This is a genomic window from Pseudomonas sp. Sample_16 (assembly GCF_004307665.1).
GTDB lineage: Bacteria > Pseudomonadota > Gammaproteobacteria > Pseudomonadales > Pseudomonadaceae > Aquipseudomonas.
Genome location: NZ_RCOB01000009.1, coordinates 1 through 115343, shown reverse-complemented (window position 1 = coordinate 115343; position 115343 = coordinate 1). Strand labels below are relative to the sequence as shown.

Genomic DNA, 115343 nt, shown 5'->3' with positions numbered 1-115343 from the left:
AGGTTGGGGTGCTGGTGGGAATGGCCAGATGGTTGTCAGCCGTCACCACCAGGTTGCTCGGCAACGTCGGGTTGGCGGCGGACTGGGCGTACCAGTGGCCGGTGGTGTCAGCCTCGGTGAGGTTCAGTACCGGGCTGTTGCTGTCCAGCTTCACGGTGGCCGGTGGCGGCGGTGCCAACACGAAAACGTCTTGTTGCGCCACGGGTGCGCTTTCACCTGCCTTGCGAGAGTAGGTACTGCGCTCGGCGATCAGCGGAGTGGGGCGGGTCACCGTCGACAGTTTGCCGGAAATGGCCATCACCGTTGTCCGCAAGTCCAGGCCGTTCGGGCCCTCGATGCGAATGTAGTTGGTGTTGAACGGACTGCCGGTAAAGGCTTCTGCGAGGTTTGGATCGCCAACGAACTGCTCGGCAGCACCGGTGACCGGGTTGGTCTCGGTGTAGGGGCCATTGACGCTGCGCAGGAACGGGCCAATGTCACTTTTGAGCGCGCCGTCATAGGTTTTCGGTGTACCGATACCGATGTCCCGGGTCATGTTGATGGCGCGGGTCCCGCCCGCGGGAACGTCGAAGATGTCGACGCCGTAGGGGTGGGTGATGGTGTAGACGCCCGCGGTGGGCACGTCGACCCGAATACGGATACGACCGAAACTGACCTGATCACCTTCCTTCGGTTCTTCGGCGGCGAAGGCTGCTTCGACGGCGCTGACGTAGGTCAGGTCGATGCCGCGGGCAGCATCGACGATGGCGCCGTCGCCGGTGAACCAGAACGTTTCATCGGGAAAGTTGCTCGGGAAAACGATGGGTTGGGTGTCGTCGAAAACCCCGGGAGTTGGATTCAAAACACACATGTAGGACGGCGCACCGGGTGCGCTGGGAACCCTGGAACTGACAGCCTTTGACAGGCAAAGGTCGAGGGTTCGACCGTGACTGTCTTGGTACCAGGAGGCGAAACCTCCAGTGGCAGATGCATAGGGGCCGGGGTCTACGGCAAACAGTGCAGCCTGGGCGACGCCTTGGGCCATAGCACTGACGATCAGAGCGATCGCGGTTTTGGACAGTAAAGGGTGCATGTGTAATCCCTCTATCAGAGTACCTGCCCCTTGGATATGGGTCAGTTGGGAGGGCTTCGGCAACTCCCATGCCAATCGCGAAAAACGGCTATGAGAGGCCCGGTGCACAGGCGTTCGCCTGGCGACAAGCTGCATTTGCCTGCGGAGGGGAACGGGCCTCTTTCCCCAGGATTGGGGGTAGATGGGGGCAACGGAGCAGGGGGAGAACAGGTTGCAGCCGGGCAATCTGCCAGCAGTGGGCTATAAACCTATAGGGGCTTTTGCGGGAACAATATTGATGACCACGCTTGCCAAGACACTGACCACCGACCAGGCCGACATGCGCTTGAGCTCGCGCAAACAGCCGTTCAACCTGCTGCGTTGGTTTTCGCTCATCAGCATGGCGGTGATCGGCACAGTGGCGGTGGCGTTGGGCTCGGTGTCCACCAAGTTCGTGATTACCGAAAGCGTGCAGCGCGATGCGTTGCTGACATCTCAGTTCATTCAGGCGATCGCCGCCGCCGAAGTCCGCCACGTTTCAATCCCCAACGTGCGGACCATGGGCGAGTTGCTCGACCCGCGCAAAGATCGGGATTTCCCTGACGTCGATCCGATGGCCCGTGCCAATGCCCGGGGCGAGTTCCTCGACCACATCGAGCATTTGCCGGACGTGATCCTGGCGAACATCTATGCGCCTGACCGGATGATTATCTGGTCGACCAACCCGGCGCTGATGGGCACCACGATTCATGTCGATGAGGATCTGGATCAGGCCTTCGCCTCGAAGACACCGGTATCGGCCAGTTACCATGATGTCGACCATGGCCGCATGGAACAGAAGTTCGTCACACCGCCGGAATACATCTTCATCGAAAACTACATTCCGCTGTTTGACGCCGAAGGCAAAAACGTCACTGCGATGGTCGAGATCTACAAGGAGCCCAAGGATCTGATCAGCCGCATGGAACGTGGCCTGGTCTTGATCTGGCTGGCGACGGCGTTGGGCGGTGGGTTGATCTACCTGGGTCTTTACTGGATCGTGCGGCGGGCGGCGATTTTGCTGGCGACGCAACAAAAGCAACTGATCACCAACGAAACCTACGTGGCGCTGGGCGAGATGTCCTCGGCAGTGGCCCACAGTCTGCGCAACCCATTGGCGACCATTCGTTCAAGCGCCGAGTTGGCGCTGGAGTTCGACAGCGGTCCGGCGCACAAGAACATCAACGACATCATCGGCCAGGTCGATCGCATGTCGAAGTGGGTCCGGGAGTTGCTGCAATCCTTGCGACCGCTCAACGACGAAGCCGAACCGGTCAACCTGGTCGCGGTGCTGCACGACAGCCTGAACGCGTTCGAGCAGCAGATCGCCAGGGGCCGGGTCACGGTGGTGTTTACCCCCAAAGAGACGCCGATGGTCTTGAGTCAACACGTGCAGCTGACCCAGATTCTCAACAGTTTGCTGGCCAATGCGCTGGAGGCCATGGACGAAGGCGGTACGCTGACGATCAGCCTGGAACCGAGTGCTTCCCAAGGTGTGTGCGTGACCATCGGCGACACCGGCAAAGGCATGAACGAAGAGCAACGGCGCTTGGCTTTCCGACCTTTTTTCACCACCAAGCAAGGTGGGCTGGGGGTCGGGCTGGTGCTGGTCAAGCGAATCATGGAGCGCTTTGGCGGTACGGTGGCGCTCGATAGCCGTGAAGGCGAAGGCACGCGCGTGCGTCTTTCGTTCAAGTTAATCCCCTGAAAACGGGGGGCAACTTTCCCCGTTAGCGGGTGCCATTCCCCAGTCGCATTCCCGGACGTGGCACATTGATGTTGATAAGCCATTGTTTTGTCGGTGTTAATACTTTTGTATAAATTGGTTACAAAAATGGCGAGCTCCTTGCAAAACGTCCATCACCCCCTTCCCATATTCGAGGCGGTTGGTGATGGACACAAAAGCGCGGTATCCCTTCAAGTGGTTTGGTTTGTTGACGCCGTTGAGCGTCGCACTGACGATGACGATAAGCACAGGGGTATTGCGCGCCAGCCCGATAGATGATGAGCGACAGCCCGAGCCGACGGATCCTTCGGCTTACTACGATGAACCAGAAGACAAGGTTGGGGCGTTGAATGCCATTTTGACCATGCCGCAGGCCAACGAAGACTCCTTCGATCTGCCGGACGGGACCAAAGGCACACGCAATACAACACGAATGGAAAACGTACTGCCGCCGAGCGTGCAGACCAGTTTCAATTACCCCACCAATGGCAAACCCAGTCCGTTGTTTGGCGCTCAGCCGTTCACCCAGCAACTTTTGCTGTTCGAAGAATTCGGCCCGGAAAAACTCGACGCCACCACACCGGCGGCACCGTTGCCGTTTCCGCCAGCAGCCATCGGCCCGTTGCCAGCCCAAGACCCCACCAGCGCAGCCCGCAGTGCGCCGCCCGGCCCGGCGCTCGATGCGTTTCTACGCCAACCGGGCCTGACCCCATTTCCCAGCCAATATTCCAACGTCGTTGACCGCAACCCGTGGCAGGCGCAGATCGAGTACTTTCTCAATCGTCATGTCGGTTCCTCCGCCGAAGGTCGTCCACCGGGAAAAGGCTGGTCACATCAGCGCTGGAACGAGTTCTATCCGCAAGCGGCCTATAAAACCGTGCAGACCGGCGCACGGCTCAACGGCGGCCTGCGTGATGGCCTGCAACGGCATGGCTATGCCTTGGGCGAATTCGGCCCCGGTGGCCTTTATCACAACGTTGCCGGTGTACCGGCAACGGACGGCACCGCCAAAGGCGTCGATCCGCGTTTTCACCCGAACATGCCGGTACAGAACCACAACTCGGTCTGGACCTTCGATGGCACCCTGCCGCCGAAATTGTTGATGGTGCGTTACGGCCAGCCGATGCTGATGCGTCACTACAACGGTTTGCCCATCGATCCGTCGGCCAACATGGGTTTTGGCCTGCACACAATCAGTACCCACGAACACAACGGTCATGCTCCGGCGGAAAGCGACGGCTATGCCAACGCGTTTTTCTTCCCCGGGCAGTACTACGACTATCGCTGGCCGATCCAGTTGGCCGGTTACGACACCATCAACACCGATGCCCATGACCCGCGTGCCGCGTTCCCTTGCGCGCCGGGTGAGACCCTGTGGACCAACGATATCAATCCAAGCAGGAAAACCTGCGAAAACGGCACGATCAAGATCCGTGGCGACTGGCGTGAAACCATGAGCACTCACTGGTTCCACGATCACATGCTCGATTTCACCGCGCAAAATGTCTACAAGGGCAATGCGGCGATGATGAACTATTACAGCGCCCTGGACCGAGGTAACGAATCGGTGAACGACGGGGTCAACCTGCGTTTTCCCAGCGGCAGTGCCTTGTCATGGGGCAACCGCGATTACGACGTCAACCTGGTGTTCGCCGACAAGGCTTGGGATCAGAACGGCCAACTGTGGTTCAACCCGTTCAACACTGACGGTTTCATCGGCGACCAGTTGCTGGTCAACTGGCAGTGGAAACCGACCCTGGACGTACGTGCTCGCAGCTACCGGTTCCGCATGCTCAACGGTTCGGTATCGCGTTACTTCAAACTGGCACTGGTGCGTGAAATCAAAGGTACCAGCGGCGAGTTCCAGGGACCTAAAGGCTCGGGCGTGTCTTATGCCCGGGTGCCATTTCACATGATCGCCAATGACGGCAACATCATGGAGCACAGCGTGCCATTCGACGGCACCATGGATCTCGACGCTGACGGCGATAAACAGAACCACAACGCCATCCTGCCGACCCAGGGCATTGCCGAGCGCTTCGACATCATCGTCAACTTTGCGAAAAACGGCATCAAGCCGGGGGACAAGATTTTCTTCGTCAACCTGCTGGTGCATGACGACGGCAAAGGCCCGAAAGAGCCGGTGTCACTTGCGGATGCACTGTCGGAAAATTACAAGGCGGTGATCAAGCAAACCAGTAAAGGCCCAATGTGGGACAAGGGCGACCCGGTGATAGGCAAAGTGCTGCAACTCAACGTCAAGGCGTACACCGGTCAGGACCTGGCCATGGACCCGGCGGCTTATGAACCAGCCAAGCCGGGCAAGGCTGAAGGTTTGGTGATGATCCCGCTGAAGATCCATCGCGACAACGCTACCGACAAGGCGCTGCTGGCCAAGGCTCGTCACCGCACGTTCATCTTCGGTCGTTCCGACGGCACCGATGAGGCACCGTGGACGGTCAAGACCGATGGTGGTTTCGGCTTCCACATGGACCCCCGCCGCCTGAACGCCTCCACCCAATTGGCCAGCGGTCCTACCGATGCCGGTGTTGCCGGATTCGGCACTCTGGAAGTGTGGAGCATCAAGGCAGGAGGTACTGGCTGGAGCCATCCGGTGCACGTGCACTTCGAAGAGGGGATCATCCTCAGCCGCGGTGGCAAGGCGCCGCCGGAGTGGGAGAAGTGGGCACGCAAGGACGTGTATCGCATCGGTTCGGAAAAGGATGGCCTGGACAATGTCGAGGTGGCGATCAACTTCCGTGAGTTCGCCGGGACGTACATGGAGCACTGCCACAACACTCAGCACGAAGACAACTCGATGCTGCTGCGTTGGGACATTGAAAAGCCCGGGCAATTCCAGTTGATGCCGACCCCGTTGCCCAGCTGGGATGGCGTGCACTACGTGAATTCAGCGGCATTGCCGACCTTCCGCTCCGGCGACGGCTTCGGTCCGAAAGTGACGGTCCAGCCATGAACCGGGAGGGTGTCGACATGAGACGCCATACACCACGCTCGCGCGCCTTGGGCATGCACCTTGTGCTGCTGTTGTCGGCCTGTTTGCTGGCCAGCCAGTTGCTGGTCGCCAAACCGGTGCCACCGACACCCGCACCGGCAACAGAAACCGCAGTCGCCGATAGCGCCACTCCGTGGGGTGGCGACTATTTCCCCAACATACTGCTGACCAATCAGGACGGTCGGCAGGTGCGGTTTTTCGATGACCTGATCAAGGGCAAAGTGGTGGTGATCAATTTCATCTTCACTTCGTGCAGCGACTCCTGCCCACTGGAAACCGCCAGGCTGCGTCAGGTGCAGAAGTTGCTCGGCGACCGGGTCGGCAAAGACGTTTTTTTCTACTCCATCAGCATTGATCCCTTGAGCGATACGCCCGCAGTGCTCAAGGCCTATGCGCAACGCTTCCAGGTCGGTCCGGGCTGGCAGTTTCTCACCGGTGAGTTCGCCGACGTCACCGAGCTGCGGCAGAAACTCGGGTTGTTCATCGAAGGCGTCGACAACGGGCGCAGCAAGGACCACAACCTGAGCCTGATTGTCGGCAACCAGTCCACGGGGCGCTGGATGAAGGCGTCGCCATTCGAAAACCCGTGGATTCTGGCCGATCAGTTGGCCAATACCCTGCAGAACTGGAAGCAACCGAGCGTTGAGCAAAATTACGCCAACGCTCCCGAGATCCGCCCACCGAGCAGCGGCGAGGAATTGTTCCGCACCCGTTGCGCGTCTTGCCACAGCCTGGGGCCAATGGACGGTCAGGGCATCGGCTTGCGCAGCATCGGCCCGGACCTGATCGGCGTGACCCGTCAGCGTGATCCTGCCTGGCTCAGTCGCTGGATCCGCGAACCGGACCGCATGCTGGCGGAAAAGGACCCGATTGCCATGGAGCTGTTCGAGCGCTTCGACCAAATCCCGATGCCCAACCTGCGCATGGACGAACGTGCCGCGCAGTCGATCATCACGTTTTTGCAGGAAGAAACCGATCGCCAGCATCCGCCGTCCAGCGCGTTGGCTGCTGGTAACGAAGCACCCGAACATCAACATTCCATCGCGGTTCCAGACAAAGCGCAGGTGCAATAGTGGCGAAATAGATTCATTGCCCGGGCATTGCGATCAATGCCACCTACACTGATTCGAAACACGGCTGAAAAGGCTTCTAACCCGCGACCAGGACAGTCCCATGCAGACACTGGAAGAACAAAATGCAGCTGTCCCGACAGTACCGGCAGCGGCAGAGGGTAAGGATTGGCGTCCGCCCTTCAATCTGGTGCGCTGGTTTTCCCTGGCGAGCTTTCTCATTATTGCCGCCGTGGCATTGGGGCTCGGTTACGTCTCTACGCGCTTCGTGGTTGAGGAGAGTATCGAGCGCGATTCGATGCTGACTGCGCAGTTCATTCAGGCGATTGGCGATGCGGAAATTCGCCATGCTTCAATTTCTCCCAACCGGACCATGGGCGAGATGCTCGACCCACGGCAAGAAAACGCCTACCCCGATGTCGATCCTGGAACCCGTGCCGCTGCGCGCATTGAGTTTCTCGATCATGTGGAACACCTGCCGGGCATACTGCTGGCGACGGTGTATGCGCTGGATCGCACCGTGGTCTGGTCAACCAACCCGGAGCTGATCGGTGTGCGCATCGAAGATGACGAGGAACTGGACGAGTCCTTCGAAATGAAAGAAGCAGTGTCCACCAGCTACCACGAAATCGATGAGGAACGTCCCGAACAGCGTCTGTTGCGTGAACCCCAATACCTGTTCATCGAAAATTACATTCCGATGTTCAATGCCGACAAAAGCAAAGTGATCGCCATGGTGGAGATCTACAAGGAACCGGTGGACCTGGTTGAACGCATCCAGCGCGGGTTCAAGGCGATCTGGCTGGCGACGTTACTCGGCGGGGCGGTCATCTACCTGGGTCTATTCTGGATCGTACGCCGTGCAGCGATGTTGTTGCAGAGTCAGCAAAAGCAATTGGTGGCCAATGAAACCTTTGTCGCCCTCGGCGAAATGTCTTCGGCAGTGGCGCACAGTCTGCGCAATCCGTTGGCGAATATTCGTTCCAGTGCCGAGCTGGCCCAGGAAATCGCCAGCCAGACTGCGCAGAAGAATATCGGCGACATCATCAACCAGGTCGACCGCATGTCGCGCTGGGTGCGCGAATTGCTGGTGTCGTTGCGACCGGTCAACGACGACTTTGAAAACGTGGACCTGGTGTTGGCCATCGATGACACCTTGAATGCGTTCGAACCGCAGATCAAACGCTCGAACGTCGAGGTGCGTTTCGTCCCGACGACAGTCCCTCCGGTCCTCAGCCAACAGGTGCTGCTTACACAGATTCTCAATAGCCTGTTCGCCAACGCCCTGGAAGCCATGCCCAAGGGCGGCGTGTTGAGCATTGAGATTGAGCAACCGTCGGCCGATCAGGTGAGCATGATCCTCAATGACACCGGCAAGGGCATGAGCAAACAACAGCAGCAAATGGTCTTCAAGCCATTCTTCACCACCAAACAAGGGGGGCTGGGCGTGGGCCTGGCCCTGGTCAAAAGAATAATGGAGCGTTTCCAAGGCTCGGTCGAACTGACCAGCCAGGAGCAGGAAGGAACCCGCGTTTGTCTCAATTTCAAAGTGGCAACGGGAGGGGAATATGGAACACAGCATACTGCTGGTCGAGGATGATGAGCTGCTTGCCGAGAATATTCAGACCTACCTGGAGCGCAAGGACTTCGAGGTAACGGTCTGCCACTCGGCCGAAGACGCACTTGAGCAATTGAAGACGTTCGCACCGGATGTGGTGCTCACCGACAATTCGTTGCCAGGCATGAGCGGTCACGGCTTGATCCAGAAGCTGCGCATCAGCGCGCCGGATATGAAAGTGATCATGATGACAGGCTACGGCAATGTCGAAGACGCCGTGGTGGCGATGAAAGAGGGGGCTTTCCACTACGTTACCAAACCGGTGGCTTTGCCCGAACTCAAGCTGTTGCTGGACAAGGCCCTGGCCACCGACCGGATGGAACGCACGCTGTCGTTCTATCAGGAGCGCGAGGCGCAGAAATCCGGGGTTCAGGCGCTGATCGGTGAGTCCGCGCCCATGGTCTACCTCAAGGGCACCATCGCCCAGTTGCTCGACGCCGAGCGACGCATGGCCAACAGCGACCTGCCGCCGGTCCTGGTGGAAGGCGAAACCGGTACCGGCAAAGAGTTGGTCGCCCGGGCACTGCATTTCGACGGCCCACGCAACAAAGGCCCGTTCATTGAATTCAACTGCGCGTCGATCCCCTCCAACCTGGTGGAGTCCGAGCTGTTCGGGCACGAGAAAGGCGCCTTTACCGATGCCAAGGATCGTCGGCTGGGGCTGGTGGAAGCGGCCGATGGCGGGACATTGTTTCTCGATGAAATCGGCGAGATGGACCTGATCCTGCAGGCCAAGCTGTTGAAGCTGCTCGAAGACCGGACCATCCGCCGGGTCGGTTCGGTGAAGGAACGCAAGGTCGATCTGCGGGTGATCAGCGCTACCAACTGCAACCTCGAACAAATGGTTCAACAGGGCAAATTCCGCCGCGACCTGTTTTTCCGCCTGCGCATCATTTCGATCAAGGTGCCGCGCCTGTACGCCCGTGGCGAAGATATCCTGTTGCTGGCCCGACACTTTCTGGCTGCCCATGGCAAGCGCTACGGCAAGCCGAACCTGCATTTCAGCGACCAGGCCGAAGAGCTGCTGCTCAATTACACCTGGCCGGGCAATGTGCGTGAGCTGCGCAACATGCTGGAACAAACCGTGTTGCTGGCGCAAAGCGACACCATCGCCGCGCATCAATTGAACGTCTGCATGAGCCTGGTGGACGAGCCGGCGATGTTTCAGCATGAACTGCCGCCCAGCGAACCACGCCCGACCTACAACGGCACCGAATCGATGAACCTGCCGGAGGTCGAGCGTGACATGGTGCGCAAGATGCTCGACAAGACCGACTGGAACGTCACCAAGTCCGCGCGCCTGCTGGGCCTGAGCCGCGACATGTTGCGCTACCGGATCGAAAAGCTCGGCCTCGCGCGTCCGGATAAACGGCAGTGGTAGGCAGAAGCCGCCGGGTTACAAGGACGGACCCGGAGCGCTCAGGCAAGCCAGCATGCAGGTCGGGTCGATCACTTCATGGTTGACGTAGACACCGCGAGCCGCATCGTAGGTGCGGATGAACACGCGCACGGTGGCGTCCGCTACCGTCGGCAACTGCGAGTCGGAAAACACGTGCTCGCTGGACACCGGAATGAAGGTCTGGGGTGAAGTCGGGATGTACGCGCCCGGCGGCACGGTGCTCAGAGAAGGTGGGGCGGGGTGGGCGAAAGGCTGGTCAGCCCCGTAATAGTGGAATTCAGTGTTCGATTGGTCAGTTTGCATCAGGCTGTCGTCCGCCAGCGCGACGCCGGTGGCAGTCAGGCAAAGGGCAAGCAACAGCGTGTGTCCGGTCTTGTTCATGGCAGCACCTGCGAAATCGGTTAATCCGCATTTCCCCCGAGGTCATTAACTATAGCGCTCCCGTGGGCGGGCGTCGGCGTTGCCTGTTTACAAGATCGCAACAAAGCCACGAAGAGGCTTTAAACCGAGATGATCTAGACTCGGGCCGTCAATCATTGACCCGATTCTGGAGTGTGCAATGGAAATGCCGACAAAAGAACAAGCCATCGCCAGCAACCGCGATGCCTGGAATGACTCCGCTCGCCATCACAAGGAATCTGCCGAATGGCAGCAACATTGGATCGCCGTGGCGCGCGCGGACTTTACCTGCCTTGATGAGACCCTGACCGGTGTGCTGACGGAAGTCGGTATTGATGGCAAGGAAGTGGTGCAACTGGGCTGCAACAACGGCCGCGAAAGCCTTTCCCTGTTCGCCTTGGGGGCGAGGCATGTGACAGGGGTCGATCAGTCCGCAGCGTTTCTCGGCCAGGCGCGAGAACTGGCATCACGCTCGCCCCACGAGCCTGAGTTCATCAAAGCCGACATTCATCATTTGCCGCTGCAACTGAAGGGGCGCTTCGACGTAGCCCTGATCACCATCGGCGTCTTGAACTGGATGCCGGACATAGCCGAATTCTTCCAACATGCGGCGCAAACCCTCAAGCCGGGCGGGGCCTTGATAATCTACGAAACCCATCCGTTTCTGGAAATGTTCGATCCCGACTCAGCCGATCCCTTTGCCTTGAGTTCCTCGTATTTTCGCCGGGAGCCTTTCGTGCAAAACGAGCCGATCGTCTATGAAGGCAAAGTCGAGCAACCGGCATCCCCGTCCTACTGGTTCGTTCACACCCTGGGCGACATCCTCAAGGGTGCCATTGCTGCCGGACTGCAGATCAACCACTTCAAGGAATACCCGCATTCCAACCGCGAAGAGCTCTATGACCTCTATCAGCAACAGGAAGCGCAGTTGCCGATGTGTTTTACGATGGTTGCGGTGAAACGCTGAAGGGCGGGGCACCTGGACTGACGCCATCGCCGGCAAGCCGCGCTCCTACGGATTTTGAGGTGGCCGCAGTTTTTGTGCTGGACGCAAAGCCCCTGTAGGAGCACAGCTTGCTGGCGATGGCGGAATGTCAGTCACCGATCATGTTGAAGGTGCCGCCGTCATCGCCGGCAAGCCGTGCTCCTACAGGTTTTGAGGTGGCCGCATGCTCGCGAATGAAGCGACGCCGTTGGCGCAAGGCTTCAGGTCAAGCCTGAGCCGCCGTGGTCACGGCGACATGCCCCGGTTGCGCGCAAAGCTCAATGCCCAGCGCATGAATGACTTTTAACACCGTATCGAAACGTGGTTTCGCCCCTGGCGCGAAAGCCTTGTACAGGCTTTCGCGCCCCATCCCGGCGTCTTTGGCTATTTGTGTCATGCCGCGGGCTTTTACCACGTAGCCAATTGCTCGAAGAAACTCCTCGTTGTCACCTTCAGCCAGCACTTGGGAGAGGTACTCACTGATGGCTTCATCGCTGTCGAGCAGTGTGGTCATATCGAAGTCAGTCAAAGTCTGGCTCATGGTTAAACCTCCTTTGCCAATTTTTTTGCGTGTCTTATATCAGCGGTTTAAGTTGATTTGTCACCCCCAGCCAACAGGATGATGACGACACCGTTTCTCATCGTGAAGTAAATGCGGCACCCGGCACCAACGTCCACGCGCATTTCGGAGATGCCATTACCCACTGCCTTGATATCGCCAAGGTTGCCCGCGGCGGCTCGATCAATGCGACGGGCTATTGCAACCTTTGCCCGCATATCGCGAACGGAGGTATGCCATGCGGCGAAAATGCCGGTTTGCTGGACAAGATAATTCATCGCTCGAATGTATCCAAATGGATACGGATGAGCAGTCAGACATTTCCGCGCTTGCCTGAGTTTTTTCGGTAATTCGTGTGGGCGGGCCTAACCGCCGATGGAGCCGTAGCGGCCCCATCGGGTCATTCGGTCAAGCCTGAGCCGCTGCCGTCACCACTGGCCGGCCCGGTTTGCGCAACGGGTCGAGGCGCGAGCCGCTGTAGCGGGTTTCGCGGAAGAAGCGCCAGCGACCAAAGAGGCCGTAGACGTGGGTGACTCGCCCCTGTTCCTGATAGCCCATGCGGATGTGCAGTTTCAGCGCGGGGATGTTGTGGGTTTCGCACACATCCACCACCTTGTTGCAGCCTTGCGCCGCCATCGCTTCCCACAACGCGACCTGGACGTCCACGGACAGGCTGCTGCCGAAATAGGCGCGGATCATTTCCCCGCCAAACTCGAAGAACTCACCGGGTTTGACCGGAAACCAGCAACCGTAATAGTGGCGGTCGTGGTAATCACGCGTGCTGCCCCAGATAAAGCCTATGGCATGACCGTCTTCGTCCACGTACATGTGCCCGGTGTGACCTTCGGCGGCGAGTTCGGCCATGGTTTGCACGCGGTCACCGAAATGCTTGGCAAACGCCGTGGCGTTTTCCGGGGTGATGATGACCTGGCGCACCCCGGAGTAAGGACGCAACTTGTGCGGCGGTACGGGGCTGACCAGGTCGCGCTCCATCCACAACAACTCCCAGTGGAAAAACACATAGCGTTTCCACAGAGTGCTGAACGTGCGGCTCAAGCCTTTTTGTTTGATTCGTTCGCGCAGTTGCTGGATCAGGCTCATGAAGCCCTCCTTGGCCAGGTTGGCCGTGTGTTGGATGAAGGTATTGACGGACAGTTGCAAGCTTCGCTGTAAGCCACCCTGGGTACCCCGGGCAGGCGTTGTTCGAGCAGGACGCTCAATGACTCCCCCTGATCCAGATAGGCATCGCCGAAATCGGCGCCGAGCTGATTGGGGTGGGCGACAATTTCCAGCAAGCCTTCGCTGGGTGGCGCAGCGTTGCGCAGATCCACCGGGGTGCAGACGTAGTCGGCGGTTGCACCGGCCAGGCTGTTCAAGCGGTGGTTGAGCAATTGTTTGAACAGGCGTTTGGGCAGGCTGAGGTTTTGCCCCAGGTTGCGCGCCAGCCGCACGGGCACGCCTTGCCGGGCCGCGAAACGCGCAACGATCTCGCCGATGGGCCAGATGTTGTGCACGTGTTGATGGGAGTCCAAGTGACTGGGGCGCACGTCGTTATCCAGGCAACGTTGCCATTGGGCCTCGAGCTCTTCCTCGACCGCCAGGCGATCCTGACGCCCTAGCCACAGGCGCGTGCGCGACAGGTTGAGGTCAAACACGCCGGCACTGTCACAGAAGGTCCTGCGCGAGAGAATGCGTCGGCTCAACGGGCGGCCGTAGGTCAGGTTGAAGTGCAGGCCGATGCGCCCTGCCAGCAACGGATGCTGGGCCAGGACACACGCCGCTTCGAAGGCCGGCATGTTGGCCATGGCGGTCGCGGAACTGATGACCCCGGCCTGGAATGCGCCCAGGATCACTGCGTTTTCGCAGGCGCTGAGGCCGAAGTCGTCAGCGTTGACTATGACTTGCTGTGGCATGTTCGCCCTCCATGAGTTTTTCGGTGCAAGCCGGCGCCTTGACCACCGGTGCGGTGACCGGGGCAGGGCTGCTGGCCGCGGTCCTTCGTTTCGCCCGCCACTGCTGCATCAGGGGTTTGACTTGCTGCCAGACACGCAACCCCAGGCCCAGCACCAACCCGCTCGGGCGCCAGGAGTAAAAGCTCCAGCGCCAGTGTTCCATGTGCCCGGTCATGCGTTCATGCAGTTGATGACTGGAATTTTCCAGGCTGACCCGCGACGCATCGATCCAGTACCAGTTATCGTCCAGGCCCCAGCGGATCCATTCTTCGAGCAGCACCCGACCGCTGCCCAGATCGGCATATTGCGGCAGGAACGCGAGGTTGTAGTCGTACAACCGACCCTGTTCCAGCAAACCGAGGCGATAGCTGATGCAACGCCCGTCCAGTTCCAGTGTCACCACGCGCACCAGACCTTGGGCGGCGAGGGCGGTGAAGGCTTTTTCCATCCATTGGCGGCGACGTTCATCGGCAAAAATGCCCACGCCTTCATCACCTTTCCAGCTCACCGCTTCCACTTCGGCGATGGCCTTGAGCAGCGGCCCCATGGTCGTTGCATCGGGGGTAATACGGCGGACCTGTGCGCCACAGGCGGCAATACGCTTGCGTGCCCGGCGCAGTTTGTAGCGCGGGTCGCCGGAAACTTCCTGGCGATCGGCATCGGTGATCAAATGCACTGGCACCCGACAACCGAGGCGGCGCTCGGCGGTCGAGCTGCGCGCGAACCATGACCTCAGTGCATGGTCTTCGCCGGCCAGTTCATTGAGTTGCAGCAGGGCATGGGGCAAGCACCGACGAATCTCGGTCAACGCCTTGCGCAGGCCTTCGGCATCCACGGTCGCCAACAGCGCAAGACGATCGGCCAAGGGAAAGCCCAAGTGATGCAATACCCGAAACGGCAAGCCGCCGAACCGTTCGACGGACGCGACCAAGGGCAGGCACAGCACCAGTTCACCGGCCTGCCAGCCAAGCAAAACGTGCAGCCGTTCGCCAGCCGTCAGTGCCTGTTGCGACGCAGCCATCCAGGCCAGTGCGTTGAACGGTGTGTGGTCCATCACTCGCAGGCGCAGCGCTTCATAGGCCGCAGCGGGAAAGTCTGCGGCGCACAGCGAAGTACGCCATTCAAATCGCACGGTCATAGGCTCAGGCCACCGAAGCAGGTGAAGGTGAACGTTCCGGTTTGCGCAAGGCATCCAGGCGCGAGCCGGTGTAGCGGGTTTCACGGTAAAAACGCCAGCGACCAAACAGTTTATAAATGTTCATGATGCGCCCCTGTTCGTTGTAGCCGGTGCGAATGTGCAGCTTCAGGGCCGGGACGTTGCTCCACTCGCACACGTCCACCACCTTGTCGCAGCCTTGGGCATGCATGGCTTTCCACAGCTCGGTTTGCAGGTCCATCGACAGCGACGTACCCCAGTAGCCCCGGCTCAGTTCACCACCAAATTCGAAGAACTCGCCCTCTTTGACCGGAAACCAGCATCCGTAGTAGTGGCGGTCGTGGTAGTTGCGTACGGCACCCCAGATAAACGCCACGGCGTCACCCTTTTCATCCAGATGCATCTGCCCGGTGTGACCTTCGCGGGCCAGCTCGGCCATGGTTTCCACGCGGTCGCCGAAATAGCGGGTGAAGGCCACGGCGTTTTCCGGGGTAATGCTGACCACTTGCAGCGGCGGATAGGATTTGAGTTTGTAAGGTGGAATGGGGCTGACCAGGTCGCGTTCCATCCACAGCAGTTCCTGATGGGAAAACACAAACAGTCTCCACACTTTTTTAACAGTGGCACGCAGGCCTTTTTGTCTGATGTGTTGGCTGAGCTTCTGCAATGCACTCATGTTATTGGCTCCTGGCGGACAGTCCCGCAAGTGGAGTAAACCAGCGCACGGCAAAATGCCGGCGCGGCCAGGCAATCGAGCGACAGTCATGAAGCGTTCCAGCTCAAGGTGAAAAGGGTTTGCCCTGGCAGCTCGAAGCTCACGCGACCGTCGGTGCATTTGAACGGTGCGTCGCGGCTGCGGTTGTCCGCGCCGAAGTAGCGCAATGAGCCAGCGGCTAGTGGGCATGCCGCGCCATTGAGGCTGACATGCTGCAAGCGCGAGCCTTTGTTGACCCCCAGCAAGCTGCGTTTGAGGTCGTCGGCCATGGCCAGCACATCGACCTCGAACGCGTTGTTTTCCAGGCGCACCACACGCTGCAGCCAATGCTGGCCGATGAACTGCTGGGCGAGGGCGACCGGTTTGAGTTCGAAATGGTCGTCGCCCAGCATGCGCAACATGCCCTTGGGGTATTCAGGCTCGTCGGCGGCCTGGAACCAGTTGAGCATCTCCAGCAAACCGTCTTGGGACGCGTTGATCACCACTGAAGTCCACCACAACGAGGTGAAGTGGGTTTCCTGATCATAAGGGCTCAGGCTTGATCCGCTGGACAGGTTGGTCTGGTCCAGCAGCAAGGCCTTGCGGGGCCGGCCGTTGGCGTCGATCCCGACAAGGTCGGCGGCGCGCCGCACGCTGTCGCGATAAACCCGGGTGGCCAGCAGATCGCGAATCATCCACTCGTGCCAGGCCAGGGCATCGATCTGATCGCCGGACTCCTTCAGCAGGCGTCTGGCCCAGTCGATACCACGCTTGTCGGCGGCGTTGTCGGCGAACGGGCCGTTGACCAGCCGCGAACTGGCCGGCATGGCGATGCGCACGCCAGCCTTGGCGTTGTCCGGATTACTGCGCACCTGACGGGCCATGCTGGTGAAAATGCTTTGATAGCTGGCGTAGTCCGGGTAGTTGAGGTTCGGCTCATCGGCAAAACCGATGTAATGGGTGCCTTTGCCGCCGAGTGCGCGGGTCGCGGCGAGCCAGGCGTCGAGGCCGGCGTTGCTGGTGGTGTCGGCGCGCAGATCGGCCTGGCGCTGACTGCCGGCGAGCAGGGTGATGTCCTGGGTAATGCCGAAGCGATCCTGATACAGCCGGCGGAACGCGTCTTCGTAATGCGGCTGTTTGGCCGTGATGTCGACGAAACTGTAGTAAGCGCCGGCCTGGGGCTTGATGGCGTCGAGCACCGCATAACTGGATGGCGGCGGCATCACGTAGGGCAGGGCGATACCCAGGTTCGGTGTGTTGCCGAGCACGTCCTTGTGCACGGTCAGCCGGGTTTCACCGTCGTCCTCACGCACCGGTTTGAGCTGCTGCGGATTCTGCGCGAACAGGTTGGCCGTACCATCGAGCCAGAACGCTGCCTTACCGCTGCCTTGCAGGCGCAGTCGCCAGACCTGTTCGGTGTCGGCCACGGGCAAGGCGACCTGATCGAATTGCCAGTAGGCACGGTAGGGTTTGAGTGCCAGCGACAATTGTTTGCCGTCGCCGACACGTTGCGCTTGCAGAGCGCCGACGCCGCCGTGGAACTTGCCTGCCAGCACGGCTTGCTCGCCAGCCGCCACCTTGAAAAACAGCTCGTCGCCATCGCGGGTTTCGGCGCTGAAATGCACTTTGGCCGGGGCGAACAATGCCACCGTGCGCTCGTCATGTTCGACTTTGTAGCGGCGGAAGCTGTAGCCGGGGATCTCCAGTCGATAACTGCTGGCGCCGGGCAACAGCGGCCAGCTCTGGGTGCCGCGGGTTTCAGAGGCGGCGATCAGTCGCTCGCCCGCCAGACGACCTTTGCCATCGAGCAGGTAAAGGCGTTCTTCGTTGGCATCCGCCTGCCACGCCGGGACCCAGCGCACGGTCACGTTATCGGGACGATCTGCTTGCAGGTACAGGCTGCCGTCACGAATGTCGGCCCAGCGCATCGGCCCGGCATAAGCGTCGAGCGACAGACCCAGACTCACCGCCAGGGCAAAATATCTCATGCCGACTTCCGTTGCAGAATTTGCAGCATCGGGGCGACGTCGCTGGGCAGGATGATCAGAACTTGCCACAACGGCACATGGCTCAGGCGGCAATACATCACCAGCAAGGCGATGGTCACCGCCAGGTAGGCGATGGACGACGCCGCGGCCGCGCCAACGATGCCGTAAGCGGGGATCAGCACCAGGTTCAACGCCAGGTTGAGCAATGCCCCGAGGCCCATCAGCAGTGAAATCGAACCGGGACGATCCTTGCCCAGCAAATCCAGGCGCAGGATGCTCGCGTAGCACAAGCCCAGCAGCCCCGGCAGCAGCGCGAGCAAGGCGGGATAAGCCGGCTGATAGGCAACGCCGAACAGGGTGACGATCAGCCATTCGCCGATCACCGCCATGGTCAGGCATGCGCCGAGCATCACCGTGGCCGTCAGGCGCAGGGCCAAGGGCGTGACTTTCTCAATGCCTTCTTCCTGTTGCAGCAGGCGTTTCATCAACGGCGTGGTCACCGCTTCCGGGACGATCAGCAGCAACTCGGCGGCGGCGCTGGCCATGGCGTAATGACCGAGCGCGGTGCTGCCGAGCAAGGCGCCGATGAACAAATAGTCAGAGCGCAAAATCACTTGCTGGAACAGCAGGTCCGGATGGCTGCGGGCGCTGAAGCGCAGCAGTTCGTTCTGGCTGGCGCGGTCCCATTGCAGGGTCAGCGGTTGATTGCGCTTGAGCCACAGCCAGCCCACCAGCACCACCAGGCTGATGCCCGCCAGCCAACTGATCAGTGCCGCTTCCAGCGCGGCGCTTTTCCACATCCAGAACAACGCCAGAAACAGCAGCAGCGGTGCCAGCGACTCGATCAGGCGCAGGACGTTGAACGCCACCACGCCGCCCGAGGCGTTGTGCAACGTCAGCAGCCCGCTCTTGAGCACGGTCAGCGGCACCGCGAGCAGCAACAGCCAGGCCAGCAGGCCGAGTTGCGTGGTGATGTCCAGTTCGCTGCCGAACTCACGGGTCAGCGCCACCACCAGCAAGGTCAACAAACCGGCGAGCAGACAACCGAACACCAATACCTGGCTGAGCAACAAGCCCATCGGCCGTTGCTTGGCCGCCTGGTAACCCACCGCCGAATTCAGCCCACCACTGGTGGCGGCGCTGATCAGGTCCGGCAGGGTGCTGAGCAAGGCGAACAGGCCGCGTTCGCTCGGCCCGAGAATCCGCGCCAGCAACACATTGCGCAGCAGGCGCAAACCGATCATCGCCAGTTTGGTGCCCATGCTCAGCGCCAAGTGCTTGAGATAATGGCTGCGACTCATGGGCGAGCCCCACGGTAAATGCGCCAGGACAACAAATCCGGGTTGCGCGCGGTGCGCTGACTGACGCCGAAACGCGGCAGGGCCAGCGGATCGCTGACGCCTCGGTAGATTCCGGTGCCGGTGCCCAGGGCAAACGGGAAGTCATGGTCGGCCACGTGTTGCCTCACCCGTTCGTCGTTGTCGCCGTTGGGATAGCAGTAGACCGGCAACGGCCGGTTGCAGCCGTTGAGCAGTGCCTGGCGACTGCGGGTCAGTTCTTCGTCCAGGGTTTGGTCGTCGAGGCCGGTGAGGATCGCGTGACTGGCGCCATGGGGACCGAAACGGATCAGGCCGCTGGCCTCCAGCGAACGCACCTGTTGCCAGTCGAGCGCTTGCGGCAACGACTCTTGCGGACACTCGTCGGTCAGGCGATTGAGGTCGCGAGGAGACAGGGTTTTCAGGTTCTGCAGAAAGTGCAGCAATGCCAGGCTGCGCCGTTGCACGTCCGGGTCATCACACAGCACCGGCAGTGGCCGACCCAGTTGCTGCAAACATTCGATCAGGTGCATGCGGGCTTTTTCACCGTGGCTGTTCCACAGGGTTTCGCCGATGCTTTCCCACCAGAAACGCTGGCGGCTGCCGATGAAGTCCGTGGACAGGAAGATACTCGCTGGCACTTGGTATTTGTGCAGCAGCGGGAACGCGTTCACCGCGTTGTCGCGCCAGCCGTCATCGAAGGTCAGCGCCACTCTCGGCCGCTCGGACCGCAGGCTGCCCGGTTGCAGGATTTCCATCAACGGCACGCAATCGAAGTGTTTTTTCAGCCAGGCCAGCAGGTGCTCGAAAGCCTGCGGCCCGACGCACAGTTCATTGCGGTGGGGCAGGTTGGCGGCGCTGTCGTTGGCCAGCACCCGATGCAGCATCAGGATCACGCCGGCACCCTGCAATTGCTGGCGCCCCACCGAGGAGTTGAGGTAGAGCCAGCCGCTGGTGCGTTTTAGTAATTGTTTGATCGCCATGGCACGTGCCTCTCATCGATTTTGCTCGGGGTTCCATTGCGCATAACGCTGACCGCGCAGGAACTGCCACAGACCGATGCTCATCCCGGCAAGGGTCACCAGGAGGAATGCGGCGAGGCGAAAGGGTTTGGGCAAGCGATGCTGCGAGTCGAGCAAGCCGATGATGGCCGCGGTGTATCCGAGCAATTGCGCAACCAGGGTCCAACGATAGAAAACGTGGTCGTCCCACAGCCAGAAATTGCTCAACAGCAGTGGCAACAACAGGATCGGCGCCAGGCGGCGGATCAATTTGTGGCTGATCAGGGCAATCGCATACAAGCCATGCTTCAGCGGGTTGAGCAGTTCGCGACGCTGGGCCAGGCTCTGCAATCCTCCCACGGTGACCCGCTGGCGACGGCGGAATTGCTTGTCCGCCTCATCGACGCCGGTGTCGATCACCCGGGCTTCGGGCACGTAGATGATCCGCTTGAACGCCACCGGCGCGCAGGTGCTGATAAAGAAGTCGTCATTGACCTCCGCCGGCACGTTCTGGAACAACTCACGACGCAGCGCGAGCAGGGCGCCGTCAGCGGAGACCATGCAACCGGTACGGTTTTCCACGTAGCGCAGCCAGCCTTCGTAATGACGATACAGACTGTCGCCGATGCTCAGGCCTTTGCCGGTCACGGGGATCAGCATGTGCCCGGCACACGCGCCTACCTGAGGGTCGGCCAGTGGTGCGAGCAAGTGGCCCAGCGTGTCGTGGGACCATTGATTGTCGGCATCGGTGAACACCAGAATCTCGCCACGGCTCAGCGCTGCGCCGGCATTGAGCGTCGCGGCCTTGCCCTGGCGGGGCAGGTCGAGCACGGTAATACGCGGATCGGCGACCTTGCGCGCGCAGGCCACGGTGTCGTCGGTGGAACCATCGCTGGCCAGAATGATTTGCAGCGAACGCGCCTGATAATCCTGGGCCAGCACGGTGCGCAGTTTTTCTTCGATGTGCCGCGCCTCGTTGTGCGCGGCAATCACGATGCTCACGTCCATTGGCGCCGCCGGACCATGCCGGCGTGCGGCGAAGAGCGGCGCGAGCAGGGTCAGCAGCAATGGGTAACCGAGGTAGGCGTAGACCGGCAACAACAGGCACAACCAGAAAATGAATTCAGCCACGGGCGGGCCTCCTGGCATTCCAATGACAAAGACTGAGAATGAACGCGGCGCCGGCCAGGTGCAGGCGCACCCAGTGCAGGCCCCACAGTTGCACCGTCAGGCACGGATTACGGTGTTTCACGGTCTGACGCACACTCAGTACCAGCGCGGGTACTGTGGTCAGCAGCACCATGATCAATGCATGGTGAGGAAAGCCGTCGAGCAAGGCGGATATCGCCAAAAAGTCCAGTAGCCAGGCACCCAGCGACAGCAGTGGGAAGCGCAGCAGTCGCAGGCTCAGGCCATGGGTGCGCAGCAGTTGCAGATGGCTGCCCTGGCGCCACATTTCCTTGCCCATCCATTCGCGCCAGTTCATTTCGTAACCCCAGTGCAGCGCGACGTTTTCGTTGATCGATATCAGCCGCGCGCCCTGGGCGGCCTGACGCAAGGTGAAGTCCTTGTCCTCGCCCGTGCGCAGGGTCTCGTTGAAGCCGCCGACCTTGTCGAACCACTCGCGGCGCATCAGCAGGTTGGCGCTGGTCAGCCAGTCCACCGATTGCACGGTATGGCGCGAAGGACGCAGGGTGCGCCGTTGCCAGGCGGTGGCGTACCAGGGCGCCTGCGCCGGGGTGTGCAAGTCCAGGCTAAACACATCGGCGACACCGGCGTCCTCGAGTTTCAGCAGATGGGTGAGCCAGTCTTCAGGCATTTCGATATCGGCATCGAGGAAGGCCAGCCATTCCCCCGTGGCAACCTCTGTGCCGCGGTTGCGCAGGGCACCGATCAGCACACCCGGAACGACCAGCACGTGTGCGCCGAACTGCCGGGCGATCTCCGGACCCTGATCCTGTGAGCCGTTGTCGACCACGATCAACTCGCATTCCAGGTCTGCAACGTTGGCGGCACGTTGCGCTGCCAGCAGGGTCCGGGCGATGTGCCGTGCTTCGTTGTACATCGGGATGACGATACTGATGCGGCTCATGCCTTGGCCTCCAGGATTGGACTTTCTTCGGCTTTCAGACGCAGGACGCTGGTCAGGGCAAGCATGATCCAGACGTACTTTTGATTCGGGGCACTGAGGAACATCAAGAACAGCGTCAATGACAGGAAACTCATGCCCAGGTGGGTCATCAGGTCGGCCTGCTGCCAGTTGCGCCGCTGCATCCAGGCGCGACGGGCGCGCATCAAGTTGTAGAACCCGAGGGCGAGCATGCCGACGAACAACAGGCCGGCGGGAATCCCCAATTCACTGAAGATCTCCAGATAGGTGTTGTGGGCACGGCGGTACAGATCACCGACTTTGCGGTTGGCGGAGAACGCCTTGGCGTAACCGGTGGTGGCGTAGTGCAGCGGGAAGGTTCCGGGGCCGGTACCCAGCAACGGATTTTCGCGGATCATCTGGCTGCCGACGACGATGTACGAGGCGCGGCGCCCGAGAGATTCGTCCTGCGCCTTGGCCCCGGAACTGAGGATGCTCAGAGACTGGATGCGCGCGACATAACCGGCGGGCATCGCGTAGATGGCCAACGGAATCACGATGGCCAGCCCCAGCATGGCAAAACCCAGGTGACGCGGGCGAATGCGTGGCAGCTGCGCACGATAGTGCCACGCACCGATCATCAGGCTGAGAAACAACACCACCAGGCCTGAACGGGACTCGGTCTTGGTCATGCCGCCCAGCAGCAAGATAAAGCAGCCCAGCCAGAACAGGCGTTGCAACATTTGCGGGCTGCGGATCATCAGCAACAAGGCCAGCGGCACGGCAAACGCGATCAACATCGCAAAGGCGTTCGGGTCTTCCAGCAGACCGGCGGCGCGGCCCTGATCCTGGTACTTGCTGGAAAACATCGCCAGCGCGCAGGTGAGGGTGACACTGAGGGTCACCAGCCTGGCGAACAGATCCAGATTCAATTCACGGCCGATCAACAGCGTGATCACGAACAGAATGAGCCCGACGCTGATTTCCCGCAGGTGCCCCAGCGACATGCCCAGGTCATCGGTGGTCAGCATACTCAGCAGATACAGCGCCATGAAGCCGATCAGCAAGCGCCAGATGTTGCTGCGCAAGCGCTCGGATGGAATGTGGTGCAAGGCCAGTTGCAACATCAGGATCAGCGCCAGCGACGCGCCGATCAGCTTGGTGCCGGACAGCGCGCTGTCCTTGAAGAACCCTTCGAGCGGCACCAGCGCCGCAATGCCCAACAGGCCCCAGGCGGGCTTGCGGAACAGCACGGCAACGCCCACCAGGCCCAACACCGCTCCCGGCGCCAGAAATGGATAAGGGCTGGCCAGCAAAGCGAGGCAGACCAGACCGAAAAAACTGACGATCGAGAGTGGAAAAATCACGCGCGTGCCTCCCGTGCAGTACGGATATAAAGCTGCGACCAGCGTTCGGCCAAGGCCTTGAGGTCGTAGCGATCCAATTGTGTGCGTCGTGCGTTGTCGAGCAGCTTGCGGGCCAGTGCCGGGTCACGCAGCAGGGTACCGATCTGCCGGGCGAGGGCGGCACTGTCGGCGGGTGTTGCCAGCAGGCCGTTGTGCCGGTCTTCCAGCACATCGGGAATCCCGCCGACACCAAACGCAACCACCGGCACCCCGGCTTGCATGGCTTCGAGCAGAATCATTGGCGTGCCCTCGGTGCGCGAGCTGATGACCAGCGCATCGAGTTGTCGCCACCACGCACGCATGTCGTTCTGGTACCCCGGCAGCGTGATGCGCTCCTGCAAACCCGCCTCGTTGATGCGCGCCAACAGGCTGTCCCGTTCCGGGCCGTCGCCGAGCATCACGGCGTCCAGTTGCGGGTACTGCTGGCACAGCGGAATCAGCGCATCGAGGAACAGGTCCGGGCCTTTTTCACTGCTCAGCCGGCCGACGTAACCGGCCAGCCAGCGTGGCCGTTGGGCGTTGTGCGGTTGCAGATCCTTGGCGGCGGGCAAGCCGTTGGGGATCACTTGCAGCTTCTCGGCACAGACACTGGCCTGACGGTGCAGTGCGGCAATGCTTTCGGCGACACAGACCACGCGATTGACCGATGCGGTCCGGCACAGTTGCAGGCTCAGCCAGGTGTAGAACTTCTGCTTGCGACTGCGCGGGGTGAAGCCGTGCTGAGTGATCACCAGCGGCAGGCGCAACAAGGTTGCGCCCACCCAACCGTACAACAGACCCTTGAAATTGTGCGTGTTGATCAGCGGCCGCTCGGTCCGTCGCTCACGCAAATGCGCAAGCAACGCCCCAAGACCGGTGCAACCGCGGCAGTCGACCCCCGCCTCGCGAAACCGGGCAAGCAACTCGTACGGTGCATCGAGAAACAGCACCTGGTGTTGCCCCGGCGTCGCCAGGCAATGATCGAGCAGCATGCGCTCGGCCCCATAGAAGCCGCCACTGCTGAGCAAATGAATGATCGGCAATGATGGCTTGCTGTGGTCAGAGGGCAGGGACATGTTCAATTGCGCACCCAATGGACGAAGCTCGGTACGCTCCAGTTTCTGTGCGGATTGCCTGGCTCCACGTTCTGATCGTTGATCACCAGCAGTACCGGCAGGCCCAGTTCGTGGGTGATCTGCGCTGGATGCTTGAAGCGATGATCGAAGAACTCACGTACGTAGACGAAGGCAATCGCCAGCAACAGCCCGGTGAACAAGCCGAACGGAATGATCAGCAGCGGCTTGGGGAACGCCGCCTCGGTCGGTTCGAACGGTGGGCTGAGCACTCGGGCGTTGGACAGGTCGTTGTCCAGCGAACGAGCAGTGCTGCTCTCGGCAAAGCGCTGGGCGTAGGTGGAGAAGGCCGCGTGCAGAGCGTCGATCTCGGTGTCCTTCTGCCGCAACTTGCTCTGGGTTTCCTGCAACTGGCGGATGCGGTTCTTGAACTCGGCAATGCGTGCGGTTTTCTGGTCGATCACCGAGCTGACAATTGCCAGGTCGTTGGTACGTTCCTGAATCCGGTTGCTCACCACCTTGAGGAACTGCTGGCGGGTGCGGGCGATTTGCTCGCGGGTCAGCAGCATCGGTTCACTGCCGGGCTGGAAGATCGCCAGGTCGTTCATGTAGCGGCTGACCTGGCTGGTCAGCGCCTCACCCATCTGCTTGATCTCGCGATCCTCGAACGCCACGTTGTCCACGGTGGTGGTGAAGGTGTAGGGGAAGGTGTAGTCGTTGAGCTTGGAGTCCTTGGCGGCGGCCAGGCTGGTTTTCAGGTAGTCGAGCCAGCGTTGGCTTTGCAGCAGGCGATCGCGGTACAGGTTGAGCGCTTGCTCTTCGGTGTTGATGGCGTTGAGGCGGAAGGTGATCTCTTCCTTGGGATCGGACGAGCCGACCGCACCGAGCAAGGTCTGCCGCTCGTCTTCCAAACCGTTGAGGCGCACCTGGTATTGGGTCTTCTTGGTTTCGTAGAAGCTCTGTGGCAGGTCGATCGATTGCAAGGCCTGACGGCTCACCAGGTAGTTTTGCAGCAGCGTCGCGACAAACTTGGTGCCCTGGGTCGGGTCAGGAAAGCTGTAGATGATCGAGATCACGTTGGAGCCCGGCAGGGTTTCGATCTTCAGACTATCGATAGCCTCTTGGGTCAGGGAATCGAGCGCGGTGTCGCGCACCGGATCGGTTTCCATGCCCAGCGCCGACTTCAGCGGGTTGACCACGTTTTCACGCAGCGGCGTGCTGACATATTTCTTGAACGGTTGCGCCAACAGTTTATTGAGCATGCCCGGAGGCGGGGTGTATTCACCCTTGTCGCGCAACTCGCTGATGGTCTGACGGATCAGGGCCGGCGAGCGCAGGATATTGCTCTCGGTTTCCATGTCGGCCAGTGACGGTGGGATGAATTGCGCGTTTTCCTGGGTCAGCGACGTAGTGGCGTCACCCTGGGAAAGTTTTTTCGACTGCACGATCACCTGGGCGGTGATATCGAAGCTCTGTTTGAGCAACAGCGGCAGTACCAGTGCGATCACTGCAAAGACCAGGAATACGCGCTTCACCAGTTGTTTGTTGGCGAAGAAGATCCTGAAGAACTCGTGCAGGTAGTTTTCCTTTGGATTCATGTCGATTCACCTGAGAGTTAGTTGCTGTCACTGTCTTTGTTGTCGACGCGGTAGCCGAAGCTGAAGCCCACACCCTGGAACAGCACCACGTCCGCCAGTTGCCGTGCGAGCTCACCGGCGCTCGCCAGTTTGGTCTTGGGCACATAGAGCATGTCGTCCGGTTGCAGGTAGGCGATCTGTGAGGCATCGCCGGACAGGGCTTTTTCCACGTCGTAACGGCGGGCCTGGACCTGATTGCCGTTGCGACGCATGATCACCACCGAATCGAGGCGCGCCTTGACGTTCGAACCACGGGCCAGGGTCAGGGCTTCAAGCACCGAGACCGGACGGCGGATCGGGTAGGAACCTGGCTGGCCGACTTCACCGAGCACATAGATTTCGTTACCTGCGGTGGACTTGAGCAGCACGTCGACCGTCATCCGGCCCGGCAGTTGTGCGTACCTCTTATTGAGGAAGTCTTCCAGTTGGTTGACGGTCATGCCTTGCAGTGGCACCGCGCCAATTTCCGGGAAACTCGCATAACCGTCGGTACCCACGGTGATCTCGCGGCTCATGCCGGTGGCCGGGTGGTTCAGCGCGCTCTTGAGGTTCGACTCGTTGCTCAGCGGGCTGATGACCTGCACGGTCAGTTGGTTGCGGTTGGGCTGGAACAGTTGTTTACGCTGATAGGCACGCTGGATTTCCTGGCGTGCTTCTTCGGACGAAAGCCCGGCGATTTTCACCGAGGTGTTGGCGCCCGGCAGTTCGATGGTGCCATCGGGCAGCACCAGTTGATTGCCGTTGAGCTGACTGGCAGCGGTGAAGTTAAGACCGATCTGGTCACCGGACTGAATGCGGTAGGCATCCGAGCCGCTGGTGCTGATGTGGAAGATCACGTCCAGCACGTCCTGTGGGCGCAAGGTCTGTTCGATCTTGGGCATGTCGGTGGCCTGGGCGTTGGCCGGTGAGGCGGTAAGAATATTGACCGGCATGTTCTGGGTTTCGGAAGTGCTGGTGCAACCTGCAAGCGGCAGCAACAGCAGGACAAGCATCTTGGCGTTCATGGCGTCATCCTTTTTGCGAGGGCTTACAGGTTTTTGTACAGCCACTTGGGCATGTAGTACTTGCGTCGGTTGAACACACTGCCGACCAGTTTCGCCCCGGCCTGGGTCAGGCGTTGAACCGCCGCCTGCGCCACTTCCCAGCGTGTATCTTCCGAGCGCACGACCATGATCACGCCGTCCACCTGGGTACTGATGACCAGCGTGTCGGCGGCCGAATACACCGCGTCACCGTCGATCACCACGAAGCGGTACTGACTGCCGAGCTGATCGAGCAACGGGCTCAGGCGCTCCGGTGTCAGGTGTTCACTGCCCCGGGCGAAGCGCCCGAACGGCAGCACGTGGAAGGGCAGGCTCGACACGTTGACCACACAGTCCTGCAACAGCGGCGGACTTTGCTCGTTGAAGAGCAGGTCGCGAAAGCCGCGCTCCTTGCTCAGCCCCAGTTGTTGGGTAAGGTTGGTCGCGGACTGGCTGGCGTCGACCAGCAGCACTTGGCCGCTGCTCATTTGCGCCAGTTGGCTGGCCAGCGCCAGGGCACTGGTGGTGGTGCCCGCACCGGGGTTGGCCGCGGTCAGGAGCAGGATGCGCAGATCCTGATCCAACACGGCCGACGTCAGGTTGGACTCGCTGGGGTTGGCGATGCTGAGGCTTTTAGCAGTTGAACCGTCCATTAGCTTGCTCCGTGGCCGCTGAATACTTTGAAGGGGGTTTTCAACAGAATCTTCAGATCAAGCAGCAGGCTCTGCTCGGCGATATAGCTGAGGTCCAACTCAACGCGCTGGTCGAAGTCGATATTGCTGCGCCCGGAGATCTGCCACAGACCGGTCATGCCGGGGTAGATGCTCAGGCGCGCGAGATGATTGTCCTTGTAGCGATAGGCGTTGAACGAGGTTGGCCGTGGGCCTACCAGGCGCATGTCGCCGGTCACCACATTGATCAGGTTTGGCAGTTCGTCGAGGCTGGTACGGCGCAGGAAACCACCGATGCCGGTGATCCGCGGGTCCTTGTCGATCTTGAAGTCGATGGCGTCGGCACCGTGTTTGTTCAGGTGGCGCAGCGACTCTTTGAGCTCCTCGGCATTGGCGACCATGGTGCGAAATTTGTACATGCCAAACAGACGGCCGCGGTAACCGGTGCGTTTTTGCACGAACATCACCGGCCCGGGGCTGGTGAGCTTGATGGCGAGCGCCAACACCAACAGCATTGGCGAGATCAGCACCAGGATCACCAACGCGCCGAAACAGGCGAACACCCGGTTGGTACGCGACAACGTCCATGGCCGACCACCGTCACGCCCCGTCACCCAACCTCGACCCTGCATGTGAATAGCCGCGTCGAGGCGCATCCGGTGTTCGGGGTCAAGGCGCTTGTCACGGCGCATCTGTTGGAGCGGTACTCCTTGTTCATGTCCAGTCATTGAGCATTCCTCCGCTGGAATTCAGCCGCGAGCGGCGCAGGGGCAACAGGCAGTGGGTAGTAGTCGCGAAACCAGGCGATGAAACGCCCGAGTCCCTCATCCAGCTCGATACGGGGCTGGAAACCGGTGGCGCGGGCCAGGTCGCTGGCGTCGGCGCAGGTGTTGAGAACATCGCCGGGCTGCAGTGGCAGCAACTCGACCAGGGCTTTTTGCCCCAGGTGTTTTTCCAGCAATGCCAGGTAGTCCTTGAGCTCCACCGGGTGCTGGCCGCCGATGTTGTAGATCCGCCATGGCGCCATGCTGCTGGCCGGGTCCGGTTGTTCGCGGTCCCAGGCGGCGTTGGCTTGCGGTGCGCGGTCGATCAGCCGGGCGATGCTTTCGATGATGTCGTCGATGTAGGTGAAATCGCGCTGATGCTCGCCGTAGTTGAACAGCTTCAGAGGTTGCCCTTGGGCAATCGCCTGGGCGAACTGAATCGGCGACATGTCCGGCCGACCCCAGGGACCGTACACGGTGAAGAAGCGCAGGCCGGTGCAGGGAATGCCGAACAGATGGCTGTAACTGTGGGCCATCAGTTCGTTGGCTTTCTTGGTCGCGGCGTACAGCGACAGTGGGTGATTGACGCCGTCCTGCACCGAATACGGCGTGTGCTGGTTGGCGCCGTACACCGAGCTGGATGAGGCGTAGATCAAATGCTTGACCGGGTGCCGGCGGCAGCTTTCGAGAATATTGAGGAAACCGTTCAGATTGCTGTCGAGGTAGGCCCGCGGATTTTCCAGCGAGTAGCGCACGCCGGCCTGGGCCGCGAGGTGAATCACCACCTCGGGTTGTTCCTCGGCGAACAATGACTCGATGGCCGCGACATCGGCCAGGTCAACCGTAGAGAGCTGGAAAGGGCCGACCTGCTCCTGCACCCATTGCACGCGGTCGTGCTTGAGTTGCGGGTCGTAATAATCGTTGAAGTTATCGAGCCCGGATACCTGATGCCCGTCGCGCAATAGCCGCAACACACAATGGGCACCAATGAAGCCGGCGGCTCCGGTCACGAGAATTTTCATGGGCGCGGCGCCTCGGGTACGACGTGACGCAGGCCGATACCGCTGTAGTGCAGGCCGGCCGCCGCGACGTGTTCGGGGTTATACAGATTGCGTCCGTCGATGATCACCCGCGAACGCAGCTTGCTCGCCAACAGGTCGAAGTCGACCACACGGAAATTTTTCCACTCGGTGCAGATCACCAGCGCATCGGCATCTTCCAGAGTGTCGTCGCGGGTAGCACACAGGTGCAGGTCGTTGCGATAGCCATAAATGCGCCGGCATTCGGACATGGCTTCCGGATCATAGGCCTGCACGCTGGCGCCTTCGGCCCACAAGGCTTCCATCAAATAGCGGCTCGGTGCTTCGCGCATGTCATCGGTATTGGGTTTGAACGCCAGGCCCCAGATCGCGATGGACTTGCCGGCCAGCCCCTGCGGGAACTGCGCCTTGAGTTTGCCGAACAGAATGTGCCGCTGGCTGTCATTGACGTCGGTGACGCTGCGCAACAGTCGCAGCGGCATGCCATTGTGTTCGGCGGTATGCAGCAGGGCGCGCAAATCCTTGGGGAAGCACGAACCGCCGAAGCCGCAACCGGGATAAATGAAGTGGTAGCCGATGCGTGGGTCCGAACCGATACCCTTGCGCACCGCTTCGATGTCGGCGCCGAGCAATTCGGTGAGGTTGGCCAGTTCGTTCATGAAACTGATGCGGGTGGCGAGCATTGCGTTGGCCGCGTACTTGGTCAGTTCGGCACTGCGGTTGTCCATGAACATCAGCTTTTCACGATTGCGGCAGAAGGGCGCGTACAGCTCGCTCATCTGATTGCGGGCCTCGTCATCGTCGGTGCCGACGATAATCCGGTCCGGACGCATGCAGTCGGCCAACGCACTGCCTTCCTTGAGAAACTCGGGGTTGGAAACCACCCGCACCGTCAGCGCGCCCTTGTCCCTGCGTTGCAGTTCAGTGCGGGCAGTGGCAGCGACCTGGTCAGCGGTGCCGACCGGCACCGTGGACTTGATGATCAGGGTGCGGTCAGCTTCCATGTGGTTGGCAATCTGCCGGGCCACGTTCAGCACATGGCTGAGGTCGGCGGAACCGTCTTCATCGGCGGGCGTGCCGACGGCGATGAAGATCAGCTCGGCGTGCTCGACCGCGTCGCTGGCCTGGGTGGAGAACAGCAACCGGCCGGCCTTGATGTTTTCTTCCAGCGTTCCGGAAAGTCCCGGTTCACTGATCGGCGGTACGGCTTGTTGAAGTTGCTTGATCTTATTGGGATCAATGTCGACACATAAGACGCGATGTCCGACATCGGCCAGTGCCGCTGCTTGTATCAGGCCAACATAGCCCGTACCAAATACGCTCACGTCCATATTGGCGTGCCTCGTAAGACGGTGGAAAGATCAGAAATGAGACTGTCAAAAGGGGTATAGCCCAGCCTTGGAAAAGCGTGTCAGCAAAATGACATGTTAAAAGAGTAAGACATCCCCAGTTTTGGGGGGCCAATTGCCATCAAAGGCTTGTGGCAGTTGGGTTTACCGCGAATTTGAGCGACGGAAACTAATTCAAGGAAAGCGATAAACGGTCGTAAGGCTTGAATTACAAGGCTTGTAGGCACTTGAGTGTGTCAGATTTGAGACGATTTTTTTTTGACGCTTTCATCTCTTTTACGTCATTTCTTGCGCTTTGATGGCCCGGTGCTAGTGTCAAAAAATGGCCGACTACTTATTGACCTTCGGCGTGAATGCAGACCGGAAAGACAATGATTCGATATCTCAAAGAACTACTCATAGCTGTCTATTTGATCACCCATTACGACTATTACTTTGGGCGTATCAGTGCGATCGGAATCAGTTATCCATTAGTTCTGTTCGCGGGAATGTTCGTTGTATTGACAGTTGCACTGTTCATGTCGGCTTATATTCGACAAACAATTATTCGATATTTGTTCGCTCTCGGCCTCTTTGCCTCGGCGCTATTCTTTGATGTGTATACGCAGGTCACTGCGGATTACCTGACATACAGCAGCTTTGTCTCGATGGTGTATTCCGGTGGTTTTATCCAGGAAGCGCTCATCCAGTACCGCGATGCGATCATCAGTGGTGTGCTGGGTGGTTTGCCGCTGCTGCTCGGTATCGGTTTGAAGCCACGTCGGCGCTGGCCTGTTCCCGGGACGGTGTTGGTGGCGGCACCGTTGATGGGGGTGCTGCTGCTCAGCGCGGTGCTGTTCGTGCGCGCGGGCGAGGGCGCACGGGGTCTGCCACAGATGTACACGCCACTGGCTTACTTGAACCTGTTTGCCTATGAATCCCTGCACAACACCGTTGGCCCGCGCGAACCGGTGAGCCTGGCGCGCGTCGATCAAGCGGTGAACCACGACATTGTGCTGATCATCGACGAGAGCATTTCCGGCAATTACCTGGACATCAACGCGCCGTTTGGCGTGCACAGCAACCTCAAGCAGCCGCGACCCGGGGTCGACATCTTCAACTACGGCTACGCAGCCGCGATCGCCAACTGCAGCGCCGACACCAACATCACCTTGCGTTATGGCGGAACCCGCGCCGATTACATACGCATCAACAGCACGCTGCCGTCGATTTGGCAGTACGCGAAAATCGCTGGTTTGCGTACGGTCTACATCGACGCCCAGCGCACCGGCGGCAATCTGCAGAATCTGATGAACGAAACCGAGAAAAAAGACATCGACGAATTCGTGCAATTCGACCAGACCAGTGTGCGCGAGCGCGACATGGCCGCAGCGGCGAAACTGATCGAACTGCTCAACGACGACAAGCCGCAGTTGGTGGTGATGAACAAGGTCGGCGCGCATTTTCCGGTGCACGATAAATACCCGGACGCGTACATGGCCTACCGCCCGACATTGCCTCGCGGACAGTTCACCGAAGTGGCCGACACCGGTGAACGCAATGGCTTTAACGGCCAGCCGGATGACTGGTTGCTGTATCGCAATGCTTACAAAAACACCTTGTTGTGGAACGTCGGCGAGTTTTTCTCACGGGTGTTTGCCCAGGCCAACTTGAACAACGCGCTGCTGATCTACACCTCCGATCACGGACAGGATTTGCATGAACGGGGCAATCCCGGCTTGAACACCCATTGCGGTGGCGACCCGGTGGAAGAGGAAGGGCTGGTTCCGCTGGTGGTGATCCAGGGCAGCGGTTTGAAAACCCTCGATTGGCAGGCGCAACTGGCCGCCAACAAGGATCGTTCGAGTCACTACAACATTTTCCCGACCTTGTTGCAGTTGATGGGCTACGACCTGGCGGGCGTGGAGGCGGTGTATGGCAAGCCGCTGAGCGTGGCGACCGGCGATGAGTTCACGTTCAACTATCGGTTCAATGCGCGGCTGGGGGCCAAGCCCGAGTGGAAGCATATCGATCTGAACAGCATTGTGACGCCGGAGCAGGCGGCTACCAGCTTGGCGGCGGGGCAGTAGGATTTGTAGTGTTTGGTCTGGCCTCATCGCGGGCTTGCCCATCGGGTTTAACTCAGGTGTTGTGTACACCCGATAACCCTGTGGGAGCGAGCCTGCTCGCGATGGGGCCAGTTCATTCACCCCAGAACTGACGGCTGCGCCCACTTGGCCCGATACACCCCCGGCGCACACCCGAACCAGCGCAGACAGGCACGGTTGAAACTCTGCACATCGCTGTAACCAAGTCGGTCGGAAATCTCCACCAGTTCCAGGTCCGCGCCCTGCAAATAGTCCTCGGCCCGGCAGCGGCGATACTCATCCAGCAATTCTGAAAAACTCCAGCCCAACGCCTTCAAGCGTCGTGCCGCCGTGCGCTCAAGCAAATGCCGAGCACTGCAGAACTGTTGCCAGTTGGCATTGGCGAGGTCGGCGATCAGGTGATCGCTCACTTGCTCCAGCAAGGTCGGTTCGCTGTTGCGACGGGTTTGCTCCAGCAAATCGATCAGGGTGTTTTCCAGTTCATGATTGCCAGGTGTCAGCGCCGTGACGAACAGCTCGGAATCGAGACGGATCCCATGCTGTGGTGCCCCCCAGCCTACCGGTACGCGGAACGCCTGCTCATGCAGTTCAGGGCTGTTCGTGCAGGCGCACGCCAGATCGACGCCAAGGATCGGGTCGCGTTCAAGGCCGCTGGCCAAAAATTTGCGCCGCAGCATGCTGCACAGGCTGATGAGGATGTAATCGGCGCTCGGCGCACTGATCCTGACGCTGCCACGTTCGAGCAATTGCAGCTGTACATCGTGTTCGCCGCGCACAATCCGTGCCTCGAAGTGCCCATTGAAAAACGGGAAGAAGCGCACGAAATACTGGCACGCGCTGTCCAGCGTCGCGGCCACGTCGAACAGGTACGTCAGACCATTGGTGGCGGTGGAAACAAAGCGCCGGCCTGCCGCCAGACCGATCAACGGGTCGCCGGTCTGTTCTTGCGCAAATGCCCAGAAACGCCGCGACAGGAAGAGCGGCACGCGCATGAACGGCGTGCGCAACTCGAACAGGCTGCGCCGGAACAGCGCTTCGATACGGTCGCGGGCAACCCCGCGGGCGAGCAACTCCTCGATGGCGGGCAGCAAGGTCGGGGCATAGAACGCATTGGGCAAAGGTTGCTTGCACGATGCCTGATCGCTTTTTGTCATGTAGGGCTCACGGCGTCTGGCGAAACACTGGTTAGGCTGCGCGACGTTAAGCGATTTGCCGGAGCAAGACCATGCTTGATTTACGCCAGCTCGACCTGAACCTGCTGCTCGCCTTCGATGCAATCTACCAGCAGCGCAGTGTCACCCGTGCCGCCGAAGTGATGTGCCTGTCGCAACCGGCCATGAGCAACGCATTGCGCCGCCTGCGCGAGTTATGCGGCGACCCGCTGTTCATCAAGAGTCGCCTGGGCGTGACCCCGACGCTGGTCGCCCATCGCCTGGCCGATTACGTGCGCGCTGCATTGGAATCCCTGCGCGACGGCTTGCGGATGATTCCCGCCGCACGGCAGAACAATCCGCTGTTGCGCATCAGTTGCCTGGATTGCCTGCAACCGGTTTTGCTCGATGCCTTGCTCGAATCGCCCCACGCCGACTGGCAGGTCCGCTACTTCCAGCCACGTCGACGCGATGCCTTGCAGGAACTGTCGAGCGGCAAACTGGACATCCTGATCGACCTCGACCAACCCCTGGCCGGGTTGGCCGGCTTGCATAAACAGGTATTGCCCGCCGATCGTTATGTGTTCGCTTACGGCGCCGCGTTGAAGGAGCCGCCGAGTACCTTGCAAGCCTATTTGCAGCAACCGCAGATCCAGATTTCCAGCCGCCGCGACGGGCTCAGCCCGGTGGATTTGCAACTCGGCCTGAAGGGGTTGCGCCGTACACTGGCGGTAAGCACCCAAAGCACGCTGGCGGCGAAGGTGATGGCCGACCGGCATCCGTTCGGCATGAGCCTGCCGAGCCGGGTTGCCGGTGCATTGGGGTTGCAACATGTGCCGTTGCCGTTTGAGGAGCCGGTGGAGTTGAAACTGGCGCTGTACATCGAAGCGCGCTATCGCTTCGAGCGCAGTCGTGAGGAAGCGATGCATTGCCTGCTGCGGGCTCTGGGGGAACCTCGTTCGGTGCAAGCATTGGCACGCCGGGCCTGATGCCGCGCCCCGAAATCCTGTAGGAGCGAGCCTGCTGGCTCCCACCGGGTTTACATCGAGGTCGCTGCCAGCAAACGCTCATCGACCCGCACTATCGCCTCCATCATTGCCAGCGCTGCGGGTGTCAGGGAATAGCCGACGCGACTGACGATGCCGTAATGCAGAAGCAGACCAGGGTCATCACTGGGCGCATCGACAAATTCCAGAAGCTGTATCAACCCTTGTTCGACCTGTTCGGCGAGCGCTTCCATGGTAGCGATGCCTACCGCATCGGAGCGTCTCACCACGCGGCAGATGGCATCGAATTGAGCGCATTCGACGGTCGGATTGAAGTCCGGCTCGCCCTGGGCGTCGGCGAGGATTTTGCGGATCATCGGCGGAATGCGGGTGCCCACGACGGCGTAATCGAGCAGGGCGCGCAGGGACAGGTTTTTGCGCTTGGCCAGGGGATGACCGATACGACAGAAAAAACGCCCGCGCCGCGGCCGCAACAGTTGCACGTGGTATTGCGGATCACCGGTGAAATAGCGCGCATCGGCCACCAGGAATTCGATCTGTTGCTCACGCAACCACAACGCCAGTTGTTGCCAATCGCCCTGATGGAAGCTGATGCGGATCGCCGGATGGGCCTGGATAAATTCTGCCAGGGCTTCGGGTACCAATAATTGAGCCGGATAGGGGCCGCAACCGAAACGCAACTCGCCGCCGGTCAGGCCGTTGTACTGGGTGAGTTCGTTGTGCAGGGCCTGACTGCCGGCGAGCAAGCGGCGAGCATGTTGCAGCACCAATTCGCCTTGACCGGTCAGACGGAATTCGCGACTGCTGCGTTCCACCAACAGGCAATCGAGGTCCCGTTCGAGGGTCTGGATGCTGCGACTGAAGGCCGGCTGGCTAAGGTTGATCGCCTCGGCTGCGCGGCCAAAGCTGCGGTAGTCGGCCAGTGCAACCAGATGGCGAAGCTGGCGTAGATCCATCATGCGTCTCCTGCATTGCGTAGATACTTTTAATGCATTGGATCGATATCACAGAGGCTGGCATAAGTACACGCCTGTCTTTCGTTGTAGCGTGCCATGACCAGTCAACCGTTCATTTCCAGCGCCTTCACCCGCACCATCCTCAGTCACGCCCAGCAGTCAGGGCTGTGTCGTGATCAGTTGCTCAAGCGGGCCGGTATCTGCCTTTCGTTACTGGACGGGCAAGGTTCACAGGTGCCGGCGCACCTGGTCGAGGAGTTGTGGAGTGAATGCGAGCGGCTGGGTGCAAGCGCAACATTCGGCTGTGAACTGGTCAACGGCATGGCCACCACCACCCTGCAAGGCTTGAACATTCTGCTCGATTCCGCCGCGACCCTGCGCGCCAGTCTGCTGTGCTTCACCGAGTTTCTGCCCCGAGTGACCAATTATGTTCAGGCGCAACTTGAGCAAGTCGATGGGCAGGCCCATCTGCACTTGCGCAGCGTTTACCGGCTACCACATTTTTTTGGGCTGGATGCGGCGACGTTGAGCCTGGTGCGCAACATCGCCCGACGACTGGGGCGGGCACCGGGTGAGGTTTTTTGCGCAGTGACCCTGACGTCCGAGCAGGCGGCTGGCGAGTGGTTGCGCGGTGTCGGGGTTGACGTGAAGCGCGGACCCCATCCGTGCCTGAGCCTGCCGCTGGCCAGTCTCGATGAACCATTGCTGGGGGCTAATCCGTTTTTGCATCAGAGCATGTTGCGCCACTGGCAGACTGAAGCTTCACAGCACGTTCGCGGTGACAGTCTGGAGTTGGCGCGGCATTGGCTGACGGCGGGGGACCAGCCCATCGAGCGGATTGCCGAACGGCTTGGGTATCGGCAACCGAGTAATTTCATTCGGGCGTTTCGCAAGCGGTTCGGGATTACGCCGAAGCAGTTTCGGTTGGGCCTGTGAGGGTTTCCTGGCGCACGGCCGAAAAGATCCTTCCAGGTGATGGACTAATCAAACTCTCCACAACTTTACGCGGCACGTTATCGCTGCATTGTCGATGACGTGCCGCCACGCAAGCTCGCGCAGTGATCCTGCTCCGGTTGCGCGGCGGTGTACCACACATAATCCGCGCTTTCTGCTGTCACGGCCTTGCCTGCTTCGGCCAGCACCAGCACCGCGTTACCTTTGCCGGCACCGAGGTCTTTGAGGTGCAATGGCACACCGAGATCCTTGCGCACATGAAACGCGCCGGCCAGTAACAGTGCAGGCGTCGGTGCCGTTGACAGGCGTTCTGCCATGTGACGGTCACGCTGTTGCTGTACCGCCAGCATTGCTGGCATCTGTGATTCGGGCAGAAGGCCGCAATGGGATTCCCGGATGTCCTCCAGCAAGGTCGCTTGTACCTGTTGCGTGGTGGACGCTTCGCCGCTGAGCGTCGGTCGCTGTTGGTAAATCTGCATGATCTGCTCCCGGTCGAGGTTGGCCGACAGCAGCGGGTAGGGCTGGCTTAGGGCGTAAGTCACCACGGCACCGTAAACACTCCAATCCCAATTGGCTTGCCAGGAAAGCGCCTGATAGACATTGGCCGGTGGCTGACCGGCGCGGGTATCGGCCTGCGCGGCGTCGACTTTCGCCTGTTGATCGGGGTTGAGCATTTCCATCAGCAGACTGCCTTGCGGACGCTGCGCCGCCAGTTGGCGCAGCAGCCACAGTTGCAGGGCATGGTGATCAGGATTGTCGTGTTGTTCACCGACCAGCACCCGTGGCGCAGCCGCCAGGCGTTCGACCAGCGCTTGCGGGGTGAGGGTGCGGCCGGTGGCGAGTTCACGGATCACCCGGTGGTCAGCGTGATCGCGACCTTGCGGGGCGATCGGCGCGGGTGGGGCAGTGACGGAATGGGATTGGCAGGCAGCCAGCAGACTGACCAGGCATAACAGCAGAATGCGCATCGGTTTTCCTCATCAGACATGGCCTTTCGCACGCCGGGGAATCAGCGCGCGATAATCAAAGGGTGGCCGCGTTCCGGGTGTCGGTGAATCAGCACTTGCAGCCCGTACACCGCTTCCAGCGCTTGAGCGGTCAATACTTCATCAGGTGGGCCGCAGGCGTGTGGACGACCGTCTTGCAACAGCAGCAACTGATCGCAATAACGCGCCGCCAGGTTGAGATCGTGCAGGATCACCAGCACCGCCGCACCGCGTCCGGCAAAATCGCGCACCGCTTGCAGGATGGTGTGCTGGTGCAGCGGGTCGAGCATCGAGGTCGGCTCGTCGAGTAACAGAATCTGCCCCTCGGCGCCCGGCCACAGTTGCGCGAGCACCCGTGCCAGATGCACACGTTGGCGCTCGCCACCGGACAACGCCAGATAACTGCGCCCGGCCAGGTGCAAGGCGTCGGCGGCACTCAGGGCTTCGGCGACAATTTGCGCATCGCGCACACGTCCGCTGGCATGGGGCAGACGGCCCATGCCCACCACTTCATTGACCGAGAAAGCGAAGTTCAGGCTCGAACTCTGCGGCAACACGGCCAGGCGTCTGGCCCGCTCCTGGCCCGGCCAGTCAGCGAGTTTGCGCCCGTCAAGGCTGACCGTGCCTGCGCTGATCGGCAACTCATCGCAAAGGGCGCCGAGCAGGGTGCTTTTGCCCGCGCCGTTAGGCCCCAATACGCCAAGTACTTGACCCGGACGCAAGTCGATATCGATGTCGGCCAGCACGGTGCGGCTGCCGCGTCGGACCAGCAAATTGTTTGCCCGCAGCATCAGGCACGCCCTCGCACCAGCAGGTAAAGGAAGAAGGGCGCGCCGATGAGCGCCGTGACGATACCGATCGGCAATTCGGCTGGCGCCAGCAGCAGTCGGGCGACCAGATCGGCCAACAACAGCAGGCTGGCACCGGCCAGCAACGAGGCCGGTAACAAAACCCGATGATCCGGGCCGACCAGCAGGCGCATCAGGTGCGGCACCACCAGGCCGATAAAACCGATCAGGCCTGCCGCCGCCACGGCGGCACCCACACCCAGCGCCGTGCACAGCACCAGTTCGAGTTTGATTCGCTCGACATTGAAACCCAGGTGCCGGGCTTCCGATTCGCCGAGCAACATCGCATTGAGTGCCGCCGCGCGCCGTGGCAGCCACAACGCCACGCCCACTGCCACGATCAGCAACGGCCACAAGCGCGGGTAACTGGCGCCGTTGAGGCTGCCCAGGTTCCAGAAGGTCAGGGTGCGTAGCGTGGCGTCGTCGGCCAGGTAAGTGAACAAGCCGACACCTGCACCGGCCATGGCGGTCATCGCCACCCCCGCCAACAACATGGTGGCGACGTTGGTCTGGCCATTGCTTCGGCCGAAGCGATACACCACCGCCGTGACGATCAAGCCACCGGCGAAAGCGCATATCGACAGCAGATACGGTTCGGTGGCCGGTGACAAACCACCCAGCATGCTGCCACCAACGATGGCGAAAGCCGCGCCGAGCGCCGCACCGCCAGACACTCCCACCAGGCCCGGGTCCGCCAATGGGTTGCGGAACAACCCCTGCATCGCCACGCCCGACAACGCCAGTACCGAACCGACCGCGATGCCGAGCAAGCTGCGTGGCAGGCGGATCTGCCCGAGGATCAGCTGCGCCTGTTGCGTGTCATCGCCATTCACTGGCAGGCCAAGCAGACGCAGGCCGGCAAGCAAGGTATCGCCCAACGGCAGGCTGACCGGCCCGAGGGCCAGCGACAACCAGAACACCAGCAGCAACAACAGACCCAGGGAAATCAGCATCGGCCTTGGCCGAACGATGGCCGTCATTGGGTGATTCCGGGCGGCTGGCACGGGCGCACATCGGCGCACGCCGGCATTGATTTGGAGTGCATCAGGACGCTTCCTCTGTCGATCTGACGGGGGATGATGCCATCAACGCTCCGTTTGCGTACACGCCGAAGCCCGGTCTCTGGGTCGATATCTTCAACTGTAGCGATAAACCTGCAGGAGCGAGCCTGCTCTCGATTGCCGTGTACCAGTCACCTTTAAAGTGACTGACACTCCGCAATCGCGAACAGGCTCGCTCCTGCAGGGTCTGGGCTTTACCGGTCGAGTTCGGCCAATGCTCGGGAAACCCCGGCGCCATAAAACGGATCGGCCAGGGTGCAATGGGCGATATGCCGTTGCTGCACTTCCTGAGAGACGCCACTGAGCGAGCGCGCGGTGTTGTCGAACAGCGCTTGTTTCTCCGACTCGGACATCAGACGGAACAGGTTGCCGGGCTGTTCGAAGTGATCTTCGTCCACGAGATGATCCCAATGCCCGGCAGCGCCGGAAATCTTTAGCGGCGGTTCGCGCCAGTCCGGTTGATCGGCCCATTGACCATCGCTGTTGGGTACGTACGCCAATTGACCGCCGTAGTTACCGTCCACGCGCATGGCGCCGTCGCGATGAAAGCTGTGCACCGGGCAACGGGCGGCGTTGACCGGGATCTGGTGGTGATTGACCCCCAGGCGATAACGCGCGGCATCGCCGTAGGCAAACAACCGCGCTTGCAGCATCCGGTCGGGTGAGAAGCCGATGCCGGGTACGACGTTCGACGGCGAGAACGCGGCTTGTTCGACTTCGGCGAAGACGTTTTCCGGGTTGCGGTTGAGCTCGAAGTAACCCACCTCGATCAACGGGTAGTCTTTGTGCGGCCAGACCTTGGTCAGGTCGAACGGGTTGACGCCGTGATCATGGGCCTGGTCCTCGGTCATGACCTGGATGTAGAACGTCCAGCGTGGAAAGTCGCCCGCTTCGATGCTGTCGAACAGGTCCCGGTGGTGGCTTTCGCGGTCGCGGCCGATCAGGTCCTGAGCCTGTTCGTCACTCAGGTTGTCGATGCCTTGTTGGGATTTGAAGGTGAACTTGACCCAATGCCGTTCGTTGTTGGCGTTGATCAGGCTGAACGTATGGCTGCCGAAACCATGCATGTGCCGGTAGCTGCGCGGAATGCCACGCTGGCTCATGACGATGGTCACCTGATGCAAGGCTTCGGGCAATGACGTCCAGAAATCCCAGTTGCTTTGCGCATTGCGCATGCCGGTGCGCGGATCGCGCTTGACCGCATGGTTGAGGTCCGGGAAGCGCAATGGGTCGCGAAAGAAAAACACCGGGGTGTTGTTGCCGACCAAATCCCAGTTGCCTTGGTCGGTGTAGAACTTCAGGGCAAAACCACGAATGTCGCGTTCGGCATCCGCCGCGCCGCGCTCACCGGCAACCGTCGAGAAGCGGGTAAAGATCGGCGTTTGTTTGCCCACCTGCGAAAACAGCCGGGCCTTGGTGTAGCGCGTGATGTCGTGGGTCACGGTGAAGGTGCCGTAGGCGCCGGAACCTTTGGCGTGCATACGTCGCTCGGGAATGACTTCGCGGTCGAAGTGGGCGAGTTTTTCCAACAGCCAGACGTCCTGCAGCAACGCTGGGCCGCGAGGGCCGGCGGTCTGGATATTGAAGTTGTCGACGACGGGAGCGCCGTTGATCGAGGTCAGTTTGTTTTTTGGCATGTCACGGTTCTTCACGTTGAGGTTTTAGTTGGGCAGGAAGAATCAAAGTTTTAACTAAACAGAAACTGATAATGAAAATGTTATTTGTTTCGGTGTTGCAGCGCAGCTTTGCAAACGGCAAAAAAGTGCCTGCTTGAGTCTGAGTTTGTTATACCAAGGTGTTAAGAATTATTGGCCAGGCGGTCAGCATCGAACCTGGCGCTTAAGTACCCTGTCGATACACGCCAGCAATGCATCGGTATTGAAAGGCTTGGCAAAATATCCTTCGGGTTTTCGCACGCTGGCGCTGAACTGCGGTGGCAGGCCAGGCTTTCCGGTAATGAAAAGCGTTGGGATATGGGTGTTTCGGGCCGCCAGCGTTTCGTACAGCTGTACCCCGCACATACCGGGCATCTGAATGTCGGAGATCAGGCAGTCGGTCTGCTCGGGGCCGCTGGATTCAAGAAACGCGTAGGCGCTGTTGTAGGTGTTTACCGTGTAACCGTAAGAACGCAATAAACTGTCCAGCGAGATAAGAATTAGTTCGTCATCATCAACAACTGAAATAATAGCTGAGTTGAACATGTGGAAACCTTGCGTCATTGCGAGTGGCGCTAAGTGGCGCCCGCCATACTTGCAAGATACGCGCTCAAAAAAAGCGGAATAGTATACTTGGGTATGTTTGTTGGTTAATTTTAGATAAATACAGCAGCGTTCTCAGTACGGCTGTTCCCGGGCCAGGTTGTCCTCGAGCAGCGACAGGAAACGCGCGTTGTGCCGTGCGCACTCTTCAAAGAATCGTTTGCTGGCGGTGTCCTTGTTTTCGATAGCGCTGTCGCAGCAGTCGCGCAGCAAGGCATCAAAGGCTCGCAGGCGGCGCGTACCCTGACAAATCCCGGTCAGGCAGTCGGCAAAACACTGTGATTCACGACTGTCATTCAGGCTGTAGAGCGCCGCGGTTTCAACGTATCCGCCGAGGTCGGTGATGCCGTCGGCAAGGAATTCCGCGTAATCGGCGTTGACGCGTACCAAGCGATGGAACAGCTGTTGCACCGGCAGGAAGCTGACGTTTCGTACTGTCTGCTGACCCCGTTTGAGCTGCGCAAGAATGCCCAGCGTGGTGTTGAGGGTTTGCGTCAACGCGTCGATGATCTCCACTCGCTCGCAAGTGGACAGCGACGTATGCGCACCATAGCGACTGATGCGCAGCGGATGACTGACGATGTACAGCTTTTGCAGTGCGTTCATGACAACCGTCCCCGGGTCAGCGCGTCGGCGCGATGAGTTGATTCATTCAAGGTGCCCAGCGTAAATCGATACACGCCTGACAACACTCCTACCTCAAGACAGTGGCGTAGCACATGGGGCTACAGTCGTCATACCTGGGTATGGGCGTCAGCATTGGAATTGCGATTGCAGCAATGCGCCCCAGTGCTCCTGATTGTCTGGTCGGCGGTAATACACCACCATGTGTCGCGCGACCTGCATCGCGACTTCGCGCCCCCCGTCAGCCTCCACGAGCGCCAAGGCCAGATCGATCCCGGCACTGATGCCGGCGGAGGTCCACACCGACTGTTGCTGCACGAAGATCGCTTCCTGATCCAGTTCGACCTGGGGGAACAGGCGCTCGAACCATTCGGCCATCACCCAATGGGTTGCGGCCCGTCGGCCATCGAGCAAACCGGCCTGGGCCAGCAAGAATGTGCCGCTGCACACCGACGCCGTGCGCGTGGCCGTGGCTGAAGCCTGGCGCAGCCAGTCCACCAGCGCCGTACTTTCGGCAAGGATCTGGCGAATGCTCGGGGAGCCGGGGACGATCAGGGTATCGACCGGATTATTATCAAAGTCGCTCAGCTTCCGGCTTTGCACCACCAGGCCTTCGGCCGACTGGATTTCGCCACCGGTGAGGCTGGCGGTATGCAGCGCATAGCCGGGGAGCCCGCGTTCAGTCATGGCTTTGTTGGCCACCCAGAACACTGTCTGGGCACCAGTCAGGTCCAGCAGACCCATTTGCGGGTAGGCCACGAACACGATGGTGCGCGGTTGGGCATGATCAGGATGCGGGCTTGTTTCATTGATAGACACAGCGAGTTCTCCAAAGCGCCGCATGGCGGCATGTGTGGATGAAGGTTATTCATCGTGATTCGGGGACGTCAGCGGAATCGCAAACAGAAATTGCGTGCCCACTCCCACTTCGCTGGACACCCAGATGCGCCCACCATGAAATTCAATGATCGAGCGGCAAATCGAGAGGCCCATCCCCAGGCCGGTGGGTTTGGTGGTGAAGAACGGATCGAACAGCGATGGCAGAATGTCTTCGGCAATGCCGGTGCCGGAATCGGCGATTTCAAGCAGCGCTTCGTTATCCTGGACCGACGTTTGAATCCGCAGCGTTCGTGCCCGGTCATGCACATTGGCCATGGCCTGGCAGGCATTGATGATCAGATTGATGATCACTTGCTGCAGTTGTATCCGGTCACCGTGGATGTGCGCGCCGGGGGCACCCAGCTGTGCGAGTGGACGAACCTGATGGTTGCAGATGTCATGTTGCATGAGCGTCAGTGAGTCACTGACGATTTCGTCGAACACTTCGGTCTGGCGCTGCACTTCACTCTGGCGCGACAGCGCCCGAATGCAGGTGATGACATCGGACACCCTGGCTGAATTCTGAATGATCCGGTCCAGTGAGCGGCGAGCTTCTTCGAGGTTCGGCTCGGGGCGGTTGATCCAGCGCTTGCAGGATTCACCGCTGGTGATCACCGCCGCCAGCGGTTGGTTGATTTCATGGGCAATGGACGCGGCCAATTCACCCATGGAGGTCACCCGCGTCACGTGAGCGAGTTTGGCCTGGGTGTGCAACAGCGCTTCTTCGGAGTGTCTTGACCCGGTCACATCCATCAAGGCACCGACGTACTCAATGCGCCTGCCATGCTTGAACAGTGGGTTGGCGATCATCTGCACATGCTTGATCCGGCCATCGGGCATGACCAGCCGGTGCTCCACTTCAATCAGGCTTTTCTGGCGGGCAGCCTGTTCCAGGACACTGTCGAAAATCGCCAGGTCATCAGGATGTGTGCGCTCGCGGGCCATCGCCAGCGTTGGCGTTTCGCCCAGTGGGTACTCGAAAATGCGCGAGGCTTCATCCGACCACGACACGATCACCTCGTCATCGATGGCAAAACCGACACTGCCGGTGTGACTGAGTTTTTCTGCACCCAGAAAGAACGCTTCTTTGCGACGCAACGTCTCGGTCGCGCGCTTGCTGCGCAGCGCCAGCAAGGTGATGGTGGTCAGTGCGATCAGGCAACGCACGAACCCGGCGATCATCCGGTGATCGCGGTAGCCTTCTTCGACGACGAAGGTGGCGCTCAGGATGGCCACGCAACCGAAAGCGACGGCGAGGAAAACCGGAACAGGAAAGAAGTTCGCCGACATGAACACCAGCGTGATGTAGAACAGTGTCGGCGCAACATCCAGCTCAAGGTAAGAGTTGGTAATAAAGATCATGCTGCCGACCGCAATGGCAGCCAGCCAGGCCAAGGCATCTGAAAAAAAAAGTTTCTTGCAACGTTTAATGATAGACATTTGTTCTTCCGGGTTTTTGCTATCGAACGGCAACTCGCAGGGCATCAGTGATGCCGGGCAAACTCTTAGTGAGGGGCGTTGGTGTTGTTGTGCAAAAGCACTACTGAAATGGGCTGTTCAGTTGTCCTTTGGAGCAAATGTTCATCGGGAATTGCGGTAGAGCTGACGTGATAAAAAACGCCCGCCAGAAAAACCAGTGGCGGGCGCTTGGGAAATGTCCCGGTCCAGCAAGGAGTGGGCTGGCCGGGATACGGGCGTTTAACTTCACTTCACCCGGTGAAACCCTGCAGCGTTGTCAGCGGGTTTTGTCGCAGCCGATTGAAAGACAGCAAGCGCATGACATAACCCAGCTTGATGGCTGTCGGACCGAGTATCGTCAAGGCATGGGCCATCACCAGGCCGGGCAGTGACAGATACGCGTCATAGCCGTAAGCCAGAACGGCACCGATGAGCAGCGCGAACAACCCACCGATCAGCAGTACATGGGACAGCCTCAGTACCCGATACGGATCTTCGAAAAAAGCATACATATCGATCACCCGCGTTGTGGCTTCAGGCCACCGGAATCGATGGATCAGCCGCAGCCAGCGCAGTGGCACGATCTGCCGCTGGCGGGTAGATCCACACGGAGTTGATCTGGGTCTTGAGTTCCTTGGCTTCCTGTTTCACCAATTTCACCTGGCGATCCCAGCCCTCGGTGAACACCGCACCCCAGGTGCCCAGGTCCAGGCAAGTGACGTACTTGGGTTGGCTGTAGGCCATCGGTTCCACGCCCAGCAGTTCGGCGGCGACGTTGTTGCCGGCGTAGCGACCCAAAGCAATCGCGTGCTGGCAGGACATAGCGGCGAAATTGCCCTGATCATCGGTGGCGGCATAGGCCACGTCACCACTGGCGAAGACATCGGCGTGCCCGCGCACTTTCAGGTTCTGATCCACATGCAGACGACCCTGATGATCGCGGGTGCCTTGCACTTGCTCGGTCAGCGAGTGGGCGCGGAAACCCACGGTCCAGATCACTGTGTTGGACTCGATGCGACGGCCATCGGTGAGGGTCACACCGTTTGCATCGACCGAGGCCGTGGTGGCGCCGACCAGCCATTCGATGCCCAGATGTTCCGACGCCTCGACGATGGATGGGCGAATGCCGTCGCCAAGAGCGGCACCGATTTGCGGGGCGCGTTCGAGAACGACCACACGGATGTCGGCGTCATCACCCAACGCGGCACGCAGGCGTGCCGGCATTTCAGTGGCGGTTTCGATACCGGTGAAACCACCGCCGATCACCACTACGGTATTGCGCGCAGCACTGGCCGGCTGGTTTTTCAGCGCCTTGATGTGCGCTTCCAGTTCGGTGGCGGATTCGATTTCATCGACATCGAACGCATGCTCCAGGCCTTCGAGCGGCGGACGCATCAGCTTGCTGCCGGCAGCCAGCACCAGGCGGTCGTAGCTCAACTTGCCCTGGACACCGGCGACGTTGGTGTAGCCAACCTGTTTGTTTTTCTCGTCGATCACTTCGGCCGAACCCTGAACGAATTTCACGCCCACGGCATCGAACAGATCGTTCAGCGGTGCTTTCATGGTGTGTACATCGGGCTCGTAGAAGCGCGGGCGGATCCGCAGTTCAGCTTGAGGAGCCAGCACGGTGATTTCGATGTCATTTCGATCGTGCTTGTCCAGCAGACGGGCAGCGCTCAATGCGCTCCATACACCACCGAAACCTGCACCGATAATCAAAATTTGCTGTTTCATTGTTATGCTCCTGAAGAACAATCGAGGGAGAAAGTTGTTGCGATGTAAGCACTACCGCTGTGGCCAATCATTCGCGTAGTGGTAAAAAAAACGCGGCGCAGACGGTTCGGCTTGATCTGCAGCAGATGGTATTCGAGCGGTTTGAATCTGACACTGCTACATTGGGTCAGCGCGAGTATGAGTAAGTATGAGTGGGCTATACCAAGGTATTAACCGGCTGAAGTTAGTTGCGTCGGTTGAGGACTGTTTCGATACAGGCGAGCAACTTGTCGGTGGAAAAAGGCTTGGGGAAAAAGGCAATCGGTTTCTTCGCGCCGAGGCCGGGAGGCCGCTGTGCATAAGGGTTTCCCGTTATGAAAATCACCGGTATATGGATGCCTCGGGCCGCCAGTTGCTCATACATGCTGATGCCGTCCATTTCCGGCATTTGTATGTCGGAGATCAAACAGAACGTCACTAAAAGATCCTCGGAAAAAAGAAACTCCTTTGCTCCCCCGTACGTACGAACCCGATAACCACTGGATCGCAATAAACTGTCTAATGCCATTCGAACGGATTCATCGTTATCGACAACGGCAATCATTGCCTCATTACACATAGTGGTGTCCTGCCTGGTAACGCAGAACACTGAAAAGGCTCTGCGCCATCACTGCAAGATACGCTGTCCCGAAAGGACGCACAGCATACGTGGGTATAGTCACCTGATTGCGGGCTGGGCCGAGATCACCTCGGACATGCGCACCAGATCGGCAAAGGACCGCGCACCCATTTTGCGCATGGCCTGGCCGCGATGGATCTTCACGGTGATTTCGCTCAAGCCGATTTCCCCGGCAATCTGTTTGTTCATCAAGCCCGAGGCGGCCAGCGCCATAACCGTTTGTTCCCGGGCGGTGAGGGTTTGGTGGCGCGCCCGTAGTTCATCGGCATGGCGCTCGGACTCGCGACGTTGTTTATCCCGGCTGTGTGCGGCGCACACGGCGTCGATCAGATCCTGCTCGCGAAACGGCTTGGTCAGAAAATCCACCGCGCCGGCTTTCATCGCGCGCACCGTCATGGCGATATCGCCATGGCCGGTGATGAACACAATGGGTACGTTGATGCCGGCAGTGGCCAGTTCGTTTTGAAAGTCCAGGCCACTGCTGCCTTGTAACCTTACGTCCAGCACCAGGCAACTGACCGTGTCCGGTCGCTGGTACTTCATGAACTCGGCAACCGAACCGAACAACGCGACCCGCAGGCCGATCGATCGCAACAGACTGCCGAGGGATTCGCGCAGCGGCGCATCGTCGTCAACGATGAAAACCATGGACTCGTCTGGGGTAATTTTGTTGAGTGGATGTTGTTCGTTCATTGCTGATTCCCAAGGGGTGGACGCGCAACCGCCGGGGCTGTGTTCCTGGCGAGGGACGCTACATTAATTGTCAGTCCGACAGACGGCACTCATACCTGTGTATTAAATGGCCGCAGCGAAACCCTGATCGTTGGCGACGCGTATCGGCAGGGCAAACAGGAACGAACTGCCCTGGCCGGTTGCGCTGGTGGCCCAGATTCGCCCTTCGTGGAAATCGATGATCGAACGGCAAATGGCAAGGCCCATGCCCAGGCCGTTTGCCTTGGTGGTGAAGAAGGGCGTGAACAACTGGGGCAAGATGTCGGCAGGTATGCCCGGGCCTTGATCGGCTACTTCCAGCAACACTTCGTTGTGTTTGACCCAGGTGCGGATGCAAAGCACCCGTTCGCAAGGACTGACTGCCTCCATGGCCTGGCAGGCGTTGATGATCAGGTTGATGATGACTTGCTGCAGCTGCACGCGGTCGGCACTGACCTGGCCGCCGAATGCGTTCAGTTCGATTTTCGGATTGATCTTGTGATGCGCCAGTTCGCAGCGCACCAGGCTCAGGGTTTCGCTGACGATGTCGTTGAGCGATTCGTTCTGGCGCAACGGGTCGCACTTGCGCGACAGCGCCCTGACCCGACGGGTGATTTCACTCGCGCGGCTCGAACTGGCGATGATGCGTTCGAGTGACTGACGCGCTTCGAGTACATCGGGGTGCGGCCGGCTCAGCCAATTGCGGCAGGCCTCGGCACTGCTGGTGATCGCCGCCAACGGCTGATTGACTTCATGGGCAATGGACGCCGCCAATTCGCCCAGGGTGGTCACGCGGGTGACGTGCGCCAATTCGGTCTGGGCGCGGCACAGCGCCTCTTCGGCTTGTTTGCTGGCAGTCACGTCCATCAGCGCGCCCAGATACTCGAAACAGCCTTTTCGGGTGAAGAGCGGGGTGGCGAACAAATGCAGATGCTTGATTCGTCCATCGGGCATCAGCAGGCGGTGTTTGACCTCGATCAGGGTTTCATGGCGCGCAGCCTTGTCGAAACCGTCCAGTACCAGCGGCAGGTCATCGGGGTGGGTTCGCTCCAGAAACAACGCCACCGAGGGCGGTGTGCCCGTTGGGTATTCGAGGATCCGTGCCGCCTGTTCCGACCAGCCCATTCTGCCGAGGTCGGCGCGAAAGCCAAAGCAAGCGGTCTGGGTCAGGCGCTGGGCACCGACCATATAGACTTCCTTGTGGCGCAGGTTGTCGGAGACCCGTTTGCTGCGAAGCGCCAGATAGACAATGGCCGCCAGTACAGCCAGGCTGTGCAGCAAATCAGTGACGGTTTCCCAGTGTTGGAACCCGCCCTGATACAAGCACATCGTCGTCAGCACCAACATGCAAAACAACGCAACAACGATCACTGCGCTGATCGACAGCAGGTTGATCGCCATCAACAACAGCGCGATATACAGCGTGGTGGTGGTCAGGTCGGTGCGGGTTTCGGTGTTGATCAATATGCAGGACGCCACGATCAACCCCATCAGCCACACCAGGGGTGCTTCCAGCGGCTTGAGACTGAGACCGAGCAAGAGACGAGAGGTCCTTTGGCCTGTGTTGAACAGCATCTTGCTGCAGGTTCCTTTTGCAAAGGGCGGCGTGCGCTCAGGGGCAGGCTTTTGTGTGGGCGTTTCGATCATGCGCGCCTCGGTTTCTTGTTCGGGCTGGGGCGGAGAATCGGTTCAGTATCCTAGAAGCACGGGCGTGCCACACGTTAGGACAAAAAACCCGTGAAACCTGCCACGGCGTCATGTGGCGCTTATATTGGGCATAGGCAAGTCATTCATTTAAATGCGCTTTTTACAGGGCGCTATACCGAAGTATCAGCACACTCACCTAATGCATGATCGTTTTGTCCCCATGTACGACAGACGTTCCGCCACCACACTCATAACCTGTACAGGCACCTTCCCGAACTCAATGGCCGTGTGCCGGGTAGCGAACCTCATGAACAGAAATGACCTGCGTCGTGCCGACATCAACCTGCTGGTGGTTTTCGAAACGATGATGCATGAGCGAAATGTCAGTCGCGTCGGCGAAAAGCTTTTCCTTGGGCAACCCACCATCAGCGGTGCCCTGGGCCGTTTGCGCGTGTTGTTCGATGACCCGCTGTTCATTCGTTGCGGGCGGGTGATGGAGCCGACTGCGCGGGCCGAGGAAATCTTTGCCAATCTGGCGCCGGCGCTGGACGGCATCGCCGCTGCGCTGAGCCGTTGCCAGTCGTTCGATCCACGCACCAGCGATACGACGTTTCACATCGGACTGTCCGACGATGTCGAATATGCGTTGCTGCCACGGCTGTTGCGCCAGCTGCGTATCGAGGCACCGAACATCAAATTGATCATGCTTCGGGTCGATCAACAGCAGATGTCGCAGAGGCTGGTGAACGGCGACATCTCCATGGGCATCAGCCATACCCTCGACCTGCCGGCCAGTGCGCGACGCAAGGGGCTGCGACAGATTCGCCCGACGCTGCTGCGTTTTGACACTCGGCCTGGACCGTTGGCCCTGGACGAGTTCTGTCGGCGCCCGCATGTCGTGGTGTCGTCCATGGGCAATGCCACGGATGATACCGACCACGCCCTGAGCCTGCTGGGCCGACAGCGCAAGGTGGTGTTGACCGTTGCACAGTTCAGTGCGTTGCCGGGGTTGCTGGCGCAAAGCGACATGCTGGCCATCGTGCCGGATTACGTGGCCAAGGCGATGGCATCGGTGGCGGGCATGCGGGCTGAGCCGGCACCGCTGCACCTGCCGGTACATGAGTTGTCGATGGTCTGGCGCGCAGCAGCGCACGCGGATTCAGGCCAGCGCTGGTTACGTTCGCGCTGCAGTGCGTTTCTCTGTGAGCCGGTCGAGTTGCAGGTGGTGCCCAAGGCCCGACCGGCGTTGCGCAGCGATCAGGCCTTGCTGGCGGCCAGATAGGCACCGAGGCGTCGGCCCATTTCTTCACCCAGTGCCTGCAAGCCGCTGAGCGGACGAACCATCACTTCGAAATCGACGATTTTCCCCTGCTCGTTGAAGCGGATCATGTCGATGCCCTTGAGCTGTTTCTCGCCGACCCTGGCGCTGAACTCGAGGATGACATTCAAGCCGTCGGCGGTCGCCAGTTCACGGTGATAGGTAAAGTCTTCGAACACCTGGGACACCGTGTTGAGGATCATCGATACCACCGGCGCGCCCGGATACGGTGTGTGCGCCATCGGTGAACGGAACACCGCTTGCGGATCCAGCAACGTCGGCAAGGACTTCAAATCGCCAGTGCGGATCATCGCGTGCCACAGGCTCAAGGACTCCGCGGCTTTGGGGTGCAGTTGCAGTTCAGACATATTCAACTCCTGTTTTTTTGTTGTTGTTCAAAGCTTGCCTGATGCGGGTTTACCCAGTTGGCGGGCAATGACCTGCGCGGCGTCATCTGCCCAGAGGCTGTAGATGGCCGGCCCCGGATGAAAACCGTCCCGCGCCATCGAACCGGCCACGGGGGCCAGGTCGGTTGTCAGCATCGTACAGTGATCTTCGCGGCTTGCCAGTTGCGCCAGGCGTGTATTGAAACGCGCCGCCCGATTGCCCAGATACCAGCGCAGCGGTTGCGGCAACGCAGGAAACAGATGCATGGGCGGGACAGGGGACATCACGATCTGCCTGGCTGCGAATCGGCCGCGCAGCACAGCCAATAACTGTTGTTGCCGGGCGATCCACTGATCAACCGTCAGTGTACTGGTGACATCGTTGACCCCAATCGACAGCAGCACTACATCAAAGACCTGCGGTGGCTGCTGCTCAAGCATTTCAAGTAACGCCTGCGAGTCTAGACCCGAACGTGCCCAGAGGCTCCATCTCACCTGGTAATCCCTGGCCAAGCGACTGACCAGTTGCCCGCTCAAGGCCTCGGCCTGGGTCGACGCCCCGACACCCGCGGCGGCACTGTCGCCCAGTATCAACAGGCGCAGGACCTCACCACTGCCCGCCATACCCTGGCGCTCCCCCTCGGCTTCGGGCAGTTTCGGCGTAACCCGCCGCGTGTACGCACCCTGCATCAGCAACACAGGGCCGAGCATGATTTTGGCCAGCGCTTCGGTCTTGCTCATGGGAGAGATCCGCAGAAAGGAGGCATAGGTTCGCTTAAAAACCGCCCACGAAAAAGCCCCGAATCAATCGAGGCTTGGTGTTTTTTTGCTGGTGTTCGGCGTTATTTGAACAGTTCGGAGTGACTGTCGAGGTCGATAAATGTGAGCAGGTCGGGGCGTGTGTGCTGATAGATCAGCGAGAAGTCACCACCCATATGGCATTCTCGAAAACCGCTCCAATCTCCCGACAACGCGTGATCAAGGTAGTTTGCTGGTAACGGCTCTCCCAAGAAAAGCATGACCATTACCTGACGAACCTCATTCATATTGCGTCGGCCGGCACGCTTGTAGCGTTCCCACGACTTCTTGAACTCCGAGGTCTGTACACACTGCTTTGGCAGTTCAGCGCGTTTTTGTTTTTTCTCCGGTTTCGCCATCAACATCCCTCAGCATTTCGTCTATCGAGCCGAACCGCTGACGAATTTCGCGTGCTTGCATCATGGCGCGAGCCGTTTTCTCGGAAGGGACGCGAACTTCAAACGGTAGTCCCTGAGTCGCGACAACCTGACGAAGAAAAAGACGCATGGCGTCACTGATGCTCAAGCCGCACGCACTCAAAACTTCGGTAGCTCGTGCTTTCAAATCCTCATCAATACGGCAACGCACGTCAGTCGTTTTCAGTAATGCACCCATGGCAGTGACCTCATTATTAATTTGTAGCTACATCAGCGCTACCTCCGGCATTCTGGTTGAGCAGGGGGTTCAGGGTCAACTGCAGCATGATGGGTGGTTGAAAGCGTGTCTCCCGGCTGAGTTCCCAAACCGATATTTCAACGGTTACCGCTCGTTTTGAATATCAGCCTGATCCTTGTTTTGTATGGGATGGGGCTCGATCTCGTGCAGGAAATTGCCATGGGCGAAAGTCCCTTTTTCAACGTGCACGAAAAAGCCCGGCTGATCAGGCCGGGCTTTTTTGGCTGTTGCGGTGTAGCTATTTATTTAGGCGACGGTGTTGCCATTCAGGCGGTCGGAACCATCGGCGGCGACGGTGTTGCCTTGCAGGCGGTCGGAGCCATCGGCGGCGACGGTGTTGCCTTGCAGGCGGTCGGAGCCATCGGCAGCGACGGTGTTGCCTTGCAGGCGATCGGAACCATCGGCGGCGACGCGGTTTTCGATCAGGCGATCGGAACCGCCTTCTGCGACACGATTCTGGATCAGACGATCCGAACCCCCTTCAGCCACACGATTTTCAATCAGTCGATCCGAGCCGCCTTCAGCGACTACAGGTTGAACAGAGGTCGCGGCAAATGCGTTGATTGCGAAAACCGAGAAAGCGATGCTGAGGATGGTTTGGCGTTTCATGATCGTGTGCTCCGGGGTGTTGTTGGTTGGTATGGAGCCAATGTTACGCCGTGCAGTTTTTAAGAGAACTTCATTGAATCAATGGTGACTATCGACGCAGTCAATGGATGCGGTCATTGATCCGTCACGCACAATTCACCGGTTGCGCGGATCAATGCCTGGCCATGCAGGGCATCCTTGATCAGGCTGGCGCGATGTTCGGCCAGCCAGTTAGGGCATTCCGGGTCGACGCGATAGGGCATGAAATCGGCGTATTGCTGCAACAGGCGGACTTGCAGCATATCCAGTTTTGGCCGGATTTGACTCAGGTCGGGCCGTGGCACGTCGGGTGCCTTGCGGGCGGCTTGCCAGACAGCGAGCAGCCCATACTGCACCAGTTTGTTGGCTTCGATCTGCGCCGCAACCAATTCGGCCGCTTCGTCCGGGTCAAGTTTTTGCTGAACCGCCTGCTTGCGGGCGTTGGCAATGACTTGCGCTTCGCGGGCTGTATCCTGGATTGGCTTGCCACTGTCCCACTTGGTCAGCGCCACCTGATCGGCAATATTCAGGCGCTCATTGATGGTTGCCAGTAACGGTTGCAGGGCATCGGGGGCAGGGGAAGGGGCAGCGTGAGCAGCTGCGGCGACCAAGCCGAGCAGGGCGCCGCTCAGCAGTTGCGGCAAGCGTGGGCAGTGGAACATAAGCAAACCTCTTGGGCATGGGATGCGCATCAGGTCTTATGTATCACAGCACAGACGTTGGTACGAAGCTCAATGGTGTAATCAATCTGTTACAGCCGCAGCCAATAACTGCTCGATCTGCGCCAGTTCCCAGGTGCTGAGCAAGCTCACCGGATCGGTGCCGAAACGTTGCCCTCCATCGAAAATCCGCCCGTCCGCACTCTGGCAGCCGAGGCAGTGGCGCAGGCGACCAGCGTCGATATCAAGGCGCAAACGCCAGCCATCGATATCGACCTGCACCATGCCAGGCTCAGATTGTTCATCAAGACGCTGGAGCGAGCGCAGGCCCAGGGCAGCGTCGCGCAATTGCTGGTAAACCTCGCGGGCAGTCAAGGGGGGCACAGGTGTCTCCGGGCAGTGGATGGAGCGACAGGATAAAGTGCACCCCCGCGACTGTCATTCTACGGCCTGTGCCTGTCGAGCACGCGGCGCCTCTTCGTCCCGCAGATGAAGGCTCATGCCGTCGCAACTTTGTGACCACTCCGTCAGCCACGAAGGCATTTGCATCGACTGTTCCGACAACCCCAGTTCGCGGGCAAATTCGCCGGGTCACCGTACCTTTCGCTGCACGGAACAGGCCGCGCATCACCACCCAGTTGCTGGCCGCACACGAAAAAGCCCGGCTGATCAGGCCGGGCTTTTTGCTGGGTACCGCGATGTTGCGATTGATTATGCAACGGTATTGCCTTGCAGGCGGTCGGAGCCATCGGCAGCGACTTCGTTGCCTTTCAGGCGGTCGGAACCGTCAGCGGCGACGGTGTTGCCTTGCAGGCGGTCGGAGCCATCGGCGGCGACTTCATTACCTTTCAAACGATCCGAACCATCAGCCGCTACAGCATTGCGTTTTTCCAGCAGGCGATCAGCGCCACCTTCAGCCACACGGCTTTCGATCAGTCGATCCGAGCCGCCTTCAGCGACGACGGGTTGAACAGAGGTCGCGGCAAAAGCGTTGATTGCGAAAACCGAGAAAGCGATGCTGAGGATGGTTTGGCGTTTCATGATCGTGTGCTCCGGGGTGTTGTTGGTTGGTATGGAGCTGATGTTACGCCGCGCAGTTTTTAAGAGAACTTCATTGATGTGATGGTGAACATCGACGGCATTGATAGAGCGGACGAGCTACCTCCCGTGGGCGTGATGATGCGGCCTGACCTGTCGTCGGCTGCACTGCCTGGGCACAAGCGTGGGGGTATCCTGTTTCTTCGCGGGTTTCACGCTCTGATCGGGAGGGTAAACCGATGCATGACTACTACGATTTGGGCACCTACAGCCGCCCGGTGACAACGAGTTCGCCACAAGCCCAGCTCTGGTTCGACCGCGGCCTGATGTGGTGCTACGGCTACAACCACGACGAGGCCATCCGCTGCTTTCACAAAGCCCTCGAACATGACCGCGAATGTGCGATGGCTTACTGGGGGATCGCCTATGCCAGCGGCCCCAACTACAACAAGCGTTGGGATGCTTTCATCGAGCAGGAACTCAAGGAGGCCGTGGCCCAGGCCCGGTTGGCGACGCAAATTGCATTGGTGCACCTGGACGGCGCAACGGCGGTGGAACAGGCGCTGATTCGCGCACTGCAGCAACGCTATCAGTCCGAGCAGGCCACGACCCTCGACGAACTCCTCACCTGGAACGATGCTTACGCCGCCGCCATGCGTGAGGTCTACCAAGCCTTTCCCGACGATCCGGATGTCACGGCACTGTTCGCTGAAGCGTTGATCGACCGCACGCCCTGGCAACTCTAGGACCTGAAAACCGGCACTCCGGCCCCCGGCGCCGACACGCTGGAAACTGTGGCCGTGCTGGAGCAGGCGCTGCAGCGCATGACTCAGAAGGGTGAGACACCGCACCCCGGCGTGCTGCATATGTATGTGCATACCATGGAAATGTCGCCGTACCCGGAACGGGCACTGCGCGCCGGCGACATGCTGCGGGACCTGGTGCCGGACGCCGGTCATTTGCGCCACATGCCGTCGCACATCGACGTGCTGTGCGGCGATTACCGTGGCGCGATGATCACCAACAGCCGCGCGATCGAGGTCGACAGCCAATACCTGGCGCAAGAAGGCCCGCTCAATTTCTACACCCTGTACCGATGCCACAACTACCACTTCAAACTCTATGCAGCGATGTTTCTCGGCCAGTATCAACCGGCGCTGGACGCTGCCGAACAGATGAGCGCGACGATCAAGGAAGAACTGCTGCGCGTTGAGCAACCGCCCATGGCCGACTGGCTGGAAGGCTTCGTTTCGATGAAGCTGCACGTGCAGATCCGCTTCGGCAAATGGCAGGACATTCTCGCAACGCCGTTACCCCACGATCCGGCGTTGTACTGCGTGACCACCGCCATACTGCATTACGCCAAAGGCGTGGCGCACGCGGCGTGCGGGCAGGTCGCTGCCGCTGAAGCCGAACAGCAGCACTTCCTCGAAGCCTGGGCACGGGTGCCGGACACTCGCTACCTGTTCAACAACACCTGCAACGACATCCTGGCCGTGGCCGGGGGCATGTTGCGCGGGGAAATCGAGTACCGCAAAGGTCATGTGGACGAGGCCTTCGCCCACCTGCGCGAGGCACAAGCGCTGGACGATCACTTGCCGTATGACGAGCCTTGGGGCTGGATGCAACCGGTACGCCACGCGCTTGGCGCCCTGTTGCTTGAGCAGGGCAGGGTAGAAGAAGCCTTGCAGGCCTATCGCGCCGATCTGGGACTGGATAACACACTCAGCCGGGCATCCTGGCATCTGGACAACGTCTGGAGCCTGCATGGTTATGTCGAATGCCTGACGCGCCTGGGGCGCGAGGCAGAAGCGGCGGCTGCAAAGATCCGCCTCGATCTGGCCATGGCCCGTGCCGATGTGGAGATATCGGCATCGTGTTTCTGCCGGGTCGGCCAGCGTTGTTGCCATTGAGCTGCCCGATCGGCAGGCAAGAAACGCCGCCTCAAGCCTCGCTGATCTGGCTGACGCTGGTGATCTGGCCGTTCCAGACCATCTCGTAATGGGCGCTCTGGATGATCGACGACACAGGTTTGGGCGTCATCAATGCCCAGCACAAGCTGCCCGGCAGACGCACCGAGTGATAGCGCAGCCCGGGGCAGCGAGCCTTCCTGATTTCCCGGCCCAGCACTCGTGACTGGCTGTAGTCGTCCGGCGCATAGATCGGGTCATGGGTCGGCAGGGTGGCCGCGTCCTTCATTCCCGCATCACCAAAAGTGCAGGTCAGCCCGCGAAACACAAAGCGTTCATAGTTCAGGCTTGGCACTTTCGACCAGTACAGGCTCTGGTGATACCGCACCTCGGCCAGCGCGGTTTCCATCGAGTCGGCAAGGTACAACACCCCAAAGCTGCCATCACTGAACCGCGAACCGGCCGGATTGACGTGCGTAAACGGCGCCGTCGCATAGGAACACCCGGGGATGCCGAACGGAATTTCACTTCGTGGAATCAGCTCCAGTTGACCCACTTCATTCTTCAGTCGGGGATTGACCAGCGCCTGAATCTCGAACAGCACGTCGAACTCGTCCGCGTCAGCCACGTCTTCGAACAAGGCAATCGGCGGAAACTTCGAGTTGACCAGCCGATACGCCTGCAACGGCTTGCCGGCAAACACCGGCAGCTCAGCCACCTTCACCACTGCGCGCCCCGCAGCACATCAATGCGCCGGAAGGTTTCGTACAACGAAATCATGTCGCCCTGGGCCATGATCTCCAGCGGGCTGCGGCCATTGAAAAACTCGTTGTCATTGGCCATCGACGGGAAACCGTAGACGTTCTCGGGGTTATCGAACACCAGGCGCAGGGTGGCGTGAATGTTCAGCACAAAACTGATGCGCTGCATCTGGTCTGCATCCAGCGCCACTGACCAGTCAGGGTCACGCTGCCGTGCGCGGGTGTAGGTGCTGCGGGAAATGCGCAGAATGTGACACGCCTGCTCGCTGCTGGCCTGCCATTTTTCCAAAATGCTCACGGCGGCACGCAGCCCGGTGACGCACTGGTTTTTGCTGAACGATTGCGCTTGCGCGGCGACGGCCATGTTCGTTACCTGACTGAGTCCATAGACACAAAATTAGGCATTATGAATCTATAGATCAAGTGGCATGCGACCAGCGGCCTAAGGGCTGTCTGTCACTCCGGCATGCCCGCCAACCGCAGTCCGTCGGCGAACAGCGCGAGATCCACAGGCCGCTGGATCGGCAGCCAGTCCTGGAGGTTGCACAGGCGCAACGTTGGGTCCTGCTCACGCAGGCGTTGCATCGCCAGTGTCGCCTTATCCATTCGGTCGCCGAAGGCATGGCTGGCCGCCAGCAGCGCCGCGGCGGGAAGCAGGCTGGGCAGGTTGCCCAGTGCCTTTTCCGCCCAGTGGGCGGCGGCATCGAATTGACCGGCGAAGAAATTCGCGAGCGCCATCCCGACTTGCATTCTGAACATTTCCGGATCCAGCGGACTCAAGCGCACGGCATGGCTCAAATCCTTGATGGCCATGTCTGTTTCACCGTGCAATGCGCGCAGGATGCCGCCCAGGTACCAGGCGGGTGCCAGATTGGGATTGAGCAGCCTGGCCCTGTCGAGCAGGGCGATGCCGCTGTCCACTTCACCCGCGAGATGGGCCAGTGCATGGCCGCCACGGGTCAATGCAACCGCATCATCGCGGCCCAAAGCCACCGCCAGGCGCGCCAGGCGAATGCCCTCGGCGATCTCGCCAGGTCGATCGGCCATCCAGCCATTGAGCTTGCGCCAGAAGTGGCACCAGGCGGACATGCCATAGGCCGAGGAAAATTCCGGGTCGAGCTCGATCGCTGTGTAGAACATCGGCAACGCCTGCTCGATGGCTTCGCGGCTGCCGCTGTGCAGATTGGCCATGGCGCGCAAATAGTAATCGTAGGCGCCCAGGCTTTCCGTCGGCTTGCGTTTGGCGCGCTCGATTTCTGCCTGTTCCAGTTGCGGCGCGATGGCGCCGACCACGCTTTCGGTGATGCGATCCTGCAACTCGAAGATGTCGTCGAGCAAACCTTCGAAGCGCTCCGCCCAGATATGCGTCCCGCTTGTCGCGTCGATCAGCTGTCCGGTGATGCGCACCTTGTTTGCGCATTTGCGCACGCTGCCTTCAAGCACATAACGCACTCCCAATTCCTGGCCTACACCCTGAGCGTCCACTGACCGGCCCTTGTAGGTGAAGCTGGAGTTGCGCGCGATGACGAACAGCCAGCGGATACGCGACAGCGCGGCGATGATGTCTTCCACGACGCCGTCAGCGAAGTATTCCTGCTCCGGATCGCCGCTCAGGTTATGGAAAGGCAGGACCGTAATCGAGGGTTTGTCCGGCAGGGCGAGAACAGCAGGGGATGCTTGCCTGGGGGGCACGGGCTGTCGATCAAGGTCGGCTGGTGGCGCTTGTCCGCTGTCGTCGACCCTGACCTGTCCGACGAAACGGTAACCCTTGCGGGCCACCGTGCGCACCAGACGCTGTTCTTCGCCGGTATCGCCGATAGCCTTGCGCACTGCGTTGATGTGGCTGGTGATCGTTGACTCCGAGACGATCCGACCGCTCCACACCCCTTCAAGCAATTCGTCCTTGCTGACCACGCGATCGGGGTTGCTGACCAACAGCAGCAACAGATCGAAGACCTGCGGGCCGACAGCGACGGCCTGCCCGCGCAAAGTCAGTTCCCGGCGATCCTGATTGAGCACGAAATCATCAAATGCGAACTGCAACGTGAGCTTCCCCTGGCGCAGCGCCTTCGACTCCGTGTCCCAGGCGATTGTCGATTGAACGTTAATGATACGGCAGCTCAAAAGCCGCTGCACCGTCTGCGATCCGGGCGGTTGGACAGCCGCTTTGGACATAAATCCAAGGATTCGCCAAGACAAAGCCAAGGCCGGCGCAAGGACTCGGTCCGGATGCCCAGGCATTCTTGTTCCACACCGACGCAACGGTTGCAGTCGACAAATGGAGAAAACCCATGAAGATCGTCGTCATCGGAGGCTCCGGCCTCATCGGATCGAAACTTGTGAACATCCTTCAGGAACGCGGGCATGACGTGCTCGCCGCCAGCCCGAGCACAGGCGTGAACAGCATCACCCGCGAAGGCCTGGCCGAAGCGATGGATGGTGCTGATGTCGTGGTGGACGTGGCGAACGCGCCGTCGTGGGAAGATCAGGCCGTTCTCGATTTCTTCGAAACCTCGAGCCGCAACCTGCTGGCCGCCGAAGCGGCTGCCGGGGTTCGCCATCATGTCGCGTTGTCGATTGTCGGCACTGATCGGTTGCCCGATAACGGTTACTTCCGGGCCAAGGTCGCGCAAGAAAAACTGATCAAGGCGTCCGGCATTCCTTACACGCTGCTGCGGGCCACGCAGTTCTTCGAGTTCGTCGGCGGCATTGCCCAATCGTTCGCCGTCGGTGACGCGATTTACGCTTCGCCGGCGCTGATTCAGCCAATGGCGTCTGATGACGTCGTGGCAGCGCTGGCCGACGTGGTGCTGGCGGCACCGGTCAATGGCACGGTCGAAGTCGCAGGTCCCGAAGCCTTGCCGATCGACGAACTGGTCAGGCGCTTCCTGCGGGCCACCCAGGACAACCGCAAGGTCGTTGCGGACGTGAACGCACGTTACTTCGGCTCCGTGCTCGACGACCAATCGCTGACCGCCGGCAAGAACGCACGCCTGGGCGCCATCCGCTTCGAAGACTGGCTCGCTCAGTCCTCGACCCGATAACCCTGCGCATCATCACTTTCGCATCCACGAAGGAGCAATCACCATGGTTACTCGTCTGCTGTTAGCCGCTGTCTTTGCAACGCTGTCGATCGGTGCAGCGTCGGTTTCGGCCGCTGAGCCACCCCCCGGCAAGGTGACCGTCGTGTTCGACCGTCCCATTCCCAACATCCCCGGCAAGAGCATGAAAGGTGTGATGGTCGAGTATGGGCCAGGCGCCGCATCGCCAGCCCACACCCATCCGAAAACCGCATTCATCTATGCCACGGTCCTCGAGGGCTCGTTCCGCATCAAGATCAAAGGCGAGCCTGAAAAGATCTACCGTGTCGGCGAAAATTTCGTAGAAGAGCCGGGTTCCGTGCACGAAGTCAGCGCCAACGCCAGCGACACCGAACCTGCGCGCCTGTTGGCGGTGTTCGTGGTCGACAGCGGTGATATGCCGCTGGTGACACCGATCAAAAAGTGAGCCGGACTCATCGATACGCGACGGCCGGGTGGCAGGTCACTGCCGCCCTGTGGTCGCGGTTGGCGTGGTAATGAATTCGTGCCGTTTAGCCCAACGAGGTACGGGTAGAAGCGCTTCGAGACGGGATTCGATTTGGCGTCAGCATGTGTTTTCAGTGACGCTGGAGGAGGGCGGCTTCGATGCAGTTGAGCAACCTGTCGGCGTCACAGGGTTTGGGCAGGCAGGCAATCAGCTCTGGGGAATGGGAGCCCAGGGGCGGAGCCGCTCCTGGATAGGCAGTGATTAAAATTGTAGGGATGTGGTAACCCGTCGCGATGAGACGCTCAAGCATCTCCACGCCGCTCATCCCCGGCATCTGGATGTCGGAAACCAGGCAATCTGTTTCAGTGGTGGCGTTGGCGTCGAGGAACTCCACGGCGCTGCAATAGGTTCGGGTTTTGTAGCCACTGGATCGCACCAGGCTTTCCAGGGCACCGCGGACGGAATCGTCATCATCGACGATGGCAATGGTGGTTGCAGTGCGCATCGGGGTGTTTTGCGTCATGTGGTCTGGCTCGTGAATGCGCCTGTCGTTACTACACGATACGCGGTACTGAAAGGGGGAAAAGTATATCTATGTATAGGTCGCTAAGATCTAAGTGTTGATGTACCACCGACCATTCAATGACATCGTGGGCGGTGTTCAATTGCTCATATGGCGAGCATGCGTACTTGGCGCGTGCCAATAAACAGCTAATCTGAAGCGGCGCGACGCTTCCGGATGGCTGATCCGACGGCAAATGCCAGGCAAAACACGACTTTTGTTCCCTCTGCGATGGATAACAACATGCAAATTCTTTGGGACGATGGTGAGCGTATCTTCTGTCGGGAATTACGCTCCAGTGCTGGCGGTGAAAGCCACGTTCTGGTGGCGCGTCCCGCTGCCGAACAGCCGCTGCCGGCCTGTCTTGGCCGTCTCGCCCATGAATTTGCATTAAAGGATGAGCTGGAAGGCAGTTGGGCGGTACGGCCGCTTGAAATGCTGCGTGAAGCCGGGCAGATGCAACTGGTGCTCGAAGACCCCGGTGGCGAGCCGCTGGTTCGGTTGCTGGAGGCGCCCATGGACATCACCAGCTTTTTGTATCACGCCATTGGCATTGCAGTGGTCCTGGGCAAGCTTCATCAGCGTGGACTTGTGCATAAAGACATCAAGCCCAGTCATATCCTGGTGAACTGTGCCGACGGGCAGGCCCGGCTCACCGGATTCGGTCTTGCTTCACGGCTGCCCCGCGAGCGGCACGCGCCGGAGACCATCGCCGGTACGCTCGCCTACATGGCGCCTGAGCAGACCGGCCGGATGAATCGCTCGATCGATTCGCGCAGCGATCTCTATTCCTTCGGCGTCACCCTGTACCAGATGCTGACCGGCTCGCTGCCGTTCACCGCCACCGACCCGATCGAGTGGGTGCATTGCCACATCGCGAAGAAACCGCTGCCACCGAGCTCGCGCGTTGAAAGCGTTCCCGAAGCACTGTCCGACCTCGTCATGAAACTGCTCGCCAAAACCGCCGAGGATCGCTATCAGACGGCGGCGGGCGTTGAGCATGACCTGCGCAGATGCCTGGCCGACTGGCAGCAACAGCGCCAGATCAATGCATTTACCCTGAGCGAACACGGCACCTGCGACCGCTTGCTGATTCCCGAGAAACTGTACGGGCGCGAGCGGGAGGTTGACAAGCTGGTTGCCGCGTTCGGCCGAATCGTTGAAAACGGCGCGCCGGAGCTGGTGCTGGTCACCGGCTATTCCGGCATCGGCAAGTCGTCGGTGGTCAACGAATTGCACAAAGTGCTGGTACCACCGCGCGGAATCTTCGCCTCCGGCAAGTTCGATCAGTACCGGCGCGACGTCCCCTATTCGACGCTGGTGCAGGCGTTTCAAAGCCTGGTGCGCTCGCTGCTGGGCAAGAACGATACGGAGTTGGCGAACTGGCGTGAGGCCTTGCAACAGGCGCTGGATGCCAATGCGCGGCTCATGACCGACCTCATCCCGGAACTCAAGCTGATCATCGGCGAGCCGCCACTGGTCCCGGCCCTGGACCCGCAACAGGCGCAGCGGCGTTTCCTTCTGGTGTTCCGGCGCTTTATCGGCGTTTTTGCCCGGGCCGAACACCCGCTCGCCCTGTTTCTCGACGATTTGCAGTGGCTCGATGCGGCGACACTCGATCTGCTGGAAGACCTGCTGACCAGTCCGGATGTGCGCCACCTGATGCTGGTAGGCGCCTATCGCAGCAACGAAGTGGATGGCACGCACCCGCTGTCGAGTAAACTCAGGGCCATTCGCAATGCGGGCGGTCGGGTCGATGAAATCACCCTGGCGCCCTTGGCCAAGTCGCACATCGAACAGTTGATCGCCGAGGCGCTGCATGCCGAGGTGGCGCGTATCGAGCCTCTGGCGCAGTTGGTATTGGACAAAACCGCCGGCAATCCCTTCTTCGTGATCCAGTTTTTGCAAGCGCTCGCCGAGGAGCAACTGCTGACGTTCGATCATGAGGCGCGGCGCTGGTGCTGGGATCCGGATCGTATCCATGCCAAGGGTTATACCGAGAACATCGTCGACCTTATGGTCGATAAACTGTCCCGCTTGAAGGCCGAGACACAGCAGGCGTTGCAGCAACTTGCCTGTCTGGGGCACGTTGCCGGCATCACCGCGCTTTCGACTGCCATGGGCGTACCCAAGGCGCAGGTTCGTACCGTGTTGTGGGAGGCGATCCGCCAGGAACTGGTCGAACGGCTGGACGATGCCTATGGTTTTGTCCATGACCGCATCCATGAAGCCGCTTATTCACTGATCCCCAAGGACTCACGCGCCCAGGCCCACCTGAGAATCGGCCGGCTGCTGGCGTCGCAGACGCCTGCAGAGGATCTGGAAGCGTCAATCTTTGAAATCGTCGGCCAGCTTAATCTCGGCGCGTCGCTGCTCGCTGAGCGGGGCGAGCGGGAGCAATTGGCCGAGTTCAACCTGATTGCAGGCCAGCGTGCCAAGGCTTCGACTGCATACGCTTCCGCGCTTAATTATCTGAGCATGGGTGTGCAATTATCGGGTGAAGACTGCTGGGGGCGCCGGCATGGGCTGATCTTTGCACTGGAGTTGAACAGGGCCGAATGCGAACTCCTGACCGGTCAACTCGCTATCGCGAACGAACGTCTGACGGCGCTTTCGGCGCGCGCCATAACGGTGACAGAGCGAGCCAGCGTTGCTTGTCTGCAAATGGACGTCTACCTGCTTCTGGACCGCAGCGATGCTGCGGTCGCTGTCTGTCTCGCTTACCTGCAGCATGTGGGTATCAAGTGGTCGGCACATCCGAGTGACGATGAAGTGCGGCGTGAGTATGACCACATCGGGTCGTTGCTGGGGGATCGGGCAATCGAGGAACTTATCGATCTGCCGTTGATGACTGATCCGACGTCCCTTGTGACAGTCAATGCACTGGGCAAACTCTTCGCGCCTGCCTTACAAACCGATGCGAACCTGACGGACCTGCTGATTTGCAAGGCGGTCAGCCTGAGCCTCGAGTGGGGTAACTGCGATGCGTCGTGTGTGCTCTACGCCAACGTGTTCAGGGTCGCCGGTCGGCGGTTCGGCGACTACCAGATAGGCTTTCGATTCGGTCAGTTGGGTTGCGACCTGGTTGAACAGCGCGGCCTGACTCGATTCGAGGCCAGTACCTATCTGTGCTTCTCGTGTTTCGCTGTGCGCTGGATGAAACCCGTAAAGCAATGCCGCGACCTGCTGCGCCGTTCGTTTGTGGCGGCGAACCGTATCGGTGATCTGCCCTATGGCGCCTATGCCGGCAACAATCTCACTGCCGACTTGCTCTTCGCCGGCGAGCCGTTGTCCGAGGTGCAAGGTGAGTCTGAACAGGGGCTGGCTTACGCCAGGAAGGTGCGCTTCGGTTTGGTGGTTGATTTTATCGTCACACAATTGAAGCTGATCCGGATGTTGAGAGGCCTGACGCCTACCTTCGGTCGTCTTGATGAAGGCGAGTTGAGTGAGCAAGGCACCGAAGCCCACTTGTCCAGTAGCCCGGATCTGGTATTGGCTGAGTGCTTGTACTGGGTCCGCAAACTGCAGGCTCGCTACCTCGCCGATGAACCTGAAGCGGCCATGAAAGCCGCCGCCAAGGCGCAGCGGTTACTCTGGGTTTGTCAGGCGTTCTTCGAGGAAGCCGAGTTTTATTTCTATGATGCACTGGCCCGTGCAGCCTGCTGCGATGGCACCCCGGTGAGCGAGCAAGCGGAACATCTGCTCGCCATGGCGGCTGACTGTCGGCAACTGCAGACCTGGGCGGAACAGTGCCCGGAAAACTTTGCCAGCAGGGCAACTTTGGTCGGTGCTGAAATTGCCCGAATCGAGGGGCGTGTGGTTGATGCCGAATTGTTGTACGAGCAAGCGATTCACCAGGCACAGGAGACCGGCTTTGTCCATATAGAGGCGCTTGCCAGCGAACTTGCATCACGCTTCTACGCCAAGCGCGGTCTGGTCAGGATTGCCCATGCCTATCTGCAGGACGCCCGCTACGGCTATTTACGTTGGGGCGCCGATGGCAAGGTGCGGCAGCTGGACGCAAAGTATCCTTCGCTGAGATCCGAAGAACACAGGCTCGGCCCGACCACCACCATGGCCGCGGCGGTCGAACACCTGGACCTTGCCACGGTACTCAAGGTGTCCCAGGCCCTGTCGGGTGAAATCATGCTGGAAAAACTCATCGATACGGTCATGTTCACCGCCATCGAACAGGCCGGTGCCGAACGGGGGTTGTTGATCCTGACGGAAGGGGCAGAGCTGCGCATAGCAGCACAAGTCACCAGCGACAATACAACGCAATTGAGCGATTCACCGGTCAGCGCGCAGTTGTTGCCGGAGTCTGTTCTCTATCATGTGTTGCGCACCCGCGAGAGTCTTGTGCTCGACGATGCCGCGGCCGAGGCGATGTTTGCTACCGACCCCTACATTCGTCAGCAGTGTGCACGGTCGATTCTCTGCCTGCCCCTGATGATCCAGGCCAAGTTGGTGGGGGCGCTCTACCTCGAAAACAATCTGACCGCCAGGGTGTTCAGCCCCGACCGGATCGCCGTGCTCAAACTGGTGGCGTCGCAGGCGGCGATCTCGCTGGAAAATGCTCGTTTGTACCGCGAGGTCGCAGAGCGCGAGGCAAAAATCCGGCGTCTGGTGGACGCCAACATCATTGGCATTGTCGTATGGAACGCCGAAGGTGACATCGTCGAGGCCAATGATGCGTTCCTGCGCATGCTGGGCTTCACTCGCGAGGATCTTGTCTCGGGCCGCATGAGCTGGCGTGAGATGACGGTGCCGGAGTATCGCGAAGCCAGCGAGCGCTCCATGCTGGAGGCGGTACAAACCGGCCACGCCCAACCCTTCGAAAAGGAATACTTCAAAAAGGATGGCAGTCGACTGCCAGTCATTGTGGGGCTGGCCATGTTTGAAGCGGACAGCAAGGAAGGCGTGGCTTTCGTGCTGGACCTGAGCGAACGCAAGCAGGCGGAAGAAAAAATCCGCGAAAGCGAACGACGCTATCGTGAGGTGCAGACCGAGTTGTCCCACGCCAACCGCGTCGCGACCATGGGCCAGCTCGTGGCGTCGATCGCTCACGAAGTCAACCAGCCGATTGCTGCCGCCATCCTCAACGCCAATGCCGCGCAGCGCTGGTTGAATATCCAGCCACCTGAACTCGACGAAGTCCGTCATGTGCTCAGCCGCCTGATCGAGGATGCCAACCGGGCAGCGGATGTACTGGGGCGGATCCGCGGGCACATCCGCAAGGCGCCGCCGCAGAAAGGGCCGGTGGACATCAACGCGGCCATTGGCGAAATGATCGGCTTTACCCGTAGCCAGATCATGAAAAGTGGCACTGTATTGCAGACCCAGCTCACCGATGGACTGCCACTGGTTGAAGGCGATCGTGTCGAGCTGCAACAAGTGCTGCTGAACCTGATCATGAACGCCCTGGAAGCCATGAGCAGTACCAAGGAAGGCGAGCGGCAATTGCAGATCAGCGTGGTGCCGGGCGATGCCGGCTATTTGCGGGTCAGCGTCAGTGATTCAGGCCCGGGATTTCCCGTGGACAACACCGACCAGGTATTCACCTCGTTCTACACCACCAAGCCGACTGGCCTGGGGTTGGGTTTGTCGATCTGTCGCTCGATCATCGAAGCCCATGGCGGGCGTTTATGGGCAGGTGCCAACCAGCCTTGCGGGGCCACTGTCCAGTTCACGCTGCCGGTGCTGCAGGGCTGACTTAATACTTAAGTTTAAGTGGGGCATATTAATGGTTCGAACGAACTAATCGCAGGTACAAATGAAGCTCCGCAACCCCGGCGATATATTGAGCCTCAAGGGTTGCGGAGAACTTTATCGTGAAAAGCTCAATAGCCAATGTCATCGAAAAGTGTTCATTTCTGCGTGCAAAAGCATTGCAAGCAGTGGCGCTGATAACCGCCGTTTTCAACCGGGTGTCAGATGCTCGCCTGTTACAGAACTACCTGTGCGCCGAACCGCTGATAAACATCGAACGGTCACTGAGCCAAGTGCCAGTGGGCTCGCATCTGATCAGTCCGCGCCGGTTTTACGTCCATCATGGGATCTACCTTGGAGGCGGCTGTGTCGCCCATTACGCCGGGTACAGCAGTTCAATCAAACCGGGGCCGATCGAGGTGACTGATCTGGACAGTTTCGCCAGCGGCAAACCCGTCTGGGTACTGCGGGAACATTGCGAATATTCCAGCGATGAAATCGTCAGTCGCGCGCGCTCGAGAGTCGGTGAACGCCATTACCGGATTTTCTCCAATAACTGCGAACACTTTTGCAGTTGGTGCACTCGCGGGAAAAGTTACAGTACCCAGGTCGACGCGCTACTGCGTTCGCCACGGGGTTTTTTCTCGTTGATTTCAGCGTTGCAGCCGCGTTTTATTGCATAGCTTCAAGTGCCTGGCTGTGCTGCTGGCACTTGGCAGGAAAGGCATCCCAGACACCCAATCAGGCTGTGCTACACTTTTTTTTCCTCAATTTTCCGAAGAGTTCCATGCATGAGCGCACCCTCCAGTGAGCCGCAAAGCAATGGTTCTATTGTGTACGTGGTCGATGACGACGCCTCCATTCGCGATGCATTGAGCAATCTATTGCGCTCTGCCGGCATCCGTGTCGAAACCTTCGCTTCAACCACGGAGTTTCTCCTTCAGCCAAAGACCGCGAGCGCCAGTTGCCTGGTCCTCGATGTGCGCCTGCAAGGCAATAGTGGCCTGGATTTCCAGCGTCAACTGGTTGAGTCAAACACCGCGATCCCGATTATTTTCATCACGGGCCATGGCGATATCGAGATGTCGGTCAAGGCGATGAAAGCAGGGGCCGTGGATTTTCTGGCAAAACCGTTTCGTGAACAGGACCTGCTCGACGCGGTGTCGTCTGCGCTGCAAACCGATATCAAGCGCCGGGAACTCGAACGGCAATCTTCGAACCTGCATGCCGACTACCAGTCACTGACGGTCCGGGAAAAAGAAGTCATGGCCCTTGCCGTAAGAGGCCTGATGAACAAGCAGATCGCTGGTGAGATGAATCTGAGCGAAATCACCATCAAGATCCACCGCTCCCATGCCATGAAAAAGATGCACGCGCGGTCCTTTGCCGACCTGGTTCGCATGGCGGAAGCGTTGGGGGTAGGGCATAGTTGTTGAGTTGCGTCGCACGGTTGTTCTGTTCAACAAATCGCGAATAACTGGCTGCCCGTCTCACGGTCGTCATTCAAACCAATAAAGTTGTTGAAAAAAAACACTGTAAGCTTTAAATGGGAAGATAACTGGCACTTTGCTAGCAGTTGGTCAGTATCGCCAGTTTTTGGCTCAGGGAGCGCTGATGAGTTTTGCCGGATTGACCGACTCCCCACGGCAATCGTTCGATTGCGAAACAGCTTCACCTCAATCAAACGACAATCCGGATCGGGTCGGTATGGCCGGCATTGGCCGTGACGACTCGCTTGAGCAGTTGCTCGGCCCGGCGTGTAACTGGAGCCACACCACCGCATGGGTGTTTTACCGCGCCGGTGAACAGCTGCATTGGGTCGGCCAAGGCAACCCGCAGCAGCAGTGGCCCTCAAACATCGAGCATCAAGCGTTTGAAGCCTTTTGCCAGGCCCGGCAGTTGCATTGCTGGCCGACCGGTAGAGGCGAAAGTGTGTTGGGCTGGCTACTTGCGCCGCAAACCGAGGCCGCGGATCCGGCACTCGCCGAGTTTGCCCTGCGTCTGGGCGTTCAGCTACAGACCAACACCCTTGCCCGTGCGCAGATTACTCAGCGTGTGTTGTATGAAATCACCTACCTGGCCAGTTCAACCCGCGACCGTTCCGTGTTTCTGGTGGGGGTGCACAAACTGCTGGCCAGTCTGATCGACGCCGAGAACTTCTATCTCGCGTTGTATGACCCGCACAGTGGCAAGATCGATTATCCGTATTACGTCGACATCATCGATGTTGATGCCGTGGAGTCTTCGCACTACGAATACCTTGATCCCGCGCGCCTGTCGTTGACCGGCCAAGTGTTGACCTCTGGCCAGCCATTGCTGATCGACGCCGCCGGGATCCTCGCGGCTCAGTCAGAAAAGCGTTTCTACTGTGTGGGTGATCGTCCCGAGTTCTGGATGGGCGCACCGTTGAAAAACGCCTCGGATGACGTGTTCGGCATGCTGGCGATGCAGGTCTACGATGTCTCCCGCATCTACAGCGCTGAAGATCGCGCGCTGTTTCTGGTGGTGGCGCGACACGTGGCGATGGCACTGGACCGGATTCTGCACCGCGAGGACCTGGAGCAGACGGTGATGCGCCGTACCCTGGAGCTTTCGGCGCTCAACGACGCCTTGCGCCAGGAAGTGGCGGAACGCGAGCGCGCCGAGCATCTACAGAGCGCATTGTTCCAGATCGCCGAACTGTCGAGCCAGCCAGGCGACATGGCTGAGTTGTTCCAAACCCTGCATGGCATCGTCGGTGACCTGCTGTTCGCGCAGAATTTCTATATTGCGCTGTTCGACGACGCCACCAGCGAAGTGACCTTTCCCTATTATGTGGATGAGCGGCAGACCATTTGCCCGGCGGCACGGCGAGGTCGCCGGGGCCTCACCGAGTATGTGATTCGCCAACGTCGGCCTTGCCTGATTGACGTCGGCGAGGCTGAACGACTGGCCGAAAACGGTGAAATCGAATTGGCCCGGGAGTCCGTCCGGTCCTATTCCTGGCTGGGCATTCCATTGTTCGATGGCGACGTCGTGCGCGGCGTGCTGGCGGTGCAAAGCTATACCTCGCAAGTGTGCTACACGCTGCGCGACCAGGAACTGCTGACGTTCGTGTCGCGACACATCGACACGGCGTTGTCGCGCCGCACCGCCGCCGAAGCGATCCATGCCGCCAACCTCAAACTCGAAGCCCGGGTGCAGAACCGCACCCGCGAGCTCGATCATGCCAATGCCAAACTGCAACACGAAAACTCCCACGATGCGCTGACCGGGCTTCCGAATCGCACCTACCTGCAACAGCGCCTCAATCTGGCCTGGTCGCGGTTCGGCAGCGAAGGCGGACACCTGGCGGTGATGTTCATCGATCTCGACCGCTTCAAGATGGTCAACGACAGTCTCGGCCATCATTTTGGCGACTTGCTGTTGATGCAAGCCGCTCACCGTCTGCGCGGCTGCCTGCGCGAAACCGACATGCTGGCGCGTCTGGGCGGCGATGAGTTTTCGGTGCTCGCGCCCGAGGCGTCGCTGGACGCGGTGATTGAAATCGCCGAGCGGATTCTGCTGGCGTTTGACTTGCCGTTTTTCATCAATGGCCATGAAGTTTTTTCGTCCTGCAGTATCGGAATTGTCAGCGCCGACAAGCAGTACCACAACGAGCCAGCCGACTTGCTGCGCGATGCCGATGCGGCGATGTACCGGGTCAAGAGTGCCGGGCGTGACAGCTACGCGGTGTTCAACCAGGAAGTGCGCCGCGAAGTGTCGGACCAGATGGAGCGGGAAGGGGCCTTGCGCAACGCCCTCAAGCGTACCGACGAATTACTCCCGTATTTCCAGCCGATTGTCAGCGTCGAAAGCGGCGAACTGCTGGCCCTTGAGGCGCTGATCCGCTGGCATCAGCCGGGCGGCCGGGTGATCGCACCGGGCGAGTTCTTGCCGGATGTAGAGGGGTTGCGCCTGATCGGCCGACTGGACCTGTACATGCTGGCCAGCATCGCCGCGATCCTTGCCCGGCCCGAGCATGCCAACTGGCCTGCGGTGCACGTCAATTGCTCCAGCTACAGCATGACGCGCCCGGATTTCGCCAATGATGTACTTGCCCTGTTGGCGCTGCACGGGGTCTCACCTTCACGGATCTGCCTGGAGTTGACCGAGGGGGCGTTGGTGGCTGAGCCGGCGATTGCCCAACAGACCATGCAGCAATTGGCCGACAACGGCATGTCGGTGGTGCTCGATGACTTCGGTGCAGGTTTTTCATCCCTGAGCTACGTGCATCAGTACCAATTCAGCGGCTTGAAAATCGACAAGTCGTTCATCCTTGAGCTGACCACCAGCCCGCGCAGTCGTGCAATCGTTCGGGCCATCGTGCGCATGGCCGAATCGCTGGGCCTGAGCGTGGTGGCCGAAGGCGTCGAGGATCAAGCCACGTTGGATCTGCTGCGCGAAATAGGCGCGGGGCAGGCCCAGGGGTATTACTTCGCCAGGCCGATGGGGCTGGAGACGTTGTTGTCGAGTGCTTTGATCGGTCGTTGATGACTACGCTGCCGTGTCGTTCCTTGTGGAAGCACGCACGAAAAAGCCCGGCTGATCAGGCCGGGCTTTTCGAGGTGTTGCGGGGAAGCGATTCAACTTTCAGGCAACGGTGTTGCCTTGCAGGCGGTCGGAGCCATCGGCAGCGACTTCGTTGCCTTTCAGGCGGTCGGAGCCATCGGCAGCGACGGTGTTGCCTTGCAGGCGGTCGGAACCATCGGCGGCGACTTCATTACCTTTCAAACGATCCGAACCATCAGCCGCTACAGCATTGCGTTTTTCCAGCAGGCGATCAGCGCCACCTTCAGCCACACGGCTTTCGATCAGTCGATCCGAGCCGCCTTCAGCGACGACGGGTTGAACAGAGGTCGCGGCAAAAGCGTTGATTGCGAAAACCGAGAAAGCGATGCTGAGGATGGTTTGGCGTTTCATGATCGTGTGCTCCGGGGGTGTATTTGGTTGGTATGGAGCCAATGTTACGCCGCGGATTTTTTAAGAGAACTTCATTGCCGTGATGGTGAACATCGACAGTATTGATAGGGCGTACGGCGTGACTACGCTGAGCATGATGATGAGGCGCGCCCTGGCAAACGCGGTTTCGTCGGCACATTGATTACATCGTGGATCATCTGTATTGCGCGGCCGCGCCATTATCAGCAATGCCAATCACGAATAGAGTCAGCCCGTCGATATGTCCACTGCATCGCCAAGGTGTCTCTCATGATTCAGAGCATTCTCAAAACGGCTTCTCTGGCGGCACTTTTTGTCGCAAGCGCAGGCGCGCCTTTTATTCAGGCACAACCATTGCCACTCGATAAAGTGGCTGCGTTACACAATGAAGAGGTGGAATGGCGCAGTTTTCCCGCATTCCCGAAAGAAGTGAAACTCGCTGTCGTGGCTGGCGACCCCAGTAAGCCGGCACCTTACGTGGTGCGAGTCAAAGTGCCGAATGGCACCCGGTTGATGCCCCATACCCATCCTGAAGATCGTATCTATACCGTCATGTCCGGGGTGTTCTATATCGGCTTTGGCACTGTTTTTGATCCGGACAAACTGGTTGCTTATGGCCCCGGAAGCGTCGTGATTTTGCCGGCCAATACGCCGCACTTTCATTGGGCGAAGTCAGGAGAGTACATCTCGCAGGTTTACGGCACGGGGCCGCTGGGGCTTGAATACATCGATAGCCATGATGATCCACGCAAGGCAGAAAAATGAGCAAGCCCTGAGCACGACGAACCCTGAAGGAGCGAGCTCGCCGGCGCAGGGCCGCGCTTCAAACCCTGCTCGGGGAGCCTGTACTTTTTCTGGCCTTCACCAACACGTTGAAGTCGTCGGCTTCAAGAGGCCGACTCAGAAAAAAGCCCTGGCCTTCATCGCACGATACCGCTTTGAGCAACTTCAAGTGCTCGGCGGTTTCTATCCCTTCTGCCGTCACGGTGAGCGATAAGGCGCGGCCCAATCCCACGATCGCCTGGATGATGGACTGATCATCTGTTTCTACCAGTTTGCTCAGAAAACTGCGGTCTATCTTCAGGCCGTCGAAGGGGAATGTGCGCAAATAACTCAGTGATGAATAACCCGTGCCGAAGTCGTCCATGGCTATTCGCACGCCCAGGCGCTTCAATGTACGCATGAGTTCCAGTGCGCCGGTGGCATCTTCGAGCATGACGTTTTCAGTGATCTCCAACTCCACCCGGGTAGGGTCGATTGCGGAGTCGTGCAGCGCTTTCTGCACGCGTTCCACCAAGTTGCCTCGCTTGAATTCGCTAGGTGAAAGGTTGACCGATACAAACAAATGTTCCGGCCACCCTGCGGCGCAACGGCAGGCCGTGTCGATGACCCAGTCGCTCAAGGAAAGAATCAGCCCGGACTCTTCAGCAATGAGAATAAAAGTATCCGGCGCTATCAAACCGCGCTCAGGGTGTTGCCACCGTACCAGCGCTTCGGCGCCGACCATCTCTCCGTCCGAGATCCGATAGCGCGGCTGGAAATGCAGTCGAAGTTCTCCATTCCTGATCGCGAAGCGCAGATCACTTTCCAGACGACGCCGCTCAATAATTCTGGCGTTCATGTCTCCCGCATAAAAACGCCAGGTGTTACGTCCCCCGGCCTTTGCTTCGTATAACGCGATATCGGCATAACGTAGCAACTCGCTCGCCTCGCATGCGTCGTTGGGTGCCATGGCAATGCCAATACTGGCGCTGACAAACACCTCTTGTTCACTGACCTCTATCGGTTGCTCGACGGACTCGATCAGACGGCGACAAAGGGTCTCGACTTCCTCCTGGGAACCGACATCGGTGAGTATCAGAACAAACTCGTCCCCACCAATACGGGCGACAAGGTCTCCGTGGCGAACGCATTCTGCCAAACGGCTCGAGACCTGATTGAGCACCAGATCGCCTGCTGCATGTCCTAGCAGGTCATTGACCGGTTTGAATCGATCAAGGTCCAGGCTTAGCATGACCAAGGGTTGTTCCACCGTCGGCACAGCTTTGAGTTTGCCATCCAGAAACTCTTGGAGACGGGTCCTGTTGGGCAGGCCGGTCAGGGCGTCATGCTGTGAGAGGAATTCGATTCGACGGCGAGCTTTGACTTCCTCCGTAACGTCGGTTGCCGTTCCCCGGAATCCTCCTCCCGCCATTGCTCGCGCTGATAGACGGGTGATTCGTTCCTGGCCATTTGTATCCAGGTAACGACACTGCACGCTGATGTCCGGCCGACGATTCGGAATACTGAGCCACTGAGAGACCGTGCCTAGCTCAGTGCGCAACAGATCATCCATTGCCGCACCAATCCATGCCTCCCGGGAAAGGCCTGTGACCTCTTCAAACCGCTCTGACAGATAAGTGAAGTGCCAGCCACCGTCCATTTCCCAGACCCAGTCCGAGCTGGCCTCAACGACATCGCGAAAGCGCGCCTCACTGGTGGCGAGGTCGGCCTGACTGCATTGCAGCGATAAATAGCTGGCATCAAGTGCCTGCGCAGCGGCGGTGGTTCGACGCAAGATAACCCACGTCATCAGGCACACCAACAGCGCAGCGATCCCCACAAGGGGCAGCCCGAGTGCGAGCAATTGCAGACCTGGCCTGTGCGGGCTCCAGTGCAGACTGCCTGCGGCACCGGTTTCACCCAAGGGGTACACAGATTGCGAGTGAATATCATCGGCAGTGGCCAAGTGCAGGCCTTCCACTCCGAAGTCCCGACCCATCGCTGCAAGTTTGGCGCTGTCCAACGGATCCACGAAAATCAGCACCGACGCCGATCTGTCATCAGTTTTAACCGTCGGATCGGTTCCCGGGGTAATGGCTGCTGCAGCGATCAGGGCGGGTATCCCTCCGATATTGACGAACGTAGTGGTAGGCGTTTCGGATTCGGCTCCCTCGCGGGCCTTGTCGAGAATTGCGTCGATGGACTGCTCGAGCCATTGTTCTGCTTCAACTGACACCTTCTCCCCGTCGACCACGGAATAAACGGTGCGATTGAGATCATTGACGACAAACAAGCCGCGAAATCCGAAGTCCGTGTAAAGAGTGGTGCCGATATTTTGTCGTACATACGCCCAGTCGGTGTCTACTTCAGTGTGCAAGTGCTTGTAAGCATCGCCCCAGAATGCGTAATCCTTGACGGTAGAGCGCAGCGAATTTTCCAACGATTGCACGGCCTTCCTGGTGTAGAACGCACTCTTGACTTCCTCCGCGCCATCCAGTTTTTGCGCAAGATAAACAAGCGAGCCGCACGCGAGCAAAAACACGCCTGCCAAAAGACCAACAAACTTGAACAGCGAAGCGCGGGTCAGGGCCACGCTTGAACGATTGGTTGGGGAACAAGAAATAGTGGGGAGATCGTTAGGCATAAATTCCCGGCAGTCGGTGAGAACAACTCATTTGCACACCAACTTATCGGCAGTGGACGCTAAAAGGTGAGTTGCCGTACGTCGCCAAACGACCGGCCGAGTCTGCCGAAGCGACGCAGGTTCCTGGTTATCGACGCTCACAGCGATGCAGCACCAGGGCGTAAACCAGAGGCGCGAATTGTCCGCACGCCGCGCTATCGCTGGCCCATCTCCCGACTCAGCAGCGGCCGCTGAAGGCTCGATCTGCGTGTCTTCCTGGAGACCGCCCAAGGGTCAGCTGAAGTCAGCAGCTTGGGTCAAAACCACATCGACACCAACAGCCGGCTGCGATAGTGGCGGTTTTTTCTTCAGGCATCCGTTTCTCCCTTGATGGCCAAAACGCTGCAAGGCACCTGATACAGAACATGCTCCGTGGTACTGCCAACCAGCTTGTCCACGCCTTTGTGATGGGTATTTCCCATCACGAAGACATCCGCTCGAGTATGCGTGGCAAAGTCGGCCATTGCTTTGGTTGGCGGTCCTGCAATGAAGTGTTGTCGCTCAGGTGGCACGCCGTGGCGCGCCGCCAAGGCAATGAAGCATTTTTCGAGTGACCGGCGCACGTCGTTGCTGAAGCCTGGCATCGTCACGGCGCCAGCGCCTGCATCAGAGAAATGTGTGTGTGTCAGTTCATAGGCATACAGCAGGTGCAATTCAGCATCACACTGCGTCGCCAATTCGTTCGCCGCCTGAATGACACTGTCGTTGATTCCGCTGATCTGACCCTCTGGATGCGATGGGTCAACCGCTGCCACGATTACCCGAGGAAGCGGACACCTGACTTCGCTGACCAGATGTATGGGCGTGGGACATTCGCGCAACAACTGCCAATCCAAAGGCGTGACGAATACGCGTTTGAGCGCTGATTCATGATGTACGTCCTTGATAGTCAGGTCCGGCTGCATTTCAGCCACATGCTCAAGGATCTGTTGCAGCGGGTCACGGGTCAATGCAACTTCGGTGGTCACATTGATGCCCTTCCTGCGCATGAGTCCGGCTTCATCCTCCAACCACTGCAGGTTCTCCTGCCGGCAACTCTCGCGAAGTTGTTCACTGTTGCTCATTAACCGCATAAGGTCGAAGTCTTCGATGAACACCGCGATGTGCAGCGCTGCGCCTGTGGCGTCGGCCAGTGCGATTGCCCGCTCCATCGCCGGCGAGTGACGCATGGTCGGACCTGCGATCAGAAAGAGTCGTTGATACTGCCTCATGTGACACCTCCAAACGTTCTGGGTTGTTGGCTAGCGCCCCCAGCACTTTCGCTTGTCCCACCATTGGCGATCTTTTATCGCCTCACTACCTGGATCGACACTGTCAATATACGCCTGCATCACCGGCTTGCCAGTTGCCAGGGCTGGTGAAGGATATAGCAGACCTTTTCATCACGACCGCGCAGTAAACGGGGCTGCTGGAACCGCGGGCCATGCCACCCGCCTTGACCACGTAGCACAACCAAAGCGATTGCCGGCAGTTGAGCACCTGACTCAACACTTCGAAAAAAACGAACTATTGGTAATGAATAAACGATTTTTGCTGATGTAACAGGCTCGTTAGCATGACTCCTCCAGCCTATTGCTGCTTCATGCGGAGACAGTCAATGACCGCCATCAGCGTCGGCCAACCCTGGATGTGGGCCGCCTTCATCGTATTCGTCCTTGCCATGCTGGCCCTCGATCTGTTCGTCTTCGGCGGGCGCAAGGCGCATCGTGTTTCGGTGCGCGAAGCGCTGGCCTGGGTCATCGCCTGGATCAGTCTGGCGCTGGTCTTCGCCGTCCTGCTCTGGTGGTATCTGCGCAGCATGTTCGGCGCCGAAATCGCCCAGCGTACAACGCTCGAATTCCTGACGGGCTACCTGATCGAGCAGTCGCTGTCGATCGACAACATGTTCGTTTTCGTGATGATCTTCGGCTACTTCGCCGTGCCGCCAGAGCTGCAACGCCGCGTCCTGCTCTATGGCGTGCTCGGCGCCATCATCATGCGCGCCGGTATGATTTTCGCCGGTGTCTGGCTGGTGCGGGAGTTTGCCTGGCTACTCTATGTCTTTGGTGCTTTCCTCATCATCACCGGCATCAAGATGCTGATCTTCGCCAACCAGCAGCCAGACCTCGAAAAGAACCCCTTGCTGCGCTGGCTGCGTAGCCATCTTCGCATCACCGATGGCTTTCATGGCGAGCGCTTCTTCGTACGCCAGAACGGCCTGCGCTGGGCGACGCCGATGTTCCTGGTGTTGGTACTTATCGAGGCCAGCGACCTGGTCTTCGCGGTCGATAGCATCCCGGCTATCTTCGCCGTCACCACCGACCCCTTCATCATATTCACCTCCAATATCTTCGCCATCATGGGCCTGCGCGCACTGTATTTTCTGCTTGCCGACCTGGCCTACCGCTTCCACTTGCTCAAATATGGCCTGGCCATCGTACTGGTGTTCATCGGCGGCAAGATGCTGGTCGCGCCGTGGTGGCACGTGCCGATCCAATGGTCGCTGGCGACCGTCGGCGGCATCATATTGGTTTCGGTACTGTTGAGCCTGACTATGACGAAGAGCAAAACGCTGCTCGACTGACCGAGCGTTGTCGCGCAAGGCAGCGAGCCCGTGGCAGCGCTGCTGGAAGTGGCACCTTATGGTGGGCCGGCGGCTTCGCGCAGATACCTGCCGTTTACCCAACCGGTAAACTTCTGCTTGAGGCCAGCCTCGATTTGGCACCAACGACTGGAACCCACCGGTTTGCAGCCCAGGTTGCGTACCCGGTCGCCGATCACTAGCGCGCCGACGATCTGCTTGCCGACACCGGGCTCGCTGCGCACGTTGAGAGTTTCGCCGCTTGAGAGGTTTGCGACGTCCCAATAATCGGGGCCACCGGAAAACCCGTCAGCGTAGTCGGTCGTGATGTCCGCCTTGGTTTGCCGGGGTTCCTGGTGAACACCTTGGGCAACCACGCAGGTCGCACCGAAGAGCGCCACAACCGCCATGAACCCGATAATTCGCATCCCCGTACTTCCTCATTTAGTTTGAGTGGACATCTGGTCTGTGGGGCAACGGCAATCAGCGTACCGCGATCAACTGAAGAAATTAACCGGCCTAGCCACTGCATGGATTTCCTCGACGCGGTGTGACATCTGCCATTGAGAAAATGAACCCTGCGCGATGGTTTCGTTCCGCGAACCGGGAGCGCATAAAGCCAGATTCCTGCTGTGGTGCTGCAACTTTTTTACGCTTTCTTTACGGTCAGCATTTCTGCCCGCAACGATACTGGCGGCGTCTTTTATAACGTCCATGAGCCCGGCTTTTTCAAGGGCCGTGGAAAAGTGTATTGCCCAAGGATGGCGTGCAGATATTCCCTGTTAATTGAGAGATGCCGCCTTGAGTGAAACAGCGACCCTTGCACACGAAAACTCTTCATCGAAAACGTCAGGCGTGGGCATGCTCGTCGCGGCTGTCGGCGTCGTTTACGGAGACATCGGCACCAGCCCCCTTTATACGCTTAAGGAAGTGTTTTCCGGTCACTACGGTGTTCAGGTCAATCACGACGGCGTGCTAGGCATTCTGTCGTTGATCTTTTGGTCGCTGATCTGGGTCGTCTCGATCAAATACGTGTTATTCATTCTGCGAGCAGACAACCAGGGCGAAGGCGGCATTATGGCGTTGACCGCCTTGGCTCGCCGTGCGGCAGCGCCGATTCCGCGCATGAGTAAGGTGCTGGTTCTGCTCGGTCTGTTCGGGGCAGCACTGTTTTACGGGGATAGCATGATTACCCCGGCAATTTCGGTGCTTTCTGCGGTTGAGGGGCTTCAGCTGGCGTTTGACGGAATAGAGCACTGGGTGGTGCCCTTGTCGGTGATCGTGCTGGTGGCGCTGTTCCTGATCCAGAAGCATGGAACGGCGCGTATCGGCATCCTCTTTGGCCCAGTGATGGTGCTGTGGTTTGTGGTGTTGGGTGCACTTGGAATCTACGGGATTTTGCAACGCCCGGAAGTGCTACAAGCCCTCAATCCTGCTTGGGGCGTGCAGTTTTTCATGGTTCACCCAGGCATCGGCGTTGCGATTTTGGGTGCCGTGGTGCTGGCTTTGACCGGTGCAGAGGCACTGTATGCCGACATGGGTCACTTTGGCCGCAAGCCGATTTCCCGTGCCTGGTTCCTTCTGGTGTTGCCAGGGCTGGTGCTCAATTATTTTGGCCAGGGTGCCCTGATCCTTGAGAGTCCGGAAGCTGTACGCAATCCGTTCTATCTGCTCGCGCCGAGCTGGGCACTGCTGCCGATGGTGGCGCTTTCGACACTGGCGACCATTATCGCTTCTCAAGCCGTGATCTCCGGCGCTTTCTCCCTTACGCGCCAGGCCATCCAGCTAGGCTACGTCCCTCGGATGTTTATCCAGCACACCTCAAGCCAGGAGCAGGGGCAGATCTACATCGGCACGGTTAACTGGGCGTTGATGGTTGGTGTGGTGCTGCTGGTGATCGGTTTCGAGTCGTCCAGTGCATTGGCAGCTGCCTATGGGGTCGCTGTGACGGGCACCATGTTGATCACCACCATTCTGTCTTCGGCTGTCGTGCTGCTCCTCTGGAAAACGCCACGTTGGCTGGCCATCCCGATGCTGCTCGGCTTTCTGCTGGTCGATAGCCTGTACTTCGCGGCCAATGCGCCGAAAATATTCCAGGGGGGCGCGTTCCCGGTCATTGCCGGTATCGGCCTGTTCATCTTGATGACCACTTGGAAGCGGGGGCGAAAGATCATCGTCGAGCGTCTGGACGAGACCGCGCTGCCTCTGCCGTTGTTTATCAGCAGCATTCGTTCACAGCCTCCGCATCGGGTGCAAGGCACCGCGGTTTTTCTGACGGCCAGGGCCGATGCGGTTCCCCATGCACTCTTGCACAACCTGCTGCATAACCAAGTGCTGCACGAGCAGGTGGTGTTGCTCACCGTAGTGTCCGAAGACAGCCCTCGGGTACCCGCTGATCGACGGTTTGAGGTAGAGGCCTATGGCGAAGGGTTCTTCCGTGTCAGTCTCCATTTCGGTTTTATGGAAGAGCCTGACGTACCCTTGGCCTTGAGTCTCTGTCACTTGAATGAGCTGGATTTCAGCCCGATGCGCACGACCTATTTCCTCAGCCGGGAGACGGTGATCCCCACCAAGCGCATTGGTATGGCGCGCTGGAGAGAGAGCCTGTTCGCGTTTCTGTTGAAGAACGCCAACAGCAATTTGAAGTATTTCAAATTGCCACTGAACAGAGTGATTGAATTGGGAACTCAGGTAGAAATGTGAGGGAAGGGCAGCAGGTGCTCGGATTTACTGCTAGTGCATTTGGCCATAGCTGCCCATCGCGAACGGCAGCTACAGCTTAGACGATTTTTACATTCATCGTGATTGTGGCAGTGAAAACCTTCACGCCGCCCTCGTCGAAGATATCAACCGGGACGAACTTGTCGCCGGCGGTTTCCCAATCAATACCACTGCCATCAGCAACCGCGCGAATGCTAGATTTTGCTTTTGCCAGATATTCAACAGTCATTCCTTTCGGAATCCATTTGGCGCCTGAAGGAATCGAAGCGTCAGTCATCATTCCGCCCGCTAGCTCGGCTGCGTTGCACAGGGCAATCGCGTGCACAGACGCCAGATGGTTGGTGATTTCCTTGCGAAACGGCACGCTGACGACTGCATGGCCTGGGCTTAGCTCAGAAATTTCAGGGGCGATCGTGCTGAAGTAAGGCGCCATCTGGCAGGCCATATTGCTGAACGCGGCAGGGCCTACGCTATTGAACATGCTTAGAGCTTGGCTCATGAGATACCTCATTGGTCAGGTTGCAGAATAAAATTCTGTAACGGAACAATATTCTGTATTTCTGAAGTCTGTCAAGCTGCGCTTTCTCTGCGGGGCGTCCAACCTATAAACTAAGTTTATTTGGCGTTTCTCTTATGCATTCCATTGATCTAATCGAGCGTATCTATCCCGGAAGGCGCAGTGAGCTCAAACGCACCATCATGCGTCAAGCGCTTGCTTGCTTTAACGAGGTAGGAATCGAGGCCACAAACATTGAGACAATTCGGGCTCAATGCGAAACGAGCGTGGGGGCTATCTACCATCACTTCGGCAATAAAGAAGGTCTAGTGGCAGCTCTTTTTTTCGCTGCTTTAGAAGATCAAGCAGCGCTCCGGGATAGCTTTTTAAAAGACGCGCAGACGGCTCAAACTGGTGTCGCGGCACTGATTTATAGCTACGTTGAATGGGTGGATGAGCAACCGGATTGGGCTCGCTTTATGTTCCAAAGTCGCTATGCGGTTTCAAGCGGGCCTTTCAAAGACGAATTGCTCGAACGCAATAAACAACGCAACAAGCAACTGCTGGACTGGATGAGTATCGAGGGCCGAAAAGAGCAGTTCAGTCACCTTCCCACAGAGCTTATACCGTCTCTCATCATCGGATCGACGGAAAGCTATTCACGTGCCTGGCTTTCCGGGAGGGTCAAAAAAAGTCCGAAAGCGTACCGCGATTTTCTTGCGAAGGCTGCGTGGAGCTCGATTATGCAAGGCTGATGTACGGGTTACAGCCTTACTCCGGATGAAGATCAAATCATCGACAGCGCACGCTGACAGTCACGTCCAACCTCCGAGCGTATGCTCAACCGAAACCACAAGACATGCGTTGGCGTGTCTTGTGGTTGTTTTCAAGCAATGTTCGCCAATGCAGAAGACTCCCGCGTTGCTGCGCGTGCAGCCAGGAAGGCAAGAACGGCTGCCACGCCCAGCAAGGCTGCGCTCAACTCGAAGGTCGCTCGATAGCCGCTAAAGTCAAAGACCAGCCCGCCAACGGTTGCCCCAGAGGCGATTGCCAGTTGGATGATCGCCACCATTAATCCGCCTCCCGCTTCAGCTGAGTCTGGCAGCGTTCTCGCCAGCCATGTCCACCATCCCACGGGCGCTGCAGTCGCAACCAGTCCCCATGCGCCAAGCAAGACGGTCGTGGTGGTCGCCGAGCTACCCAATGAAACAAGCGCCAGTGCAATCATCGCCATCAAGATCGGGATGACGATGAGGGTTCGATGCAGGTTATTTTTCAAGAACGCTTCAATCAGGAAGGTTCCGGCAAGGCCCGCCAGACCCAGCACGAGCAACATCAGCGACAGCATGGAGACACTGACATGAGTGACCGTTTCAAGGAATGGGCGCAAATAGGTAAACAGCATGAACTGGCCCATGAAAAACACACTGACCGCCACCATACCTAACGCGACCGGTACGTTTTTCATCAACCTGAAGACGTTGCCAGCGCCTGAATCGCTGTGCGATTTCATTGCCGGAAGGCTTAACAACAGCCAGACACAGGCGACTATCGCGACTGGGATGACGCACAAAAATGCACCGCGCCAGCCAATCAAGGCGCCGAGAAAACTGCCCAATGGTGCTGCTATCACAGTCGCCAAAGCGTTGCCGCCGTTGACGATTGCCATGGCACGAGTGATCTGGTCATCAGGCACCAAGCGCATGGCGGTTGCCGCCGACAATGACCAGAAGCCACCTATCGCAACACCGATCAGCGCGCGCCCGATCATGAACACCCAGTAGTTCGGGGCGAACGCGACAACTGTCCCAGAAAGGATCATAAGCAGTGTCAGCGAAATGAGCAGCGGTTTGCGGTCGACCCGCGCAGCCACCGACGCGATCAGAAGACTGGTGAACAAGGCAAACAGTCCCGATACGGAGATTCCTTGGCCGGCTTGCCCCTCGGTGATGTGCAGATCTAAGGCAATCGGTGTAAGCAGGCTGACGGGCATGAACTCCGATGCCACTAGCACGAAGGCGGCAAGAGACATGGCGAATACGGCGCCCCATGATTTATGGGGCACTGGGAGGGAGTGATCAGTCATTGTTTGAATCCTGTATTGCGCGAAGCGTCGTTGCCCCGAAGACGAGGCTACGAGAGAGGCGATGCCCGGCCAGGGCACCGATCAGGCTACTTCAGGTTGCTTTTGAAGAAGGTGGTCAACTTGGCGAATGGAATGAGGTTGACCCGGTCGTAGAGATCGACGTGATTGGCGCCAGGGATGATGAACAGTTCTTTAGGCTCCGCTGCACGCTTGTAGGCATCTTCACTGTATTCACGGGAGTGAGCCTCGGAGCCGGTGATAAACAGAAGCGGACGTGGCGAAATGGTCTCGATGTCTTCGAACGGGTAGAAATTGTAGAACTTCGCATTGGTGGTCAGCGTCGGCATGGTGGAAGTCTGCGGCGTTGCACCGGCAGGGGTTACTTCGCCGCGAGGTGTGCGATAGAAATCAAAAAACTCATCGCCTATCGCATCGCCTGTCAGCTTCAACGGGGCACCGGCGGTGTACTTGGTAGCGCCGTCAGTGAATTCCACATAGCGTTGTTCTGCCGCTTCGGTGAGTGCCATGCGTTTCTGCTCTGGGGTCGTCGAATTATCCAAACCTTTACGATAGAGGTCGCCGTGGTTGTACATGCTGACCGTAGCAATTGCCTTCAGTCGAGGGTCGATCTTGGCCGCGCTGATGACGAAGGCACCGCTGCCACAAATACCGATGATGCCGATACGCTCACGGTTAATAAAAGGACGTGTGCCCAAGAAGTCCACCGCCGCGCTGAAGTCCTCAGCGTAGATGTCTGGTGACACAGCTTGACGGGGCCGCCCCTCGCTTTCACCCCAGAACGAAAGATCAATCGCCAATGTCACGAAACCTTGCTCGGCGAGCTTCTGGGCATACAGGTTGGAGCTCTGCTCCTTCACCGCGCCCATTGGGTGCCCTACGATGATCGCGGGGTTCTTGATCTTGGGATCCACCCCTTTAGGAATGTAGAGCTTCCCTACAACGTTCATCTGATACTGGTTTTTGAAGGTAACCTTTTCTGCGATTACCTTTTCGCTTTTGTAGAAGTTGTCAGCACCGTTAGACATATCAGCCCCCATTGATGAGAAAGAGGCGATAAGTAGCCCCAGGGCAAGAGAAAGTCTGCTCATTCGATATTCCTTACTTTTGGAGTGTGTCCATTTGCGTTCTTGAAACTCAGGCGCTCAATCAACCAATGTGGAGTTGTCGATCACGAAGCGATACTTGACGTCACCCTTGAGCATTCGCTCGTAGGATTCATTTATTTGGTCTGCTCGAACCAGTTCGATGTCGGCGACGATGCTGTGCTCGGCGCAGAAATCCAGCATCTCCTGTGTTTCCGGGATGCCTCCGATCATCGAACCGGCAATCGTTCGGCGCTTCATGATCAGGTTGAACACGTTCGGCGATGGGTGTGGAGAGGCGGGCGCACCGACCAGCGTCAGAGCCCCATCACGCTTGAGCAGAACCAAAAAAGCATCGAGATCGTGGGGGGCTGCGACGGTGTTGAGAATGAAGTCGAAACTCTTGGTATGTGCAGCCATTTCTTCAGCGTTGCGCGATACGACGACCTCATCGGCACCTAACGCCTTTGCCGCCTCACGCTTGGATTCAGAGGTGGTGAAAGCCACGACGTGGGCGCCCATCGCGTGGGCCAGCTTGATACCCATGTGACCTAAACCACCGATGCCGACCACACCTATTTTCTTGCCAGGGCCGGCGTTCCAGTGACGCAGAGGCGAGTAGGTGGTGATGCCGGCGCACAGCAGCGGGGCGACAGCAGCTAGTTGCGCCTCGGGATGGCGAATGCGTAACACGAAGCGCTCATGCACCACGATGTTTTGCGAGTAGCCGCCCAACGTCCAACCAGGTGCATCCGGTGTCGGGAAGTTGTAGGTACCGACCATCTCATCGCAGTAGTTTTCCAGGCCGGTAGCACAGTCGCCACAGTGTTTGCAGCTGTCGACAACGCAGCCGACACCAACCAGATCGCCGACTTTGAAATCCGCTACATGTGCACCCACCGCCGATACGCGACCGACAATTTCGTGCCCAGGTACACAAGGAAATTGCGTGCCTGCCCACTCAGCGCGCACTTGGTGCAAATCCGAATGGCAGATGCCACAGAAGGCGATATCGATCTGAACATCATGGGCTGCCGGTTCGCGGCGGTTGATCTGCAACGGTTCAAGGGGTTTGTCGCCAGCGTGAGCGCCATAGGCTTGTACAAGCATGGGAGAGACCTCAAAGGATTTGTCGGATGGACATTTTCCCGGTCTACCAATGCTCTCTGTAGTGCATTCCGCTTGATTACTTGCCTGATTCTATGAGTCTCTGTTTTTTGGCAGGACGGACAGGTGCTGGCGAGTTAGAGTTCAGTGAAGAGGTACAAGACGAACATGACGATCAAATACGACCGCGCTCCTCAACAGACATCGCCACAAGAAAGGCTTGCGCAGTTCATCGCCGCGCAGATCTCGAAACCAGGGGATTACGGAACGGCCATTACAGGTCTCGGCTTCTTCAGGCGCGAACATCCAGCACCGCCCATCGTCTGCATGGTTGAGCCAAGCATCATCCTCATCGCCCGGGGCGAGAAACAGCTGTGGGTAGGTGGCGAGGGCTACCTTTATGACACATCGCGGTTTCTGATTACCTCATTGGACTTGCCTGCCAATTCAGAAGTGCTGACGGCAAGTCCGGAACAACCGTGCTTAGGGCTGACGTTGAAACTCGATCTGCGCATGCTGGCTGAGTTGATAGCGCAAAGTGACCTGCCACCAACCCGTGATCGATCCGTTGCGAAGGGGGTAGGAATTGGTTCAGTGTCCCCTGCGATACTGGCCTCATTCGAGCGCTTATTGGCACTGCTCGAAGAGCCGGAGTCCATCCCTGTTCTCGCCCCCTTGATCCAACGCGAGATTCACTACCGTCTCTTGCAGAGTGATCAGGCGAGCCGGCTTCGACAAATAACTTCGGTCGATGGCCAAGGTTATCGGATCGCGAAAGCCATCGATTGGCTGAAGTTAAATTACACCTCGGCGCTTCGCGTCGATGAACTTGCGGCCCGTGTGCAGATGAGTGCGCCGACCTTTCACCACCACTTCCGCCAACTCACCGCAATGAGCCCCTTGCAGTACCAAAAGTGGCTGCGACTGAATGAGGCAAGGCGATTGATGCTCAATGAGCACCAGGATGTATCCGGTGCGGCCTTCAAGGTCGGATATGAAAGCCCCTCTCAGTTCAGCCGGGAATACAGCCGTCTGTTTGGTGTACCCCCTAAGAGGGATATTGCGATGCTACGAGGTCAGGGGTAGGGGGGCGAAACTCCTGCTATTTGCCCTCACGGGCGATCGGTGTCATTCGCGCGTCATGAGCACCGCAAGCGTCATGTTGATGAACTCTTCATTGTGTCCAAAGCACCGCGCACGTTACCGGCGACCTCCGCTGAGCCATGCTGCTCAACCCAAAGCGTTAGTTCCATGATCGCGGCTTCGAGGGCGAGTTGGTTCTGATTAACAATAAAGGGGACGGATCTATTTTTTTGATCTGCGCTTCCTGGGTCAGGCTTCTACATCCAGATGCTCGTGGTAACAGCTGTGGATTTTGTGAATGGCGCGCGTCACCTTACCGAATTGGCCCTGCGGGGCGATGGCGGCGCGTAGGGTGCCGCCTTGTTCGCCGGTGAGGAAGAAGAAAGGTGACGGATTCATTTGCCCTGGTTATCACTAAACCCGCAACCGGGCAATGGCTACCTGCCGAAAAAGCAACTCCCCAACCCATCATCCATACCCGGATTTCAGTCCCTCAACTGCGCCAATACCGCATTGACCATGTTGTTGAACGTAACCGGTGAATCGATCACCCGGGCAGCAACCTTTGCTTCGCCATCGGCACTGGTGGCACGCCTGGCTTGGTCGGCGGTGGAGGACAATTTTACGATGACGACCTCGCGCTTCGGGTTGATGTAGATTTTTTGTCCAAAACGTCCACTGGCCTCCACCGATCCTTCACCATCATTTCGCTGAAACCAATAGTTGCGGTAGGCGTAGCCAGGCCGGCCTGGGGCGAGGTTGCCTTGAGCGAAAATCGTTGGGTCACCCGGCTGGAAAGTACTGCGCACGGCCTGGTTGAAACTGTCGCTGCTCGGCGTTCGGGCCAGCTCTCGGCGTACCAGTTCGGCGAAGCGCGCAGTATCGCGAAGGTTACTGCTGATGCCGCCGCTGGCCATCTCGGTGCCCAATTCGTCGATCTGGACATAGGCATCTTCCTCGGCGAAGCGCGACCAGATGCGTTGCTCGACCAGTTGCGCCCAATTCATTCCGGATATACGCCGCATGGCCCAGGCCATCGCCTCGGGCGAACCGTTCTGGTAAAAAAATCTGCCTTCGCCAGGGGCCATTTGCGCGATTTTCAGAAAGGCATAGATATCGCCGGGCATCGTTGCGTTACGCGGGATCAACCCGGTCGCGGCGAACAGGCCGAGGTCAGGTGGCACCGCTTCGGGGTATGCCACGGCTACCTGCATATCAAGGTTGGCCTGTACCGTGGCCTCGCCGAATGGCGTACCGCTCAATTCAGGGACATAACTGGCCAGTTTCGCCTGCGGATCGAGCGTGCCTTCGGCGATGAACTGTGCCGCTAAAAGGCCGGTGACCGATTTGGTCATCGATGCCCAGATGTGTGGCTGGCCGGGTTCGAATCCTTCAAGGTAACGCTCAAAGATTACGTTGCCGCGCTGTAGCACGATCAGCCCATCGGTCGAGGTATCTTGCAGGTAACGGGCGAGTGTCAGGTCCTCTTCGCCGGCCTTGAAAGTGACCTGGTCGAGATCGCGCGTTGCAGCGTCGAGCAACGACAGGGGGTGGGCAGCACGACCGATGTTGCGCGTCGCGGACACTTCACGGGCGTGACGCATTGACCAGCGCAGGAAGGGCGGTTGGAAGGCGTTGACTTTGTTCACACGAAACTCCAGTGCAGGTGGAAAACCTTGCATGACGCCGTTATCGGTCGGGGCATTTGCCGCGAGAGCCGGACAGGTTGCGCTGCTGAGCAGAAGCGCTACCCCCAGTACGAGATTGGCTGCGGACTTGGCAGATGCGGGCGGGGTGGGACATTTGGGCATTGTGGTTTCCTTTACGCTTAGAAGGTGGCACCGACACCGATCGAAACGAAGTCGCGATCGCCACGCGTACCGTAGGTGCCATCGATGTAATCGGTGTAAGACAGGCTCATCGAATACTTGCTCATGAACGTAGCGTCCAGGCCGAGGCTGACGGAGCGCGAACCTTCGTTGAAGGCCGAGCCGTCACCTGGCGAGTAACCCTTTACGTCATGCGACCAGGACAGGTTGGGTCGCAGGTCCAGCCCCTGCATCACGCCCGAATAACTCCAGGTCGCCCGCATCCGATACCCCCAGGAAAACGGTGTGACGAAGCCTTCATCGTTGCAATATTCAGGGCTGTTCGAGATCGACAGGCAGACGTTGTTGTCTATCAGCTCGCCATTGTTATAGGCCCCGGAGCGGCCATAGCGTGGTCCGTTATTCCCCTCAAGGCCGCCGACATAGGTGGCGCCGATCTCACCGACCAGCAGCACTTGATTGGCGCCCATGACCTGGCCGAAAGAGTGCATCGCCGAGACCTGCGCCTGGGTGACTTCCTTGCGCCGATAGCCATTGAACAATGTTGAGTCGGTGGTTGGTCGCTGCCCGGGTTCGGACAAAGGGCTGCGACCGTTGGCGTTAAGCAGCGATTGCAGCACGTCAGTGCCATTGAGTTGCACGGGCATATTCGGGCGATAGCTCAGCTCGCCCTGAAGCGCCGTGCCGGTGCGCAGGGTGGTGGAAAATGTCGCGCCGTACAGGCGGATATCCTCAGGGTATTGTGCGAGATACTGGGAAGTGCCCATGCGCAACGCGCCTGCCAGGGACTGGCCTGAACTGGAAGCCAGAAAGGCGCCGCAGCCGGCCGATGACACCCCAAGGTTGCTGCACAGCTGGGGAGCGAAACCGGTATTGCTGTAATAGGGGCTGCTGACCGTTCCCAGATAAGGCGATCGGCTGTGATAGTTGGCGGCGTAAACACCGAACTCGGCATCCAGCGGCGTGACGTACCAGCGAATCGACAAGCCCCACTGGCCGCTGTCGCGAGCATCCTGATCACCCGCTCGAGGGATGCGTACACCTTCCTCGTTCATGACCACGCCGAATGGCCCGAGGCCTCGATTTGCCGCTGAGAGGTTGACCTGCCGACCGCCGACGTCAAGGCTCTCGCAACCTTCGGGTATGAAATCATTGCCCGAAAAGAATGAGCCGCAGTTGTCCAGTTGCGTCTGTTCCCAGTCCAATTGATAGAAGGCGTCAAAGGACAATGCTTCGTTGATGTTCTGTGTCACGTACAGCAAGTTGACCGGCACCAGCGCGTCCTTGACCTCCGAACCTGGTCGGCGCAGCGCGGCCTGGTTAAAGGGGTTCACGACGTTCAAACCGCCCTGGATAAAAATGCTCTCGCCCCAGTTCACCACTTGTTTACCCAAGCGTGCCGAGCCTGGCTCACCGTTTATGTCGTAGAAGTAATAGGCGAATGCATCGAGCAGCTGGGAGCCTGCGGTCTTTGCCGATGTCTTGCGATTGTTGTCGTCGATGTTCTTGAAGCGTTGGTTGTGATCGCGCTGCGCCGTGTCGTACCAGTAGGTTCCGCGCACGAATATGCCCAGGTTGTCGAGTTTGAGTTCCAGGTCATGGGTGCCTTTGAATATCGTCGAGAACACATCCCCGGATCGATAATTACGCCGCCCGTCATTGCCGTTGGCGGCCGCCACCTGCAGCTTGTCCGGATTGGCTGTGCTGACGCCGACACCTAATGCCAGTGCCGAATCGAATTGGCCTTCAATTTCACCGAGTTCAAATTGCATGGCATCAACGGGTGCGACGAGAAGACTGCACGACAGTAGTAGCAGTGATGAGCGAAACCGGTGGGCAAGGATAGCGTTCACTCTTAACCTCTTATTGTGCTTATTAGAGAGTGAGGGGGTGGGACAACTGAACGAACATCCGGGCGATTGACTGCCGTTGGCTGGTTCGTTGTCGGTCGCGAGGGATAATAGGTAGGCGGCGGATCCGCTCACAAATAGCGTCTTTGGATTGTTGCCATAACACTTTGGCATGGCTGACGCGGGCGCTTGAGACGACAAGTAGAGCCAGCTAAAACCGCTATACCCGGCATCAAGAACTGATATTACGTTTGCCGTTGCGCCGCTGTTTAGGATCGTTCCGGTCTTAACTGTCGACGAGAACAACAACGTGAACCTTGGAAAAATAATCAGTCGAAGTGCCAAGTATTGGCCTGAGCGAATGGCCGTCATTGATGTCAACACGCGAGTGACCTTCGCTCAGCTTGAACAGCGTACAAACCAGCTTGCCTCGGCATTACTGGGCCAGGGCATCACCCTTGGCGAGCACGTCGCCATCCTCGCCGAGAACCGGGTTGAACTGGTCGAAGCCGAAGTCGCGTTCTATAAGGCCGGCCTGGTGAAGGTGCCCGTCAATGCGCGCCTGTCACTGGACGAGGTCATCCAGATCATCAACGACTCTTGCAGCGTCGCGCTGATCACCACGCCTGTATTTGCCCAGGCCTTGACTGCCCGCCGGGCTCAGGTCCCCGCGTTGCGTCTGATCGTGGCGCTGGGAGAGGAGGGCGGTGATGTCGCCTACTCGGCACTGCTGAACCAAGGCGACAATAAACCGGTCAGTTGCGACCCGTCGGACGACGCCCTGGCCGTGTTGCATTACACCTCCGGCAGCTCCGGTGTGCTGAAGGCCGCCATGCTCAGCGTCGGTAATCGCAAGGCGCTGATCCGCAAGAGCATCGCCAGCCCCACCCGGCGTGCCGCGCCGGGCGATGTCATGGCCCACGTCGGGCCGATCACCCATGCCAGCGGTATGCAGTTGATGCCGTTGCTGGCGGTTGGCGCCTGCAACCTGTTGCTGGAACGCTACGACGATCAACTTCTGCTCGAAAGCATTCAGCGTGAACGCGTCACCCGGCTATTCCTAGTGCCCGCGATGATCAACCGAATAGTGAATTTCCCGGGCGTGGAGCGCTACGACCTCAGCAGCCTGAGCCTGGTCATGTACGGCGCTGCACCGATGGCACCTTCTCTGGTCAAGCGCGCCATCGAAGTGTTCGGGCCGATCCTGGCACAAGGTTATGGTGCCGGCGAAACCTGTTCGCTGGTCACGGTACTGACCGAGCAGGACCACCTGTGCGAAAACGGCGACTACCGACGCCTCGCCTCCTGCGGGCGCTGTTACTTCGAGACCGACTTGCGGGTGGTCAACGAGGACTTCCAGGATGTGAAGCCGGGCGAAATCGGCGAGATCGTGGTCAAGGGACCGGACATCATGCAGGGCTACTGGCGCGCGCCAGAGCTCACCGCCGAGGTCATGCGCGATGGTTACTACCTCAGTGGCGACCTGGCGACGGTGGATGATCAGGGTTATGTGTTCATCGTCGACCGCAAGAAGGAAATGATCATTTCCGGGGGCTTCAACATTTATCCGACGGAAGTCGAACAGGTGCTCTACAACTTGCCTCAAGTCTTCGAGGCGGCGGTCGTCGGCGTGCCGGACGAGCAGTGGGGCGAATCGGTGCGAGCCGTCATCGTACTCAAGCCGGGCACCGCACTCAGTGAGCTCGAGGTTATCGAACACTGCGCGCGAAACCTGGCCGGGTTCAAGAAACCCCGTGCTGTGGATTTTGTCAGCGAACTACCGAAGAACCCCAACGGCAAAGTGGTTCGCCGTCTTATTCGCGATGCCTACTGGCAAAACTGCGACCGCCGCATCTGAGGAGGAGATCACCATGTATCAGCCAAGTGAAAAAGCCAGCCAAATCATCGAGGCCATCGGTGGCTTCATTCGCGACGAAGTTCTGCCCCTTGAACAGCGCGCAGGCCTGAGTTGGGCCAAGCCGCATCCTCGCGACGTGCTGCAAGAGGTCTGGCAGCGCTCCTGCGACCAGGGTTTTTACAACATCATGCTGCCCGAGGCCATCGGGGGCGCCGGGCTGAACGTTTCAGACCTGTGTGCAGTGAAGGAGGCCACGGTACTGAGCGGTTCCATGCTGGCTCCGCACATCCTTGGCGAACTGTCCGGTCCGCCGCGCATCGGGCATCTGTTCAAGGTCGCCAGCCCTTGGCAGATCGAGTCTTTCCTGCAGCCGGTGTGCCGTGCCGAGAAGGCCGTGTGCTTCGCGCTGACCGAGAGTGAAGCCGGCTCCGATGCAACGGCGATCAAGACGATTGCACGCCGTGACGGTGAAGAATATGTGCTCAACGGTAGCAAGCGTTTCATCTCGGGTGCGCCCTATGCCGATATCGCGGTGCTGCTCGCCGTTACCGGACCAGGCGGTGGCGCCCAGGGGATTTCGGCGTTCTTCATCGATCTGAAGGCGCCAGGCGTGCGCATAGAGAGCGACTATGCGGTGATGTCCGGCGGTGGCGCCCATGGCGATATCTTCCTGGACGAAGTACGGGTGCCCGTGGCCAACCGCATTGGCGAGGAGGGGCAGGGATTCAAGCTGGCGATGGGGCGGATCACCCTTAATCGCTTGCTGCATTGCCCGACTTTGCTGGGCCTGGCAGGCTTGGCGCTGAACCTGTCGATCGACTACGCCCGAACGCGCAAGCAGTTCGGCCAGCCGATCGCAATGTTCCAGTCGATCAACCACATGATTGCCGACATGGCGACCGAGTTGCATGCTGCGCGCAGCATGGTCTATGCGACAGCCGCGGTGAATGATGCCGGTGGGGATATCCGTACTCAGGCACCCATGTGCAAGCTATTCGTGTCCGAGACGGCTTTCCGTATCGCCGACCGCGCGGTGCAGATTCACGGCGGAGCGGGGCTGCTGCGCGGCAATCCGGTTGAGTGGATTTTCCGCGCGACCCGTATGATGCGCATCCTCACCGGCACCAGTGAAATTCAGCGTAACACCATTGCCAAGGGCGTTCTGATGCCTGGCTAGCAGTGCCCGCCGCACGTCCGGCCGCACCTGGCCGGACGCTCTGACAAGAACAATAACGAGAGACAATCATGACCCACACTCAAACCCCCGCACGTCTGGGCACGGCCTGGATGGTTGCGGTACTGCTGGCACTGCTGATGCTGGTCAACTTCCTCGACAAGGTCGTCATTGGCCTGGTTGCAGTGCCGATGTCCAAGGAGCTTGGCCTGTCACCGACCGAGTTCGGTCTGGTAGGTGGCGCACTGCACTGGTTCTTCGCGATTTCCGCAGTGATCGGCGGCTTCGTCGCCAATCGCCGCCCCACGCGTACCCTGCTGTTGGGCATGGGCGCGTTCTGGGCGCTCATTCAACTGCCGATGCTGTTTGTCACCTCCTTGTGGGCAATCGTCGCCTGTCGTGTGCTGCTGGGCATCGGCGAAGGGCCGGCGTCGCCGGTAGCCACCCACGCCTTGTACAAATGGTTTCCCAACGACCGTCGCAACCTGCCGGTCGCACTGCTGCATACCGGCAGTGCCTTTGGTTTGCTGGTCGCCGGTGCGATGATCCCGTGGATCAGCGTGCATTACGGATGGCGCATGAACTTCATCGTCCTCGCTGCAATCGGTGCGGTCTGGTGCGTGTTGTGGTGGTTGCTGGGACGTGAAGGCACGCTCGATCGCATTCGCCCCGGCCAGCTTGCGCAGGACGAGGAGCGCGTGCCTTATAAAAGATTGCTCACGGACAGCACGGTACTGAGCAATTACCTCTGTCATTTCGCTGCCAATTGGTCGTTGGCGCTGACGCTGACCTGGGTGCCGAGCTATCTGGAGAATGGCCTGGGTATCGATCCGATCATGACCGGCCGGGTGTTTGTGCTGTTCGTAGTTGTCACCACGCCGCTGAGCCTGTTCATGGCCTGGTTATCGCAGCGCATGATGCGCGGCGGCATGGCGACGCGCTGGTCACGAGGTGCGTTCGTTTCGATCTGTCTGATTGCCAGTGGTCTTCTGAGCGCCGCGCTTTTCCTGCCGGGGCTGTCGAGCATCGAGCGGATCGTCTGCCTGACATTCAGCGGCGGCCTGGCACTGGTGATGTATTCGGTGGGGCCGGCCATGCTCGCCGAGTTCACGCCCGGCAGCCAACGCGCAGGCATCCTGGCGATTGGCAACGGCATCGCTTCGCTGGCCGGTTTGTCGGCGCCTGTGGTCACCGGGATTTTGGTGCAGGGCGCGGGCGCCGAGCACCCGGCCGGCTACGGGGAGGGGTTCCTGGTCTGCGGCGCGGTGTTGGTGGTCGCGGGGCTGATCGGGTTGTTCCGGATGGATCCTCAGAAAACCCGGGAGCGGCTGCATCAGGTTGTCGGTGTCGCAGCGCCGCGGGTCAGTTGACACCGCCGGGCGCTGCGCCATTGAGGCGCAGCGCCCTCAGCGATGGACCTGGCTCAAGTCTTCCTCGGGCGTGCGCTCGATCAAGCTGCCTTTCCAGCGGGCGTCGACCACAGCCTCGATGAGTAGACCGCGCACCAGATCACGCATGCACGTTGCCGCAAACGACAGCGGCTTATGCTGCGAATAGGCCAGGGAAATGGTTCGGGTAATCCGTGGTTCCACGATCAGCCGGGCCGATATCGGTTCCAGCAGTTCCGTCAGCGGCGGCCAATTGCTGATGGTCGCCGCCAACCCGGCGCGCACCAGGCTGCTGATGCCGGGCGCTGACTGCTGTTCATAGCTTGAATCGAGCGTCACCCCGGTTTCCATCGCCGCTTGCTCGATACGCCGGCGCAGGTGCAGGGCGCGCGGCGGCATTACCAGTCGGGTCGCCGCGGCTTCAGCCAGAGTAATGGGCGAGTTGTCAGCCTCCTGCGCAGGTGTACCTACCCAATACAGGTCTTCGGTGAACACCGGTTCGGCAATGACATGTTCCAGCTCTTCAGCGTTTGGCACGACCCCGAAATCCACTTTGCCCAGTTCGATCGCCTGGCCGCCTTCGCGACTCAGGCCATCCCAAATCGTTAGCTTGATTCCCGGAAACTTGGCCTGTGCCTGCGTGATGATGGTGGGCAGCAGCAGAGCCGACGCTGTCGCGGGTATGGAAATAGACACATGACCCATCGGATTGCCCTGGCTCGATTTGAGTTCGTCCTTCACCGAGTCGAGCTTCTGAATCACCGATCGAGCCACTTCGTACAACTGTCGGCCGGCATCGGTCAATTCGATGCCGTCGTGCTGGCGGGCCAATAACTGCATGTCCAGTTCGCTTTCCAGTAAACCGATCTGGCGGCTCAGGGCAGGCTGGGCGATGAACGCCCGGCGTGCGGCATTGGAGAAGCTTCCCGCTTCTGCAATGGCGATCAAGTAACGCAGCTGTTTCAAGGTCATGGGCAAATCTCTGGCTATGCCGAACTGATATGGCAACTATCTGAAGACGCTATTTGTCGGGGCCCAAGGCCCTACTTAGTATCCATTGATACTCAACAAGAGGCTATCGGAACCCCCATAAAGATTGACCCTTCCACCTGCCCCGTCATGCGTTTGAAGCGCAATAGGTGGGGCATGCATTTGTTCACTCTCTGATAAACACAATAAGAGGTTAAGAGTGATGACAACCCGTACCCGAGGTTTTTTTCGGTCGTCGATGGCCCCCGTTTCCTGCTGTCTGTTGCTGGGAATGTCATGGATAACGTCAGCGCTGGCCACAGGCGAGTTACCCCCTGACCTGACGCCCATCGGTGCCCAGCGAAGTGCTTCCCCTGACGGTCGAATCCCGGCCTGGCAGGGTGGTCTGACGGCAGCACAGCAACGCTTGGAAAGTAACGGCACGCCGATCGACCCCTTCGCCGACGAGCGACCGCTGTACGAAATCACTGCGCGCAATTACAAGCAGTATGAGGATCAACTGTCGGCCGGGCAGATCGCTTTGCTCAAGAAGTTTCCCGAGACGATGAAACTGCCGGTCTATCCCACCCATCGCAGTGTCGCCGTCCCTGCGCCGCTTGCCGCATCGGCCGCTCGCAATGCTGAGTTCGCGCAACTGGCGGATCAGGGCAATGGCCTGCACGGCTTTGCCGGGGCGATCGCTTTCCCTGTTCCGCGCAATGGCCTGGAGGTCATCTGGAATCATCTGACGCGCAACCGCAACGCCAGTTACAGCCTTGTCTCGGACAGCGTGACGCCGTTGGGCAACGGACGCTTCACCCTGATGAGCGCACGTCAGGAATTCGCCCGCCCGGACGGGCTGCCGGACGCAGGGGCCGACAATATCCTTTACTACTTCACTTACCGCATGACCGCGCCGTCGCGGCTTGCCGGAGATGCAATGGTGGTGCATGAAACGCTCGACCAGGTCGCCGAGCCGCGACTGTCCTGGGTCTACAGTTCCAGCCAGCGACGGGTCAGGCGTGCTCCGGGTATCGACTATGACACCACCGGACCCGGGACGGCGGGCCTGCGCACGGCCGACAGTCGTGACATGTTCAACGGTGCGCCGGATCGTTACGACTGGCATCTGGCAGGCAAGAAGTTGCTGCACGTTCCCTATAACAGCTATCGCCTGGCTTCACCCCACCTGCGCTACAGCGAGCTGATTCGCCCAGGGCATGTCGACCCCGTACCTACCCGCTACGAATTGCACCGGGTGTGGGAGGTCGTGGCGACCCTCAAACCCGGTGCCCAACACATCTACGCCAAACGTCATTACTACATCGACGAAGACACCTGGGCGATTCTCGAGGCTGACCTCTACGATCAACGGGGAACGTTGTGGCGCACGTCCGGGGCGCACAGTTTTTACCACCCCGGTGGTGAGGCTGCAGTCAATGCCATGGAGGTCACCTATGATTTGAAGAGCGGCCGTTATCACGTTTCGGGTTTGATCAATGAGCAGCGCAAACCTTATGTCTTCAATCTGCCGACCAGCCTTTCATACTTTTCACCGGGCGCATTGCGCAGCTTCGGTGTGCGCTGATGGGCATGCAGCAAAAGCGCCGTACCTTGACTGAAACCCTGTTGGGCGCAGGTGAGTCGCCTGATCCGCGATTCACGCTGGCCAATGAGCGCACCTTCCTCGCCTGGATTCGCACCTCACTGGCGCTGCTTGGGGGAGGGATCGCCGTCGAAGCACTCGCCGGGGAGGTCTTCGAACCTCGGCTACGCATGGTCATGGCGATCAGTTTGATGTTACTGAGTCAGTTGGTGAGCATCGGTGCATGCGTGCGCTGGCTGAAGGTGGAGCGAGCGCTGCGTCAGCGCCAGCCGCTGCCTCTGCCGGCGCTCGCACCGCTGCTGACATTGGGCTGTTTAACCGCGGTCGTGCTGATCGCCAGTGTGCTTTGGCCCCGTTGGCATGGGTGACCCGGGCCTGCAGGCGGAGCGCACCGAATTGGCATGGCGAAGGACGCTGTTGGCGTTGCTGGTGGTGCTGGTTCTGGCGGGGCGGGCCGGTGACCAGATGTCGGTGGGGATGGGCGGTGTCGTCGCGCTGACTTTGCTTGCAAGGCAAGGCCGCCGTTATCGTCAGGGATTGGCGATGCTCCAGTCGGAGCGAGCAGCGCCAGCCTCGCGGGCGATCCTGGCATTAGGCATGTCGGTGTGTTTGCTCGCGCTTATCGGCATCATCGGGCTGCTGAGCGGCGCCTGAGGCGCCGCCCATGCAGGCTCACGGTGTGACGATATTAAAACGCGCGTCCGCTTCCTCCAGTCCACCCATGAAACGCAGGAACTTAACCCGATCACCCTCGATCGTGATATCGCCCAGCGTTGCTTCCTTGATAAAACCCGTCTGCTTGAGTGCGATGCGATCCAGCGTCGATTTTTTCATGCTGATTTGCACGTCGGCCTGGTCATGCCGTGCAAGGTCGCGGTGGGTGAGTACACCATTGCGCAGGGTCAAGGCGTAATCCTCGTTCAGATCGGTGAAACGCCAGTTGATGGTCAAGTCGTTGTCGGCCGCTTTCAGTGCATCGACTCGAACGCCGAGGTAATCGAAAAACATCGTCGGTGTCAGCGCCCGCACCATGTCGTCGGTATTGCCGCCGCTGCCGGTGGCGGCTGCTACGCCATCGCGCAGTTCCTGAGCGCCGCTCAAGTAGGCATTGCGCCAGGTGGCGTTCTCGCTCTGATAGCCCAGTTGCTCCAGTGCATCGGCCTGCAATTGGCGCGCAGCGGCGTTGTCGGGCTCGGCGAATACCAAATGGTTGGTCAGTTGCGCTACCCAGCGATAGTCCCCTTCGTCAAAGGCTTTACGCGCGTGGCTCAGGACCTGGTCGGCACCGCCCATGGCAGCGACGTATCGCTTGCCAGCCGCTTGGGGTGGCAGCGGATTGAGGTTCGCCGGGTTGCCGTCATAGAAACCCATGTAACGCTGGTAGACGGCGCGCACGTTGTGGCTCAACGAGCCGTAGTAATCGCGGCTGTACCACTTGCTGGCCAGGCGTGGCGGCAACGAGCTCAGGGTCTCGGCGATTTCCATTGGCGTCTGGCCCTGATTGATCAGGCGCAGGCTCTGGCTATCGATGAATGCATACATGTCGCGCTGGTCAGCCAGATAATCGCGTATCTGCGCGCTACCCCAAGTGGGCCAGTGATGCTGGGCAAAAACCACCTCGGCCTGATTGCCGTAACGCACCAGGGACTCGTCAAGGTAATGCGCCCAGATCTTCGGGTCGCGAACCAGTGCACCGCGCAAGGTCAGCACGTTGTGTTGGACGTGAGTTGCGTTTTCGGCCATGCACAGCGCCTTGAACCGTGGGAAATAGATGTTCATCTCGGCCGGCGCCTCGGTGCCAGGCGTGAGCTGGAATTCGACTTCAATGCCCTCCAGGGTCAGGCGTTCCAGCGGCTTGCTGATTTCCCGGGTGGGGGCGATCAGGCTGACCGTCGCGTTCGCCGGCACGCCCTTGCCCAGCCCGGCGTCGACCTGGCCCCGCTCACCGCGCGGCAGCCCTGCGCCGTACATGTATTGGGCACGACGTTTCATCGCCGGTCCGGCCAGCACGTTCTCGCCGATGGCGTGCTCAAAAAAACCGTGGGGTGCGATGACCTGAACCTTGCCGGCCTTCACGTCCGCTTCGTCGATCACCCCACGCACCCCGCCGAAATGGTCGACGTGCGGGTGGGTATAAATCACCGTAGTCACTGGTTTGCGCGGACGATGCTTGAAGTACAGTTCCAGGCCGGCTCTGGCGGTTTCCACCGCCAGCAGCGGGTCGAGCACGATGAGCCCGTTATCGCCCTCGACGATGGTCATGTTCGCCAGGTCTATGCCACGAATCTGATAGATACCCTCGGTGACCTTGAACAGACCGGCAAGCGTATTGAGCTGCGCGATGCGCCACAGACTCGGGTTGACGGTCGCAGGCGCGTCTGTGCGGTTCAGAAACGCGTATTGCTTCAAATCCCAGACTGTTTTGCCCCCCGCATTACTGACGACATCCTCATACCGCTCGATCAGCCCCCGCTCAGCGGCCTCGAAATCTCCACGATCGGCGAAAGGCAGTCGCTGCAGCCATTGCTGGTTGTTTTGCAGGGTAATGGTTGTCGCATCCTTGGCAGGCGCGGCGGCGAGACTCGTCAGCGGTACCAGCAGGGCGAGGGTGAGCAAAGGCTGTGAAAAACGCATGGAGCAGTCCTTGTTATTGTTCGGGCGATCCACTCTAAGGAGCGGTTCGAGTCGCAGCCAATATCAGAGCGGCATGCCAGCCATCGCATTGGGTAATGGCTCAGCCCGGTTGAATGGCCAGGATCTGCGCCTCGAGCCAGGTCAGCGCCGGGTCGTGCTGGCGATGGGTCAGGCGTACCAGCTCTAGATCGAAGGGCGGTAGCGCGAACGGCAGTTCATACAGCTTCAGCGGCAGCAGCCGGGCGAACTGCTGCGCCAGCAGCGTCGGCAACACGACACAGAGTTCGGTCGCGGCCACCAAGTGCGCGGCTTGCAGGTAATTAGGCGTGGTGTAGACGATCTGTCGCACGAGGTTCTGCTCGGCCAGCCATTGGTCCACCATGCCTCGGGTCTGGCCACCATGAACCCAGACGTGGCGCAATTGCAGGAAACGCTGCAGATCCAGGCCGTCACTCAGTCGCGGATGGTCCTGACACACCGCGACTCGCAGGGTTTCGCTGCGCCAGAGCTGGCGAGTGAAACGTGCCGGTACGTGATCGAAACGACCCAGCACCATGTCCAGTTCGCCTCTGTCCAGCGCCTCGGCGGGCAGGCTGGGACTTAGGTGGGCGACATCGATGCGCAGGTGCGGCGCCTGCGTCTGCAGGCTTGCCAGCAAGGACGGCATGCACAGTTGTTCGACGAAGTCGGTCAGGGCAATTCTCAATTGACGATGGCTGCGCAGTGGGTCGAACGCGTCACTGGTGGACAGCGTTTGCTCGATTTGTTGCAACGCGGCGCGAATAGGCCCTTCCAGCGCGAGCGCTCGAGGGGTCGGGCACATGCGCCGACCGACGCGCACCAGCAGGGGGTCGCCCAGCATATCGCGCAAGCGCGCCAGGGCGTTGCTCACCGTGGGTTGGGTCAACGCCAGGCGTTGTGCTGCGCGCGAGACATTCTGCTCACGCAGCAACATGTCGAACACGCGCAGCAGGTTCAGATCAAAGTTTGAAGTATTCATACGCAGAATATATGGCATATGAAAATGAAATTTCAAAAATACTTGAAGCCTGCTTAGGGTGTCGGCTGTTCATTTTTCCCAATGCAGGAGCACCGCGTGTGAGCACCCCTTTCGATATCCAGCAGGTCGCCGTGATCGGCGCCGGCACCATGGGCCGGGGCATCGTCATCAGTCTGGCCAGCGCCGGGTTGCCGGTGCTGTGGCTGGAAAGCAATACCCAGACACTCAACGCGGGCCTGTCGATGATTGAGCAAACCTGGTCGCAGCAGGTGGGTAAACAACGCATCACGCAGGTCGAGGCGCACGCCAATCTCGAGCGAGTACGCCCGGTACAAAGTTACGCGGCGCTGGCAGAAGCGGACCTGGTGATCGAAGCGGTGTACGAAAGCCTGGAGCTCAAACAGGAAATCTTCCGCGCGCTGGACGCGCACCTCAAGCCCACGGCGATCCTGGCCAGCAACACCTCGGCGCTGGACATCGACGCAATTGCGGCGGTCACCGGGCGTTCACCGCAGGTGTTGGGTCTGCATTACTTCAGTCCTGCCCACATCATGAAACTGTTGGAGATCGTTCGTGGCAAGGACACCGACAGCCAAGTGCTCGAAGTGGCCCGCAGGCTCGCGCAGCGTACCGGCAAAGTAGCGGTGGTGGCGGGCAATTGCCCCGGTTTCATCGGCAACCGCATGCTGCGCAGCTATGTGGCCGAGGCACGAAAATTACTCCTGGAAGGCGCATTCCCTCAGCAGGTGGACGAGGTGCTGCAGCAATTTGGTTTCGCCATGGGCCCGTTCCGCATGTATGACGTGATCGGCATCGATCTGGAGTGGCGCGCGCGTCAACTGGCCGGGCAGGGCATGGACGCCCCCTTGGTGCAAGTCGATAACGCCTTGTGCGAACTCGGGCGCCTGGGTCAGAAAACCGGCGCGGGGTACTACCGCTATGCGCCAGGCAGTCGCCAGGCCGAGCATGACCCACTGGTGGACGAATGGGTGCTCAAGGTATCTCAGGGGCTGGGCTACCGCCGCCGCGACATCGACGCACGGGAAATCCTTGATCGCTGCCTTTTGGCACTGGTCAATGAAGGCGCGAAGATCCTCGAAGAAGGCATTGCGGCCAGCAGCCATGACATCGATCAGGTATGGCTCAACGGTTATGGCTTTCCGATTGAAACCGGCGGACCGATGCGTTGGGCGGATGGGCAGGGCATGAATTCCCTGCTGGCTCGACTGGAACGTCTGCAAAGTCTTTTCGGCGAGCATTGGCATCCCGCCGGACTGATCTCCCGATTGATGGCCAGCGGCAAACACTTTGCCGATGTCGGGGAGGGCCGCGTATGAACTACCAGGCACCGCTGCGCGATATGCGCTTCGTATTGCATGAAATGTTCGATGTCACCGGGCACTGCCAACACCTGGGGTTGGACCTGGACCGCGACACCCTTGACGGCATCCTGGAAGAGGCGGGGCGCTTCACCGCAGAGGTGATAGCCCCGCTCAACCGCAACAGCGACGAGCAAGGCTGCCAGTTGCTCGGTAATGAAGTCCGCACGCCGGATGGCTTTCGCGAAGCCTATCGTCAATACGTCGATAACGGTTGGGCGAGCATGACCGGGCCGATGGCCTACGGGGGACAAGGCTTGCCGCAAATGGCGTCGGCCTGTTTCCACGAGATGTTAATGGCGGCGTCGTTGTCGTTTCGGATCTATTCCGGGTTGACCGAAGGCGCGGTCCTGGCCGTGCACCGCCATGGCAGCGACGCGCTCAGGCAAACCTGGCTGGGCAAGATGGTCAGTGGCGAATGGACCGGCACCATGTGCCTTACCGAGCCTCAGGCCGGCACGGACCTGGCGTTGTTGCGCACCCGCGCGCAGCCTCACGCCGCCGGCAGCTATCTGATCACCGGCAGCAAGATTTTCATCAGCGGTGGTGAGCAGGACCTGACTGACAACATCATTCATCTGGTGCTGGCACGCTTGCCCGATGCCCCGGCGGGTGTGAAAGGCATCAGTCTGTTTCTGGTACCCAAAATCCTTGCCGATGGCCGGCGCAATGCGCTGAGCTGTGGCGCGCTGGAACACAAGATGGGCATCAAGGGCGCTTCGACTTGCGTCATGAATTTCGACGGTGCCCAGGGCTGGCTGGTCGGCGAGCCGAATCAAGGCCTGTCCTGCATGTTCACCATGATGAACGACGCACGATTCCAGGTCGGGTTGCAGGGACTGGGGATCGCTGAAGCCGCTTTCCAGGGCGGCCTGGCCTACGCCCGTGAACGTCTGCAGTCGCGCTCGCTGACCGGTGCAGTGGCGCCAGACAAGGCTGCCGACCCAATCATTGTTCATCCGGATGTGCGTCGCATGTTGCTGACGCAGAAGTCCCTCACCGAGGGATGCCGGATGCTGGGCGCCTACACCGCACGGCAACTCGATCTCGAGCACGGTGCGCCAGAACCCGATGATCGTCGCGCAGCCATGCGCCGCGCTGCGTTTCTGATCCCGATCGTCAAAGGGTTCTTCACCGATGTCGGCCAGGAAGTCGCCAGCCTCGGCGTGCAACTGTATGGCGGGCATGGCTACATCCGCGAATGGGGCATGGAACAGTTGATGCGCGACAGCCGCATCACCCAGCTCTATGAAGGCACCAATGGCATCCAGGCGCTGGACTTGGTCCGGCGCAAGCTGATGGGCGATGGCGGTGCCGAATTGCACGCGCTGATCGATGAGCTCGCTCAGCACGTCGAGGCTGCTGGCCACCAACCCCAGCTGCAGGACATGGCGGGTGCAGTCAGTCAGCGTCTTGAGCAATGGCGAGAATTGGGCAAGACCATCATCGACGCCTGCCAGCGTGATCCGCAGGAAATCGGCGCGGTCTCTGTGGACTTCCTCGCCTATTCGGCTTACGTCCTGCTGGCCGGGCTCTGGCTGCAGGCCGCGGTTCGAGCGGGTGAAACCCTGGCTAACGGGACGGGTGAAAACGCCTTTTATCAAGCCAAGCTACAGACTGCCGAATTCTACTGGCGGCGCGTATTACCCCGTGCAAGCGCACACCGGGAAGCCTTGTTGGGTGGCGCGAACTGCTTGATGGCCATGCCAGCGAGCGACTTCAGTTGCTGAAGACGCATAACAAAAAATCAGGAGGCGCTGACATGCAGCCTTTCAGCTTTGCCACTACAGCGCAGATTCTCTGCGAAACCGGCGCCGCGCAGCGCCTTGCCGATCTGTGCAGGGAACGCGGCGCGCGCCGTGTATTGATAGTCACCGACCCGGGTATTGCTCGCCTGGGCATGCTTGATGATGTGTTGCCCGGTTTCACCCTCGCAAAAGTTGCCGTGGCGATCTTCAGTGACGTGACGGCGGATCCGAGTCAGGCCTGCGTGCTCGCCGCCGTTGAACGGGCCCGGCATGTCGGTGCCGACCTGATCGTCGGCTTTGGCGGCGGCAGTTCGATGGACGTGGCCAAACTGGTCGCGCTGCTGGCGCATCCGCAGTGCACTCAACCGATCACCGAGCTATATGGCGTCGACCAAGCCAAGGGCCAGCGCTTGCCGCTGATTCAGGTGCCGACGACTGCCGGGACCGGCTCGGAGGTGACCCCCATCGCGATCGTCACCACCGGTGAAACCACCAAGATGGGCGTCGTCTCGCCGTTACTGTTGCCGGATCTCGCCGTACTCGACGCCGTCTGTACGTTAGGTTTGCCGCCTGCCGTGACGGCGGCCACGGGCATCGATGCCATGGTGCATGCGATCGAGGCCTACACCAGCAAGCTCAAGCGCAATCCGCTGTCCAGCCTCTTGGCGCGAGAGGCGCTACGGCTTTTGGCCTGCAACCTCGACCAGGCCGTGTACAACGGCGGCAACCTGGGCGCGCGCCAGGCGATGTTGCTGGGTGCCTGCCTGGCCGGCCAGGCATTCGCCAACGCGCCGGTGGCGGCGGTGCATGCGCTGGCGTACCCGCTGGGCGGGCACTTTCACATTCCTCATGGGCTGGCGAATTCGCTGGTGCTGCCTCATGTGCTGCGCTTCAACCTGCCGGTAGCGATGGCGGACTACGCCGAACTCGCTCTGCCTTTGCTGGGAGAAAGGTTGCAGGCAGGTGATCACCATTCTCGCGCCGATCAATTTGTCTCTGAGTTGGCGCAATTGGGATCTCGTTGCGAATTACCGACCACGCTGCGTGCGGTTGGTGTTCCCAGAGAAAGTCTGGCCCAACTGGCCCGTGACGCGATGCAACAGCAGCGTCTGCTCGTGAACAACCCGCGCACACTCACCGAAGCCGACGCGTTGGCCATTTATGAAGCGGCATATTGATGACCGACCTCAGGCAGCGTGCCGGCTATCGGCACTTCACAACGATCAACACCCGTTGGCACGACAACGACGTGTATGGACACGTCAACAATGTCGTCTTTTACGGTTTCTTCGACACTGCCGTGAACAGCGTCCTGATCAAGCAGGGAGGGCTGGATATCCACGCAGGTCCGGTGATCGGCCTGGTGGTGAGTTCCGGCTGCGATTACCACGCGCCGGTTGCGTTCCCGGAGCCCATCGAAGTGGCACTGGCGGTCAGCAGACTGGGTAACAGCTCAGTGCATTATCAACTTGCGGTATTCCGTGAAGGTCAGGCATTGGCCTGTGCGACCGGGCGTTTCGTGCATGTGTTTGTTGACCGTCTTCAACGCCGCCCGGCGCCGATTCCCGAACGGCTGCGCCTGGCACTGAGTGAGCTGGTCAGCGACTGCCAGCCCTCATCGAACAAGGAACTTGAACCATGAAAGACGCCGTGATTGTTTCCACCGCTCGCACACCGATCGCCAAGGCGATGCGTGGCGCATTCAATGACCTCAAGACGCCCAGTATGACGGCCGTTGCCATTCGCGCAGCAGTCGAGCGTGCTGGCATCGAGCCGGGTCAGATCGAAGACCTGGTGCTGGGTACGGCCATGCAGAGCGGCACTGCGGCCATCAACCCGGCGCGTTTGTCGGCCCTGGCCGCAGGCTTGCCCATTTCGGTCAGTGGGCAGACGATCGACCGCCAGTGCGCATCGGGCCTGATGGCCATTGCCATCGCCGCCAAGCAGATCATCGTCGACGGCATGCAGGTGACCGTTGGTGCCGGGCAAGAGCAGATCAGCCTGGTGCAGAATGCTCACAATCAAATGGCGAGCGAGGCGTTCGATGCCAACGTGCTGCGCATGAGCGAGCATGCGTACATGCCAATGCTACAAACGGCCGAACTCGTTGCGCGTCGGTATGGCATCAGTCGGCAAGCGCAGGACGCCTATGCACTTGAGTCTCAGCAACGCACCGCGGCGGCGCAGGAAGCTGGTGTTTTCGCCGACGAAATTGTTCCGGTCAAGGCACGCAAGCGAGTCGTTGACAAGGAGAGCGGGGCGGTGAGCTATCAGGATGTCACGCTTGTCCAGGATGAAGGCAACAGGCCGACAACCCAACTCAGCGATCTGCAAGGACTCAAGCCGATAGTGGAGGGCGGTAGTGTCACGGCCGGCAATGCCAGTCAGTTGTCCGACGGCGCCAGCGCCTGCGTTTTACTTGAGGGGGCAGTGGCTGCGCGATCAGGCATTGCACCATTGGGCCTGTATCGAGGGATCGCAGTCGCCGGACTGGCGCCAGAAGAGATGGGTATCGGCCCCGTACTGGCAGTGCCCAAGCTGCTCCGTCAGCACGGGTTGAAGGTGGACGATATCGGCTTGTGGGAATTGAACGAGGCGTTTGCCTGCCAAGTGTTGTATTGCGCACAACAGTTGGGGATCGATCCGGCGAAACTGAACGTCAATGGCGGCGCAATTTCCATTGGGCATCCCTACGGCATGAGCGGCGCGCGAATGGTTGGGCACGCGTTGCTGGAAGGAAAGCGGCGGGGGGTGAAGTTCGTGGTGATAACGATGTGCGTGGGTGGTGGCATGGGAGCAGCGGGATTGTTCGAGGTTTTGTAACCCGAACCCGAACATGGGCTGCCAGCATCAGCAACCAAGCCGATCAGTTGGATCGGCTTTTTTGTGTGCTTTAGTAAAACTGTTCAAGTCAGCGGCCGTTCGAGATTGGTCACAGCGTGGTGGTCTGTCCATTGCGATCCAGTTCATACACTTTATTGCCCTGCAGTTTCTCTTTCAGCCAGCGTCCAGCCTTGCCCAATGGACGTTGGCGCGCCCATAAAAGGTCGACGCCAATTTGCCAGTCGGTGTGCGGGTAGGCCGAGAGGGGCAGTTCTACCAGTTCGCCCCGGGCCAGCTCGCGCTGGATGAGTTGACGGGGCAGGGTGGCCCAACCGAGCGCAGCGCGGACCATTTCCAGCAACGCGAGGTAGTTCTCCGCTTGCCACAATTGCGTCGAGCGCAGGTATTCACTGCTGGGCAGTTTGTTCGCGTGCGCGCTGAATGCCAGGCGTCGATGCACGTGCAGGTCCTCGAACGTAACGGTGTCAAGCTGTGCCAGCGGATGATCGGGATGGCAAACGTGCAGCATGATCAATTTGCCCAGTTGCTGGAACGCCAGTTCCTTCGGGTAGCCAGGTTGTGAAAACGCCACGCCAAGCTCCGCCTCTCCACTGCTGACCAGTTCACTGACGTCACCGTGCACCGGGTGGCGGATGATCAGGTCGACGAAGGGAAACGCCTGCTCGAAGGCCTTGAGCACCGGCATGATCGGCCCGTAGGGCGTTTCAATGGCCAAGGTCAAACTGGGTTCGACGTTATCCGAGAGGCATTCGGCGTGTGCCTCGAAGGTCATGCAGCGCGCGAGCACGGCTTCGGCCTGGACCAACAGTTTTTGGCCGCTGGCGGTGAGGGCAGGGCTGCGGTTGGTGCGGTCGAACAAATCGACGCCCAGATCGGTTTCAAGATTGGCAATCGCTGCGCTGATGGTCGATTGCGTCTTGCCCAACTTACGTCCAGCGGCGGAGAACGAACCGCTTTTGACCACTTGGGAAAACATCTGCAGTTGATCGAGTGAGAAGCGCAATCGGTTTACTCCTGGTCGAACGTGGCGGTTTGAACATCAAGACGAGTGCTTGAGTGTGCCGCTTGTACGCCATCGAAAAAAGCGATGGTTGCTAATTTGTTTCATCGTTAAAAACGCTCGAGTATGGCCTTGCGTCAATCGATCACCGGGGTTGGAGCAGGCTTGCGACCGCCCCTGAGAATGCCGCGATCACACCATCCGTTGCACCTTCAGGAGCTTGTGACATGAATACACAACGCATTCATCCGGTGGACGAGGTTTTGCCCTTGCGGCAGCTGGTCACCTTTGGCTTGCAGCATGTGCTGGTGATGTACGCAGGGGCGGTGGCGGTGCCACTGATTCTGGGCAGCGCGATGGGGTTGTCCTCGGCGCAGATCATCTTGCTGATCAACGCCAACCTGCTGACGTCCGGCGTGGCGACGCTGATTCAGACCATCGGGTTCTGGAAATTTGGTGCGCGCTTGCCACTGATTCAAGGCTGCTCGTTCATCGCCCTTGCGCCGATGATCATGATTGGCAAGGAGTTCGGGCTCAGTCAGATATTCGGGGCGGTGATTGCCGCAGGCTTCATAACCATTGCGCTGGCACCGGTATTCAGCCGTCTGTTGCGATTCTTTCCGCCAGTGGTGATCGGCAGTCTGATCACCATCATCGGTATCTCGCTGATGCCGGCTGCCGCGATCTGGCTGGGCGGCGGCAACCCTGAGGCGGCAGATTTCGGCAGCCCCGCGAATCTGCTGCTGGGCCTGGCCACGGTCAGTGTCACGCTAGTGATCTACGCCAAATTCAAAGGCTTCATCGGCAACCTCAGCGTACTCATCGGTTTGTTCGTCGGTAGCTTGATTGCCGCAGTCTGCGGTATGACCCATTTCACCCGAGTGAGCGAAGCGGCGTGGTTCGAATTGAGTGCACCGATGGCATTCGGCGCGCCGGAATTTTCGCTCGTGCCGATTTTGATCATGACCCTGGCGATGCTGGTGATCATGGCCGAAACCACTGGCAACTGCCTGGCCATCGGCAAATTGACCGGCAAGCCAACCACCCAACAATCCCTCGGCAATGCGTTCCGCGCTGATGGCCTGTCGACCATGCTCGGTGGCTTGTTCAACAGTTTTCCTTACAACGCCTTCACGCAGAACACCGGTTTGATTGCGCTCTCCAACATCAAGAGCCGCTTCGTCGTGGCCGCTGCCGGGGCAATCATGGTGCTGATGGGGTTGTTCCCCAAACTGGGTGCGTTGATCGCGGCGGTGCCGACTCCGGTGCTCGGTGGTTGCGCGATCGTGATGTTCGGCATGACCACGGTGGCAGGGATTCAGGAACTGTCACGCGTGCAGTTCGAAGGCACCCGCAACGGCATCATCGTCGCGGTGTCGGTCAGTGTCGGCGTGTTGCCGATGTCTTTTCCTGCATTGTTCGAGCACGTCGGCCCTACGCTGAAACTGGTGCTGGACAGCGGAATCTTTCTCGGTGCGATCACCGCCATTGTGCTCAACGTGCTGCTCAACAATGAAAAAAAATCGACCGACAGCGTCGGCGTCTCAGCGGCTGAATGGGTCGACTGATCTTTTGTTTTTCCACTGCCCAGGAGTTACCCATGAATCAATTCACTCAGCTTGTTCCGGCCGGCGTCAGCGATCTGGATCTGGTGTTGCTGCGCCAGACCATCGCCTTGTCGCAGGCATCAAAACAGCGCGGCCGTCATCCGTTCGCGGCGTTGGTGGCTGACCGCAACGGCAAGGTGATTGTCGAAGCGGGCAACAATTCGATGCCGCCGGAGGGCGATCCCACACAGCACGCCGAACTGGTCGCGGCGGCTGCCGCTGCCAGGCTTTTGTCTGCGCAGGAACTGGAGCAGTGCACGCTGTACACCAGTGCCGAACCCTGCTGCATGTGTGCCGGCGCGGTGTATTGGACCGGGATCGGGCGAGTGGTTTATGCCTTGTCGGAGCACTCGTTACTGGGGCTGACGGGGGATCATCCCGAGAATCCGACGTTTGCTTTGCCGTGTCGCGAAGTCTTTGCCAAGGGCCAGCGCAAGGTCAGCGTATTGGGACCAATGCTGGAAGCCGAGGCTAGCGAGCCGCATATAGGATTCTGGTCATAAAGGGTTTCGAACCGAAACTCGATCGTTCCTGGCGCTGCTTTCCGTCAAGGAGTGCAGCGCACCAACGTAATGCCCCATTCAAGAATTATCCGCCTCGGGCGCACGGAAGGCCTTACTGTAGTAACCGGACGGGTCGAAACAGCAAACGTGCTTCTTGCCGCTGGCGAGCATATCGCAGGCATCACCGATTCGTTTCGCGCGGGTCTTGAGTTGCTTGGCTGAAGTGATCCAGTGTATCCAGTCTACTCGTGCGATGGTCGTCGTATTGTTCCAGACTTTAAGCGCCTCAGGAGTAGCTGCGAGTGCCTCTTGAAAATCTGCCGGTATGTCAGGCTCGGGTTCCTTCTGTACAGAGGCTAGCTCCAGCGTAACGATGTCCCCCACAGCTGCGCCTGCGGCTTCGAGTAGCTCTCTGCCGACCGGCAGCCAATGGCTCAGCTGACCATCAGGCTCAAGGGTTGCCTGGAAGGGGTGCCCATTGATTGTGCCTTCAACTGTCGTTCTTCCTCGCCTTGGAAGCTGTTCGCTCGCGTCTGCTGGCAATACCAGGAACGCCCAGGACGTATCATTACCAGGCTTTGCCGGGCGGAGAAGCTTTGCTTCGAATCGGAATTTCATATCGATTGTTGTCATTGCAACGTCTCCAACCAATACGCCTGACGACTCAACTACGGGATAAATTCAGTGTCGAGGGTCGACGTTACCGATTAGCCACTAGTGTGTCCAGCGGCTGCCTGTGGCCGTTTTTTTGCCTGTCGCAGCCTGGATAGCCGACTTTATGTGCGATGCGAACCGCTCTCAGGCCGCGGTGCTTGTCATCGGAAACACTCGCCAGTCACTTGTCGTGCTGGCAAATAGCCGCTAAACCTTAGGGTGTGTTAGGAGAGGGCCTGAAGATGATTTCCAGATTCGTTGTTGTCCCTGCAATCCCGACAGAGACTGGATCAATGCGTGATGGAATGCGCTTCTATTGTGAGACTGCGCCATCGGTTTCAACATCTATGACAACGAAGAAAAACGTCGCTTGAAGACGACCTATCAAATTCGAGAGGAAGTTCGGGACGAGTGTCAGCGGCTTAACCACAAGCAGTTGCTGGAAGTTCTTACGGAGCGACAATCCATGACCGTGGTTTAGGCGCTTGCCCACGTGATCAAAATTTTCACCTGACGAAACGAGACGCTACAGTCAGGGGCATGGAAAAATACAAGTTGTTTCGCTGAAGGCTGAATGCTTGTAGAGCGTGACAGTAATTTGGACGCACCGCGAAATCGGAAGATCAGGATGATATGGACAAAGCGGCGCAACTCGCTGATGGGCTTTATTTTTTTAGCGGTCGGTCTGGTGGTTTTTTCGGCGTTACTACTGCTGAAGTCCGAGACTCAGCGAAGGGAAACGTATTTTTCCGAGTACGTGCAAAACATCTCTGGGATTGTGCGCAATCAGCTTGATACCAATGAAGCTGTGCTCTCGGGCTTCTCTGCATTCCTGCAAGCCGTAGACCAGAGTGATACCGAAGCGACGTCCCGATATGCGGCAGTCGTATTGTCGGCCTACCCGCATATCTACATGCTCGAGGCAGCACGCTCCGTGCCTGTCGCCGAGCAATCCGCCTTTGAGGATCTGTTGCGGCGCACATGGCGCCCAGACTTTGAGCTCAAGGATTTCCCAAGTCTCACTGGGCAGCCAAGCCAACCCCAGGCCTTCCTCAAAGAGACCTGGCCCGTTTTGTTTATGTACCCCTTGCTCCCTGAATCCAGTTCGATTTACGGGGTGAGGTTAGAAACGGTCGCTTACCTTTCCTACGCGCTGGCACGCGCCAAAAGCAGCCAGAAACCCGTGGTTTCTCCCGTTTTTTCCATGTACGAGGGCGGTAGTGCTTACATTCTGATGCAGTTAGTCAACCGGCCTGACCAAGAGCGAACGAGCCCCAGCCCCAATTTTTTTGGTAGCACTATGGTGTCATTGCTGTTGATCAAGACGGGCTCTCTTCTTGATGCCGTCAATCACGCTAACGTCGACCCACTGGTTCATATAACTGCCGTGCTGAAGACCGCAGCCGGTTCTGAAAGCGATGTTTTTTCCACGCACGTTCAACAGGCTGGCTTCCTTGATCGCCTGTTTTTGCCGCAATTGAACGACCGTGTCGAGATCCGCAGTACATCGCAGCCCATGACGCTGGTATTCGACCGGCAACTTCGTTTCGGGGATGTCCTTACTGAAGAAATGTTGATGATTCTTTTGGTACTCGCCGGCGCTCTGGTGCTGATGCCGATGGTATTGATCACGCATTTCAAGGCGATAGAAAGAGCCGAAGTTGAGCACGAACGCTCAGCCTATCTGGCAACCCATGATGTACTCACGCAACTGCCTAACCGTTACCTGTTCGCTGAGCGTTTTGCCCAGGCCATCTCGGATTGGGAAGTGAAAGGGATTCCGTTCGCTGTGCTTTTGATCGACTTGGATCATTTCAAGGAGGTCAACGACAAGTACGGTCATGAAGTCGGCGACCAGGTTTTGCAAGCGGTTGCACGCCGCATGCTTCAAGCCACCCGGTCATGTGACACGGCTGCCCGATACGGCGGCGACGAATTTGTGATGCTGATCTCCAATCTTTCTGACCCCCAGAGCGCTGAGTCGCAAGCGGCGAGGGTATTTGACACCATCGCCCAGACAGTCGCGACAAGTGCGGGGGAGCTTTCAGTGTCGTGCAGCGTCGGAGTTTCGCTGTGTCCTGTTCATGGGCAATCTCTCGACGCATTACTTAAAGCAGCGGATCAGGCCATGTATGGTGTCAAGCAGCTAGGGCGCAAGGGGGTAGGGATGAGGGAATCCCCCCTTGCATGAGGCTTGCGCGGGCATTGGACAAGTCAGTTGTGTTTCTGGGGCTATCATGCACAACTGGACCCCGTCGCGCTTGGTCTTGTCAGGTCACGTGCGTTACTTCAACCTCTGGGAGTCTGGTATGACAAGCCCGCAAGATAAAGCCGAATCCGACGCGGATTTAGCTCAGATGGTAATAGGGCTAGGGCCCTGCACTTATCTGTTGCTGCTTTTACTGGGATTGATCCTCCTGTTCCCCTTTCTTGAGGAGGGGCTGATTGCTCGCATGTTGCTCGGCATTCTGTTTTCGGCTGTGCTGCTCGTGGGCGCTTTCGCCACCCGGCAGACCCGACCCGGATTCATCCTCAAACTGTGCCTGGCGTTGCTCGGGATTGGCCTTCAATGGGCGGCCTTGTGGACCGAGAGTATCTCGACTCTTGAACTTGCAGGGATAACCTATGCGGTGTCTCTTACGGTTTCGTTCAGCGGGGTACTGCGCTACCTTCTCAAGCGCGGGCCGATTACAGCGGACAAGCTGCATGGCGCACTTGCGGGCTACATCATGCTGGTCTTCGTTTGGTCCTTCATCTATGCCCTGGTCGAGATTTCCGCCGCTGGCTCATTCGGCCCTGGCAACTTCGATTTCAGACAGCCCGGCACTTTCTTCAAACTGATCTATTTCAGCTTCACGACGCTCACGACCACCGGTTACGGGGATATTATCCCGATCACCAACCATGCCCGCTCACTGGTGATGGTCGAAGAATTTTCAGGCGTCTTTTACGTGGGGGTCGTGATAGCGCGGCTTGCCGGTATTTATCCGTCGCATCAGGCCAGATGACGCCCGATTTGCCTGAGCCACCCAAGGCGTTTTTGGTTGACTCTTTCCTGATTTATCAGACACCTCCGAGCGACTGCTTTTGGCCGATTGCAGCCCCTCACGACAGGCAGCAATCGGCCATTAGCTGCCACTCGACGCGACTCGATAATGCTCACTCGGCCGTGCATCATCATGCTCGCCACGATCCGGACCCAGCATCGAAGTTGAATAATTGCACAGACGTTCCCATCCATTTGCATTCGACGTGACCAATCAATCGCATTGGATTTGACCTGCGGGGCTCGTGGACATGTCGGGCGGAAGTCGATCGGTATCGATGAAAAGCGCCCCACTAATGCTTGGTTAGGGAAGCTGATGGTAAAGACGTGGATGAGACGCTGCCGGTATCGTTGAGTAGTAAACCAGGCAGCCTGAAGTCCTAGGTAAACTTGCTCCCTTAGAGACGAAGAGGGGCTTCATTGCCGGACGGTACTCATTGAACACAGATTTTTTCACAGCTTTCAGGCAAACAAAAATTTCGTCTTTCACAAGAGATATCTTGCTGGAATAAAGGGCTAAGCTTGGCCCAGCCCCGGTAAAATCCGCAATGTTGCAGTGTTCTGCGCCTTAGTTTTTCTCGGCACTGACTTGGCCGGTATACTTGGGCAGATTAATTTCCACATCAGCTTTTTGTTGCAGGCCTAGTTCCATCAGGCGGCCGATATGGTGTTGGGCGGCAGGGCGTCGAACAGAGTTGAGAAAAGCGG

At 59.2% G+C, this 115343-nt stretch carries 100 protein-coding genes and 3 pseudogenes (1 of these 103 running past the window's edge); 39 read left to right on the top strand and 64 right to left on the bottom strand.

The window, feature by feature from the left end; translation table 11 throughout:
- Window positions 1–1072, bottom strand: the 5' portion of a protein-coding gene (locus D8U69_RS01215; RefSeq protein ID WP_130906502.1) for a hypothetical protein. Its footprint begins 275 nt before the window's first position; only the first 1072 of its 1347 coding nucleotides appear in the window; its start codon is at window positions 1070–1072; its stop codon lies beyond the left edge, outside the window.
- A 277-nt stretch (window positions 1073–1349) separates the two neighbouring features.
- Here D8U69_RS01215 and D8U69_RS01210 point away from each other — a divergent pair, with 277 nt between their 5' ends.
- The 5 genes from D8U69_RS01210 (at window position 1350) to D8U69_RS01190 (ending at window position 9898) form a co-directional block, all read left to right on the top strand.
- The gene (locus D8U69_RS01210; protein ID WP_130906501.1) at window positions 1350–2798 is read left to right on the top strand and encodes an ATP-binding protein; all 1449 of its coding nucleotides are present in this window, start codon (window positions 1350–1352) and stop codon (window positions 2796–2798) included.
- 184 nt (window positions 2799–2982) lie between these two features.
- Window positions 2983–5790 (top strand): multicopper oxidase domain-containing protein, encoded by a 2808-nt coding sequence (locus D8U69_RS01205; protein ID WP_130906500.1) that lies wholly within the window; start codon window positions 2983–2985, stop codon window positions 5788–5790.
- Window positions 5787–6902 carry an SCO family protein gene (locus D8U69_RS01200; RefSeq protein ID WP_130906499.1) on the top strand — a complete coding sequence of 372 codons (1116 nt, stop codon included), beginning with the start codon at window positions 5787–5789 and terminating at the stop codon, window positions 6900–6902. Before D8U69_RS01205 ends, D8U69_RS01200 begins: the two co-directional genes overlap by 4 nt.
- Before the next feature lie 100 nt (window positions 6903–7002).
- A complete protein-coding gene (locus tag D8U69_RS01195) occupies window positions 7003–8499 on the top strand; it encodes an ATP-binding protein (protein ID WP_130906498.1) in 1497 nt (498 codons plus the stop codon).
- Window positions 8468–9898, top strand: coding sequence for a sigma-54 dependent transcriptional regulator (locus tag D8U69_RS01190; protein WP_056856858.1), 1431 nt, complete (start codon window positions 8468–8470; stop codon window positions 9896–9898). The genes D8U69_RS01195 and D8U69_RS01190 overlap by 32 nt, the downstream gene beginning before the upstream one ends.
- A gap of 15 nt (window positions 9899–9913) precedes the next feature.
- Here D8U69_RS01190 and D8U69_RS01185 read toward each other — a convergent pair whose 3' ends face one another.
- The gene (locus D8U69_RS01185; RefSeq protein ID WP_056856857.1) at window positions 9914–10297 is read right to left on the bottom strand and encodes a hypothetical protein; all 384 of its coding nucleotides are present in this window, start codon (window positions 10295–10297) and stop codon (window positions 9914–9916) included.
- A 178-nt stretch (window positions 10298–10475) separates the two neighbouring features.
- On the opposite strand from D8U69_RS01185, the gene D8U69_RS01180 reads away from it, so the two are divergent.
- Window positions 10476–11282, top strand: coding sequence for a class I SAM-dependent methyltransferase (locus D8U69_RS01180; protein WP_130906497.1), 807 nt, complete (start codon window positions 10476–10478; stop codon window positions 11280–11282).
- A gap of 244 nt (window positions 11283–11526) precedes the next feature.
- Here D8U69_RS01180 and D8U69_RS01175 read toward each other — a convergent pair whose 3' ends face one another.
- From D8U69_RS01175 to D8U69_RS01085, 19 genes are all read right to left on the bottom strand, one after another.
- Window positions 11527–11841 (bottom strand): addiction module antidote protein, encoded by a 315-nt coding sequence (locus D8U69_RS01175; protein ID WP_056856855.1) that lies wholly within the window; start codon window positions 11839–11841, stop codon window positions 11527–11529.
- A 47-nt stretch (window positions 11842–11888) separates the two neighbouring features.
- The gene (locus D8U69_RS01170; RefSeq protein ID WP_130906496.1) at window positions 11889–12137 is read right to left on the bottom strand and encodes a type II toxin-antitoxin system RelE/ParE family toxin; all 249 of its coding nucleotides are present in this window, start codon (window positions 12135–12137) and stop codon (window positions 11889–11891) included.
- Window positions 12138–12267: 130 nt separating this feature from the next.
- Entirely contained in the window at window positions 12268–12960 is a 693-nt protein-coding gene (locus D8U69_RS01165; RefSeq protein ID WP_130906495.1) for an N-acetyltransferase, read from the bottom strand.
- The gene (locus tag D8U69_RS01160; RefSeq protein WP_056856922.1) at window positions 12957–13772 is read right to left on the bottom strand and encodes a ChbG/HpnK family deacetylase; all 816 of its coding nucleotides are present in this window, start codon (window positions 13770–13772) and stop codon (window positions 12957–12959) included. The genes D8U69_RS01165 and D8U69_RS01160 overlap by 4 nt, the downstream gene beginning before the upstream one ends.
- Window positions 13744–14949, bottom strand: a complete 1206-nt coding sequence (locus D8U69_RS01155; RefSeq protein WP_130906494.1) for a GNAT family N-acetyltransferase — start codon at window positions 14947–14949, stop codon at window positions 13744–13746. The genes D8U69_RS01160 and D8U69_RS01155 overlap by 29 nt, the downstream gene beginning before the upstream one ends.
- A gap of 4 nt (window positions 14950–14953) precedes the next feature.
- On the bottom strand, window positions 14954–15643 hold the full coding sequence (locus tag D8U69_RS01150) for an N-acetyltransferase (RefSeq protein ID WP_130906493.1): 690 nt from the start codon (window positions 15641–15643) through the stop codon (window positions 14954–14956).
- Window positions 15644–15729: 86 nt separating this feature from the next.
- Window positions 15730–17649, bottom strand: coding sequence for a hypothetical protein (locus D8U69_RS01145; protein WP_130906492.1), 1920 nt, complete (start codon window positions 17647–17649; stop codon window positions 15730–15732).
- Window positions 17646–18950: an oligosaccharide flippase family protein gene (locus tag D8U69_RS01140; protein WP_056856849.1), complete on the bottom strand. Its 1305-nt coding sequence runs from the start codon at window positions 18948–18950 to the stop codon at window positions 17646–17648. The genes D8U69_RS01145 and D8U69_RS01140 overlap by 4 nt, the downstream gene beginning before the upstream one ends.
- Window positions 18947–19948, bottom strand: coding sequence for a polysaccharide deacetylase family protein (locus D8U69_RS01135; RefSeq protein ID WP_056856848.1), 1002 nt, complete (start codon window positions 19946–19948; stop codon window positions 18947–18949). Before D8U69_RS01135 ends, D8U69_RS01140 begins: the two co-directional genes overlap by 4 nt.
- A 12-nt stretch (window positions 19949–19960) precedes the next feature.
- Window positions 19961–21097 (bottom strand): glycosyltransferase, encoded by a 1137-nt coding sequence (locus D8U69_RS01130; protein WP_056856847.1) that lies wholly within the window; start codon window positions 21095–21097, stop codon window positions 19961–19963.
- A complete protein-coding gene (locus D8U69_RS01125; protein ID WP_130906491.1) occupies window positions 21090–22058 on the bottom strand; it encodes a glycosyltransferase in 969 nt (322 codons plus the stop codon). The genes D8U69_RS01130 and D8U69_RS01125 overlap by 8 nt, the downstream gene beginning before the upstream one ends.
- Entirely contained in the window at window positions 22055–23422 is a 1368-nt protein-coding gene (locus D8U69_RS01120; RefSeq protein ID WP_056856845.1) for an O-antigen ligase family protein, read from the bottom strand. The genes D8U69_RS01125 and D8U69_RS01120 overlap by 4 nt, the downstream gene beginning before the upstream one ends.
- Complete coding sequence (locus tag D8U69_RS01115; protein WP_130906490.1) at window positions 23419–24516, bottom strand: glycosyltransferase family 4 protein; 1098 nt, start codon at window positions 24514–24516, stop codon at window positions 23419–23421. Before D8U69_RS01115 ends, D8U69_RS01120 begins: the two co-directional genes overlap by 4 nt.
- A gap of 2 nt (window positions 24517–24518) precedes the next feature.
- Window positions 24519–26111 (bottom strand): Wzz/FepE/Etk N-terminal domain-containing protein, encoded by a 1593-nt coding sequence (locus D8U69_RS01110; RefSeq protein WP_056856844.1) that lies wholly within the window; start codon window positions 26109–26111, stop codon window positions 24519–24521.
- A gap of 17 nt (window positions 26112–26128) precedes the next feature.
- The gene (locus D8U69_RS01105; RefSeq protein ID WP_130906489.1) at window positions 26129–27154 is read right to left on the bottom strand and encodes a polysaccharide biosynthesis/export family protein; all 1026 of its coding nucleotides are present in this window, start codon (window positions 27152–27154) and stop codon (window positions 26129–26131) included.
- Window positions 27155–27177: 23 nt separating this feature from the next.
- The gene (locus D8U69_RS01100) at window positions 27178–27825 is read right to left on the bottom strand and encodes a CpsD/CapB family tyrosine-protein kinase (protein ID WP_056856842.1); all 648 of its coding nucleotides are present in this window, start codon (window positions 27823–27825) and stop codon (window positions 27178–27180) included.
- Window positions 27825–28571 carry a sugar transferase gene (locus D8U69_RS01095; protein WP_130905095.1) on the bottom strand — a complete coding sequence of 249 codons (747 nt, stop codon included), beginning with the start codon at window positions 28569–28571 and terminating at the stop codon, window positions 27825–27827. The genes D8U69_RS01100 and D8U69_RS01095 overlap by 1 nt, the downstream gene beginning before the upstream one ends.
- Complete coding sequence (locus D8U69_RS01090) at window positions 28568–29629, bottom strand: NAD-dependent epimerase (protein ID WP_056856840.1); 1062 nt, start codon at window positions 29627–29629, stop codon at window positions 28568–28570. Before D8U69_RS01090 ends, D8U69_RS01095 begins: the two co-directional genes overlap by 4 nt.
- A complete protein-coding gene (locus D8U69_RS01085; RefSeq protein WP_056856839.1) occupies window positions 29626–30978 on the bottom strand; it encodes a UDP-glucose/GDP-mannose dehydrogenase family protein in 1353 nt (450 codons plus the stop codon). The genes D8U69_RS01090 and D8U69_RS01085 overlap by 4 nt, the downstream gene beginning before the upstream one ends.
- Before the next feature lie 389 nt (window positions 30979–31367).
- Here D8U69_RS01085 and D8U69_RS01080 point away from each other — a divergent pair, with 389 nt between their 5' ends.
- Entirely contained in the window at window positions 31368–33065 is a 1698-nt protein-coding gene (locus D8U69_RS01080; RefSeq protein WP_130906488.1) for a sulfatase-like hydrolase/transferase, read from the top strand.
- Window positions 33066–33181: 116 nt separating this feature from the next.
- Here the strand turns inward: D8U69_RS01080 and D8U69_RS01075 are convergent, their stop codons facing one another.
- The gene (locus D8U69_RS01075; protein ID WP_130905092.1) at window positions 33182–34237 is read right to left on the bottom strand and encodes an AraC family transcriptional regulator; all 1056 of its coding nucleotides are present in this window, start codon (window positions 34235–34237) and stop codon (window positions 33182–33184) included.
- Window positions 34238–34308: 71 nt separating this feature from the next.
- Here D8U69_RS01075 and D8U69_RS01070 point away from each other — a divergent pair, with 71 nt between their 5' ends.
- Window positions 34309–35223: a LysR family transcriptional regulator gene (locus D8U69_RS01070; protein ID WP_130905091.1), complete on the top strand. Its 915-nt coding sequence runs from the start codon at window positions 34309–34311 to the stop codon at window positions 35221–35223.
- Window positions 35224–35273: 50 nt separating this feature from the next.
- On the opposite strand, the gene D8U69_RS01065 is transcribed toward D8U69_RS01070, so the two are convergent.
- Window positions 35274–36200: a LysR family transcriptional regulator gene (locus tag D8U69_RS01065; RefSeq protein ID WP_241664347.1), complete on the bottom strand. Its 927-nt coding sequence runs from the start codon at window positions 36198–36200 to the stop codon at window positions 35274–35276.
- Between the two features lie 93 nt (window positions 36201–36293).
- On the opposite strand from D8U69_RS01065, the gene D8U69_RS01060 reads away from it, so the two are divergent.
- Window positions 36294–37133 carry an AraC family transcriptional regulator gene (locus tag D8U69_RS01060; protein WP_130906487.1) on the top strand — a complete coding sequence of 280 codons (840 nt, stop codon included), beginning with the start codon at window positions 36294–36296 and terminating at the stop codon, window positions 37131–37133.
- Between the two features lie 77 nt (window positions 37134–37210).
- On the opposite strand, the gene D8U69_RS01055 is transcribed toward D8U69_RS01060, so the two are convergent.
- The 13 genes and pseudogenes from D8U69_RS01055 to D8U69_RS00995 all read right to left on the bottom strand — a co-directional run bounded on the left by D8U69_RS01055 (window position 37211) and on the right by D8U69_RS00995 (window position 49907).
- Window positions 37211–38119, bottom strand: a complete 909-nt coding sequence (locus D8U69_RS01055; protein ID WP_130906486.1) for a ChaN family lipoprotein — start codon at window positions 38117–38119, stop codon at window positions 37211–37213.
- A gap of 41 nt (window positions 38120–38160) precedes the next feature.
- The gene (locus D8U69_RS01050) at window positions 38161–38928 is read right to left on the bottom strand and encodes a heme ABC transporter ATP-binding protein (protein WP_056856832.1); all 768 of its coding nucleotides are present in this window, start codon (window positions 38926–38928) and stop codon (window positions 38161–38163) included.
- Window positions 38928–39911, bottom strand: coding sequence for an iron ABC transporter permease (locus D8U69_RS01045; RefSeq protein WP_177434488.1), 984 nt, complete (start codon window positions 39909–39911; stop codon window positions 38928–38930). Before D8U69_RS01045 ends, D8U69_RS01050 begins: the two co-directional genes overlap by 1 nt.
- Window positions 39912–40240: 329 nt before the next feature.
- Complete coding sequence (locus D8U69_RS01040; RefSeq protein WP_130906484.1) at window positions 40241–41683, bottom strand: catalase; 1443 nt, start codon at window positions 41681–41683, stop codon at window positions 40241–40243.
- A gap of 183 nt (window positions 41684–41866) precedes the next feature.
- Entirely contained in the window at window positions 41867–42247 is a 381-nt protein-coding gene (locus D8U69_RS01035; RefSeq protein WP_056856920.1) for a response regulator, read from the bottom strand.
- Between the two features lie 132 nt (window positions 42248–42379).
- The gene (locus D8U69_RS01030) at window positions 42380–42910 is read right to left on the bottom strand and encodes a hypothetical protein (protein ID WP_056856829.1); all 531 of its coding nucleotides are present in this window, start codon (window positions 42908–42910) and stop codon (window positions 42380–42382) included.
- Between the two features lie 159 nt (window positions 42911–43069).
- A pseudogene (locus tag D8U69_RS01025) lies at window positions 43070–43771 on the bottom strand (AraC family transcriptional regulator); the annotation flags it as partial.
- 21 nt (window positions 43772–43792) lie between these two features.
- Window positions 43793–45247: an ATP-binding protein gene (locus D8U69_RS01020; protein WP_056856918.1), complete on the bottom strand. Its 1455-nt coding sequence runs from the start codon at window positions 45245–45247 to the stop codon at window positions 43793–43795.
- A gap of 269 nt (window positions 45248–45516) precedes the next feature.
- The gene (locus D8U69_RS01015; protein WP_056856828.1) at window positions 45517–45777 is read right to left on the bottom strand and encodes a hypothetical protein; all 261 of its coding nucleotides are present in this window, start codon (window positions 45775–45777) and stop codon (window positions 45517–45519) included.
- 22 nt (window positions 45778–45799) lie between these two features.
- On the bottom strand, window positions 45800–46999 hold the full coding sequence (locus tag D8U69_RS01010) for an NAD(P)/FAD-dependent oxidoreductase (RefSeq protein WP_130906483.1): 1200 nt from the start codon (window positions 46997–46999) through the stop codon (window positions 45800–45802).
- A gap of 223 nt (window positions 47000–47222) precedes the next feature.
- Entirely contained in the window at window positions 47223–47597 is a 375-nt protein-coding gene (locus D8U69_RS01005; RefSeq protein ID WP_056856826.1) for a response regulator, read from the bottom strand.
- A gap of 99 nt (window positions 47598–47696) precedes the next feature.
- Window positions 47697–48350, bottom strand: a complete 654-nt coding sequence (locus tag D8U69_RS01000) for a response regulator (RefSeq protein WP_130905087.1) — start codon at window positions 48348–48350, stop codon at window positions 47697–47699.
- A gap of 102 nt (window positions 48351–48452) precedes the next feature.
- Window positions 48453–49907, bottom strand: coding sequence for an ATP-binding protein (locus D8U69_RS00995; protein WP_347238258.1), 1455 nt, complete (start codon window positions 49905–49907; stop codon window positions 48453–48455).
- Window positions 49908–50322: 415 nt separating this feature from the next.
- Between D8U69_RS00995 and D8U69_RS00990 the strand changes: the two genes are divergently transcribed.
- Window positions 50323–51297 carry a LysR family transcriptional regulator gene (locus D8U69_RS00990; RefSeq protein WP_130905085.1) on the top strand — a complete coding sequence of 325 codons (975 nt, stop codon included), beginning with the start codon at window positions 50323–50325 and terminating at the stop codon, window positions 51295–51297.
- On the opposite strand, the gene D8U69_RS00985 is transcribed toward D8U69_RS00990, so the two are convergent.
- The 4 genes from D8U69_RS00985 to D8U69_RS00970 form a co-directional block, all read right to left on the bottom strand.
- Window positions 51273–51701: a nuclear transport factor 2 family protein gene (locus D8U69_RS00985; protein WP_056856822.1), complete on the bottom strand. Its 429-nt coding sequence runs from the start codon at window positions 51699–51701 to the stop codon at window positions 51273–51275. The genes D8U69_RS00990 and D8U69_RS00985 overlap by 25 nt on opposite strands.
- Window positions 51702–51728: 27 nt before the next feature.
- Entirely contained in the window at window positions 51729–52460 is a 732-nt protein-coding gene (locus D8U69_RS00980; protein WP_130906481.1) for an SGNH/GDSL hydrolase family protein, read from the bottom strand.
- A gap of 101 nt (window positions 52461–52561) precedes the next feature.
- Complete coding sequence (locus D8U69_RS00975) at window positions 52562–52876, bottom strand: type II toxin-antitoxin system YafQ family toxin (protein WP_130906480.1); 315 nt, start codon at window positions 52874–52876, stop codon at window positions 52562–52564.
- On the bottom strand, window positions 52842–53132 hold the full coding sequence (locus D8U69_RS00970) for a type II toxin-antitoxin system RelB/DinJ family antitoxin (protein ID WP_130906479.1): 291 nt from the start codon (window positions 53130–53132) through the stop codon (window positions 52842–52844). The genes D8U69_RS00975 and D8U69_RS00970 overlap by 35 nt, the downstream gene beginning before the upstream one ends.
- Before the next feature lie 156 nt (window positions 53133–53288).
- Between D8U69_RS00970 and D8U69_RS29380 the strand changes: the two genes are divergently transcribed.
- A complete protein-coding gene (locus D8U69_RS29380; RefSeq protein WP_177434539.1) occupies window positions 53289–53864 on the top strand; it encodes a hypothetical protein in 576 nt (191 codons plus the stop codon).
- 50 nt (window positions 53865–53914) lie between these two features.
- Here D8U69_RS29380 and D8U69_RS00960 read toward each other — a convergent pair whose 3' ends face one another.
- The 4 genes and pseudogenes from D8U69_RS00960 to D8U69_RS00945 all read right to left on the bottom strand — a co-directional run bounded on the left by D8U69_RS00960 (window position 53915) and on the right by D8U69_RS00945 (window position 55519).
- Window positions 53915–54481 carry a chorismate mutase gene (locus tag D8U69_RS00960; RefSeq protein ID WP_130906478.1) on the bottom strand — a complete coding sequence of 189 codons (567 nt, stop codon included), beginning with the start codon at window positions 54479–54481 and terminating at the stop codon, window positions 53915–53917.
- An 81-nt stretch (window positions 54482–54562) separates the two neighbouring features.
- A complete protein-coding gene (locus D8U69_RS00955; RefSeq protein ID WP_056856816.1) occupies window positions 54563–54862 on the bottom strand; it encodes a hypothetical protein in 300 nt (99 codons plus the stop codon).
- 54 nt (window positions 54863–54916) lie between these two features.
- Window positions 54917–55112: pseudogene (locus tag D8U69_RS29690) on the bottom strand (thioesterase); the annotation flags it as partial.
- A gap of 77 nt (window positions 55113–55189) precedes the next feature.
- Window positions 55190–55519 (bottom strand): hypothetical protein, encoded by a 330-nt coding sequence (locus tag D8U69_RS00945; RefSeq protein ID WP_130906474.1) that lies wholly within the window; start codon window positions 55517–55519, stop codon window positions 55190–55192.
- 236 nt (window positions 55520–55755) lie between these two features.
- Between D8U69_RS00945 and D8U69_RS29685 the strand changes: the two genes are divergently transcribed.
- On the top strand, window positions 55756–56262 hold the full coding sequence (locus tag D8U69_RS29685; protein ID WP_241668634.1) for a tetratricopeptide repeat protein: 507 nt from the start codon (window positions 55756–55758) through the stop codon (window positions 56260–56262).
- A gap of 78 nt (window positions 56263–56340) precedes the next feature.
- Window positions 56341–57429, top strand: a complete 1089-nt coding sequence (locus tag D8U69_RS00940; RefSeq protein WP_241668633.1) for a hypothetical protein — start codon at window positions 56341–56343, stop codon at window positions 57427–57429.
- A 31-nt stretch (window positions 57430–57460) separates the two neighbouring features.
- Here D8U69_RS00940 and D8U69_RS00935 read toward each other — a convergent pair whose 3' ends face one another.
- The 3 genes from D8U69_RS00935 to D8U69_RS00925 all read right to left on the bottom strand — a co-directional run bounded on the left by D8U69_RS00935 (window position 57461) and on the right by D8U69_RS00925 (window position 60230).
- Window positions 57461–58153, bottom strand: a complete 693-nt coding sequence (locus tag D8U69_RS00935) for an RES family NAD+ phosphorylase (protein WP_056856813.1) — start codon at window positions 58151–58153, stop codon at window positions 57461–57463.
- Window positions 58147–58551 (bottom strand): antitoxin Xre-like helix-turn-helix domain-containing protein, encoded by a 405-nt coding sequence (locus D8U69_RS00930; RefSeq protein WP_130905078.1) that lies wholly within the window; start codon window positions 58549–58551, stop codon window positions 58147–58149. Before D8U69_RS00930 ends, D8U69_RS00935 begins: the two co-directional genes overlap by 7 nt.
- Before the next feature lie 92 nt (window positions 58552–58643).
- Entirely contained in the window at window positions 58644–60230 is a 1587-nt protein-coding gene (locus D8U69_RS00925; protein WP_130906477.1) for a winged helix-turn-helix domain-containing tetratricopeptide repeat protein, read from the bottom strand.
- 248 nt (window positions 60231–60478) lie between these two features.
- Between D8U69_RS00925 and D8U69_RS00920 the strand changes: the two genes are divergently transcribed.
- Both D8U69_RS00920 and D8U69_RS00915 read left to right on the top strand, forming a co-directional pair.
- Window positions 60479–61231, top strand: coding sequence for an SDR family oxidoreductase (locus D8U69_RS00920; protein ID WP_056856811.1), 753 nt, complete (start codon window positions 60479–60481; stop codon window positions 61229–61231).
- A 43-nt stretch (window positions 61232–61274) separates the two neighbouring features.
- Entirely contained in the window at window positions 61275–61694 is a 420-nt protein-coding gene (locus D8U69_RS00915; protein WP_056856810.1) for a cupin domain-containing protein, read from the top strand.
- Between the two features lie 151 nt (window positions 61695–61845).
- Here the strand turns inward: D8U69_RS00915 and D8U69_RS00910 are convergent, their stop codons facing one another.
- Window positions 61846–62238: a response regulator gene (locus D8U69_RS00910; protein ID WP_130905076.1), complete on the bottom strand. Its 393-nt coding sequence runs from the start codon at window positions 62236–62238 to the stop codon at window positions 61846–61848.
- 282 nt (window positions 62239–62520) lie between these two features.
- Between D8U69_RS00910 and D8U69_RS00905 the strand changes: the two genes are divergently transcribed.
- The 4 genes from D8U69_RS00905 (at window position 62521) to D8U69_RS00890 (ending at window position 72498) form a co-directional block, all read left to right on the top strand.
- Window positions 62521–67989, top strand: a complete 5469-nt coding sequence (locus D8U69_RS00905) for a trifunctional serine/threonine-protein kinase/ATP-binding protein/sensor histidine kinase (protein ID WP_130906476.1) — start codon at window positions 62521–62523, stop codon at window positions 67987–67989.
- Between the two features lie 119 nt (window positions 67990–68108).
- Window positions 68109–68669 (top strand): lecithin retinol acyltransferase family protein, encoded by a 561-nt coding sequence (locus tag D8U69_RS00900; RefSeq protein ID WP_130905074.1) that lies wholly within the window; start codon window positions 68109–68111, stop codon window positions 68667–68669.
- Window positions 68670–68777: 108 nt separating this feature from the next.
- Complete coding sequence (locus D8U69_RS00895; protein ID WP_130905073.1) at window positions 68778–69422, top strand: response regulator transcription factor; 645 nt, start codon at window positions 68778–68780, stop codon at window positions 69420–69422.
- A 178-nt stretch (window positions 69423–69600) separates the two neighbouring features.
- Window positions 69601–72498 (top strand): EAL domain-containing protein, encoded by a 2898-nt coding sequence (locus D8U69_RS00890; RefSeq protein WP_130906475.1) that lies wholly within the window; start codon window positions 69601–69603, stop codon window positions 72496–72498.
- Between the two features lie 99 nt (window positions 72499–72597).
- Here the strand turns inward: D8U69_RS00890 and D8U69_RS00885 are convergent, their stop codons facing one another.
- Window positions 72598–72927, bottom strand: a complete 330-nt coding sequence (locus D8U69_RS00885) for a hypothetical protein (RefSeq protein WP_130906474.1) — start codon at window positions 72925–72927, stop codon at window positions 72598–72600.
- Window positions 72928–73215: 288 nt separating this feature from the next.
- Between D8U69_RS00885 and D8U69_RS00880 the strand changes: the two genes are divergently transcribed.
- Window positions 73216–73710 (top strand): cupin domain-containing protein, encoded by a 495-nt coding sequence (locus D8U69_RS00880; RefSeq protein WP_056856802.1) that lies wholly within the window; start codon window positions 73216–73218, stop codon window positions 73708–73710.
- Window positions 73711–73768: 58 nt separating this feature from the next.
- On the opposite strand, the gene D8U69_RS00875 is transcribed toward D8U69_RS00880, so the two are convergent.
- Both D8U69_RS00875 and D8U69_RS00870 read right to left on the bottom strand, forming a co-directional pair.
- Window positions 73769–76351 carry an EAL domain-containing protein gene (locus D8U69_RS00875; protein WP_130906473.1) on the bottom strand — a complete coding sequence of 861 codons (2583 nt, stop codon included), beginning with the start codon at window positions 76349–76351 and terminating at the stop codon, window positions 73769–73771.
- Window positions 76352–76698: 347 nt separating this feature from the next.
- Entirely contained in the window at window positions 76699–77601 is a 903-nt protein-coding gene (locus D8U69_RS00870) for a universal stress protein (protein WP_056856800.1), read from the bottom strand.
- A gap of 386 nt (window positions 77602–77987) precedes the next feature.
- Between D8U69_RS00870 and D8U69_RS00865 the strand changes: the two genes are divergently transcribed.
- On the top strand, window positions 77988–78953 hold the full coding sequence (locus tag D8U69_RS00865) for a TerC family protein (RefSeq protein WP_056856799.1): 966 nt from the start codon (window positions 77988–77990) through the stop codon (window positions 78951–78953).
- 56 nt (window positions 78954–79009) lie between these two features.
- Here the strand turns inward: D8U69_RS00865 and D8U69_RS00860 are convergent, their stop codons facing one another.
- Window positions 79010–79378: an SH3 domain-containing protein gene (locus tag D8U69_RS00860; protein WP_130905069.1), complete on the bottom strand. Its 369-nt coding sequence runs from the start codon at window positions 79376–79378 to the stop codon at window positions 79010–79012.
- A gap of 373 nt (window positions 79379–79751) precedes the next feature.
- Here D8U69_RS00860 and D8U69_RS00855 point away from each other — a divergent pair, with 373 nt between their 5' ends.
- On the top strand, window positions 79752–81653 hold the full coding sequence (locus D8U69_RS00855) for a potassium transporter Kup (protein WP_177434538.1): 1902 nt from the start codon (window positions 79752–79754) through the stop codon (window positions 81651–81653).
- A 76-nt stretch (window positions 81654–81729) separates the two neighbouring features.
- Here the strand turns inward: D8U69_RS00855 and D8U69_RS00850 are convergent, their stop codons facing one another.
- Entirely contained in the window at window positions 81730–82170 is a 441-nt protein-coding gene (locus D8U69_RS00850; RefSeq protein ID WP_130905067.1) for a hotdog fold domain-containing protein, read from the bottom strand.
- A 134-nt stretch (window positions 82171–82304) separates the two neighbouring features.
- On the opposite strand from D8U69_RS00850, the gene D8U69_RS00845 reads away from it, so the two are divergent.
- A complete protein-coding gene (locus D8U69_RS00845; RefSeq protein ID WP_130905066.1) occupies window positions 82305–82922 on the top strand; it encodes a TetR/AcrR family transcriptional regulator in 618 nt (205 codons plus the stop codon).
- A 131-nt stretch (window positions 82923–83053) separates the two neighbouring features.
- On the opposite strand, the gene D8U69_RS00840 is transcribed toward D8U69_RS00845, so the two are convergent.
- The 3 genes from D8U69_RS00840 to D8U69_RS00830 form a co-directional block, all read right to left on the bottom strand.
- Window positions 83054–84253, bottom strand: coding sequence for an MFS transporter (locus tag D8U69_RS00840; protein WP_130905065.1), 1200 nt, complete (start codon window positions 84251–84253; stop codon window positions 83054–83056).
- Between the two features lie 86 nt (window positions 84254–84339).
- Window positions 84340–85362 (bottom strand): alpha/beta hydrolase, encoded by a 1023-nt coding sequence (locus D8U69_RS00835; protein WP_130906472.1) that lies wholly within the window; start codon window positions 85360–85362, stop codon window positions 84340–84342.
- Between the two features lie 54 nt (window positions 85363–85416).
- Window positions 85417–86466 (bottom strand): NAD(P)-dependent alcohol dehydrogenase, encoded by a 1050-nt coding sequence (locus D8U69_RS00830; protein ID WP_130906471.1) that lies wholly within the window; start codon window positions 86464–86466, stop codon window positions 85417–85419.
- 165 nt (window positions 86467–86631) lie between these two features.
- Between D8U69_RS00830 and D8U69_RS00825 the strand changes: the two genes are divergently transcribed.
- Window positions 86632–87549, top strand: a complete 918-nt coding sequence (locus D8U69_RS00825) for an AraC family transcriptional regulator (protein WP_130905062.1) — start codon at window positions 86632–86634, stop codon at window positions 87547–87549.
- A 229-nt stretch (window positions 87550–87778) separates the two neighbouring features.
- On the opposite strand, the pseudogene D8U69_RS00820 reads toward D8U69_RS00825, so the two are convergent.
- The 3 genes and pseudogenes from D8U69_RS00820 to D8U69_RS00810 form a co-directional block, all read right to left on the bottom strand.
- A pseudogene (locus tag D8U69_RS00820) lies at window positions 87779–87921 on the bottom strand (AraC family transcriptional regulator); the annotation flags it as partial.
- 110 nt (window positions 87922–88031) lie between these two features.
- On the bottom strand, window positions 88032–89195 hold the full coding sequence (locus tag D8U69_RS00815) for a serine hydrolase (protein WP_241668632.1): 1164 nt from the start codon (window positions 89193–89195) through the stop codon (window positions 88032–88034).
- Between the two features lie 179 nt (window positions 89196–89374).
- Window positions 89375–91399, bottom strand: coding sequence for a DUF1302 domain-containing protein (locus D8U69_RS00810; RefSeq protein WP_347238259.1), 2025 nt, complete (start codon window positions 91397–91399; stop codon window positions 89375–89377).
- Window positions 91400–91535: 136 nt separating this feature from the next.
- Here D8U69_RS00810 and D8U69_RS00805 point away from each other — a divergent pair, with 136 nt between their 5' ends.
- From D8U69_RS00805 to D8U69_RS00795, 3 genes are all read left to right on the top strand, one after another.
- Window positions 91536–93083, top strand: coding sequence for an AMP-binding protein (locus D8U69_RS00805; protein ID WP_130906468.1), 1548 nt, complete (start codon window positions 91536–91538; stop codon window positions 93081–93083).
- A 13-nt stretch (window positions 93084–93096) separates the two neighbouring features.
- A complete protein-coding gene (locus D8U69_RS00800; protein WP_130905058.1) occupies window positions 93097–94260 on the top strand; it encodes an acyl-CoA dehydrogenase family protein in 1164 nt (387 codons plus the stop codon).
- 110 nt (window positions 94261–94370) lie between these two features.
- Window positions 94371–95627 carry an MFS transporter gene (locus tag D8U69_RS00795; RefSeq protein WP_130905131.1) on the top strand — a complete coding sequence of 419 codons (1257 nt, stop codon included), beginning with the start codon at window positions 94371–94373 and terminating at the stop codon, window positions 95625–95627.
- 36 nt (window positions 95628–95663) lie between these two features.
- On the opposite strand, the gene D8U69_RS00790 is transcribed toward D8U69_RS00795, so the two are convergent.
- Window positions 95664–96617, bottom strand: coding sequence for a LysR family transcriptional regulator (locus tag D8U69_RS00790; RefSeq protein ID WP_130905057.1), 954 nt, complete (start codon window positions 96615–96617; stop codon window positions 95664–95666).
- Window positions 96618–96873: 256 nt separating this feature from the next.
- On the opposite strand from D8U69_RS00790, the gene D8U69_RS00785 reads away from it, so the two are divergent.
- From D8U69_RS00785 to D8U69_RS00775, 3 genes are read left to right on the top strand one after another with little or no spacing between them, the layout of a single operon-like run.
- A complete protein-coding gene (locus tag D8U69_RS00785) occupies window positions 96874–98202 on the top strand; it encodes a DUF1329 domain-containing protein (RefSeq protein WP_130906467.1) in 1329 nt (442 codons plus the stop codon).
- Complete coding sequence (locus D8U69_RS00780; protein WP_130906466.1) at window positions 98202–98588, top strand: DUF202 domain-containing protein; 387 nt, start codon at window positions 98202–98204, stop codon at window positions 98586–98588. Before D8U69_RS00785 ends, D8U69_RS00780 begins: the two co-directional genes overlap by 1 nt.
- Complete coding sequence (locus D8U69_RS00775; RefSeq protein ID WP_130906465.1) at window positions 98581–98874, top strand: DUF202 domain-containing protein; 294 nt, start codon at window positions 98581–98583, stop codon at window positions 98872–98874. The genes D8U69_RS00780 and D8U69_RS00775 overlap by 8 nt, the downstream gene beginning before the upstream one ends.
- Window positions 98875–98892: 18 nt before the next feature.
- Here the strand turns inward: D8U69_RS00775 and D8U69_RS00770 are convergent, their stop codons facing one another.
- Together D8U69_RS00770 and D8U69_RS00765 are read right to left on the bottom strand one after the other, a co-directional pair.
- Window positions 98893–100854, bottom strand: coding sequence for an alkyl sulfatase dimerization domain-containing protein (locus tag D8U69_RS00770; protein ID WP_130906464.1), 1962 nt, complete (start codon window positions 100852–100854; stop codon window positions 98893–98895).
- A 100-nt stretch (window positions 100855–100954) separates the two neighbouring features.
- Window positions 100955–101872 (bottom strand): LysR family transcriptional regulator, encoded by a 918-nt coding sequence (locus D8U69_RS00765; protein ID WP_130906463.1) that lies wholly within the window; start codon window positions 101870–101872, stop codon window positions 100955–100957.
- Window positions 101873–101952: 80 nt separating this feature from the next.
- On the opposite strand from D8U69_RS00765, the gene D8U69_RS00760 reads away from it, so the two are divergent.
- The 5 genes from D8U69_RS00760 to D8U69_RS00740 are packed head-to-tail and all read left to right on the top strand — an operon-like array spanning window position 101953 to window position 107804.
- Window positions 101953–103191, top strand: coding sequence for a 3-hydroxyacyl-CoA dehydrogenase (locus tag D8U69_RS00760; protein ID WP_130906462.1), 1239 nt, complete (start codon window positions 101953–101955; stop codon window positions 103189–103191).
- Window positions 103188–104963, top strand: a complete 1776-nt coding sequence (locus D8U69_RS00755; RefSeq protein WP_130906461.1) for an acyl-CoA dehydrogenase C-terminal domain-containing protein — start codon at window positions 103188–103190, stop codon at window positions 104961–104963. Before D8U69_RS00760 ends, D8U69_RS00755 begins: the two co-directional genes overlap by 4 nt.
- Before the next feature lie 32 nt (window positions 104964–104995).
- Window positions 104996–106159, top strand: coding sequence for an iron-containing alcohol dehydrogenase (locus D8U69_RS00750; protein ID WP_130906460.1), 1164 nt, complete (start codon window positions 104996–104998; stop codon window positions 106157–106159).
- Window positions 106159–106623: a thioesterase family protein gene (locus D8U69_RS00745; protein WP_130906459.1), complete on the top strand. Its 465-nt coding sequence runs from the start codon at window positions 106159–106161 to the stop codon at window positions 106621–106623. The genes D8U69_RS00750 and D8U69_RS00745 overlap by 1 nt, the downstream gene beginning before the upstream one ends.
- Window positions 106620–107804: an acetyl-CoA C-acyltransferase gene (locus D8U69_RS00740; protein WP_130906458.1), complete on the top strand. Its 1185-nt coding sequence runs from the start codon at window positions 106620–106622 to the stop codon at window positions 107802–107804. Before D8U69_RS00745 ends, D8U69_RS00740 begins: the two co-directional genes overlap by 4 nt.
- Before the next feature lie 109 nt (window positions 107805–107913).
- Here D8U69_RS00740 and D8U69_RS00735 read toward each other — a convergent pair whose 3' ends face one another.
- Complete coding sequence (locus D8U69_RS00735) at window positions 107914–108828, bottom strand: LysR family transcriptional regulator (RefSeq protein WP_130906457.1); 915 nt, start codon at window positions 108826–108828, stop codon at window positions 107914–107916.
- Between the two features lie 224 nt (window positions 108829–109052).
- Here D8U69_RS00735 and D8U69_RS00730 point away from each other — a divergent pair, with 224 nt between their 5' ends.
- Both D8U69_RS00730 and D8U69_RS00725 read left to right on the top strand, forming a co-directional pair.
- Window positions 109053–110393 (top strand): nucleobase:cation symporter-2 family protein, encoded by a 1341-nt coding sequence (locus D8U69_RS00730; RefSeq protein WP_130906456.1) that lies wholly within the window; start codon window positions 109053–109055, stop codon window positions 110391–110393.
- 32 nt (window positions 110394–110425) lie between these two features.
- Window positions 110426–110935, top strand: a complete 510-nt coding sequence (locus tag D8U69_RS00725) for a nucleoside deaminase (protein ID WP_130906455.1) — start codon at window positions 110426–110428, stop codon at window positions 110933–110935.
- A gap of 78 nt (window positions 110936–111013) precedes the next feature.
- On the opposite strand, the gene D8U69_RS00720 is transcribed toward D8U69_RS00725, so the two are convergent.
- A complete protein-coding gene (locus D8U69_RS00720; RefSeq protein ID WP_130906454.1) occupies window positions 111014–111568 on the bottom strand; it encodes a YdeI/OmpD-associated family protein in 555 nt (184 codons plus the stop codon).
- A gap of 649 nt (window positions 111569–112217) precedes the next feature.
- On the opposite strand from D8U69_RS00720, the gene D8U69_RS00710 reads away from it, so the two are divergent.
- Together D8U69_RS00710 and D8U69_RS00705 are read left to right on the top strand one after the other, a co-directional pair.
- Window positions 112218–113780, top strand: a complete 1563-nt coding sequence (locus D8U69_RS00710; RefSeq protein ID WP_130906453.1) for a sensor domain-containing diguanylate cyclase — start codon at window positions 112218–112220, stop codon at window positions 113778–113780.
- A 118-nt stretch (window positions 113781–113898) separates the two neighbouring features.
- Entirely contained in the window at window positions 113899–114597 is a 699-nt protein-coding gene (locus tag D8U69_RS00705; protein ID WP_130906504.1) for a potassium channel family protein, read from the top strand.
- The last annotated feature ends 746 nt before the right edge of the window (window positions 114598–115343 follow it).

Bases quoted from the DNA above. Each gene is read 5' to 3' on its own strand.
- D8U69_RS01210 (WP_130906501.1), top strand. From the start codon at position 1,350: ATGACCACGCTTGCCAAGACACTGACCACCGACCAGGCCGACATGCGC.
- D8U69_RS01205 (WP_130906500.1), top strand. From the start codon at position 2,983: ATGGACACAAAAGCGCGGTATCCCTTCAAGTGGTTTGGTTTGTTGACG.
- D8U69_RS01200 (WP_130906499.1), top strand. From the start codon at position 5,787: ATGAACCGGGAGGGTGTCGACATGAGACGCCATACACCACGCTCGCGC.
- D8U69_RS01195 (WP_130906498.1), top strand. From the start codon at position 7,003: ATGCAGACACTGGAAGAACAAAATGCAGCTGTCCCGACAGTACCGGCA.
- D8U69_RS01190 (WP_056856858.1), top strand. From the start codon at position 8,468: ATGGAACACAGCATACTGCTGGTCGAGGATGATGAGCTGCTTGCCGAG.
- D8U69_RS01185 (WP_056856857.1), bottom strand. From the start codon at position 10,297: ATGAACAAGACCGGACACACGCTGTTGCTTGCCCTTTGCCTGACTGCC.
- D8U69_RS01180 (WP_130906497.1), top strand. From the start codon at position 10,476: ATGGAAATGCCGACAAAAGAACAAGCCATCGCCAGCAACCGCGATGCC.
- D8U69_RS01175 (WP_056856855.1), bottom strand. From the start codon at position 11,841: ATGAGCCAGACTTTGACTGACTTCGATATGACCACACTGCTCGACAGC.
- D8U69_RS01170 (WP_130906496.1), bottom strand. From the start codon at position 12,137: ATGAATTATCTTGTCCAGCAAACCGGCATTTTCGCCGCATGGCATACC.
- D8U69_RS01165 (WP_130906495.1), bottom strand. From the start codon at position 12,960: ATGAGCCTGATCCAGCAACTGCGCGAACGAATCAAACAAAAAGGCTTG.
- D8U69_RS01160 (WP_056856922.1), bottom strand. From the start codon at position 13,772: ATGCCACAGCAAGTCATAGTCAACGCTGACGACTTCGGCCTCAGCGCC.
- D8U69_RS01155 (WP_130906494.1), bottom strand. From the start codon at position 14,949: ATGACCGTGCGATTTGAATGGCGTACTTCGCTGTGCGCCGCAGACTTT.
- D8U69_RS01150 (WP_130906493.1), bottom strand. From the start codon at position 15,643: ATGAGTGCATTGCAGAAGCTCAGCCAACACATCAGACAAAAAGGCCTG.
- D8U69_RS01145 (WP_130906492.1), bottom strand. From the start codon at position 17,649: ATGAGATATTTTGCCCTGGCGGTGAGTCTGGGTCTGTCGCTCGACGCT.
- D8U69_RS01140 (WP_056856849.1), bottom strand. From the start codon at position 18,950: ATGAGTCGCAGCCATTATCTCAAGCACTTGGCGCTGAGCATGGGCACC.
- D8U69_RS01135 (WP_056856848.1), bottom strand. From the start codon at position 19,948: ATGGCGATCAAACAATTACTAAAACGCACCAGCGGCTGGCTCTACCTC.
- D8U69_RS01125 (WP_130906491.1), bottom strand. From the start codon at position 22,058: ATGAGCCGCATCAGTATCGTCATCCCGATGTACAACGAAGCACGGCAC.
- D8U69_RS01115 (WP_130906490.1), bottom strand. From the start codon at position 24,516: ATGTCCCTGCCCTCTGACCACAGCAAGCCATCATTGCCGATCATTCAT.
- D8U69_RS01110 (WP_056856844.1), bottom strand. From the start codon at position 26,111: ATGAATCCAAAGGAAAACTACCTGCACGAGTTCTTCAGGATCTTCTTC.
- D8U69_RS01105 (WP_130906489.1), bottom strand. From the start codon at position 27,154: ATGAACGCCAAGATGCTTGTCCTGCTGTTGCTGCCGCTTGCAGGTTGC.
- D8U69_RS01100 (WP_056856842.1), bottom strand. From the start codon at position 27,825: ATGGACGGTTCAACTGCTAAAAGCCTCAGCATCGCCAACCCCAGCGAG.
- D8U69_RS01095 (WP_130905095.1), bottom strand. From the start codon at position 28,571: ATGACTGGACATGAACAAGGAGTACCGCTCCAACAGATGCGCCGTGAC.
- D8U69_RS01090 (WP_056856840.1), bottom strand. From the start codon at position 29,629: ATGAAAATTCTCGTGACCGGAGCCGCCGGCTTCATTGGTGCCCATTGT.
- D8U69_RS01085 (WP_056856839.1), bottom strand. From the start codon at position 30,978: ATGGACGTGAGCGTATTTGGTACGGGCTATGTTGGCCTGATACAAGCA.
- D8U69_RS01080 (WP_130906488.1), top strand. From the start codon at position 31,368: ATGATTCGATATCTCAAAGAACTACTCATAGCTGTCTATTTGATCACC.
- D8U69_RS01075 (WP_130905092.1), bottom strand. From the start codon at position 34,237: ATGACAAAAAGCGATCAGGCATCGTGCAAGCAACCTTTGCCCAATGCG.
- D8U69_RS01070 (WP_130905091.1), top strand. From the start codon at position 34,309: ATGCTTGATTTACGCCAGCTCGACCTGAACCTGCTGCTCGCCTTCGAT.
- D8U69_RS01065 (WP_241664347.1), bottom strand. From the start codon at position 36,200: ATGATGGATCTACGCCAGCTTCGCCATCTGGTTGCACTGGCCGACTAC.
- D8U69_RS01060 (WP_130906487.1), top strand. From the start codon at position 36,294: ATGACCAGTCAACCGTTCATTTCCAGCGCCTTCACCCGCACCATCCTC.
- D8U69_RS01055 (WP_130906486.1), bottom strand. From the start codon at position 38,119: ATGCGCATTCTGCTGTTATGCCTGGTCAGTCTGCTGGCTGCCTGCCAA.
- D8U69_RS01050 (WP_056856832.1), bottom strand. From the start codon at position 38,928: ATGCTGCGGGCAAACAATTTGCTGGTCCGACGCGGCAGCCGCACCGTG.
- D8U69_RS01040 (WP_130906484.1), bottom strand. From the start codon at position 41,683: ATGCCAAAAAACAAACTGACCTCGATCAACGGCGCTCCCGTCGTCGAC.
- D8U69_RS01035 (WP_056856920.1), bottom strand. From the start codon at position 42,247: ATGTTCAACTCAGCTATTATTTCAGTTGTTGATGATGACGAACTAATT.
- D8U69_RS01030 (WP_056856829.1), bottom strand. From the start codon at position 42,910: ATGAACGCACTGCAAAAGCTGTACATCGTCAGTCATCCGCTGCGCATC.
- D8U69_RS01020 (WP_056856918.1), bottom strand. From the start codon at position 45,247: ATGTCTATCATTAAACGTTGCAAGAAACTTTTTTTTTCAGATGCCTTG.
- D8U69_RS01015 (WP_056856828.1), bottom strand. From the start codon at position 45,777: ATGTATGCTTTTTTCGAAGATCCGTATCGGGTACTGAGGCTGTCCCAT.
- D8U69_RS01010 (WP_130906483.1), bottom strand. From the start codon at position 46,999: ATGAAACAGCAAATTTTGATTATCGGTGCAGGTTTCGGTGGTGTATGG.
- D8U69_RS01005 (WP_056856826.1), bottom strand. From the start codon at position 47,597: ATGTGTAATGAGGCAATGATTGCCGTTGTCGATAACGATGAATCCGTT.
- D8U69_RS01000 (WP_130905087.1), bottom strand. From the start codon at position 48,350: ATGAACGAACAACATCCACTCAACAAAATTACCCCAGACGAGTCCATG.
- D8U69_RS00990 (WP_130905085.1), top strand. From the start codon at position 50,323: ATGAACAGAAATGACCTGCGTCGTGCCGACATCAACCTGCTGGTGGTT.
- D8U69_RS00985 (WP_056856822.1), bottom strand. From the start codon at position 51,701: ATGTCTGAACTGCAACTGCACCCCAAAGCCGCGGAGTCCTTGAGCCTG.
- D8U69_RS00980 (WP_130906481.1), bottom strand. From the start codon at position 52,460: ATGAGCAAGACCGAAGCGCTGGCCAAAATCATGCTCGGCCCTGTGTTG.
- D8U69_RS00975 (WP_130906480.1), bottom strand. From the start codon at position 52,876: ATGGCGAAACCGGAGAAAAAACAAAAACGCGCTGAACTGCCAAAGCAG.
- D8U69_RS00970 (WP_130906479.1), bottom strand. From the start codon at position 53,132: ATGGGTGCATTACTGAAAACGACTGACGTGCGTTGCCGTATTGATGAG.
- D8U69_RS00960 (WP_130906478.1), bottom strand. From the start codon at position 54,481: ATGTTCCACTGCCCACGCTTGCCGCAACTGCTGAGCGGCGCCCTGCTC.
- D8U69_RS00945 (WP_130906474.1), bottom strand. From the start codon at position 55,519: ATGAAACGCCAAACCATCCTCAGCATCGCTTTCTCGGTTTTCGCAATC.
- D8U69_RS29685 (WP_241668634.1), top strand. From the start codon at position 55,756: ATGCATGACTACTACGATTTGGGCACCTACAGCCGCCCGGTGACAACG.
- D8U69_RS00940 (WP_241668633.1), top strand. From the start codon at position 56,341: ATGACTCAGAAGGGTGAGACACCGCACCCCGGCGTGCTGCATATGTAT.
- D8U69_RS00930 (WP_130905078.1), bottom strand. From the start codon at position 58,551: ATGGCCGTCGCCGCGCAAGCGCAATCGTTCAGCAAAAACCAGTGCGTC.
- D8U69_RS00920 (WP_056856811.1), top strand. From the start codon at position 60,479: ATGAAGATCGTCGTCATCGGAGGCTCCGGCCTCATCGGATCGAAACTT.
- D8U69_RS00915 (WP_056856810.1), top strand. From the start codon at position 61,275: ATGGTTACTCGTCTGCTGTTAGCCGCTGTCTTTGCAACGCTGTCGATC.
- D8U69_RS00910 (WP_130905076.1), bottom strand. From the start codon at position 62,238: ATGACGCAAAACACCCCGATGCGCACTGCAACCACCATTGCCATCGTC.
- D8U69_RS00905 (WP_130906476.1), top strand. From the start codon at position 62,521: ATGCAAATTCTTTGGGACGATGGTGAGCGTATCTTCTGTCGGGAATTA.
- D8U69_RS00895 (WP_130905073.1), top strand. From the start codon at position 68,778: ATGAGCGCACCCTCCAGTGAGCCGCAAAGCAATGGTTCTATTGTGTAC.
- D8U69_RS00890 (WP_130906475.1), top strand. From the start codon at position 69,601: ATGAGTTTTGCCGGATTGACCGACTCCCCACGGCAATCGTTCGATTGC.
- D8U69_RS00885 (WP_130906474.1), bottom strand. From the start codon at position 72,927: ATGAAACGCCAAACCATCCTCAGCATCGCTTTCTCGGTTTTCGCAATC.
- D8U69_RS00880 (WP_056856802.1), top strand. From the start codon at position 73,216: ATGATTCAGAGCATTCTCAAAACGGCTTCTCTGGCGGCACTTTTTGTC.
- D8U69_RS00875 (WP_130906473.1), bottom strand. From the start codon at position 76,351: ATGCCTAACGATCTCCCCACTATTTCTTGTTCCCCAACCAATCGTTCA.
- D8U69_RS00870 (WP_056856800.1), bottom strand. From the start codon at position 77,601: ATGAGGCAGTATCAACGACTCTTTCTGATCGCAGGTCCGACCATGCGT.
- D8U69_RS00865 (WP_056856799.1), top strand. From the start codon at position 77,988: ATGACCGCCATCAGCGTCGGCCAACCCTGGATGTGGGCCGCCTTCATC.
- D8U69_RS00860 (WP_130905069.1), bottom strand. From the start codon at position 79,378: ATGCGAATTATCGGGTTCATGGCGGTTGTGGCGCTCTTCGGTGCGACC.
- D8U69_RS00850 (WP_130905067.1), bottom strand. From the start codon at position 82,170: ATGAGCCAAGCTCTAAGCATGTTCAATAGCGTAGGCCCTGCCGCGTTC.
- D8U69_RS00845 (WP_130905066.1), top strand. From the start codon at position 82,305: ATGCATTCCATTGATCTAATCGAGCGTATCTATCCCGGAAGGCGCAGT.
- D8U69_RS00840 (WP_130905065.1), bottom strand. From the start codon at position 84,253: ATGACTGATCACTCCCTCCCAGTGCCCCATAAATCATGGGGCGCCGTA.
- D8U69_RS00835 (WP_130906472.1), bottom strand. From the start codon at position 85,362: ATGAGCAGACTTTCTCTTGCCCTGGGGCTACTTATCGCCTCTTTCTCA.
- D8U69_RS00830 (WP_130906471.1), bottom strand. From the start codon at position 86,466: ATGCTTGTACAAGCCTATGGCGCTCACGCTGGCGACAAACCCCTTGAA.
- D8U69_RS00825 (WP_130905062.1), top strand. From the start codon at position 86,632: ATGACGATCAAATACGACCGCGCTCCTCAACAGACATCGCCACAAGAA.
- D8U69_RS00810 (WP_347238259.1), bottom strand. From the start codon at position 91,399: ATGCCAAAGTGTTATGGCAACAATCCAAAGACGCTATTTGTGAGCGGA.
- D8U69_RS00800 (WP_130905058.1), top strand. From the start codon at position 93,097: ATGTATCAGCCAAGTGAAAAAGCCAGCCAAATCATCGAGGCCATCGGT.
- D8U69_RS00795 (WP_130905131.1), top strand. From the start codon at position 94,371: ATGGTTGCGGTACTGCTGGCACTGCTGATGCTGGTCAACTTCCTCGAC.
- D8U69_RS00790 (WP_130905057.1), bottom strand. From the start codon at position 96,617: ATGACCTTGAAACAGCTGCGTTACTTGATCGCCATTGCAGAAGCGGGA.
- D8U69_RS00785 (WP_130906467.1), top strand. From the start codon at position 96,874: ATGGCCCCCGTTTCCTGCTGTCTGTTGCTGGGAATGTCATGGATAACG.
- D8U69_RS00780 (WP_130906466.1), top strand. From the start codon at position 98,202: ATGGGCATGCAGCAAAAGCGCCGTACCTTGACTGAAACCCTGTTGGGC.
- D8U69_RS00775 (WP_130906465.1), top strand. From the start codon at position 98,581: ATGGGTGACCCGGGCCTGCAGGCGGAGCGCACCGAATTGGCATGGCGA.
- D8U69_RS00770 (WP_130906464.1), bottom strand. From the start codon at position 100,854: ATGCGTTTTTCACAGCCTTTGCTCACCCTCGCCCTGCTGGTACCGCTG.
- D8U69_RS00765 (WP_130906463.1), bottom strand. From the start codon at position 101,872: ATGCCATATATTCTGCGTATGAATACTTCAAACTTTGATCTGAACCTG.
- D8U69_RS00755 (WP_130906461.1), top strand. From the start codon at position 103,188: ATGAACTACCAGGCACCGCTGCGCGATATGCGCTTCGTATTGCATGAA.
- D8U69_RS00750 (WP_130906460.1), top strand. From the start codon at position 104,996: ATGCAGCCTTTCAGCTTTGCCACTACAGCGCAGATTCTCTGCGAAACC.
- D8U69_RS00745 (WP_130906459.1), top strand. From the start codon at position 106,159: ATGACCGACCTCAGGCAGCGTGCCGGCTATCGGCACTTCACAACGATC.
- D8U69_RS00740 (WP_130906458.1), top strand. From the start codon at position 106,620: ATGAAAGACGCCGTGATTGTTTCCACCGCTCGCACACCGATCGCCAAG.
- D8U69_RS00730 (WP_130906456.1), top strand. From the start codon at position 109,053: ATGAATACACAACGCATTCATCCGGTGGACGAGGTTTTGCCCTTGCGG.
- D8U69_RS00725 (WP_130906455.1), top strand. From the start codon at position 110,426: ATGAATCAATTCACTCAGCTTGTTCCGGCCGGCGTCAGCGATCTGGAT.
- D8U69_RS00720 (WP_130906454.1), bottom strand. From the start codon at position 111,568: ATGACAACAATCGATATGAAATTCCGATTCGAAGCAAAGCTTCTCCGC.
- D8U69_RS00710 (WP_130906453.1), top strand. From the start codon at position 112,218: ATGATATGGACAAAGCGGCGCAACTCGCTGATGGGCTTTATTTTTTTA.
- D8U69_RS00705 (WP_130906504.1), top strand. From the start codon at position 113,899: ATGACAAGCCCGCAAGATAAAGCCGAATCCGACGCGGATTTAGCTCAG.